Below are 115,343 nucleotides of genomic sequence, written 5' to 3'. Positions count from 1 at the left end.
CAAGAAGTGTAATTGGAGGGCTGAAGGCAGTACTGAAAATAGTTTTACAGAAGGAGAGGAAAAATGTATAGGCTATTAATTGTAGACGATGAGGAAATTATTGTAAATGGGTTATATGAAATATTCAGAAGCATGAAGAACCTTGAGCTGGATGTATACAGGGCATATTCAGGAGAAGAAGCTGTTGAATGGTTAAGCAGAACAAGGATGGATATTGTTCTCACAGATATCAGGATGCCGGAAATGGATGGCTTGCAGTTACTGGAAGTCATATATAGAAGATGGCCTCAATGTAAAGTAATATTCCTTACCGGGTATAACGAATTTGAATATGTATATAAAGCAATTCAGCACCAGGGTGTAAGCTATATACTGAAAACAGAGGATAATGACAAAGTAATTAGCGTTGTTGAAAATGCTATAGAGGAAATTAAAAGAGAAGTTAAAACAGAAGACTTAATTCATAAGGCCAAGGAGCAGATTGAACTTGCTTTGGGCCTATTTCAGAAGGATTATTTTATACATATGCTGCATGAAGGAACCTCACTTGATATGAATAAGTCCCAGTTTGAACAGCTATCTATCCCCATGCACCCTGACCATCCTGTAATATTGCTGTTGGGACACATTGATAATATTCCAAGCAACTTATCTTATTGGGATAAAATACAATATATAAATTCCATAAAAGTAATAATTACCCAAAATTTTAGTACAAGTATCAGATTCATAAGTGTTTTAGATGACAGATATAGATTTATATTTTTTATACAGCCAAATGAATTGGTAACTACAGGTTATAGTAAAGCTGAAGAAGAGGCATTTTATACAAAGACCATTTCGTATATAAAAGGCACACTTGAAGTTATACAGACTGCCAGCAGAGAATCCATGAATGCATCAATCAGCTTTGCCCTTGGGAGAGAACCCTGTAGTTGGGAGGATGTATCCAAAAAGTACTTTTCCCTTAATCAACTACTGAATTATAGAATAGGCACCGGTATAGAAATGCTGTTGATTGATAATGAAATGAAAAATAATAATATTTTAACTTCAGGTTCTGAAACAGAAGTACCTGAACTGAATACAAAAGATGAATCATTGGAAATTATTTTGAGAAGAAGAAATATGGATTTGATTCAGCAGTATCTGGAGTCAGGTCAGAAAGAGAAATATTTTGAGGTTTTAGATGAATTATTAAGCCCATTACGATTAATTAAGAGTAAAAACAGTAACTTAGCCATTGAAGCATATTCCATGGTAGCGCTAAGTATTCTTTCGTATATTAATCGGTGGAATATAACCGAAAAACTGGCCTTTCATATAGGCCTTAACAGCCTTATGAGGATTGACAAACATGAGACATGGTCAGATGCAGTGCAATATCTGATAAATATATCTAATGTAATTTTTCAGATTCAGACTGAGGAGCAAAAGAAAAGGGCAGACAATGCAGTTGATTTTATTCAAAATTTTATAAATGAGCATTTAAGTGAGGATCTTTCTTTAGTTAGGCTGGCAGAACAAGTTTACTTAAATCCATCATATTTGTCACGGCTTTATAAACAGGTTACAAATCAGAATCTTTCTGATTTTATTGACAATGCCCGTATAGAGAGAGCAAAGGAGCTGCTGAAAAAAGAAAAGGTAAAGATAAATGAAGTAGCAAAGGCCGTTGGTTATGAAACAGGGGCATCCTTTTCAAGGTTTTTCAGAAAATTAATGTCATGTTCTCCCCAAGAATATCACGATATGATTGTCTCAGGTAAATAGATGATAAGAAAGTAAAAAATGGATTCATTCAATGGTTAACTTTGGTAAAAACAAGTAAACAAAAGATAACAAAAGTAAAAACATGTGAATGGTTTTCCAGAAAGGCAAACTTTATAATATAGGTGAGGCCTCAAATAAATGATAACAGGAGGAACCAAATGAGATTCAATTACTTAAAAAAAGCTGTATCGTTAGCAATGGTTTTATCTTTAACAGCTTCAATTCTTACAGCTTGTGGTAGTGAAAGTAACACATCCGATAGTACGGCATCATCTCAAAGTACTAATTCTTCAGTAGCAAATAAGGATCCATTCGGAAAATATAGTCCTGAGATTGACATATCTTTTGTTCGTGGAATAGATGATGACCTTGCTGCAAACATATTGCCAAAGACACCGGGAGAGACTCTAGAAGACAATCGTTGGACAAAATTATATAAAGATGAATTAGGTATAAATATAAAATATGCTTGGACAGTAAAAGGAAATGAACAATCAGATGCATACATACAGAAAATCAATGTAACATTGGCATCAGGAGAACTTCCTGATGTAGTTCTTGTAAATCCTTCACAGCTCAAACAGTTGGTTGATTCTGACATGATTGAGGATATGACTAAATACTACAACGACTATGCTTCAGAGGATTTTAAGAAAATTATGACAGAAGAAGGAACCGGTAATATCGATTCAGTTATGTTTGACGGTAAAATGATGGCTATTCCGGAACCTGTTTCAACTAATGAAGCTGCACATTATCTGTGGATTAGAAATGACTGGCTTAAAAAATTGAATTTACAGGCACCTAAGACCATGGATGATGTTTTAAAAATATCAGAAGCCTTTACAAATCAAGATCCTGATGGAAATGGAAAAAACGATACTATCGGACTTCCAATCACAAAGGACTTATACAACGGATGTATGGGATTAGAAGGTTTCTTTGCAGGATATCATGCATATCCCAATATGTGGGTAGAGGATAGTTCAGGTAAAATAGCATGGGGTAGTACATTACCTGAAACAAAGGTAGCACTTCAGAAATTGGCTGATATGTACAAAAAAGGCCAGATTGACAAAGAATTTGGTGTTAAGGATACAGCAAAGGTTGCTGAGACTATAGCAGCAGGTAAAGTAGGTATGGACTATGGTGCACAGTGGAACCCAATGTATCCTCTTATAAGCAATTTTAACAATGATAATAACGCAGATTGGACAGCATATCCTATTGTTTCAAATGATGATAAAAAGGCTATGGTACCTTTAAAGTTCAATCAGACAAGAATATTTGCAGTAAGAAAAGGTTATGAACATCCTGAAGCACTTGTAAAACTGTTCAATGAACATGTAGAGAAGAACTGGGGTAAAACAGCAGACTTCAACAAGTATTATATGCCTGTTGAGAACGGTGGTGTAGGAGTTTGGAAATTCTCACCAGTATGCCCTGCTCCTGTATTCAAGAATCTTGAGGCATTCGTGGCAATAGATGAAGCAAGAAAGAGCAATGACTTCAGCAAATTGTCAGATGAGCCTAAGATTATCCAAGGCAATATAGAAGCATATGAAAAAGGCGATACTTCACAATGGGGATGGGAAAGAATTTACGGTAAAAATGGTGCATTCCGTAATATGGTTGAATACAAGAACAATGGACAGTTGTTAAGTGAAAAGTTTGTTGGAGCACCAACTACAACAATGGCTGAAAAGAAAACTACTCTTGAAAAGATGGAAAAAGAGGTATTCATAAAGATTATAATGGGCGCTGCTCCTATCAGCGATTTTGATAAGTTCGTTAGCGATTGGAATAAACTAGGTGGTGCTGATATGACAAAGGAAGTTAACGAATGGTATGATTCCGTTAAATCCAAGTAATTAATCAACTAGTTAACATTAGAAGGGAAGGATACAGCCGTTTCATATCCTTTCCTTCTTGTTTCTAGAGCCTAAATTTAAACTGAGAGTTCGATTTTATTGTTATCTATCACCTTAAAAGGGGAGGAATAAGCTTGAAAAATCTAAATATAAAAAAACAACTACCCTTGCACTTAATGATCCTTCCGGGCTTTATAACTTTGCTGATATTCAGTTATTTGCCTATGGCAGGTATTGTAATTGCTTTTCAAAAATTTATTCCAGCAAAGGGTCTATTTGGTGACCAGAAATGGGTAGGTTTAAAGAACTTCAAATATGTTTTAGATATGCCTAATTTCGATAATATAATGTGGAATACAATATCTATAGCAATGGCGAAGATTATACTGGGACTTATTGTTCCAATAATATTTGCAATATTAATTAATGAAGTAGCAAACAGTGCTTTAAAAAGAGGTATTCAGACACTAATCTATCTTCCTCACTTTTTATCATGGGTTGTACTTGGAGGCATACTGATTGATATACTTTCTCCCTCCGGCGGAATTTTAAATTCTTTGATAAATGCACTTGGCTTTGAGCCTATATTTTTCCTTGGAGACAACAAATGGTTTCCTACCACTATGGTATTGACGGAAACATGGAAGGAATTTGGTTATGGTACCATAATCTATCTGGCAGCCATTACCGGAATAGATCCAAGCCTTTACGAAGCTGCTCATATGGATGGAGCCAACAGATGGAAGCAAACACTACACATAACTCTTCCTGGAATGAGGATGGTTATTGTTCTACTGATGGTATTAAGTCTTGGTAATGTTTTAAATGCTGGCTTTGACCAGATCTTTAATTTATATAGTCCCCCTGTTTATGAAAGCGGAGACATTATTGATACCTTTGTTTATAGAATAGGCTTGCTGGAAGCCCAATACGGAGTTGCTACAGCTGTAGGACTGTTTAAGTCAGTAGTCTCATTTACACTTATTTCAGTATCTTACTTCTTTGCCTATAAATTTGCAGATTACAGAATTTTTTAAGGGGGGTTATTAAATGAAACGTGGAAAACTAAAGAAAGTCAGTGTGTTTACAATAGTAAATAACTGTTTTCTAGTGTTAGCGGCATTACTCTGTATTATACCGCTAATTCATATATTAGCCGTATCATTCAGCTCCAGTTCGGCTGCTGCAGCCGGAAAGGTTGTATTCTGGCCTGTTGAGTTTACACTAAATTCATATACTTATGTTGCAAAAAGAGCTGCATTCTGGCATTCTATGTTGATTTCAGTTGAAAGAATTGCACTGGGTGGTTTTATTAACCTGGTACTTACTATATTATGTGCTTATCCTTTATCAAAGGAAAAGAAAGATTTTCGTTTCCGTACATTTTACGCATGGGTATTTTTTATAACAATGCTGTTTAACGGAGGATTGATTCCCTGGTATATTGTAATCAAGCAAATGGGATTACTTGATAGTCTTTGGGCTTTGGTTCTTCCGGGAGCAGTTCCTGTTTTCAGTGTAATATTGTTATTGAATTTCTTTAGGGAAATACCAAAGGAATTGCATGAAGCAGCGTTTATTGACGGAGCAGGCCACTGGACTACTCTTTGGAGAGTAATAGTACCTGTATCAACTCCTGCATTGGCTACAATAACTCTTTTCTCATTGGTAGGTCACTGGAATAGCTGGTTTGATGGTATGATTCTTATGAATAAGGCAGAAAATTACCCCCTTCAGAGCTATATTCAGACTATTGTTGTGCAGAGGTCATATAGTATGCTCTCAAGGCAGGAAATTTCCGAGTTGGCAACTATTTCAGATAGAACATTAAGAGCATCTCAGATTTTTCTTGGTACATTACCAATAGTCTTGGTATATCCTTTCCTTCAGAAATATTTTGTAAAAGGAATAGTATTGGGTGGAGTAAAAGGGTAATATACTGATATACTTATTAATATTTCTGTTTAAGAAGGGTGAGTAATTTAATGATAAAAATGGTATTAAATGCCGATATAAAGAAAGGCAAAATAAATAAAAACATATACGGGCACTTTTCAGAGCATCTGGGAAGGTGCATATACGAGGGACTGTGGGTTGGAGAGGACTCTGAAATACCAAACATAAACGGATTCCGTACAGATGTTGTGGAAGCACTTAAGAAATTGAAGATACCTGTTCTGAGATGGCCGGGAGGATGCTTTGCAGATGAATATCACTGGATGGACGGAATAGGACCTAGAGAAAACAGACCTTGCATGGTAAACACTCATTGGGGCGGTGTTGTAGAAAATAACCATTTTGGAACCCATGAATTTTTAGAACTTTGCGAAATTCTTGGCGCAGAACCGTATATATGTGGTAATGTTGGAAGCGGTACTGTACATGAAATGCAACAGTGGGTTGAGTATATGACTTTTGACGGAAAATCTCCCATGGCTGATTTAAGAAGGGCAAACGGAAAAGATGAACCATGGAGAGTTAAGTATTTCGGTGTCGGCAATGAAAACTGGGGCTGCGGCGGGAACATGACAGCAGAGTTTTACGCAGACCAATATAAAAGATATGCAACATATGTAAGAAACTTTGGTGAAAATACTATTTACAAAATAGCTGGCGGCGCTTCGGTGGATGACTATCACTGGACCGAGGTACTTATGAGAGAAGCAGGAAAGCAAATGGATGGTTTAAGCATCCACTATTATACAAGAATCTCCAAGGATTGGTCTGAACAGGGGTCAGCAACTGAATTTGATGAAAATCACTGGTTTTCAGTAATGCAGAATGCTTTGTTTACGGAAGAATTGGTGGTACGTCATTCAAAGATTATGGATAAGTATGATCCTGAGAAAAAGGTGGGCTTGATTGTTGATGAATGGGGTACATGGTTTGCTGTTGAACCCGGAACAAATCCAGGGTTCCTTTACCAGCAAAATACAATGAGAGATGCCCTTGTTGCCGGAATTCATCTGAATATCTTCAATAATCACTGTGACAGAGTTCAGATGGCAAACATAGCACAAATGGTAAATGTCCTTCAGGCAGTAATTTTAACAGAGGGTAAAAAGATGCTTCTGACACCTACCTATCATGTATTTGACATGTACAAGGTTCATCAGGATGCAGAACCGCTTTCACTTGATTTTGAAAGCCCTGAATATACCTTTAATGGAGAAAAACTACCTCAGCTGAACGCTTCTGCTTCTATAGACTCAGAAGGCAAGATTCATGTAACCATTTGCAACCTTAATCCGTCAGATGATGCTGAGATAGATCTTGATATTAGAGGTATAACCGTAAAGGGTACTAAGGGTGAAATAATTACCTCCAATGTTATGAATGCAAAAAACACATTTGAAGAAGCAAATAATGTAACTATTAAGAAATTTGAAGGTATACGCCTTGAAAATAACCATATATCAGGTATAATACCTTCAAAAGCAGTTGTAATGATAGAAATTGTATAAGCTAATTACAAACGACAATGGAATATTTAATTAGACTAAAAATGTCCCGGCAGTATATAATTAATGCCGGGATATTTAGCGGTTAAAGGAGGGTAGCGGTGAAGGACAATTGCTTTAAATGTCATAGAAATATTCATATTACTGATAATGATATTGAAATGGAAGTAAATAGGGTAATTCAATCAGGAGTACCGTTGCCCAGTAAAGAGCAATATGAAAAGAGATTGGAAGCCTGTAACAAATGCAAACATTTAACAGATGGAATCACTTGCATGATTTGTGGGTGTATTGTAAAAGCAAGGGCTATGAATGCTTTGCGTATTTGCCCTCACCCTTCAGGAAATAAATGGTAATAGCTTAATCCGCAAATCAAAACATAAATAAAAAAGAGGGCTTAACATGAAAATTCAGAATCCTATTATATGGGCGGATATGCCCGACCCGGATATTATACGTGTAGATGATACTTTTTATATGGTGTCTACAACCATGTTTGTAATGCCTGGAGCTCCTATATTAAAATCAAAGGATTTATACCATTGGGAATTAGTATCCTATGTTTTTAATACCATTGAAGATAATGAAATATATCAGCTGAAAAATGGAAAAAATGCATATGGTAAGGGGCAATGGGCAACTAGTCTAAAATTTTACAATGGTTTATACTATGCGTGCTTTGTGTGCCATGACATGCAAAAGACCTATATTTATTATACGGACAATATAGAAAAAAGCGGATGGGAGCGATATGTCATTAATGACGTTTTCCATGACATGTCTTTTCTGTTTGATGATGGTAGGCCGTACTTAATATATGGTAACGGAGATATTAAAATAGTCGAATTAAAAGATGATTTATCAGGAGTAAAAGAAGGAGGAATCAATCAACTCCTGTTCAGTACTCCTTCTGAAAATATAATGCTTCGTTGTGAGGGTTGCAGAGCCTATAAAATTTACGGTTATTATTATTTACTTTTCATTGAGTGGCCCAATGACGGTAATTGTAGGAGACGTGTTGTGTGCTACAGAGCAAAGGATTTGCTGGGAGAGTATGAGAGAAAAATACTTCTTGATGATGATATGGGGTACCAGAACCAGGGAATTGCTCAGGGTGCTTTAATAGATACACCTGATGGGGAATGGTATTCTATTTTGTTTCAGGATCATGGAGCGGTGGGTAGAATTCCATATTTACTACCTGTTTCATGGAAGGATTGTTGGCCTGAATTGGGGATTAGTGGAAAGGTGCCAGAAGAATTTGAGATTCCTTTAAAAGAGTATGCTGCTAAACCATTAATAACCAGTTACAGTTTTAACCATAAGGAAAATAAGCTGGATTTGAGATGGGAATGGAATCACAATCCCCAGGAGCATTGTTGGTCATTTACAGAAAATCCGGGCTATTTAAGATTGCGTACTCAATCTTTGGCGAAGAATCTTTTAACTGCAAGGAACACTTTAACCCAAAGAACAAGCGGCCCTAAATGTGGATTTTCAGTAGAGCTTAAAACTGAAGGAATGAAAGCAGGAGACTATGCTGGTCTTATGGCGTTACAAGGCAATTATGGAGCTATAGGAATAAGTGTTGACGAGAATAATCTCAAAAGGATTGTTGTTTCTAAAAAGGGCAGTGACGGGAGACAGAAAGAGGAAGAATATAGACCGTTTATGGATAATAGCATATTTTTGAAAATTGAATTTGATTTTCAAAATAGTAGGGATATTGCAGAATTTTATTATTCCCAGGACGGTATTAACTGGGTAAAATTTGGCAGTGATTTGCATATGACATATACTCTAGACCTTTTTATAGGTTATAGAGTAGGTATATTCTGTTATTCATTAAAAACAGCAGGTGGGTTTGCTGATTTCAGAAATTTTATATATGAACAACTATTATAAAGGTATTGTATAAAAGTGCTTTGAAATAATAGAATGTTATAATAAAATAATACAAGAGCAATTTTTTCACGAAAGAGAGCAAGTATTCGTACTCACGTTAGTTTTTAGTACATAATTTAAAGGAGGATTATATGAGCAAAATAAAGATCTCAGATAAAGTAACGGGAACTTTCAGGGATAACTGGAATTTCTGCGTAGGCACAGAACGTATGGGAATCGCTCTTCAGAAGGAATATCAGGATACTCTTGAATTTGTTCAAAAGGCAATAAATTTTAAATATATAAGAGGACATGGTTTATTTCATGATGACACTGCCGTTTATGCAGAATATGAAATAGACGGAGAAATGACACCTTTCTATAACTTTACATATATAGACAAGATATTTGATTCGTTTCTTGAAAAGGGTCTCAAACCATTTGTCGAGCTTGGATTTATGCCATCACAGCTTGCTTCAGGAGATCAAAAAGTGTTTTATTGGAAAGGAAATGTAACACCTCCCAAGGATTATGATAAATGGAAGGATTTAATCCAAGCGTTAATAAAACACTTTATAAGCAGATATGGAATAGAAGAAGTTCTGCAGTGGCCTTTTGAAGTCTGGAACGAGCCAAATTTGAAGGTATTCTGGAAGGATGCCGATGAGGAAGAATACTTTAAACTCTATAAAGTATCGGCTATGGCAATTAAGGAAATTAATAAGGATTTACAGGTTGGTGGCCCGGCTATATGCGGAGGTGCTGATTACTGGATTAAGGATTTTCTTGAGTTTTGTAAAAAGGAAAATGCTCCAGTTGACTTCGTTTCCCGTCATTTATATTCAGCACATATGCCGAAAGTTTATACACATGAACTTTGCTATCAGGATCTCAAGGAACCTGAAGAAATGCTTCAAGAATTGAAGTCAGTCAGGGAAATGATTGATAATTCACCATTTCCACATCTGCCATTCCATATAACAGAATACAATACTTCCTACAATCCTTTGAATCCTGTTCATGATACATGTCTTAATGCGGCGTATTTGGCAAGGATTGTAAGCGAGGCAGGAGATATTGTAGATTCATTTTCATACTGGACTTTCAGCGATGTATTTGAGGAGGCGGGTGTCCCCAGAGCTCAGTTCCACGGAGGGTTTGGTCTTATTGCACTTAACGATATTCCAAAGCCGACTTTCCATATGTTCAGCTTTTTTGAGCAAATGGGAAAGGACATATTGTACAGAGATGAAAATATGCTGGTAACAAGAAAAACTGACGGTACAGTGACAATAACTGCATGGAATCCGGTAATGGAGAAGGGTGACCATTTTGATAAAGATTTTTCAATGGAGTTGAATTTACCAAAAGGTGAATATTTTATTAATAGGACTATTGTAAACGAAAAATACGGTAACCCATGGAAAACATGGATACAAATGGGACGCCCCAGATTTACAACTAAGAAGCAGGTTGAAATACTGAAAAACGCAGCACGTCCTATGGTAATATCGGATAGGGTAAGCTGTACTGAGGATATGCTGCTTCTTGAGTTTACTCAAAGCAAAAACGAAGTATCTTTTTTTGAAATCATTCCTGTAATAGATGAGACAGACACTTACTATAAACTTGATGACAGTATGATTCCGGGGTATTAAAATAATTATGTATATAATTGTAAATTTTTGAAAAGGAGAATTTATTATGGCGATTTTTCAAGTAAACTTTTTTGCTAAAACAATGAAAAGACCTGTATGTTTTAATGCTTTGATACCAAATGATAAATATGAGATACCGGGTCAGGAACCTGAAGGACCAAAAGGTCCTTTAAAATCCATTTACCTTTTACATGGTTATTCAGGTAATCATATGGATTGGTTGACATTCACAAAAATACAGGAAGTGTCTTTGAAATACAATATTGCGGTGTTTATGCCATCCGGTGAAAATCACTTTTATTTAGATGACGAAGATGTTGGGGCATATTATGGGGAGCTAATTGGAAATGAGTTGGTTGAATATACACGGAAGACTTTCCAACTATCAGATAAAAGAGAGGATACATTCATTGGAGGATTATCCATGGGTGGTTACGGTGCAATAAGAAACGGTTTAAAATATTCAGAAAGATTTGGTAGAATAATTGCACTGTCGTCTGCACTTATTACCAATCAGATTGCCGGGATTACTCCTGATTTCAAAGGACCTGTTGCAGACTATCCTTATTATAGAAGAGTGTTTGGGGAGCTTGATAAGCTTTTAGGAAGTGACAAAGACCCAGAAGCACTAATCCGTGGTCTTAAGGAAAGAAAAGCAGATATACCCAAGATATACATGGCTTGTGGAACAGAAGATTTTCTTATAAAAGAAAACAGGGAATTGCATGAATTCCTTGTTTCAGAAAATGTAGAACATACTTATGTTGAAGACGTTGGTGTTCATGATTGGAAGTTCTGGAACGAGTACATAGACAAAGGATTAGCTTGGGCTACTGAAAATGATAAATAAAAGTAACTTATACAGCATTGAAAGTGGGAATAACATTGGATAATATTCGCTCTAAAATAAGATTGCCCAAGATTATCAGCGATGGTATGGTATTGCAAAGAAACACAAACATAAAAGTATGGGGATGGGCTTTGCCGGGAGAAGGTGTTACTGTCAGCTTTATGGGTAAAGTCTACCATACTTCTGCCAATGAGAGTGGAGAGTGGTTTGTAAAACTTGAATCCGCAGAAGCAGGTGGACCCTATGACATGGATATTGAAGCGACAGAAGCCCTTGAAAAGGTAACAGTAAAAAATATCCTTATTGGTGATGTGTGGCTTTGCTCCGGACAATCAAATATGGAATTGAAAATGGATTCATTAAAGGATGTATATCCTGAAGAAATCGCTAGTTGCCGCAATGATTATATACGGCATTTCTGTGTTCCTGTGAAATATGACTTCGAAAAACCTCAAACTGATTTGGAAGTGGGGAATTGGGAAGCAGCCGACCCTGAAAGCATTTTGAACTTTACTGCTGCGGGTTATTTCTTTGCATTAAAGCTGTTTGAAAAGTATCACATTCCTATAGGCTTGATTAATGCAAGTTTGGGAGGTTCACCTGCAGAGGCATGGTTAAGTGAAAATGCATTAAAGGAGTTTCCGGAACATTATAAATCAGCTAAGCAACTCAGCAATCGGGATTATCTGGATAAAGTGTTAAGAGAGGATCAGGCTTCCATTGAAGCATGGTACTCTGAATTAAACCGTAACGATAAGGGAATAGAAGATACTACTATATGGCAAAATATAGAAATACCTTCCTATTGGGAAGACGAGGGCTTGGGCAACTTTAACGGTGTTGTCTGGTTCAGAAAGGAAATTCATATTCCCCACACGCTTGCAGGTTTACCTGCAAGACTTGTACTAGGAAACATTGTTGATGAAGACACTACCTATATCAATGGTGTAGAGGTAGGAACAACGCCAAATCAGTATATCTCTAGAAAATATAGTGTTCAGGAGGGCTTACTCAAGGAAGGTAAAAATACAATCCTGCTCAGAGTAATAAATATCTCAGGTAAAGGAGGATTTTACAAAGGAAAGCCCTATCAACTGGAAGTTGGAGATAGTATTATTGATTTATCTGGTGAATGGCAGTATGTGATTGGAGCAAAAAGCGGCCCTATGCCTGGGCCGGCCTTTGTTCAGTGGCGTCCCTTAGGATTGTACAACGGAATGATTGCTCCTGTTACAAGTTATGCGATAAAAGGCTTTATATGGTATCAAGGGGAAGCTAATACCAAGAATCCTGTAGGGTATGAAAATCTCCTAAAGGCATTGATTTCAGACTGGAGACAGAAATGGGGAATGGGAAATCTGCCGTTTTTGTATGTTCAATTGCCGAATTTCATGGAGGCCTCAGAAATACCTGTGGAAAGCAAGTGGGCAGAGTTGAGGGAAGCCCAGCGAAAGACACTTTCCGTACCGAATACAGGAATGATTGTTACAATTGACCTTGGAGAATGGAATGATATTCATCCATCAAATAAAAAGGATGTAGGGTTTCGCTTGGCACTTGCAGCCATGAAAACCGTATATGGAGACAAAACCATTACTGCATACGGACCAATGTATAAATCATTTAGAATAGAGGGCAACAAAATAATATTATCCTTTACTGATACTGGAAGTGGGTTGATTGTTAACAGTGGAGAACGGCCGGGAGCTTTTGCTATATCAGGGCCAGATAGAATATTTGTTCGTGCTGATACAGAACTTATAGGAAATGATGTGGCAGTCTGGAGTGAAAAGATAGCTCACCCGGCTTACGTTAGGTATGCATGGGCCGATAATCCCACAGATGCAAACCTTTATAACCGTGAGGGGTTACCTGCTTCGCCTTTTACAACGGAATAGCCTTTATTGACTGTTATATATCGAAATTATAAATAAAACCTTTATTGCTAAAACTTTGAAGGTTTTATTTTTTTATCAACTATTATTAACTTTGAAGGTTCATTATAATGTAACTTGAAAAGTAATGAGCAGTTTACAGTAAATTTATGGGCAGTAGATGTAGGCTGCGGTATAATGAATATTGATATGATTAAAAAGGAAAGTTTGTAGTTTCCTAAATGCAGCTGGGACGGCATAACAGCGGCAGTATCAAAAAAAGATTGGAGATGTATATTTTGAGTATTATATCAGCAAGTTTAGACTATAAATCAGCTGCCATTGATATCAGGGAAAGATTCAGCTATACATCCACAAGAATCAGAGAAATACTTAGAAGGATAAAAGCGGCTGACGGTGTTTCAGGAGCTGTACTCCTGTGTACCTGCAACAGAACCGAACTTTATATTTCGGGAGATAATATTGAAAATATGAATCCTGCCCTGCTTTTGTGCCAGTTGTCAGGTGAGGAAGACCATAAATCCTTAATGACTTTATTTAGTATAAGACATGATTCAGAGGCAATATTCCATCTGATGGAAGTAGCTTGCGGGCTTCAGTCTATGGTACTTTTTGAGGATCAGATAATAACACAGGTAAAAAATGCGGCTGCTATTTCCCGAGAGGAGAAAACCATTGATTCAACATTGGAGACACTGTTTAGACTGTGTATTACAGCTGCCAAGAAAGCCAAAACCGAAATTAAGGTAAAGGCAGTCCCTACTTCGGCAGCAGAAAGAGCAATAACGGAATTATCAAAAAAGTATTGTTTTACTGATAAAAGAATTCTTGTAATCGGTAATGGCGAAATAGGACGGCTGTGTTGCAAAAAACTTATTGAACTGGGAGCAGAAATAACAATCACACTCAGAAAGTATAAACATGGAGAAATAATTATTCCTGTAGGCTGCAATACAATTCCCTATGACGAAAGAGAAGAGGTTCTTCCTCTTTCAGATGTGGTTATAAGTGCAACTACAAGTCCTCACTTCACTATAACGTATGATATGATTGAAAAACTTGAAAGAAAGCCTGAGATATTTGTTGATTTGGCACTGCCCAGAGATATTGAGTCGAGCATTTCAAATTTTACGGGAGTAGAATTATATAATTTGGACAGGTTCTACACTGACTATTCAGTACTTAATCAAAAGGAAGTAAGTAAAATAAGAGAGATAATTAATCACTTTATTTTACAGTTTGAAAAATGGAAAGATTATCGTGAAGAAGCAGCATTTACAAAAATTCCCGATTTACATAATGATACTCTATATGGAAGATTTCCTTTGTTTATTGACTTATCAGGGAAAAAAGTTCTCGTTGTGGGAGGCGGAGAGATTGCAACCCGAAGAGTAAAAACACTACTGAGATTCGGGGCAGATATTTATCTGGTAGCTCCACATCTTACATCGGAGCTTCAAGAAATGTTGAATTGTAAGCTGATTAATTACAGAGAAGGATATTATGAATCACAGGATATTCAAAATATGTTTCTGGTGATTGCTGCTACAAATGATAGAGAGACAAACCATAAGGTATATCTGGACGCCAAGGAAAAGGGCATACAAATGAGTATAGCGGATTGCAGAGAAGAGTGTAGCTTTTACTTTCCTGCAATATTCGAATTTGATGGTATAGTCGGTGGGCTGGTTTCCCAAAATGGAGATAATCACAGTCTTGTAAAATCTGTTGCTGAACAGATTCGGAAAATTGGACAGGCTACAGATTGAGAATTTTATCATTTGAAGGAAAGGCTATGGTATTTGACATGAAAAAAATCAGAATAGGCAGCAGGGACAGCAAGCTTGCAATTATACAATCAGAGTTGGTAATGTCTGCAATCAGAAAATATGACCCTGACATAGAGCTGGAATTGATTACAATGAAAACTACAGGAGATAAGATTTTGGACAAAACTCTTGACAAAATAGAAGGAAAGGGACTTTTCGTCAAGGAACTGGATAATGCATTATACAATAATGAGGTGGATATAACCGTACATAGTTATAAGGATATGCCTTTGGAAGAAAATCCGGAGCTGCCTGTTGTAGCCCTGTCAAAGCGTGAAGACCCTAGAGATGCCTTTATTTTGCCTCAAAATGGTGAAAATGGTGAACCAATAGGAAGTTCAAGTCTGAGAAGACAGCTCCAGCTGAAAGAATTATTTCCGGGTTGTAAGACTGCTCCTATCCGGGGAAATGTACAAACCCGACTTAAAAAACTTGACAGCGGTGAGTTTTCGGCCATAGTACTTGCTGCTGCTGGAATTAAAAGGCTTGGTCTTGAAAGTCGTATCGGCAGATATTTTTCAGTTGATGAAATTCTTCCTGCGGCAAGTCAGGGCATTATAGCGGTACAGGGCAGAGTCGGAGAGAACTTTGATTTTCTAAAGCTGTTTCATAGTGAGGAATCCCTTTGTATTTCACTGGCAGAAAGAACTTTCGTACGAGAAATGAATGGGGGCTGCAGCACACCAATAGCGGCTTATGCAACCATTCAGGGAAGTGAAATAATTCTAAAGGGCTTATACTGCAATGAAACCACAGGAGAGTTACGAAAGGAATGTGTTTCGGGAAATAGAAATAATCCTGTGGAATTAGGCTATGAACTGGTAAAAAAGATGAAAAGCAGCAAGAGTATTTAAGCATGGAGGAAAGGTTATGGAGCATGGATTTGTGGCCTTAGTTGGTGCGGGACCGGGAGATAAGGGGCTTATTACAATAAGGGGAGCAGAACTGCTCTCACAGGCTGATGTGGTAGTTTATGACAGACTGGTATCCCAAGAAATTATTAAAATGATTCCAACTACGGCAGAAAAGATAGATGTGGGAAAAGAGAATAAATTCCACCCTGTTAAACAGGAAGAAATTAACCATATACTCCTAGAAAAGTCATTAGAAGGAAAGAAGGTTATAAGGCTTAAAGGAGGAGATCCTTTCGTATTTGGCAGGGGAGGAGAAGAACTTGAGCTGCTGTATGAAAACAATATTCCCTTTGAGGTCGTTCCCGGAGTAACTTCGGCAGTGGCAGCATTATGCTACGGGGGAATACCGGCTACCCACAGGGATTTTTGCTCTTCGCTGCATATTATTACCGGACATGCTAGAGAGGGAGGACAGCTTTCAATCCCATTTCATGAGTTAAAGGAACTAAATGGAACCATTGTTTTTCTTATGGGAGTATCTTCACTATCATATTTGATGAATGGGCTTATAAATGCGGGGATGGAAAAGGACATGCCTGCTGCCATAGTAGAGAACGGAACAAGGCCAAACCAGAGAAAACTGGTAGCCACAGTGGGTACACTGGAGCAAAAGGCTTTGGAGATGGAAATAAAATCTCCTGCCATTATTGCTGTAGGTAAGGTCTGTTCTCTATCTGAAAAGTTCAGTTGGTTTATGAAAAAGCCTCTTTTCGGTACAAAAATACTAGTTACAAGACCCAAAGAATCTTCTGGCACACTTGTAGAAAAGCTTCGCCAACTGGGTGCGGAGCCTGTAGAGTATCCCTGTATAGAGGTAGTACCTATACCACAAAATGAAAAGCTCTACCATGCATGTGAAAATATCAGGGAATATGGCTGGATTTTGCTTACCAGTAAAAACGGTATACAGATATTTTTTGATTACTTAAATTCCAAAGGATTAGATGCAAGAGTTCTTGCAAATACAAAAATCGGCACGGTAGGAAGTCAGACAGCGAAAGCTTTAAAAGAAGTGGGACTGATTTCTGATTTCACCCCTGAAATCTTTGATGGCAGGCATCTTGCACTGGGAATTGCAGAGCGTGTTGGGGAAAATGAAAAGGTTCTAATTTGTGATGCTGCAATAGCAAGTGACGATATTGTTAACATTTTGAGAAGTAATAATATTAAATTTGATAGAGTTCCATTGTACAATACGAATTATATAAATGAAAACAGTAATAAGGTCAAAAAATCGATTGTCCATGGTGAACTCAAGTACATAACCTTTACAAGTGCATCCACAGTTGAAGGATTTATAGCATCTATGAAAGACATTCCTTTGGAAAGTCTGACGGCTGTCTGCATTGGAAACAAGACAGCGGAAGCTGCTAAAAAGTATAACCTGAGATATGTAGTAGCTGAAAAGTCAACAATTGATTCCATGATAGATAAGCTATTAGAAATAGGAGGCGGCAATATTTATGATTAAGAGACCAAGAAGATTGAGAACCAATGAAGTGCTGCGAAAAGCAGTCAGGGAAACCAGACTGTCAACGGATTCACTTATTTGGCCTCTTTTTATAGTAGAGGGTAAAAATATAAAAAAGGAAATCAGCTCCCTTCCCGGACAGTATCATTTTAGTCCGGATATGGTTGGGAAAGCAATTGAAGCTGCATTAAAAGCAGATGTAAAATCCGTATTGCTATTTGGACTTCCTAAGCATAAGGATGAAAAAGGCTCTGAGGCATACAATGAAAACGGAGTATTGCAGCAGGGAATACGTGAAATAAAACAGAGGTATCCGCAGATGCAGGTAATAACAGATATTTGCATGTGCGAATACACATCTCACGGCCATTGCGGAATTTTGGAGGGAGAAAGGGTTGATAATGACAGAACCCTTCCCTATCTGGAAAAAATAGCTTTGTCCCATGTAATGGCAGGAGCGGACATGATTGCTCCGTCGGATATGATGGATGGTAGGATATATGCTCTTAGGTCAACTCTGGACAAAAACGGGTTTACAGACATTCCTATTATGTCATATGCCGTAAAATATGCATCGTCATTTTATGGACCATTCCGTGAGGCTGCAGCCTCAGCACCCGCATTTGGAGATCGTAAAAGCTATCAGATGGATTATCATAACAGACGTGAAGCTGTAAAGGAAGCACTTCTTGATGTCGAGGAAGGTGCGGATATATTGATGGTTAAACCTGCGCTATCCTACCTGGATGTTATAAAGGAAGTAAGGGAAAAAACTCAGCTGCCTTTGGCAGCCTATAGTGTAAGCGGTGAATATGCCATGATAAAGGCTGCTGCTGCTCAAGGACTGATTGATGAATACGGTGTAATGTGTGAAAGTGCAGCCAGCATTTTCAGAGCCGGTGCGGATATGCTTATAACTTACTTTGCCGGAGAAATTTCCCAAGCAATAAAGAAAGGGGACATAGGATGAAATCAAGTTCAGATTTGTTTAAAAGAGCAAAAAAAGTGATTTCGGGTGGTGTTAACAGCCCCGTAAGAGCATTTCGTGCCGTGGACTCAAATCCTTTATTTATAAGCCGTGCAAAAGGCTCAAAAATTTATGATGTGGAGGAAAGAGAGTACATCGATTACGTATGTTCATGGGGGCCCATGATTTTAGGCCACAGCAATGAACTTATACTGAAAAAAGTTGAAAAGGCAATGCATAACGGACTTAGCTTCGGAGCACCTGTTGAAGCCGAGGTACAAATAGCAGAGATGATAGTTTCCATGGTACCTGGAGTTGAAATGGTCAGAATGGTAAACAGCGGAACAGAAGCGGTTATGAGTGCTGTTCGTCTGGCAAGGGGCTTTACAAAGAGGGATAAGATTATAAAGTTTGAGGGCTGCTATCACGGACACAGTGACAGTATGCTTGTAAAGGCAGGTTCAGGTGTACTGACTGCCGGAATCCCTGACAGTTTGGGGGTACCGCGAAATCTAGCGGGAGATACATTAACTGCTGTTTATAATAATATATCAAGTGTCCAACGGTTATTTGAAGAAAATAAAAATCAAATAGCAGCTGTAATTATAGAGCCGGTTGCAGCCAATATGGGAGTTATTCCTCCGGAAGAAGGTTTTTTGAAAGAGTTGTCATGTATTTGCCGTCAAAACTCCTCATTGCTTATTTTTGATGAGGTTATTACCGGATTTCGTCTTGGGGCAGGAGGAGCACAGGAGTATTTCGGAGTTGAAGCTGATATTGTGACCTTCGGAAAAATAATAGGCGGTGGTATGCCCGTGGGTGCCTACGCAGGAAGAAAAGAGATAATGGAATATGTGGCCCCTTGCGGAGGAGTTTATCAGGCAGGAACACTTTCAGGGAATCCCGTAGCAATGGCAGCAGGACTTGCACAGCTTGAGATTTTGAACAGTAGTCCCGGAATATATGAGGATATTAATAAAAAGGCCGAAGTTTTAGGGAGTGGACTGGAAAAAATAGTACAAAAACATAAGGTGCCAGTTACATTGAACAGAGTTGGCTCGTTGCTATGCATGTTTTTCTCTCAAAACCCGGTTACAAACTATCAAGAGGCTAAACAAAGCAATACAAAGTATTATGCTGCCTTTTTTAAGAGTATGTTAAGCAAGGGAATTTATCTTGCACCATCTCAGTTTGAGGCCATGTTCGTAAGCACCGCACATACTTATGAGGATATTGATGCTACTTTAAAAGCTGTTGAGGAGAGTTTGGCTGAAAATATAGCTTTAATGGAGGAACTATAGTGAAAGCAATACTTATTCTTGCTCATGGAAGCCGTGAAAGAAAAACCTTGGAAGTTTTGCATAAAGTAACAGATATGGTTAAAGCACAGCTGCCCGGAGTTATGATTGAGACCGCATACATGGAGTTTTGTGATATAAATTTGGAAAAAGGACTTGATTTACTTATTGAAAAGGGTGCTGATGATATAACCATAGTACCGTATTTTCTTTTTGAAGGAATACATATCAGAGAGAATATACCTGGAGAGATAAAGGAATATCTTAAAAAACATCCTGGAATTAAGGTGACTATAGGAAATACTCTGGGGGCAGACCAAAGACTTGCAGATGTTCTGGCAGATAGAATCAGAGAAGCATTATGAAAAGAAACTGTATATAATCGGCGCATGAACATGCTTGGAGGATTTTCTGACTCAGAGAGCCTTAAAGTTGATGGAAAGGAGATGATTCTATGGCAAAACCAATTATGATTCAAGGAACAATGTCAAATGCGGGCAAAAGCCTTATTACAGCAGGATTGTGTCGTATATTTGCACAGGATGGCTATAGAGTGGCACCTTTTAAATCGCAGAATATGGCTCTGAACTCATATATTACAGCTGACGGCTCAGAAATGGGGCGAGCTCAGGTAGTACAGGCTGAAGCAGCAAGAAAGGCTCCTGACGTAAGAATGAATCCCATTTTGCTAAAGCCTACAAGTGAAAAGGGTTCACAAGTAGTTTTAGATGGACAGCCAATAGGAAATATGACTGCTACAGAGTATTATGCATACAAGCAAAATCTGGTTCCCCATATAAAACGGGCCTATGAAAGCCTATCAGAGGAAAATGATATTATAGTTATTGAAGGTGCAGGCAGTCCTGCGGAGATAAATTTAAAGCGGGATGATTTTGTAAACATGGGACTGGCAAAGATGTTGAAAGCTCCTGTACTAATTACAGGAGATATTGACAGGGGAGGTGTTTTTGCATCTTTGTACAGAACAGTTATGCTGTTTGATGAAGATGAGAGGATACATGTCAAGGGAACAATAATCAATAAATTCAGAGGGGACATAGAAATTTTAAAACCTGGTCTTGACATGCTTAGTAATCTTATACATGTTCCGGTTGTCGGCGTTGTACCATACCTTCAGATAGATATTGACGATGAAGACAGTCTATCTGAAAAATTTTCCAAACAAGAGCGTTTAGGCCTGATTGATATTGCCATAATCAAATTACCAAGAATTTCTAATTTTACTGATTTTAATGCACTTGAACATATTGAATGTGCAAGCATAAGATATGTATCCGGTATTAGTGAGTTGGGAACCCCTGATTTGATAATTATCCCGGGCAGTAAGAATACTATGGGAGATTTGAAATGGATGAGAGAAAACGGACTGGAAGCGTGTATTCTAAAACATGCAGCAAAAAATAAGCCTGTATTTGGAATATGCGGGGGTTATCAGATGCTGTGTGAAACCCTCAAAGACCCCTATGGAGTTGAACACGGTGGAGAAATAAAGGGTATGGGTTTGTTAAAATCCAGCACCGTATTTGAAAAAGAAAAAACACGTACAAGAGTTACAGGAGTCTTTGGTAAGGTTGGAGGAATATTCAAGGGGCTTAGCGGAAAAACATTTGAAGGCTATGAAATTCATATGGGATATACTGCTTCTGAGGAAGAAAACCTAAGGGATTTATCCCTTAGTAATCTTACTGATATCAATGGAAATGAAAAGCCAGACGGTATGCAAAATGGGAACATATACGGTACATATGTTCACGGAGTTTTTGACAGTGATGAAATACTTTCAGAGATTTCAGCAGCATTGATGATGGAAAAAGGTCTTGAATATGAGAAACATACTTCCTTTAATTTAAAAGAATATAAAGAAAAGCAGTATGACCTATTAGCTGACGCTTTAAGGGAATCTCTTGATATGAAATATATTTATAAAGTTATTGAGGAAGGAATTTGATGTGTTAATAATGAAGCAAATCATTCGGAGGCAATATGAAAATACTAATTGAAGTTGTCATTGGCTTTGTACTGGATATGATTTTTGGTGATCCTCCATGGCTGCCTCATCCCATAAGACTGATAGGGTGGTTTATTTCAAAGGGTGAGAAGCTGTTAAGAAAGGCGTTTCCAAAATCACAAAAAGGCGAGTTTATGGCAGGAGCTGTTCTTGCCATAATTATTACGGTGTTTTCATTCATTATACCATTTTTGATATTGAATTTTCTAAACAGATTAAGTACATATGTTGAAGTGGCTGTTGCATCACTGTTCTGCTATCAGATACTTGCAGCAAAAAGCTTGAAGACAGAGAGCATGAGGGTTTTTTATCATCTCAAAAACCAGGATCTGATAAAAGCAAGAAAGTATTTGTCCTGGATAGTTGGACGTGATACTCAAAACCTGACTGAAGAGGGGATAACCAAAGCCGCAGTAGAAACCGTTGCCGAAAATACATCCGACGGAGTAATTGCACCTTTAATATTTCTGATGATTGGTGGAGCGCCTCTCGGGTTCTTATATAAGGCTGTTAATACAATGGATTCAATGATTGGTTATAAAAATGACAGATACCTTTATTTTGGAAGGTTTGCTGCAAGGCTGGATGATATTTTAAATTTTATTCCTGCCATTCTATCTGCATATATGATGATAGCGGCTAGTTTTATATGTGGATTGGATTATAAAAATGCATTCATGATATACAAGAGGGATAAAAGAAATCATTCCAGTCCAAACAGTGCAAAAACAGAAGCTGTATGTGCAGGAGCACTGAATGTACAGTTGGCCGGAGATGCATATTATTTTGGAAAGCTTGTTAAGAAAAAAACTATTGGGGATAACAACAGAAACATAAAAGCAAATGATATTAAAACTGCCAATAAGCTCATGTACACAACAACATTTATAGCATTTGTTATTTTATGGGGAGTCAGATTGGTTGTTTCAGGGGGAATTTAATGAAAAAGCTTGTTCATGGTGGAGATATTTATAGTAAAAGAAATTTACCAGAAAATTTAAAGCTCATTGATTTTTCTGCCAATATCAATCCTTTGGGAATGCCGGAAGGTGTAAAAAAAGCCATTATCAATAGCGTAGATGATTTTTGCAATTATCCTGATCCTTTATGCAGGGAATTGAAAAAGGAAATCTCAGTTTATTTAAAGGTACCGGAAAGTTATTTATTCTGTGGCAATGGAGCAGCTGATGTAATACATAGAATTGCTTCTGCAATAAGGCCGGAGAAAGTACTTCTTACTGCACCTACTTTTTCCGAATATGAGCAGGCGGTAAAACTACTCGGAAGTGATGTTGAGTATTATTATCTGACAAAGGAAAAGAATTTTAAGATTCATATAGATATACTTGATAAAATAACTTCTGATATCAAGGTTATGTTTTTGTGTAACCCCAATAATCCCACAGGTGTTTTAACAGATAAGGAAATGGTCTTGAGAATCGGTGAAAAGTGTAAGTCAACAAAGACTATTTTAGTAGTTGACGAATGTTTTATGGATTTTTTGGATAATCCGCAAATGTATAGTATTATTGACAGACTTGGCACTTATAATAATATAATTGTTCTGAAAGCATTTACAAAAATATATGCTATGGCTGGAATCCGTTTAGGGTACGGTATATGTTCAGATATAAATATCATAGAAGGACTTCACAAGGCCGGTCAGCCTTGGAATGTGTCTGTAGTTGCACAGAAGTGCGGAATTGCTGCACTAAAAGAAATAGATTATGTTAATAAAACAAGAGAGGTAATTAAAAATAACAGAATATTTTTGAAAAATAGCCTTATAAAGCTTGGATTTGAAGTTGTAAATTCACAAGCAAACTATATTTTATTCAGAACAGAATTAAAATCACTTCCCCATGAACTCGAGAAATTTGGCATATTGATACGTTCCTGCAGCAATTATAAGGGACTGGATGAAACATATTTTAGGATTGCTGTTAAATTAAAAGAAGATAATGAGTATCTTGTAAATTGTATAAAGAAAATACTGTCGCCTTTGCACTAATTACTGCAATGTGGTAAAATTTAGTAAGGGCATTACTTTTATCTTACTTTTTTCAAAAAGGAGAAAATTACATATGTCGAAATTTGATAAATATTTCTTAATGACTCCATCAGATGCAATTGATTATGCAAAAGAAAAGCTCAGTATATTTAGCTGTGATTCTGAGCTTGACAGCAAAGAAATAGGTGATGGAAATCTAAATTATGTATTCAGAGTATGGGACAAAAAATCTGATAAATCAGTGATAATAAAACAAGCAGGTTATACCGCAAGAATTTCTGACGATTTCAAGCTTTCCCCAGACCGTAACAGAATTGAGGCAGAAACTCTCAGATTTCAAGGGGATTTAGCACCGGGGCTTGTACCCATAGTATATAAATATGATGATATTATGAGCTGCTGTTCCATGGAGGATTTGTCTGATTACACAATAATGCGACAAGCACTTATTCAACACAAAACTTTTCCAAAGTTTGCTGAACATATCACAACATTTATGGTCAATACTTTACTCTTAACTTCAGATGTCTTTTTAAATCATCAGGAAAAAAAATCACTTGTAAAAAGTTATACAAACCCGGAACTTTGCGAAATAACAGAGGATTTGGTATATACGGAGCCATTTAATGACTATAAGCAACGTAATGATGTATTTCCGCCAAACCTTGATTGGGTAAAAAAAGAGCTTTATAGCGATAATGATTTAAAACTTGAGGTTGCAAAACTAAAGTTTGAATTTCTTACAAACGCACAAGCTTTAATTCATGGTGACTTACACACAGGTTCTATATTTGTAAACGAAAATTCCACAAAGGTAATAGATCCAGAATTTGCATTTTATGGACCCATGGGTTATGACGTTGGTAATATAGTTGCAAATATGTTATTTGCTTGGATAAATGCCGATGCTACTATGGATAATGAAGAAGAGTGTATCAACTTTAAGAATTGGGTTGAGAACACCATTTGTGAAATTATTGATAAATTTAAATCAAAATTCTTGAAAATATGGAAAGAGGAAGCAAAAGAAATTCTGGCAAAAACCCCCGGTTTTGCAGATTGGTATTTAAGTCAAGTAATACACGACACTGCAGCGGTTGCAGGTCTTGAATTATGCAGACGTATCGTTGGTATGGCACATGTTAAGGACATTACTTCCATAGAAAATGAAAGTGCAAGATTACGTGCAGAACGTATTTGCATAACTGTTGCAAAACGATACATAAAGAACCGTAAAAACTATATATACGGAGAACAGTTTGTTAATACCTTAAAAGAGGTGGAAAACGAATTTCCGGGATAGGAGAGGTTAGAAAATGTCAAATACCACGAAGAATGTTTACGATATGGAAACGGTTATGTTGGATGATGCCAACAGTGAGTTGATAATCATAGACCAGACTTTGCTTCCTAATGAAACTGTTTATTTAAAATTAAAAACTCAGGAAGAAATCTGGGAAGCAATATATAAGTTAAGGGTAAGAGGTGCGCCTGCAATCGGAGTTGCAGCGGCATACGGGATTTATCTTGGAGCAAAGGCCATAAGCGCCCAAAAGTATGAAGAATTTTATTCCGAATTTATTAAACTCAAAGAATATCTTGCATCCTCAAGACCCACAGCTGTTAATCTTTTTTGGGCCCTTGATAGGATGGATGAGTATGTTAAAGCAAACAAAGATAAATCTATAGATGATATAAAGAATGAGCTGCTTAAGGAATCTCATAAAATAAAGGAAGAGGACACATGGGTGTGCAGAAGTATTGGTGAGTACGGGCTTACACTGCTAAAGCCGGGTATGGGAATTCTTACACACTGCAATGCGGGGCAGCTTGCAACATCTAAGTATGGAACTGCGCTGGCACCAATATACGTAGGTCAGGAAAAGGGATATAACCTAAAGGTTTTTGCTGATGAAACCAGGCCTTTGCTTCAGGGAGCAAGATTGACCGCTTATGAATTGAATAAGGCTGGTGTGGATGTAACACTTATATGTGATAATATGGCTTCTGCAGTTATGAAAAACGGATGGGTTCAAGCAGTATTTGTGGGCTGTGACAGAGTAGCTGCCAACGGGGATACTGCCAATAAGATAGGAACTTCGGGAGTAGCCATACTGGCAAAAAATTACAACATACCTTTCTATGTTTGTGCTCCGACATCAACAATAGATATGAATTGCGCTTCGGGAGAAGATATATGCATAGAGGAACGTAATCCTGATGAGGTTACTGAAATGTGGTATGAAAAAAGGATGGCACCTAAGGATATAAAGGTTTTTAATCCTGCTTTTGACGTTACAGATGAAAAATTTATTACCGGAATAATAACAGAATACGGTATAGCAAAAGCTCCCTACAATGAATCACTAAAAGAAATATTTAAACGTAAAAGAGGTACCGTATAATGGCAAAGAAAAACATTTCTAAATATCTTACTCATGAAGAAGCCGCACATGCCATAGTTGAAATTGGAAAGAGAATGTATTTAAAAGGCTTTGTAGCTTCCAATGATGGCAACATAAGTATTAAGATTGGCGAAAACGAAATATTGACAACTCCTACATGTGTTTCTAAAGGATATATGACAGAGGAAATGCTGGTGAAAGTGGATTTACAGGGACAGGTTATATCCGGAACCACAAAACCTTCGTCAGAATTAAAAATGCACCTGCGAGTATATAGTGAAAATCCAGATGTAATGGCTGTAACTCATGCACATCCACCGGTGGCCACTTCCTTTGCAATTGCGGGGATTGAACTGGACAGGGCTATATTGCCTGAAGCAGTAGTAAATTTGGGAACTGTTCCCATAGCTCCTTATGCCACCCCTGGCAGTCAGGCTGTCCCTGATTCAATAGCACCCTATTGCCGGGATTACAATGCGGTACTTCTTGCAAATCATGGGGCTGTAACCTGGGGAAAGGATGTATTTGAGGCATATCATCGCCTTGAGTCGCTGGAATACTATGCTACAGTATTAATGTACACAGGAAATATAATCGGAAAAGCCAATGAACTTAGCTCCAAGCAGATTTCAGAGTTGGTTGAAATCCGCCGAAATTTTGGAATCAATACAGGAGGAGTACCGAAGGGTAAGGATTTGGAAAGAAGTACAGATGATAATCCACCTGATGAATTATTAATTCGAGATATAGTTGAAGAGGTAACAAAAACTGTTCTGAAGAAGTATCGAAGCAATTAAAATTAAAGGAGCATAGATTATGGATACTTTGCCGTTAAAATATTTAATTAACTTATGCCGCAAGTTTTGGTAAATCTGAACTGCGGTTTTTTGCTTTGAAGGTAATCGAAAACTTGCTGAAGCAAAAATGGAGACTTAAATGATTATATGACAAGCTCAAGATTACGATATTGCTGACAAAACTATTAGCAGCTAAAGCAGGAACTATTAATATAGAATAGTTTGTTTTCATTATACATAATTATTAAAAACTGGTAAGGAGAAGGGTGGATAAATTGAACAGAGACAGAAATTGGACAGTTTTATTTATAGGTGGTGCTTCAGGTATGGGTAAATCAAGTGCTGCTTATGAACTTGCTCGTTTATATAAAGTGAATGTCATGGAAGCGGATGATATTTGCCAAGCCGTAAAGGCAATGACGACGAAAGAGATTCTTCCGGCAATTCATTGTTGGAGTAGTGGCATAGACTGGATGGATATTGGTGTAAGTGGAAATGTAAAGTGGCTTATTGACGTAAGTAAAGAAATGATTCCCGGAATTAAGGCAATTGTTGAAAACCATATTGAGTCTGGTGTACCGGTCATTATTGAGGGCGATTTTATACACCCTGAACTTACGGCATCTTTTGAAAATTCAAAGGTAAAATCTGTATATATAAATGAACCAGATAAAAACCAAATTTTGCAGAATTATCTTGCCAGAGAGGGCGGCGAATTACAACATTTCAGATCAGATATCAGTATCGAGTATGGAGCTTGGTTAGTGAATACCTGTGAGAAGCTGGGGATAAAAGTGGTTGAATCTAGGCCATGGGATAATGTCATTGATAGGATTATAGAAAGCATATTGTAAAATACTACATGAAATTGTTATGAAGTGAGGATGAGTGCCCCACTTCTTTTTTTGTTTAGTTACCTTAAAGATAGTTGAAATTTGACAACTGGTATATTAAAAATTATTATATATTAATGTGTGTTTGAATTTTAATAAAGGAGATATTGAATCAAAATGGAGATCAAGGTTACTGATGAAATAAAGAAACAAGATGAAGATATTGTTTATCAAGGTTTATTAGAATATAATTCTGCTAGAATAGAAGATAAAAATCCGAAGGATTTAGGTGTTTATCTACAAGATGAAAAAGGTAACACAGTTGCCGGCCTAATAGGAAATACACATGGTAATTGGTTGTTTATTAAATATTTATGGGTAAGTGAAGAATTGAGAAGATGCAATATTGGAAGCAATATTTTAAATAAGGCAGAACAAACAGCAAGAGAGAGAGGTTGCAAGTATTCATTTTTGGATACTTTTAGTTTTCAAGCACCTGAATTTTATAAAAAGCATGGTTACAAGGAAGTATTTACACTTGAGAGCTTCCCTATCACAGGAAGCCGCTATTATTTTACTAAAACTTTATAAACCTCAGGGAAGATATGGCAGCTTTCTATAGATGATTGGAATAAATTATTTTCAGAAGAAAGTATAGATGCTATGTTGGCAGAACATGCATGGGAACACTTAACATATGAAGAAGGAATATTAGCAGCAATAAACTGGTATAAGTATTTAAAACCAGGTGTTTATATCCGGTGTGCTGTCCCTGATATAAACTTTCGTAATGATTGGTATCAAATGTTAAAAATTAATTTACGATATATTACAAGGAGAAAAAATAATGGTAGCACACAATATTGAAACAGAAAGACTTATTATTATGCCTATGACACATTCAATGGTATGTACAGTTTTAAGCGGTAGTACTGAGGAGTATGAAAAGCTAGGTGTTAAATTTAATGGCAAGTGGCCACTTCAAGATACTTTAGATATTTTACATTTCATAAAAGACAGAATGAAGAAAAATGAGACTGACGGGTTTTATGTATGGATGATTGTAAAAAAAGAAGATATGACTGTTATAGGCGATGCCGGTTTTAAAGGCGCGCCGAATGAAAATGGAGAAATTGAAATAGGGTTTGGTTTTATAAAAGAAGAGCAGCAAAAGGGTTATGGGTATGAAGCAGCAAGTTCACTGATAGAGTGGGCTTCACAAAAAAACAAAGTAAAGGTTATTAAGGCTGATTGCTTAATTGATAACATAGGTTCGATTAAATTATTGAAAAAGTGTGGAATGATTGAAATCAATAGAGATAGTGAGCTTATATATTGGGAAAATAGAGTTAAATAATTTATGCATCTATAGTATTTAAGATTTTTACTGAGGTGAAAACATGCGAACAGAGCAGGAAATGTTTGATTTAATATTAGATGTTGCGAAAGCTGACCAGCGTATTCGAGCAGTTTATATGAATGGCTCAAGGGCAAATCCCAATATAAAAAAGGATAAATATCAAGATTATGATATTGTTTATGTTGTAACTGAAACTGAATCGTTTTTGATAGATAAGAGTTGGATTTCGGTTTTTGGGGAAATCGCAATGGTACAGGAACCTGATTCCAACGATTTTGGTTGGGGAGAAAATAGGAATTATAGTCGTTCTTATTGTTGGTTGATGCTATTTAAAGACGGCAATCGTATTGATTTACATATTCAAATCAAAGAAGAAATGTATAAAGAATATACAACAGACAGTTTAACTGTTCCGCTTTTAGATAAGGATAATATTTTACCGCAAATACCTCCGGCAAATGATAAAGGCTATTGGATTCAAAAACCTAACAAATCCAAATATGATGCCTGCTGCAATGAATTTTGGTGGTGCCTTAATAATGTGGCAAAGGGCATTGTACGAGACCAATTTTCTTATGCTATGAGAATGTATAACGAAATAGTTCACAAAGAGCTTGATAGAATGATTGAGTGGTATATCGGCACAAAAACAGAATTTTCAGTTTCTGTAGGAATGTGGGGAAAATATTTTAAAATGTATTTACCGAAAGAGCTTTACCAGTTATATACTAATACCTATTCAAATTATGAAATGCTTTGGACGGCTATTTTCACAGCCTGTGAACTTTTTCGTACTGTTGCTTCTGAGGTCGGAAAACACTTTGGATATGTATATAACCAAAGCGATGATGATAATATGATGAAATATTTGATTAAAATGAAAGCTTGTGAACTAAGGCAGAATTGCTAATATACATATCGAGAATCTTTATGTTACCGCATTATTCGTAAATGAAAGTGCGGTTTTATACTGTCTATTTTGGGTGCAGCTTGATACTCGTAAAAAAATTAAGTCATTATGCAAATGCTGCATTTTTTTGTGGAAGATTATCGAAACGATTTCTAAAAAAGTGATTACAATAGTATACAATAAAAGCTAAATTTAATTATGTTAAGTCTCTTGTAAGGTTTTCTAACTGTTTGCAAGGGCTTTTATTTTTTTAGAACAACGATTATGTAAACAAGTTCAAAATTTATCATAATTTGACAGTATAGGTTTTATATGCTAAACTTATGAAGGGTTTAATAGGTTAAATCATGCGCTGTTTATAAAATGCTTTTCAAAAAGGTATTAAGGTTGTTCGGGCTAAAACCTGGATTAACACTATATACAAAATTTTTTCTATTAGGGGAGGAAAGTAAAATGAAAAAGTTTTTTTCTTGCTTGCTTGTTTTGGCTATGATTGTTTCAATTATACCAATAAATATAGCAAGTGCAGAAACAGGCGGATATTATGCCACCGGAAACTACAGGAACATCTTTGTTGAGACAGGAAGGACAGAGGCTCAGGTAAAAGACAAACTTGATACTATGTTCGATAAGTTTTTCAAAGGAGACACAAACAATCAAAGGCTATTTTATGAAACAGGAAACGGCGAGGCATACATAAGAGATACTGGAAACGGTGACGTACGTTCAGAAGGTATGTCATATGGTATGATGATTTGTGTTCAAATGGACAAACAGAAGGAATTTGATATGCTGTGGAAATGGGCTAGAAACCACATGTATCAAACCTCCGGCCAATTTAAGGGATTTTTTGCATGGCAGTGTAACTATGATGGCGGTATAATAGATAGCACTCCTGCTTCAGACGGAGATGAATACTTTGCTATGGCTCTCCTCTTTGCTGCACGCAGATGGGGGAACGGAACAGGTATATTCAACTACGAAGCAGAAGCACAGACTATATTGGATGCAATGCTTCACCAGTCAGATGACGGTGTTGGATATAATATGATCAATAAAAACGCAAATCAGGTTGTATTCTGCCCAAGCGCAGGAAATTATGATTTTACAGATCCATCCTATCATCTCCCAGCATTTTATGAATTATGGGCAATGTGGGGACCAGAAAGAGATAGAGCTACTTGGAGTAAAGTAGCTGCAACGAGTAGAGAATTCTTTAAAAAGTCTACTCATCCAACAACAGGACTGAATCCTGACTATGCAAACTTTGATGGTTCAGCAAAAGAAGTTTCATGGAGTTCAGGTCATGGAGATTTTAGATTTGATGCATGGAGAGTTATTCAAAATGCTTGTGTAGACTATGCTTGGTGGCAAAAAGACAGCTGGCCAGCAACTACATTCGCGCCTAAAATTCAGAATTTCTTCAAAAACCAAGGGTTGTCATCTTACGGTAACCAATATACATTATCAGGTTCAAAGCTAAGCAGTGACCATTCTCCGGGATTGGTAGCTATGAATGCCGTATCAGCTTTGGCTTCAGATGCAGCGACTGCTAAGCCTTTTGTTGATGAATTATGGAATACTGCTGTTCCATCAGGTCAATATCGTTATTACGATGGAATGCTCTACATGCTTGGAATGCTTCATGTAAGCGGAAACTTCAAGATTTGGGGTGCACCTACAGCCCCTGAAGTAACACGTGGCGATATTAACGAAGATGGCACTATTGATTCTGTTGACTTTGCATTACTTAAGTCTTATCTCCTAGGTAAGACAAGTACATTGCCTAATTTGGAAGCGGCAGATACAAATGGTGACGGTACTGTTGATGCAATGGATTTTGCAGTATTAAAGCAATATCTATTAGGTATAATAAAAACTCTATAATCACCTTACATATTATTTTTATACAGGGCAGACCGCCTAGTTGGTCTGCCCTGTATAATTTTGCTTAATTACCTTATTTGACGCCGAATTACGATTTATAAACACTATTTGGAAAAATGAATATTTTTCTTGACATATACACTTGAATATGACATACTAAATTATTATAAACTAAAAAGGCAGGAGTTAATATGTTGAAGGTTCAGTTTATAAAACTGAATAATGGGTACAATATTTAGCACTTGTAGCTATGAGAAGAAAATCATAGGTGCAAGTGCTAAGACTTGTACCTATGTGATACTGTAATAATAAGAATCACATTGGTAAATTTTGGGATAAATTTACATGTGGTTCTTTTTTTATATAATGAAAGGATGTGATAATATTTGGCATAAAGTCGATGCCTGCATAAAAACACAAGAATTATAATTGAATTAAATGGCGATGACGAAGAGAAGTAACGCAACTTATCGTTCTCAGTGAGTGGGAGATAGTGAGAACCCCATAAAGTGAATTTGCGTGAATAACACTTTATCAGCTGCAATCTGAACATCATACAAAGAAATATTGTGTGATAAGTAGGTGAGCCGTAAGCTGTGCGAAAAACAGCAAGGTTTTTTGAACCGTTGAGTGACTGTTAGTCAGTAATTCAGGTGGTACCGCGGACATTATGTGTTCGTCCTGAACTTTATAGTTTTGGATGAGCATTTTTTTATGCTCAAATATTTATAAAAGGAGAATACTTATGAACACATCAAACATTTATCGTAACAGGACATTGGACAAAATCAGCGAAAGTGATGTTGGCTGTGAATTAAAAATAGCAGGATGGGTTGAGAACATCAGAGATCATGGAGGAGTATCCTTCATAGATTTAAGAGATATGTATGGCGTAATGCAGGTTGTATTACGAGACAAAAACCTTCTAACCGGAATCAACAAGGAAGACTGTATATGCGTTGAGGGCAAAATTGAAATACGCGACGAAGAAACATATAATCCTAAAATACCTACAGGAACAATTGAAATGGAAGCACAATCCGTTGAAATACTTGGTAAGGTGTATAAACAACTACCTTTTGAAGTAATGACTTCAAAAGAAATACGCGAAGATTTACGTCTCAAATACCGTTATCTTGATTTAAGAAATAAGAAAGTCAAAGACAATATAATATTCAGATCAGAAGTTATCAGTTTTTTAAGACAAAAGATGACTGAGATGGGCTTTTTGGAAATCCAGACACCTATTCTCTGTGCTTCATCCCCAGAAGGTGCCAGAGATTATATAGTTCCATCCCGTAAATACAAAGGAAAGTTCTATGCACTACCACAGGCGCCTCAACAATACAAGCAGCTTTTAATGGTATCCGGTTTTGATAAGTATTTTCAGATAGCACCTTGCTTCCGTGATGAGGATGCTCGTGCAGACCGTTCACCAGGGGAATTTTATCAGTTGGATTTTGAAATGAGCTTTGCTACACAGGAAGATGTATTCCGGGTGGGAGAAGAAGTGTTGACAGCTGCATTTAAGAAATTTGCCCCAGAAGGAAGCAAAGTAACAGAGGCACCATATCCGGTAATAAGCTATAAGCAGGCAATGCTTGAATTCGGAACTGATAAACCAGATTTGAGAAATCCTCTAAGAATAGTGGATGTAACTGATTTCTTCCAGAGATGTACCTTTAAACCTTTTCATAACAAAACGGTTCGTGCAATCAAGGTACATGCTGATATGTCAAAGGGATTTCATGAAAAACTGCTAGAATTTGCTGTTTCAATTGGCATGGGTGGCTTGGGTTATCTTGAAGTAAATGACGACATGACCTATAAGGGACCTATTGATAAATTTATTCCCGATGACATGAAGGGAGAGATTGCACAAATTGCAGGGCTGAATCCGGGTGATACAATTTTCTTTATAGCAGATACAGAAGAACGTACAGCACTTTTGGCTGGACAGATTCGCACAGAACTTGGCATCCGTCTTGATATTTGTGAGAAAAATGCATACCGTTTCTGTTTTGTTAATGATTTTCCTATGTTTGAGTATGACAAAGAAGAAGAGAAGATTATATTTACACATAATCCATTCTCAATGCCTCAAGGCGGACTTGAAACCCTGAATAGCAAAAATCCATTAGAAATTCTTGCATATCAGTATGATATAGTTTGTAACGGCATTGAATTGTCCTCTGGTGCAGTTAGAAACCATAGTTTAGATATAATGGTCAGAGCTTTTGAAATTGCAGGTTATACAGAGGAAGACCTACAGCAAAAATTCGGTGCATTGTATAATGCATTTCAGTATGGTGCTCCTCCACATGCCGGAATGGCTCCGGGTGTTGACCGAATGATTATGTTGCTGAGAAACGAGGAAAACATTAGAGAGGTTATACCATTCCCATTAAACGGCAACGCCCAGGATTTGATGTGTGGTGCTCCCAGTGAAGTAACAGAAAAACAGCTTCGTGAAGTCCATATAAAAATTAGATAGCAAAGTTTTAAATTATTGATATTAAGGTAAAGCATTAATAAATGGGTGTATTCTTTTATCCCGTTTATTAATGTTTTTATTTAATTTTCTTAATCTACTTTTATAATAGAGTATATTATGTAGAGAAAAGCTTTAAGTGGTGTATCACAGTCTTTTTTAAACCACATTTTGAAAGCACCCACAAGACCTGAGGTATAGAACTCAAGTACATATATGTTGGTAAAGTCTATAGATTTTGATGAGAAGTTTGTCAGTATATTTTTAATGAAATTCTGCAGTTTTTTTTCAAAACCGGTATTACTGCTGTCACTGAAAAATCTTTTCAGAAAATCATGATACTCTTCCAACAAAGATTCTGCTTTTTCGAGAAAAGCGCTGTTAACAGTATTTTCTGACTCACTAATCAATATATGTAATTTGTATTCAATATCAGACAATATCTTATTTTCCAGACAATCAAGAGCATCGTATATATCCTGAAAGTAATCGTAAAAGGTAATTCTATTATATCCTGCTGTATCAGTAATTTTTTTAATCGTAATTTTTTCTATATCATGATCTTTATATAGTTTCCAAAATGAGTCCAACAAAATTCCCTGGGTAAATTGTCTACTTTTTGACATTTTAATCATGGTTTACCTCAAAAACATACATTTGGTACTTTATTGTATATTGAAAAAGCACGCAACTGTTTTATTCTATTTATATAACATATTATGAGGGATTTGTAAAATGGAAACAAAAAGGTATAAAAATGGAACATACTTAATTTTTGCCGTTTGTCTGCTTTGTGCAGTATTTTTTCTAATGTTTATTGTAGAAAATAACAGTGCACCTGCAAATGGCGGTTTAGGCTATAAGGATTTAACTGCTAACTCTATAAAGTATCCAAGAACACTTTTTGATGATTCTAAAATACACACTATTGATATTCAAGTTGATGAGCGTATCTGGAATAATATGATAGAAAATGCTCTGTATGAAAAATATATTCCTTGTACAATGATTATAGATGGCGTCACAATAAATGAAGTTGGAATAAGGCCAAAGGGAGATACCTCTCTTAAGCAGTTAATAGACATGAATTCTCAAAACTTTAGTTTTAAGGTTGAGTTTGACCACTATAAAAAACAGACATTTGATGGGCTTGATAAAATGGTACTAAATAACTGTTCCAAGGATACGACTTATATGAAGGATTATTTGGCACAGCATATGATGAACTATATGGGAATAGCGGCTCCGTTATCAAGCTATGTAAATATAAAATTAAACGGTAAAGATTTTGGTTTCTATATGGCAACAGAAGCCGTAGAAAAATCTTTTTATGTCAGAAATTACGGAGTCATTGATGGAAAATTGTATAAGCCTGATTCACTTGGTTTGCCCAAGTATGATTATATTAAAATTATGGGCTACGAGATGGAAGATGGTCAATCCGCGGTTGAGTATCTGGCAGATATTATGTCCGGTAATGCCTATAAGAACTATAGCAGTAGCACAAGGGTCGACATGATTGGGGACATGGCCAAAGTACTTATAGACTCAAACGAAATTAACACAGACGTTACTGGTCTGACATATATTGATAATAATCCAAAGAGCTATAAATCTATTTTAAATTCAGCAGTTTTTACTGTAGATGAAACTGACAAAGGACGACTGATTAATTCAATAAAGAAGCTGAGCAGTGGTGAAGATTTGGATAATACATTGGACGTTGATTCTGTGATAAAGTACTTCGTAGTTCATAACTTTGTAGATAATTACGAAGGATATACTAGTATTTTTTCACATAATTATTATCTCTGTGAACGTGGGGGTAAATTATCAATGATCCCTTGGGATTATGACCTGGCTTTTGGTTCCTTTGCGGTTGATCCAGGAGATTCATCTTCTAATCTGTTCGGTAACTATATAAAAACAACAGATGCCCAGTATGGTATGAGTTCTGCTAAAAGTATGGTTAATTATCCTATTGATACGCCTGTATTTAAAGCTGATTTGGAAAAAAGGCCAATGATAAATCAGATACTTAAAAATAGTAAGTACAGAGATAAGTATCATAAGTACTTTGAGGAATTTATTGCCAATTATTTTAACAGCGGTTACTTTGACAAATTCTTTGAAGCAACTGTTAATATGATATCTCCATATATCAAAAATGATAAAAAGGGCTTCTTTACGTACGATCAATTTGTGGAGGGGGTTAATGAACTAAATAAATTCTGCAAGCTTAGAGCAAAAAGTGTTCAGGGACAGTTAAGCAATACTGTGCCGGCAACATTAGAGGGACAAAATGAGAAACCTGAAGCTCTGGTTGATACACAGGGTCTGGATATGAGCAAAACAATTACAATGTACTCAATACTGGGGATTTCCAACAAAGATATGGATGGAGTATTAAAAATTCTTATGGATTATCTCCCTGAAGAATATAAAACAGACGGCAAAATTGATATGTCAAAATTTAATTCATCTGATATTACTTATTTGAAAAAAGTGTTCGGAGTAATGGGGCCAATTGCTTATGAGATTTCAAAGAGTGTCAAAACGTCAGAAAATACAGTCATAAATCACGGAATATCAAGAATAGTATTAGTCTTATCACTAATTGCAATAATTACATTTACCATATTGCTGAGCAAGTATTCACGAGTAAAGTACAAAAAAAGAAGTATGAGGAGGGGGAGATTTGAAATTACGTCACGAATACAAGATATTTCTTAACTATTCAGATTATCTTACTGTTCGGTCACGACTGAGAGCAGTAATACCACATGATAGTCACGTTGGTGAAACAGGTGAATACAAAATAAGAAGTCTGTATTTTGACAACATCTACAACAAGGCACTATATGAAAAAATAAGCGGGGTCAGTATACGTGAGAAATTCAGAATTCGTTGCTACAATAATAATTATGACTTCATAAAACTTGAGAAGAAAAGCAAAATAAACGGAATGTGTAACAAGGTATCAGAGAGGGTCACAAAAGATGAAGTAAGGCGAATAATTCATGGTGATATAGAATGGATGCTTAATTCTGACAGGCAACTTGTTTCTGAGTTGTATGTAAAAATGAAAATAGAACAACTAAGACCTAAAGTTATTGTGGATTATATTCGTGAACCTTTTGTATACTCCGCAGGAAATGTAAGAATTACATTGGATAGGGATGTAAGGACAAGTATAAATAGTATAGATATGCTTAATCCTAACGTTCCTACAGTTTTAGCAGAAGGCAAGACAATAATTTTAGAGGTTAAATATGATAATTACAAACCTGCCATGATTTCAGATATAGTCATGGTTCAGGACAGGCTTGTATCGGCATTTTCAAAATATGTAGCCTGTAGAAAATTTGGGTAAATACTTCTAGGGGGGAAAATAAAGTGGACAGCATTTTAGATTCAAGTTTTATAAAGAATGCAACAGCAGTAAGCGGCTTTGATATGTTTGTAGGAATTATAGTTTCATTCATGATAGGCTTTTTTATTTTTATGGTTTACAAAAAGACTTTTTCAGGAGTAATGTTTTCAGCAAATTTCGGGTTATCATTAATTGGTATGGCAATGATAACCTGTGCGGTTATACTGGCAGTTTCTAGTAACGTAGTACTTTCCCTTGGTATGCTTGGTACACTCTCAATAGTAAGATTCAGGACGGCATTAAAGGATCCCTTTGATATTGTTTTTTTGTTCTGGGCAATTACATCAGGAATAGTGGTTGGTGCAGGGATGATTCCACTTGCAGTTGTAACAAGTATTCTAATGGGTATCGTAATGACTGTTTTTGTAAATAGGAAAAGCAGGGCTACACCATATATAATAGTAATAAATTGTGAGAATTCTGATATTGAAGACAGTGTAATAAATTTAATCGAAGAAAAATCGGCAAAATCGATTGTTAAAGGAAAGACAGTATCAAAAACAGGTATGGAACTTACAGTAGAAGTTCAACTTAAAGATGGATATAGTAAATTTGTTAATGATATAATTAATATAGAAGGTGTTGTAAATGCCGTTATGGTCAGCTATAACGGAGAATATATGGGATAAAAGACTTTTTTAGAGAAAGGGGATTCAATCATTGGAGAATAATATTATGACTGAATCAAATATAAAAAACAAATATAACAAGATTTTTGTAAGTACTGTATTTCTTCTTTTATTGGGTCTTGCATTTACAGGTCTTGTCCTACTAATTAAATCTGGTTCAATAGACGGCTTTGACAGTGCTGTATACGACTTTTTGAGAAGCCTTAAATCACGTACTACAAAACAAATTGTTAAGTTTCTGGGAGTCATAGGTGAGTCGCAAGTAAATTTATACTTGGGTCTAGCAATAGCAGCACTTGGAATTGTAGTTTTTGCTAACAAGGAAGGTTATTCCAAGTATATATCCTACGCTACGGGAGTATTTATTGTATTCTTTTTAAACCCTCTGCTAAAAGATGTTTTCAAACGCCCTCATCCGGATGCAGATGTGGACAAATTCTCCTTTCCAAGCAGGCATGCCGCAATGGCGTTTATATTTTATTTGGTACTTTATCTTGTAGTAAACAAACGTATAAAGATAAAGGCCGGAAGAATTGCACTTGCGATTTTCTGTGTAATAATGCCTCTACTTATTGGCTTTAGCCGGGTTTATCTTAAAAATCACTATGCAAGCGATACTATAGGCGGGTATCTTGAGGCTGGCATTGTATTTACAATTGTAATATTGATAAAAAATCTAATTGAGCATTTTTCAAGGAGAAATTAATTAGTAAAATAAAAAAATCTTCTTAACGTTAAAACGTTAAGAAGATTTTTTATTCATCAATATTACATAAATATGAACTTTTTCTTAATATTTAGCGTCAAAATTGATAATAATTACTAGTGTGTTATAATTGTTTAAGAAAAAATAGGAATAATTATCTAGTTATACTCGGTTGAAAGCGAGGAGAAGTACCAAATGTCAAAGAAATTATTATCAATAGTCGTTCCGGTATACAATGAACAAGAAGTAATAGATGAAACCTTTAAAAGACTTTCTCAAGTGTTTGAAAACTATTTTATGGATGTTGAATACATTTTTATAAATGACGGAAGTAAGGACAATACATATTTTAAACTCAGGGAAATTGCCTTGAAAAATTCATGTGTACGAGTAATAAATTTTGCAAGGAATTTTGGACACCAGATAGCTATTACGGCTGGTATGGATTATGCAAAAGGCGACGCTATAGTAATAATAGATGCAGACCTGCAGGATCCTCCTGAAGTTATTCTCAAAATGGTTGAACAGTGGAATCAGGGATATGATGTAGTATATGGCAAGAGACTTCAAAGAGAAGGAGAAACTTTTTTCAAAAAGTTTACAGCAAAAATGTTTTATCGTTTTCTTGATAGTATGACTGATGTTAAACTACCAGTTGATGTAGGAGATTTCAGGCTTATTGACAGAAAAGTTTGTGATGCCATGAAATGCCTCCCGGAGCGTTCAAGATATGTAAGAGGCTTGGTTAGCTGGGTAGGATTTAAGCAGACAAGTGTAGAGTACAGACGAGAAAAAAGATTTGCAGGAGAAACCAAGTATCCACTAAAAAAAATGCTCAAACTGGCAGGAGACGGAATATTCTCCTTTTCATATAAACCTTTGAAGCTTGCTACTTTTGCAGGTATGATTGTCTCAATAATAAGCTTTATATATCTTATTGTTGTTTTGATACAGAGATTTGTAAAAAACGATATTGCCTCTGGCTGGGCATCATCAATGGCGGTATCCCTGTTCTTTAACGGCGTGATGCTTATAGTTATAGGAATTATGGGGGAATATGTTGGTAGAATATACGAAGAAGTAAAAGCTCGTCCTTTATACATTGTCGGAGAATTATTAGGATTTCAGGAAGAGGCTGAGAGGAAAAACGACATTTAATGAGTACAATAAATAAAGATACATTAAACAAGACATTAATAATTCTACTGACAGCTTTTACGGCATATTTACTGTATCTTAACTTTTTGTATTCCGCATATAATAGTGTATTTATATACGCACTTTTGGTACTCCCTGTAGTATTGATTATTTATCTGGTTTCCTACAAGTTAAATATATCTCCTTTGGTGTTTTTTACGGTAATATTTTTGCTGGCCTTTATATCTAAAGGCTTAGTGGCAATTACCTCCGATACGATACCTATATCAGATTTTAACACATTTTATAATTGTGCCATAAAACTGAATAAGGGAGATAAATCCTTTGGTCATGGATTTTATTTCACATCATTTGCGTATCAGACAGGACCGGTTATCTACTATGCAATGATTATGAAATTATTCGGTACGGGACTTCTGCCTTTAAAGCTTGTAAATTGTTTTTTCATGGCAGGGTCCAATTCCCTTATTTATCTTATAGCAAGAAAAATATCAAATGATTATACAGCAAGGTTTGTTTCTTTATTATATCTTTTATATCCAGCGCCATATTTTCTGACTCCGGTACTTACAAACCAGCATTTTGCAGCATGTATGTTTATGCTTTCCATATACCTGCTCCTTGAAACTCGTATAAATTTTGCAATAAGAAGCGTAGCAGCAGGAATATTTCTTTCTTTTGGGAATGCTGTCAGACCCATTGGTGTGGTTATACTAGGAGGTGTTATGATTTGGGCAGTTGCACAATCTATAATAGAAAAAAAGCTTCTTCGTATTGTTGCTTCAGCGATTATGATTGCAGCATACTTCCTTATGAGTTTTACTTTTTCCACAATAGTAAAAAAGGCGGATATAAACCCCGAAGGCTTGAGTAATAATTATCCCTTATGGAAATTTGTTGTGGGCTTTAATTACGAAAGTAAGGGAACATTTTCTTACTCTGACCAGAACGAAATATTTTATATACAGGATTTTAATGAGAGAAATGAAGTATCAAAGAAGGTAATAAAAGAACGTATATCCATAGGACCGAGGAAAATACTTGATTTGATTAATACAAAACAGAAAATTATGTGGAGCTATTTTGATACTATGAAGTGGGGATTTTATGAAAAAAAGAACAATCACCTTGTTGCTTCTGATATCATGAAAAAATACGAATTCCGTATTCTGAAAATAGAAAAAATGTATTACATCTTTGCCTTTATACTTATGTTAGCAGGGTTATGTTTAACACTCAAACAGAAAAAAATCTATACAGGAGTTGTGTTGATATCATCAATAATCGCATGCTATTTTGCCGCTCATGCTTTGATTGAAATACAAGTCAGGTACCGGTATTTTGCCATAATGCTTGTGTTTGTGCTTGCGGCCAAAGGAAGTGAGCTGTTGATGTCAGGATTTCATGAATACAGGAAAAAATACAAACTGTCAACCTGACAAAAATAGCAATTCATTATATAATAAAATAAAGCATTATAAAAATATGTAATAATAATCGGAAATGGAGATATAACAAATGCAACAGTACCTTGACTTATGCAAACATATACTTAAAAACGGCATTAAAAAAGAAGACAGAACAGGAACGGGAACTATAAGCACTTTTGGTTATCAAATGAGATTTGACCTTCAAAAAGGATTTCCTTTATTAACAACTAAAAAGCTCCATTTAAAGTCAATAATACATGAACTTCTCTGGTTTATAAGCGGAGAAACAAACATAAAGTATTTAAAGGAAAACGGAGTTTCCATATGGGATGAGTGGGCAGATGAAAATGGCAATCTTGGTCCCATATACGGACATCAATGGAGGTCTTGGAGTACCCCGGACGGAAGAAACATTGACCAACTCAAAGAAGTTATTGAACAAATAAAAAACAATCCAGATTCAAGAAGACTCATAGTAAGCTCATGGAATGTGGCAGATATAGAAAAAATGGCTTTGCCGCCGTGCCACTGCTTTTATCAGTTTTATGTGGTTAACGGGACATTGTCCTGTATGCTATACCAGAGAAGTGCAGATGTATTTTTAGGCGTGCCTTTTAATATTGCGTCATATGCATTGTTTACAATGATGATAGCTCAAAGCTGTGGATTGAAAGCCGGTGAGTTTGTCCATACATTGGGAGATGCCCACATTTATCTAAATCACATTGAACAGATAAATCTGCAAATAAGCCGTGAGCCAAGACCATTGCCCAAAATGAATATTAATCCTGATGTAAAGGATTTATTCGAATTTAAATACAGTGATTTTACGTTAACTGATTACGACCCTCATCCGCATATTAAAGGAGTGGTGGCTGTATGATTTCAATGATATGGGCTATGGGTCTGAATAATGCCCTTGGCTGCAAAAATAGAATACCCTGGTATATACCAGCCGATTTTGCATACTTCAAAAAAATTACTATGGGAAAAACGGTCATTATGGGGAGAAAAACTTTTGAATCCATTGGTAAACCCTTGCCAGGCCGAAAAAACATAGTAATTACACGTGATACAGACTATAATCCTGAGGGTTGTACCACAGTTAATTCAATACAAAAAGCCATGAATTTTATAGGAGAAGAGGAAGTCTTTATAATTGGGGGAGCAGAAATATACAAAGAATTTCTTCCTCTTTCAGACAGACTGTATTTGACTCTGATAGAAAAAGAGTTTGAAGCAGATACTTTTTTTCCGGAAATTGACTATAACCAATGGAAACAGGTATCTTGTGAAATTGGAACCAAAGATGAAAAAAATCCATATGAATATAAATGGCTGGTATATGAAAGAATAAAATAATAATAGGGGAAATAAGAATGTATAAAAAATGTTGACAGAGTAAATATATTTTGTTATCATATTTATGCAAAACAAGAAGAAGTTTTTCCACTTCTCACCCGAGCGGACAAGGTTTTGCCGGGTCAATATCGGTTTTAAACATATTTATATGTCATGGCTGAGATTTGAGAGTTGAGATTATTAGTGGATACTTACTTCTATCCACTTTTTTTATTGTTTAAATATTATATGGACTTGAAGAGAATCTTCTTGCCTATTAAATGCGGAGGTGTCAGTTATTAGCAAAAATGAATTAATGATCAATGAGGAGATAAGGGATAAAGAAGTCAGACTTATCGATACTGATGGTACTATGATTGGTATATTACCAATTAAGGAAGCCCAGAAACTTGCAAATTCAAAAAATCTTGATTTGGTAAAGATTGCTCCACAGGGAGTACCGCCTGTCTGTAAAATAATGGACTACGGTAAATATATGTTCGAACTTGCCAAGAAAGAGAAAGAAGCAAGAAAAAATCAGAAGATCATAAATATAAAGGAAGTTAGAGTTTCCCCTTCTATTGAAGACCATGATTTTGAATTCAAAGTTAAGAATGCATATAAGTTCTTAAAAGATGGAGATAAGGTCAAGGTTTCTGTTAAATTTAGAGGGAGGGAAATGCATTACACCTCAATAGGCAACGAAATTCTAGACAAGTTTGCGGAAGCAGTAAAAGATGTTGGAACAGTTGAGAAGAGACCAAAACTTGAAGGCAAAAGTATGATAATGATACTTAATCCAAAGCAGTAGGATAGGAGGAGAATGATATGCCAAAGTTAAAGACACATAGTGCATCTAAAAAGAGATTTAGAGTTACAGCTACAGGTAAGATCAAAAGAGGTCAGGCTTGGAGAAACCATAGACTTGTATCAAAGTCAAAAAAGGCTAGAAAGCATCATAGATTAGGTGCATACGTTTCAGCTGCACAAGAAGCTACTATCAAAAAACTTATTCCATATAAATAAGAAGGAGGACGAAGGTTTATGGCAAGAGTTAAAGGTGCGGTTAGAACCCGTGCAAGACATAAAAAGATACTAAAGCTTGCAAAAGGATATTTTGGTGCAAAGAGCAAGCTCTACAGAATGGCGAACCAAGCTGTAATGAAATCTTTGAATTATGCTTACAATGACAGAAGAGCAAAGAAGAGAGATTTCAGAAAGCTTTGGATAGCAAGAATTAACGCTGCTGCAAGAATAAATGGTTTAACATATAGCAAATTCATCAGTGGTTTGAAGAAGTCAGGAATAGAACTTAACAGAAAAGTTCTTGCTGATTTGGCAGTAAATGATGCGGCTGCATTTGCTAAGCTTGCTGAAACTGCAAAAGCTGCTAAATAATAAATTTGAAATATGTAATATATTGGAAATTTAAGGAGTCCTTTAAGGGGCTCCTTTATTTGATTTTGAATATTACCGGACAATTACGCTTGAAAGGAGAATAGACAGATGGATAAAGTAGTTTTCCTTGTGGATATGAATGCATTTTTTATAAGCTGCGAAATGTCCAGAAATCCTGAAATAGCTGGCAAACCGGCTGCTGTTGCGGGTAATCCCAAAACAAGAACGGGAATAATTCTTGCTGCAAACTACGAAGCAAGAAAATTTGGAGTAAAAACTACTATGGTTATTCATCAGGCTCTGAAACTTTGTCCTGAAATGTTGCTTGTTCCGCCGGATCACAGGTTTTATGAAAGAAAGTCTATGGAAGTTATGAAGATTCTTGAAAGATTTTCGCCTGTCATAGAACAAAACAGTATAGATGAGGCTTGGTTGGATATGTCGGGAACAGAATCTCTATTTGGAAGCCCTGTGGAAGCAGCGCAACAGATAATGGATGCAATAAATGACGAACTGGGATTATGGTGCTCTATAGGAATTTCCCAAAACAAGCTTCTGTCAAAAATGGCATCTGAAATTAAGAAACCAATGGGGATAACCGAACTATGGCAAAAGGACATTCAAACAAAGTTATGGCCTCTAAAGGTAACAGACCTGTACGGAATAGGGAGACAGACAGGTCTTAGGCTTAACAATTTAGGGATTAATACTATAGGTGATTTAGCAAACTATAATTCACAGGCTTTGGTCAGCTTCCTTGGTAGACAGGGGTTAGAGCTTCAAAGAATGGCAAATGGTATTGATACATCTGAGGTAACGCCTCATGTGTCAGGAGAAATGAAGTCCATTGGACGGTCAACAACACTTGCATCAGACATAACAGATATTGAAGAAGTGAAAACGACATTTATTGAGATGTGTGAAGAAGTTGGTTACGAAGCTCGGAGAAATAATAAAAAGGGTCGTACAATTCAAATAACTATAAAGTACTCTGATTTTAAGACAATAACAAGACAAACAAGCATAGAGCCTACTTATCTCACAAAGGATATTTATGAGACAGGGTTCTCTCTCCTTAAAAAAAATTGGAATAGTTTAATGCCTGTTCGTCTAATAGGAATAAGCATTAGCGGCTTTGGAAATGAAGGCCTTTCTGGGCAAATGTCATTGTTTGATGAAATTGATTTTTGTGACGATTTATCTAAAAAAGAAGAAAAGCTTGAAAAAGCTATTGATTCAATAAGAAGTAAATTAGGGACAAATTCTATTAGCAGAGCTATACAGATTAAGAAACCGAAAAGAAAGTAATTACTTTTTTAATAGGCTGTTGTTTTTCAGCATAAGTCGTTGTTTTTGATAAATAAACTTTGTCAGAGTGCTAGAATCCTGTGAAGAAATATAAGCAAAATTCATACCTACTTCATGTTTATTGTTCTCAAGCTTTGTGGAACGGATTACTTGAGCCAGCACTCGTATTTGGCCCATGCCTTCAAGGTCTATCGAAATATCTGACATCATACCCGAATCAACAGAATTATCCATAATCAGGCATAGACCGCTTCCGCTAATATTTTTGGTGAATGCAGTTTTAAAATCATTTGATGATATTTCTTTAAATTCAGGTTTTCCTTTAGTCAATAGGTGGTCGTCCACAGGAGTGTATTTGCATTCCAGAACTGCATCCAGTCTGTAGTTCATTCTTCTCTGGATTTTGGTAAATTCACTGGTTATTAATGCTTCAAAGGTTTCAAGATGCCCTGTTTTTTTATATTCTTTTACGGTAGCATTAAAATGCATTAGCTCTTGTCTTTGATTTAAAAAGTAGACTATAATATTTAGCCCAGTTGATAGATACTTGTAACGTCCCTCGCTTATTGGTGCAGCAATAGTTATATTTTTTTCATCTGCTACATCCAGAAGTTGGCTAATATAACTGGAAGCCTGGGAAGGGATTTTTTTTAGGTACTCCGGTATTTCGATTTCTAATTTGGTCCCTATAATAATGTCATAAGCATTCATTAGAATTCTCCATAATAAAATTTATATTTGATAATTTATTATATTCTAATTATTATGATTTTAATCTGCTAAATGAATGATTTTCCTTAGAAGTGGACATGGAATTAATTGTGAGATATAATTATCACTGGCATTGTGGGGAATAATTTTATAATAACGGAAGTGATGGATATGAAAAGATATTTTATAGGAAACAGATATGAAACTACAGGTGATAAGAGAAATATATTTGATAAGCTTTTTCTGAATACCAGATGGTATTTTGTTTATGGATATGCCAAGGAAGTTATAAAGGGACGAAACCTTGCTGTAAAAAATAAATTTGATTTGGAAATATGGGTGGCTTCCAGTTATAAAATTGTTGAAAATATTGAAAAAAGCGGTGGTAAGCTGTTTATTGAGGGTTTGGATAATATTTCAAAGGTAGACGGTCCTGTTGTGTTTGTAAGTAACCATATGAGTACTTTGGAAACTTTTGTATTTCCATCTATTATTGTACCCATAAAGGAAATTACCTTTGTTGTAAAGGAGTCTCTTGTATCAATGCCAATATTTGGGGCTATTATGCGAAGCAGAGACCCTATAGTAGTATCTAGAAAGAACTCCAGACAGGATTTACTTAATGTGATAAACAAAGGAAAGGAAATACTGGCTGAAGGAAGGTCTATTGTTTTATTTCCGGAAGGAACAAGACAGGAGCAATTCGACCCGGAAAAGTTTAATTCATTGGGTATAAAGCTAGCAAAAGAGGCTGGTGTACCTGTAATACCTGTTGCAATAAAAACTGATTTCTGGGGAAATGGAAAACTTATAAAGGACATTGGACCAATCCGCAGAAAAGAACCTGTGTGCATGTCTTTTGGCGAGCCCATAACAATAACCGGAAATGGTAAGGCAGAACATAAACAGGTTATAGAATTTATAACAAATAAGGTAAATGAATTCAAAAATATAAAAATATGAAAAAAATCTCATTTTAGTATTGTAAAATAAATTACTTGCTAGTAAAATAATATAATGGGATTCGGGGTGTGGCTCAGTTGGTAGAGCGCGACGTTCGGGACGTTGAGGCCGCTGGTTCAAGTCCAGTCACTCCGACCATAAGAGGATTTGCTAATGTGTTTTGGCAAGTCCTTTTATATTTTATTTACCTTTAATAATAAATTATTGCTCTTAAATAAATACTATAAAAGAATTGTTAAAAATATATTACCATATGTATTATGTTCTGCTATAATATTTTTTGGTACTCGAAAGATTTTTTGTTAAAAATCGGCTTAAAGCTATATAGAATAACCGAGTTCTTTTTTTTTGCTATTTATAAATATTAGATATATCGGAGGAAAAAATGAGTGTTAAACTGTCAGATGCGTTATTGAAGAGTGTTGAGAAACCATCTAGATATACCGGTAATGAATGGAACAGTGTCATAAAGGATCCTAAAAGTGTAGATATACGTTTCGCATTTTGTTTTCCTGACTCTTACGAAGTAGGAATGTCCCATCTAGGTATGAAAATACTATACCATTTACTAAATGAAAGAAATGATTGTTATTGTGAAAGGGTATTTGCTCCATGGACAGATATGGAAGAAAAAATGAGGCAGAACAATATTCCTTTGTATGGACTTGAATCTAAAGATCCAATAAAGGATTTTGATTTTGTAGGCTTTACACTTCAATATGAAATGAGCTTTACCAATATAATAAATATGCTTGATTTGGCAGGCATACCTTTGACCTCGGACAAAAGAAGTGATGGTGATTCATTTGTTTGTGCGGGAGGTCCTTGTGCATATAATCCCGAACCATTAGCTGACATAATTGACTTTTTTATGATGGGCGAAGGCGAAGAAATAATAAACGAAGTAATGGATGCATATGCAAAGTGGAAAGGAACAGGACGTACAAGACAGGAATTCCTAGAAGATATAGTTAAAATAGAAGGTATATATGTACCGGCATTTTATGATGTTTCATACAATGAGGACGGAACTATAAAGAGCTTTGTACCTAAAAAACCAGATTATCCAGTAAAAATCAAAAAGAGAATAATCAAAGATATGGACAAAGTATATTTTCCTGAAAAAGTAATAGTACCATATACTGATATAGTACATGACAGAATAATGCTGGAAGTATTTAGAGGTTGTACAAGAGGGTGCAGATTCTGTCAGGCAGGATTTATATATAGACCTGTACGTGAAAAGAGTCACAAGAGATTGCTTGAGTTGGCCAACAAGCTTGAGGAAAGCTCTGGTTATGAGGAAATTTCACTAACATCACTAAGTACAAGTGATTATACGGAGCTTCACGAGCTGACAACAGGATTGCTTGAGGAAATGGAGGAGAAAAAAGTAAATTTATCTTTGCCTTCATTAAGAATCGACTCATTCTCACTGGATTTAATGGAAAAAGCTCAGAAGGTGAGAAAAAGTGGCCTTACATTTGCACCGGAAGCTGGAACCCAAAGACTAAGGGATGTAATCAACAAGGGCGTAACAGAAGAAGATTTGCTAAATGCTGTATCTCTGGCATTCAATGGTGGATGGAACGGTGTGAAGTTGTATTTTATGCTCGGACTTCCTACAGAGACAATGGAAGATGTTGAGGGAATTGCGGACTTGGCTTACAAGGTAGTAAATGCTTATAAAAATGTTCCAAGAGAAAAGAAAGGAAAAGGCCTCAATGTTACTGTGAGTACATCTTCCTTTGTACCCAAAGCCTTTACTCCATTCCAATGGGAACCCCAGGATAGCAGAGAAGTTCTCAATGAAAAGCAGATGTTTTTAAAAAGTAAGATTCGTTCAAAACAGGTAACTTATAATTATCATGAAAACCGTTTAAGCCTTTTAGAAGCAGTGTTTGCCAGAGGAGACAGAAAGACATGCAAGGTGCTTCTAAAAGCTTGGGAAATGGGATGCAAATTTGACAGCTGGGGAGAACACTTCAAGTTTGATGTATGGATGAAGGCTTTTGAAGATTGCGGGGTAGACCCATATTTCTATGCTACACGCAAAAGAGACTACGAGGAACTTCTGCCTTGGGATCATATTGATATAGGCGTTTCAAAGAAATACCTTATTAGCGAATCAAAAAAGGCATTGGAAGGAAAAGTTACACCCAATTGTCGTGTAAACTGCGGCGGCTGCGGTGCTACAATATTTGATAGCGGTATTTGTGGAGGTAATTAAATTGACTATTATACGTGTAAAGTTCAGACGTGGCGATGAAGTCAAATTCATTTCTCACCTTGACCTCATGAAGGTATTTGAAAGAGCTATAAGAAGGGCAAGACTTCCTATAGCCTATTCTCAGGGCTTTAATCCTCACCCAGGTATGGTTTTTGGTCTGCCTTTAGGGGTGGGAGTTACAAGTGAAGCAGAGTACGGTGATTTTGAAATTACCGATGATGGGATGTCACCGCAGGAATTTGCAGATAGACTGAATTTACAACTGCCTAAAGGAATAGAGGTTTTATCTGCGAAAAAGAAGATGTCCAAGCAAAATATTATGGCTACTATTGCTGCATCTGAGTATGTTGTAATTGTAGGAACTCCGGCAGAATGCAGCCAAAAGGCTTTAAAGACGGCTATTGACAAATACTTGTCTCAAGAAGAGATAGTTGTCAAGAAAAAAACCAAGAACGGCGTAAAGGATACTGATATAAGAGGTATGATATTTGATTTGAATTTTGAGCTTCAGCCTTGTGAAAACTTCAACATTATCAGATTTACGGCTCTTGTCAGTGCCGGAAGCAAAGCGAATTTAAAGCCTGACCTTCTGATTGAGTCTTTGTGTGGATATCTTGGATTTGAATATGAGATTGACAGGATTCATAGAACAAAGCTTTTTGTAAGGTCACAGGATCAGCTTCTGGACCCTATGGAAGAAGTAGTTTGAGGTGATTAGATGGTTAATGAAATTATAGTGGATGTTAGTCCAGGTGAAATAAGAGTTGGTATTCTGGAAGATAAGGAACTGGCTGAGATTCATATAGAAAGGACAAATCATCAGGGGCTTGTAGGCAACATATACAGGGGAAAAGTAAGTAGTGTGCTGCCGGGTATGCAGGCTGCATTTATTGATATAGGATATGAAAAGAACGCATTTTTGTATGTAGGTGATGCAATTCCTAAAAAAGAATACTCAGATGATGAATCAGAAGTTTCCAGTAACTACGAAGAATACAATATTACAGATATACTTAAGGTAGGACAGGAAATAACAGTACAGGTTATAAAAGAACCTATAGGCACAAAAGGCCCCAGAGTATCAACGCACATAACTTTACCAGGAAGAAACCTAGTTTTGCTGCCAAATGCAGATTATATAGGGATATCAAGAAGAATTGAAAACGATACGGAAAGGCAGAAGCTAAAGAAAATAGCTGAAAAACTAAAGCCTCAACACATGGGGTTAATTGTTAGAACTGTGTCTGAGGGAAAAGAAGAATCTGACTTTGTAGAGGATGTTTCTTTTCTCTTAAAGCTTTGGACAAAAATAAAGGAAAGCGAAAATAAAGGCCCTGTACCAAGGTGTATTCATAAAGACATAAATCTTATATACAGGTCAGTCAGAGATTTATTTACATGGGATGTAAACAAATTTATTATAAACAATGAGAAAGAGTACTTAAAAGTACTTGAACTTGTTGAAATGATATCTCCACTGCTCAAAAACAGAGTAGAGCTGTTCCAAAAGGATTATAAGATTTTTGATTACTACCAGATAGAAACAAAAATCGAGCGTGCACTATCCAGAAAGGTATGGCTAAAATGCGGTGGGTATATAATCATAGACAAAACCGAGGCTCTTACAGTAATTGATGTTAATACAGGTAAGTTTGTAGGAGAGAGTAATCTCGAGGAAACAGTACTTAAAACCAATATTGAAGCAACAAGAGAAATAGCAAAACAACTTCGATTAAGAGACATAGGCGGCATTGTAATAATAGATTTCATTGACATGAATAACTCCGAACATCAGCAATTGGTATTGGATTCCCTAAAACAAAGTTTAAAAAGTGATAGAACAAAGACAATAGTGCTGGGTATGACAGAGCTTGGTTTGGTTGAAATGACCAGAAAGAAGATAAGGCAAGAGTTGTCAACTGTTATGAGCTGCGATTGTCCTGTATGTGATGGTACGGGAAAGGTTTATACGGGAGAAACTAATGCAATGAATATACTCCGGGAAGTAAAGGAGCATATGAATTGTAAACCTGCAAAAAAATTCAAGCTAGAAGTACACCCTACTGTGGCTCCTGCCATAGAAGATAATATTGAAGAACTCTTAAATAATTTTGTTGAGAATAAAGATAAGAAAATAAAAGTTACAGCCGCCAATGATATAAGACCCGCAAGCTATAGAATTAAAGACATTGACATGGATTAGTCCTTGTGATAAAATATATCGGTAGCCGCACGGCCAAGGCTCCCTAAATATAATTCATTTGAATTATTGCCTGTGATGAATACTCCTGTTGATGTAGTATATACGTCATAAAGCCGGCGAGATTTGTATTAGGAGGTGTATATATGTACGCAATTATAATGACTGGTGGAAAGCAGTACAAAGTTCAGGAAGGCGATGTAGTTTTCATAGAAAAACTCGCTGCTGAAGAAGGATCTTCAGTTACTTTTGATAAGGTGTTAGCTGTATCAAAGGACGGAAATGTAACCTTTGGTGCTCCTGTTCTTGAATCAGCTTCTGTAAGTGGAAAGGTTCTTAACCACGGAAAAGGTGAAAAGATTATCGTTTTCAAATACAAAGCAAAGAAGAACATCAGAAATAAAAAGGGACACAGACAACCATATACAAAGGTTCAAATCGAAAAGATCAATGCTTAATTAAGGATAATGGTTAGATGATTAAAATTAATATAGGCAAGGATGCAGCAGGAACTATTAAGACGTTTGTTGTAAAAGGACATGCAGGGTTTGCTGAAGAAGGCAGCGATATTGTATGTTCAGCCATTTCTGCAATCGCTTATACTGCGGTTGGAGCTATTGAAGAGTTGATTGGACTAAAAAGCTTTTTTAAACAGAAGCACGGGTTTATGTCTTGTAAACTTGACATGGAGTTGTCTCCTGAAAAAAGGCATGATGCCAATGTAATAATGGCTACTGCGGAAATTGGATTCAAACAGATAGAATTTGCTTATCCTGACTATGTGAAGGTATTGGATGAGGAGGTGTAATCTCATGATAAAGGTTAATTTACAGCTTTTTGCTCATAAAAAAGGTGTTGGTAGTTCAAGAAACGGACGTGACAGTGAAGCTAAAAGACTGGGTGTTAAAAGAGCTGATGGTCAATTCGTTCTCGCAGGAAACATTCTTGTTCGTCAAAGAGGTACAAAGATTCATCCTGGTGTAAACGTAGGAAAAGGTAAAGATGATACTTTGTTTGCATTAAAGGATGGAAAGGTTAAGTTTGCAAGACTTGGCAGAGATAAGAAACAAGTTATGATAGTGACTGCTGAGTAATTAAAAAATTATCGCATTAAAAAAGGTAGAGAATGTGATACGCATTTTCTACCTTTTTAGCGTATAATAAAAGTTATTTTTCACATAAATTATTTGTTTCAGGTTAAAATAAACAGAGTTCTGGATTTGGTTAAAAAGAATATTTGTTTTATGGAGAGAAGATAAATGTTTACAGATAGCGCTAAAATATATGTCAAGGCCGGTAATGGAGGAAACGGAATGGTTTCATTCCACCGTGAAAAGTACATAGCGGCCGGAGGCCCGGACGGGGGAGACGGTGGAAAAGGCGGAGATGTAATATTTGTAGTTGATGAAGGCCTTAACACCTTGATTGACTTCAGATACAAAAAGAACTTCAAGGCTGAGTCAGGACATGATGGAGGACCGTCAAACTGTTCCGGGAAAAACGGGGAAGATTTAATAATAAAGGTTCCTCGTGGCACTATGGTAAAGGACGAAGCGACAGGTATGGTACTTGTTGATTTGATAAAGCCCGGTCAAACATGTGTTATAGCAAAAGGCGGAAAGGGTGGAAAAGGTAATCAGCACTTTGCCACTCCTACAAGGCAGGTACCTAATTTTGCGAAAAGCGGAGATCTCGGAGAAGAATTCAACTTGATTCTTGAATTAAAGATGATAGCTGATGTTGGACTTTTAGGATATCCCAATGTGGGTAAGTCCACAATACTCTCAATGGTTTCTGCTGCCAAGCCCAAAATTGCAAACTACCACTTTACAACGTTGGTTCCTAACCTTGGAGTTGTCCAAATAGAACAGGGTAAAAGCTTTGTAATTGCTGATATCCCAGGTCTTATAGAAGGGGCACATGAAGGTGTTGGACTTGGTCATGAATTTTTGAGGCATGTTGAGAGGACAAAACTCCTTATACATGTTGTAGATGTATCCGGGGTTGAGGGCAGAGATGCAATAGAGGATTTTGACACCATTAATTCGGAATTAAAAAAATATAATGAAGTTTTATCTACAAGACCACAGATAGTTGCTGCTAATAAAATGGATATACCAGGTGCAGAAGAAAACTACAAGGCTGTTAAGGAAGAACTTGAAAAAAGAGGATACAGAGTATTTGGAATATCTGCAGCAACAAATAAAGGGCTGAAAGAACTCATGTATGCTGTTTCAGAAACATTAAAAACACTTCCAGACACCATTCTTCTTGATGAAACAAAGAATGAAGAGGTTGTATACAAAGCTCAAGAGGAAAAGCCTTTTGAAATACACATTGAAGACGGTGTATATGTAGTTGAGGGTAAATGGCTGAGAAAGGTCCTCGGTTCTACTAATATTACAAATTATGAGTCACTACAATATTTCCAGAGAGCTCTTAAGAAAAAAGGTGTTATTGCGGCACTTGAAGAGATGGGAATAGAGGAAGGTGACACGGTCAGAATATATGATACCGAGTTTGATTATACCAGATAGTAAGATTATGCATGGGTATTTTCTATGCAGATATGGAGGGTTCAATGCTTACAGGTAAACAAAGAAGCTATTTGAGGTCGCTTGCAAATAATCTTCAGCCCATTTTTCAGGTTGGAAAAGGCGGAGTAAGCGATAATATGATAAAGCAGTTTTCAGATGCACTGGAGGCTAGAGAACTGGTAAAAGCCACTGTCCTGAAAAATGCAGAATGTGATACTAAAACCATATGTGAAGAAATTGCAGAACAGACAAATTCCGAAGTAGTTCAGGTTATCGGAAGTAAGTTTGTTTTGTACAAGCCATCTGAAAAGAATTCCGTAATAGAGCTGCCGTAGGGCGGCTTTTTATTGTATTAAAAAAATATGTAATAAATTTATACTATCCTGAATAATATAATAGGTATTTCGTTGATAAAACTTAGTAAAAATTTCAGGAGGGTATATGAAAGAAAACTACGCTACACAAAACCACACTTATGAATGTCTTGACAAATCTTCAATAAAAAAACTCAGTGATAAGACACTGCTTGAAAAGGTTAAAGATACATATAAATTTCTAAAGTTAAACGAGATATACTTAAAAAACATAAGAGACGATTATGGAAAACAAAAAATAGCCCAGCTTAGAGTTCAGTTTATTCGTCATCAGCTGAATTTACTTATAAGCGAGTGCTTTTCCAGAGGATTGAAGCACGGACTAAATAGTTATTACTAAAAAGTCAGATGTTATTTTCCTAATTATCGTCAACTGTATTGGTAAGTACTGATAAAATTTTACTATACAATTTCTCTGAATTCTGAGCCCAGTTGTCGCAGATTTTCTTTGCGTCATTACGGCTTCCAACAGACATTTTTAAATCAATATAGGTAAAGTTTCCTTCACAAATCTTTAAACTAACGATATACTCATTTTCTTTTACGGCAACAAAGTCTGACTGTATGTTTATTTCATTTTTTTTGCTTTTTTTATATTTGTTTAAAGCCTCATCAATTCTGGCTTTTATGCCGGCAGGAATTAATGAAGTAAAATACTCCAGACTTTGTTTTCCGGCAGAAGAAATACTATATGACAGCTTTTCGTCAGAATCTATTTTTGTAAGAAATTTTCCTTCACAAAGTTCATCAAGATATTGTTGAAGAAAAATATAATTCATCAGCTTATTTTCTAATATAATTTTTGTAATAAGCAAATTGGTTACCGGTGATTCAAGATTATGAATAATATATAATAATATCAGCTTATTTTCGGCAAGTTCTCTGCTGCTTTCAATAGAACCCATAAATACCTCCGCTCTTAGCTGTAATTTAGCTTGAAATTACATTAAAATTATACCATAAAGACTTATGGTTTACTATATTACCTTAAAAAGACTTTTTATATGGTTAAATTTTAGCTTTATTTCCCGTGCACTACCTTTATAGTTAATGATATAATATTTAAATCAGAATTAAACACAAAAGGAGATATACGTGTCAGACAATTTATATAAAGAACTGGAAACAATAGTATACGGTATGGGAGGAACTTTCTTTGGAACCTCGGATGTAGAGGATCATTTACCTGAACCCTTAAAAAGGTATCCTATTGCCATAACTTTCGGTGTCAGACTTTCAGATGCAATAATTGACGAGATAGACGATAAACCTACCTTTACTTATTTTAACCATTACCGGTCTGTAAATGCCTTAATAGACCAAATATCCCTTAGACTGGTTCTGTCTATTCAGGCACACGGCAAAAGGGCATATTCCATTGCTGCATCACAAAGCATACCTTCCTCACCAATACCTTACAGTGGTGTGTTTCCTCATAAAACAGGCGCTGTTTTAGCAGGCCTGGGCTGGATAGGCAAAAACGGATTATTTATCCATAAGGATTACGGCCCCAGAGTGAGGCTTGGGACTGTTCTTACAGATATGGAGCTTCCTTGTGAAAATATAATACTACAAAATAATTGTTCATCATGTAACAGGTGTGTAAAAGCATGTCCTGCCCTTGCTCTTACCGGGAATAAGTGGGAGTTTGGGAAACCTCGTGAAAATGTAGTAGATGCAAGAGCTTGTTCTGAATATATGAACAGGAATTTTAAGCATATAGGCAGGGGCTCAGTATGTGGAATTTGTATAAAAGTATGCCCAAGCGGGAGTAGTATAATATGACAATAATGTAAGGGAAATTAAGGAAAAATGTCGTTATGAGGTGTTCTTAAACGTTGACTGTGGAAAATACGTGTGCTATTCTTTTTAGGATAGAAGGTATTCATATTTAATGGTTTATTTGAAATATAATCCCTAGAGTACACTACTTTCAGGGATTTTACTTTTTATAAGATACATAAGAAAACATATATAAGGTGAGTTACATGTCTATAGATAGGAAAAAAGTTGAAGAGCATATCAGAGGTTTACTGATTGCCATAGGAGAGGACCCTGATAGAGAGGGGCTTAAAGAGACGCCCTCACGTGTGGCTCGTATGTACGAGGAGATTTTTGAAGGGATAAGCTATACCAATGACCAGATTGCTGAAATGTATAACAAGACCTTTGAAGATGATTTGGTGATACCTAAAGATAACAAAGAAATGATATTGGTTAAAGATATAGACATTTTTAGTTATTGTGAGCATCATATGGCCCTTATGTACAATATGAAGGTTGCAGTTGCTTACGTGCCAAATGGCAAGATACTGGGTCTTAGCAAAATAGCCAGAATTGCCGACATGGTGGGAAAACGCCTTCAACTGCAGGAGAGAATAGGTTCTGATATAGCTGAAATTATGCAAAAGATTACTGATTCAGAGGATGTTGCAGTAATTATTGAAGGACAGCACGCATGTATGACTGCTCGAGGTATTAAAAATACAGGATCTCTAACTACAACTACTACTTTTCGTGGAAAATTCAACACAGATGATAATCTTACAAAAAGATTGATGATATTATATAAGTAATAATACAGGGGACAGTATGGAAAGAGTACAAATGATATTAAACCATCCACAATTTAAAAAGTATATGGAGTTGAATTCTCAGGCAGAAAGAGACCGTAAATTTTGCCACCATGATATTCAACATTCATTAGATGTGGCAAGGGTTGCATATATTATTGCACTTGAAAACAAATACGACCTTAAAAAAGAAATAATATATATAACTGCACTTCTCCATGATATTGCTAAATGGAAGCAATATAGTCAAAAGGCGGACCATGCTGCTGAAGGGGCAGTTTTAGCACGTGAGATTCTTTTAGATTTAAATATGGAAAAAGACGACATAGAAATGGTTTTAGATGCAATTGAAAAACATCGTAAAAAGGAAGGACACAGTACGCCACTAAGTAAGGTTTTATATGCAGGTGATAAGTCTTGCCGACAGTGTGTCAAATGCGCTATGGTTGGGGAATGCAACTGGTTTATCAACGGCGGCACACCTGTACTAAATTACTAAAAGGATGAAGGATAACAAAATATGAAAGCTGAATCTTTTAAAATTCGGAACAGTACATGGGAATGGGGGAAAAAGACTTATGTAATGGGAATTCTTAATGTAACACCGGATTCATTTTCGGACGGGGGTAGTTATGTAAATCCGGAAATGGCGCTTAATCAGGCATTAAGGATGCAAGAAGAAGGTGCAGATATAATTGATGTTGGTGGAGAAACCACAAAACCCGGTGCGGTACCTGTATCTTCTGAAATTGAACAGCAAAGAATTTTACCTGTTATTCGTGCTTTATCCAAAGAGATTACATTGCCTATTTCTGTGGATACCTACAGGGCAGATACCGCAGAACTTGCCATAAAGGCAGGGGCAGACATGATTAATGATATCTGGGGGCTTAAATACGATTCCCGCATGGCTCAAACAATAGCAAAGTATGGTGTACCTGTATGTATAATGCACAACAGAACTACCGGAACAGATTACGGAGAAGATCTTATAGGACAAATATTGAGAGAACTTGAAGAAAGTATATTAATAGCAAAAAATGCAGGTATAAGGGATGATAAAATAATCATAGACCCTGGTATAGGCTTTGCAAAAACCTGGGAGCAAAACCTAGAGGTAATGCGTAAGCTTGAGGCATTTAAAATTCTTGGCTATCCAGTGCTTTTGGGTACTTCCCGGAAATCATTTATAGGTAAGCTTCTGGAACTTGAAGTATTTGACAGGCTTGAAGGCACGCTGGCGACAACGGCAACAGGCATTTCAAAAGGAGTTGATATTGTAAGAGTTCATGACGTTTTACAAAATGTAAGAGTGGCAAAAATGACGGATAGTATGGTGAGATAAATGGATAAAATAATTATAGAAGATTTAGAAGTGTATGCTTATCACGGGGTAGCAGAAGAAGAGAAGAAATTGGGGCAAATGTTTCTTGTTTCATTGGAAATATCAGCTGACTTAACTACTGCTGCTAAAAACCATGACTTAAGCTGCACTTTAAATTACGCAGAGGTATGTAGAGTTGTTGGAGATATTGTAAGCTCAGACAAATATGATTTAATTGAAACGGTTGCATATAAAATTCTTGAGGGCATATTTATTAACTTTCAAAAGGCTGAATCAGTAAAAATACTGCTAAAAAAACCTTGGGCTCCCATGGGATATCATCTTAAATACGCAGGAGTCCAGCTTGAGCGTACCAGGGGCGAATTCAATGTGTGAGAATGTAATTACTGCATTTATAGGGTTAGGTTCAAATATTGGAGATAGGGAATACCAGCTGAACAGCGCGATTGAACTTCTGAAACAGATTGAAAAGATTCAAGTTACGGCGGTGTCTTCTTACTATAATACTGCTCCGGTTGGGTATGAACAGCAGCCGGATTTTTTAAATGCGGTGGTTGAAATAAGGACATCACTGTCGGCTAGAGAGCTTTTGAATGTGTGTTCAGGAATAGAAAAGGAACTCAAAAGAGAGAGAATAATACACTGGGGACCAAGGACTATTGACCTCGATATACTCCTATACGGAAGTGATATTATCTATGACACAGATTTGGTAATTCCTCATCCAAGAATGCATGAACGCAGATTTGTACTGGAGCCTTTAAACGAAATAGCACCTTTTGTATTGCATCCGGTATTTAATAAAAATATAAATGAAATATATCATGAAAACTTTCTGTAATATAAATGGAGGATTTCTATGAGTAAAAAAGGTTTAGTACACATTTATACTGGTGATGGCAAAGGTAAGACTACAGCTGCAATAGGACTTGGAATAAGGGCCTGCGGAGACAGTATGAAGGTTCTAATGGTTCAGTTTCTCAAAAGCAGAGATACCTGTGAGCTTAATTCTCTAAAGAAAATGGAACCGGAGTTTACTGTAATAAGAGGTTTCAGCTGTAAAAAGTTTGTATGGAATATGACTGAGGAAGAAAAGGAAGAAGCACGAAAAGAGGCTTCTGAAATTTTCCTTAATGTAAAAAATCTTATCATACAAAACAAATACGGTTTGGTTATTTTGGACGAATTGATAGGGGTTCTGAATAATGGGTTTATCAGTGAGGATGATGTTATTGCTATGATAAAAGATAAACCCCAAGAAACAGAACTTGTATTAACCGGGAGAAATGCCGGAAAACGTCTGATAGAAGCTGCCGACTACGTATCTGAAATAAAAGCAGTAAAGCATCCGTATCAAGAAGGAGTTCCGGCCAGAAAGGGAATAGAATTTTAGTTATTGCTATTTTGCAGTGTTTTATGATACATATTCATGTATTCCTGTGCTGATTTCTCCCAACTGAAATCTGATCTCATGCCTCTTTGAACAAGAAGGCTCCAGATATCTTTTTTATTATAATAAAAATGGACTGCACGCCTGATTGTATTAAGCATATCATGTGCATTGTAGTTTGTAAAAGTAAAACCGTTCCCTTCACCGTTAGCTTCGTTGTATGATAAAACGGTATCATTAAGGCCGCCTGTTTCGCGGACAATGGGAACAGCTCCATACCGGAAGCTGAAAATCTGACCTAGTCCGCATGGCTCAAACAAGGAAGGCATAAGAAACATGTCTGATGCCGCATAAATTCGTTGAGCAAGAGTATCACTAAAGGTTATGTTTGCTGAAACCTTGTCTTTATGCCAATATGCCGCATTTTCAAAAATATATTTGTAATGCTCGTCTCCTTTGCCAAGTATGATAAGCTGAATATCCATTTGCAGGATTTCTTCAAGTACGCATTCTATAAGGTCAAAGCCTTTTTGAGAAGTGAGCCTTGAAATAATACTGATTATAGGTACATCTGCTCTTACGGGAAGACCTAAATCCTGCTGTAACCTTCGTTTATTTTCATACTTTTGAGATATATTGTCAGCCGAGTACGGAGCATACAATCTGGTATCAGTTTCAGGATTATTTTTTTCATAGTCAATACCGTTCAATATTCCGTACAAATCTGCTGAACGTTTGATTAATACGCCATTTAAACCTTCACCGAAAAAATCATTTTTTATTTCATTGGCATAAGTAGGACTTACAGTACTTATTGTGTCCGAATATACTAAGCCAGCTTTTAAAAAGTTTACATTTCCGTTAAATTCAATTCCTTCAGGGGTGAAGTATCTCCAATCCAATCCAAGCAAATCCGAAAGTACTTCTTTGGGGAAGATACCCTGATATTTTAGATTGTGTATAGTAAATATGGTTTTAATGTTTTTGTAAAAAGGATTGCTTTTGTACACTGCTTTTAATAAAAGACTTACAACTCCTGTCTGCCAATCATTGCAATGTATTATATTAGCCTTGAAACCTATGAAAGGAAGCAATTCTAAAAGGGCTTTACTGAAAAAAGTAAATTGTTCGGCCTGGTCATAATCGCCATATAGTTCAGGCCTGTTAAAGTAATATTCATTATCAAGAAAATAGTATGTTATTCCGTCATAGTTTAATCTAAAAATACCACAATACTGATGTCTCCATGACACATCCACATAAATAAAGCCGAGATATTCCATTTGGGACTTGTACTGTTGGGGGATTACATTGTACTTTGGCATAACTACACGAATATCACAACCCAGCTTTGACAGAGCTTTTGGAAGGGAACCGGCAACATCACCAAGACCTCCGGTTTTTGCAAAAGGGAATACTTCTGAAGAAGCAAACAAAATATTTAAATTATTCACCTTATTACCTCCTAAAATACTAGCGAATCAAATTTTCCAGATAATTAAAGTCTATCAGAAATTGTTTCAACCTACAACAAACAGGGAATAAAGTAAGAATAAAAATCTTGGTTGACACATTAAGATGGTTGAATTATTCTTGTATTAAATATTTGACAGAAAGATGATTGGAGGGTAATTATAATGCAATTCAAAACAAGAGGTACCTGCTCAAGCCAGATAAGTTTTGAGATTGAAGACGGAAAATTAAAAAATGTTCGCTTCAGCAAAGGGTGTTCAGGAAATCTTCAGGGTATCAGCTCTCTTGTTGAGGGTATGCCGGCATATGAAGTAGTTACAAGGTTAAAAGGTATTGACTGCCAGGGAAGAGGTACTTCATGTCCTGATCAGTTGGCTTGTGCTATTGAATCAGTTTTAAAAACACAGCAGGCAGGGTAAAAAAATTAAATTAAACCCATCTATCAATTTCAAAGGTAAAGTCGTATAATGTTAATAATAGGTATATTATTATCCATTATTTATAATCACAATACTATAATAAAGGAGGCGTTTAACAATGGATTTAAAGGATTTACTTAAAAAGAATAAAAAGAAATCAACTAAAAAGCAGGCTGCTAAAAATGTTGCAATTGGTGCCGGAATAGGAACAGCTGTTGGTGTAGCAGCCGGAGTGCTTTTAGCTCCTAAATCAGGAAAGGAAACAAGGGAAGATATAGCTAAAGTAACAAAGGATACGCTGGAAAATGTTAAAGATGGCTTGAATACAGCAAAAGAAAAGATTGAAGATATTATAAAAAAAGAAAAGGACTGCAGCAGCACCGAAAACGAAGCCGTTGAGGAATGTGTTTGTACAGAGGAAGAAAAGGCTGAATAAAAGCTTTTTTACACGAAAGGGTGTTTACATATGTCTATTACTTTAGACCTGAGTGTTGTGGCATGGTTCATAATATTTTGTATAGCTGTTATTATAGGAGTGCTTTTAATAATTGTATTAAGAAATTGTTTAAAGATTACCGATAAGCTTAACAAAATTTTAGATGACAATGCTGACTCAGTGGGAAAGACACTGGAGGCTTTACCTGGAGCCGTGACAAATATAGATGAACTTGCAAAAAGTGCAAAAGGTACTTTGGATAAGGCTACTTCGGTAGTAACAACAGTTGAAGATTCTGTTTCTGATACTATAGATTCATTTTCATTTAATGCTGAGAACATATTAAGTATTATTAATATTGCAAGTTCTGTAGTTAAATCTATTATCAGTTCATTTTCTTCAAAGAATTAGTTCTTGCTGTATAGCTTTTTTCAGGCACTCAAAGAAATCTCTTTGAGTGCCTTTTTATATAATATCAAATAACTAATTTTATTGTAAAAGAAAGTATTGTATGATATTATTTACTTACAAATTCCTACCAAATAGTTGTATATTTTTACTAAAGAATTTAAAATACGTTACGGGGTGAAATACTGTGGATGGAAACATAAGGCTAAGTGCTACAGTAATAAGTTATATGGGCAGCAGCTCAAACAAAGACGATTTCTATTTTAATGGAAACTTTTCAAATTGCCATAATACACAGAGTATTCAGTGTTCTTTTGAAAAATCCTCAAGTAACTTCGTTTTTGCTGTTTCGGATTCTCTGGGAATTGATGACGGTGAAACGGATAACATATCTGCTGTAAGAGAAATAAAAAGATACCATGAAGCTGCTAAAAAGCAGCATTTTTCGCTTGAAGCTATTACAGAAAAAATATATGATGCAGTTCAGCTTTCCAGCAATTTAATATATAGTAAATCAGTTATATCCAGTCAGAACAACCCAATACTAACCGGTTTTTCATCACTAATTATTGAAAATAACAGAGCTGTGATAATGAACCTTGGAAATAATGGTGCTTTTCTGTTCAGGCATGGACTTCAAAAAGATATTTTTTCATATGGAGAAAGTAGAAAAAATGAAAAGCTTAAATCACTTGGAATAACCCCAAACACAGCGGAGCTGTATACAGATACCGACAAAATACTAAAAATAGCAGAACAAGAATCAAAAACAAAAATAAAACTTTCTTCCAGTATAACCATTGAAGAAGGAGATATTATTCTTCTATGTAGTGATGGAGTATTAAACAGCTTAAACAGGAGCAGAATTGAAGCGGTTATTGATTCAGGTTTGGAGCCTCAAAAAATGGCCAGTGTTCTTTTTCAGGAAGCATCAAAGAATGATATGGAAGAAAGTTTAACACTTATGGTTATAAAAGTCGAAGAGGTAAGAAATATATCATATATTCCCATCCAAAGAAGAATGGAAAAGTTTGATATGGATGAAGACGATGACGAATTTGAATTACCTGATGAGCCTGAAAAAAGCCACAGTGTTGTTAATTACATATTAGGATTCATATGTGTACTTATAATTTCAGGAGTTTTATTTATGGGGTATCTCATAATAAGCAATAAAGGATTGTTTGCTTCTGATAGAGATCCAGGGAATCCTACTCAATCAACTCAGACGGCATCCAATACAACTGATTTACCTTCTGTATCTACAAATACAGAGGGTGCTTCAACAGCTTCAGACTCCCAAGCAGTATCATCGGATAATAGCGATGATAATAATGATGATGATACTAACGTTGGTGATGTCAAGGATTCGAATAATGATAATTCAAATAAACAGGAACCTGCAAAAACTTCTGAACCTTCGGATTCAAATGAGGGAACTGAGGAATATACGGTTCATGTGGTTAAACAAGGAGACACCCTTAGCTCCATTAGTACGAAATACTATGGAACACCTTCAAAGTATACTGAAATATTGAAATACAACAATTTGAAGAATGCTGACAGTATTAACATAGGCGATGAGTTGAAAATACCAAAATCAAAATAATTCAATTAAAATGGGGAGCAACCTGAGAATTCAGGCTGTTTCCTTTTTTTATTTAAAAAGGTTACAAAGCTGTTGGTTGTAAAAAGATTCATACAAAAATAAAATAGTTATAAAAGTATGGAACTTCATAATTTTTAATTCGTCTAAGGTTTTGGTAGGATTTACATGCATTAAATCAAATAAAAAACGAGAGGTGATTGTATTGAAAAGATTTATTTCAATGTTGCTGGTGGTTGCTGTTTTATCAGTATTTATGATTCCTGCAATGGCAGCCGAAAATACAGTACAGGTGGATAAAGAGCTTCAAAACGCTATAAAATTTGTTAAATCAAAGATTGACATTCCAAAAGAATGTACTAAATTCAGTTACAATATTTACAACAGAAATGATAGAATTGTATGGAGCCTTCTTTGGAATGATGAAGATTCACAAAAGAATATAAATGTACAAATAGACGAAGACAATCTTATATCATCATACAATTCTTATGATTACATGGAAAATGTAAATAAAAAGATACCAAAGTACTCAAAGGATCAGGCGAAAAAAATTGCAGAACAGTTTGTAAACCACTTGAATCCTAAACTTTTGGATAAGTTTAAACTGAATGAAAGCAATGCATACGGATATAGTGGAGGGTATAACTTCGGTTATGTACGACAAGAAAACGGTATAAATTTTGAAAACGACTTTATAAATGTCTCCATTAATTCTTACACCGGAAAAGTTGTCACTTATACATGTAATTATTCAAAGGACACAAAGTTTGAAGATCCTTCAAATATAATAAGCCTAAATCAGGCTCAAAAGGCATATGCTGAAAAACTTGGACTTAAGTTGGTTTACAATGTTAAATTAGAAAATGAAAAGCCCGTAACATATCTAGCATATGTTCCTAAAACAACAAATAAGTATATAGACGCTGTTACTGGAGAGGTTGTAACAGTAAAAAATTACAGAATGCTTGAAAATGGAGCAACAGAATATGAAAAATATGCATTGATGGATACTGCAGCAACAGGATCAATTTCAAATATTGCACTGACTCCTGATGAACTGGAGGCGGTGAATGGCATATCCAACCTTATTACAAAGGAGGCTGCTGACAAGAAGTTACGTTCTATAAGCACCTTCAATCTTGACAGTTCATATAAATTGACAAATTCTTACTTGGGTAAGGATTGGAGATACAGCAATTCACTTGCATGGACATTGACTTATACAAAGGTACTGGATGAAAGTAAGAAACTGATAAGACAAATTCATATTACTGTAGATGCAAAAACAGGGTTATTGATAGAATTCTGGGCAGATTATATACCGGATTCAAATGCGGTTCCTCAAAAGTCTATGGAGCAGGCAAAAGCAATATGTGATGAGACATTAAAAGCACTTATGCCTGATATTTATGCAAAAGTAAAATATGACGATACGTATATAACATATGAGTCAAAGCCTGAAAGCAGATATTCCTTCAGGTATATACGAGTTGAAAACGGAATTGAGTGTCGTGATAACTATATATCTATAAATTATGATAATCTGTCAGGAAATATCGACAGTCTTTATACCAATTGGTCAAATGAATTAAAGTTTGATGCTCCTAAAAATATAATCACTGTTGAAGAAGCAAACAAGGTACTGTTTAATAAAATAGGGTATGGAATAAAGTACATACCAGATGATTCTGAAGAAACAGATATATCCATTGAAGATTATAAGTATGGCACAATATATTCTAAAAATGCCGTTCTGGGATATCTAGTAGATACCTCAAAACCATGCAATATCAGTGCAGTTAACGGGGATATTCTGGATAGCTCTGGAGTGGTATACAAAGAGGATAAAGTTGAAGACTATCGAGATGTAAATGGAATAAAAGCCGAAGACAAGGTAAAAATATTAACACAGATGGGTATTAGATATATTCAGGATGAACTTAGACCCGCAGATGCGTTGCTCCAAAAGGATTATTTTGTTCTGCTTTCCAAATTGAATGATTTTTACTACATAGATAGGGTGGCTGACAATGATAAGGCAATTGAAAATATGTACAGTCAACTGATTGCTCAGGGTATAATAACAAAGGCAGAAAAAGCTCCTCTTTCTGTAATTACCCGAGAGGAGGCAGCGAAGTATTTTATTAAATTCAAGGGATTAAGTGAAGTTGCTGAAATAAAGGGTATATATAAAAGCAGTTTTAAAGATGCCAGTAAAATAAATCCAGATCTTCTGGGCTATGTGTGTCTTACTGCAGGATTTAAAGCAATGAACGGAAGTAATGGAAACTTTATGCCAAAAAACAAAATGACAAGATTGGATGGACTCATGACTATTTACAATTTTCTGGCTGCTAAATAAATAAAAATACAAAAAAAAGAGGGACTGGTAAAATTACCAGTCCTTTAAAATAATAGGGATTTATCAAAAATATAGAAATAAGCATTAAAATGACATGAATTAATACTCATGTACATGTATAATTATACAACGACTAAAACCAAAATTCAAGTAAAATTTTAATAATTTACCACAATAAATCATTAAAATGTAATTTACCAAACAATGTAATAGATACTTTGCTATTTTTGTTTGACTATATCCTTTATCAAAGTTAAAATTAAGGAAAATACATAAAATAAATACGCGGAGGTATTAATAAAAAAATGCTTACACACATTGTTTTATTTAAATTAAAAGACAAGAGTGAAGACACTATTCAAAAAACAAAAGACCTATTGCTTGGATTAAAGGATCAAATACCTTGTTTGAAATTTATAGAAGTTGGGGTAGATATTGTTCATTCAGAAAGATCATATGACATAGGACTTTACACAAAGTTTGATTCAATGGCTGATATGGAGGCGTATCAGGTTCATCCTGCACACTTAAAAGTTCTTGAGCATATAAAGCTTGTTAAAGAGTCATCAATTGCAGTAGATTATGAAAGTTAATCAAACACAGTATAATAACGGGAGAAATCAAATGAAAAGATACATAGCAGCAATTGTAGCATTGGCAATTACTTCAACAGTTACTGTAGGATGTGGGGTAAATGAATATTACTCAGGAAATAAGAATGAAAAATCCGCAAACAGCACTTCAGCAGTTACATCTGCTCCATCAAAGTCAGCTGTAGATACACAATCTCAAACTGACATTACTAAGGAAGCCGATGATTCCCAAAAACCAGAACCTATAAAAATTGACTATGATAAGATTAAGCCAAACGAAGCAGGACAGATAATGGTTGTTATGTTTCATAACTTTGTTGAAACATACCCAAAGGGGAAAAATGAGTACACAACAACTTTTGCGGAATTCGAAAGCTTGTTAGAGGAGCTATATCAAAAAAATTATAGGCTTATAAACCTTGAAGACATGTTAAACAACAATATTGATGTTCCGGCAGGGTGCATACCTATGGTTTTCACTTTTGATGATGGAACAGCTGGTCAGTTTAATCTTGTGGAGCAGGATGGACAGCTTAAAGCAAATCCCAAATCAGCTGTTGGGATTATGGAAGCTTTTAACAGTAAGCATCCTGATTTTGGACTTAAGGGTACTTTTTATGTAAACCTTGGAGTAGAAACTTTTAACGGTGCTGGGACAGTCCAGGATAGACTAAAATATTTGATTGATAAAGGCTTTGAAATAGGAAATCATACAAAGACACATGTATCTTTGCCTGATGTAAAAACTTCCTCCAAAATGCTTGAGGAAGTCGGCGGAAATCAGAAATTAATGGAAGAGTTCGTACCCGGATACAAGTTTAAGGCATTTTCATTACCCTTTGGGAATGCATCAAAGAGTCTACAGAACTATGTTATTCAGGGTAATTACCAGGGTATAGAGTACAAACATACCTCAATAGTACTAGTAGGTGCAAATCCATCACCGTCACCAGTTTCGCCAAAGTTCAATCCCTATGCTGTACCGAGGGTAAGATCAACGGGACAGGAAAAGGTGGAATGTGACCTTGCATGGTGGCTGGATACCATGGCAAAAGGCAGCTCACAGTACATCAGCGACGGTAATAAGGATACTGTGGTAGTACCTGAATCAAAAAAGCAAAATGTTGATACGGCAAAATTAAATGGCAAGCAGTTGATTACCTATTAAAGAAAATTAAATATTTCATATTATAAAAAGCTGTTGGATATTATGTCCGACAGCTTTTTTAAATGGAAAATGGAATAAAAAATGACTTTCAAAACCATACTTAATATAAACGCTTATTGTTTTATTTCCCACGTTATATAAACGATTAATAGGGCAAATACCTCCGATTTCATTAGCCGGTGCATCTAAACCAACCATGGCGAGATTTACAATAAAATACCAAATGTAGTATAATTAATGTAAATATATGGAACTTCTGCTGCTTTGTATCAAAAAGATAAGGAGTGAATTTTTTATGAGTCAAAAACAGGCAAAAAAGATACAAACAGATGTAGACGTAAAAAGAAAAGCTGTAAAACAAGTAGTACTTCATATAAAGAAGAAAATTACCTCTGAATATTTAGGAAGTGAGTATATAAAGGAATGGCTTTTAAAAATAGATGAAATACTTGCAAAGGAAGATTTTGATATAAAGGAATATATTAAAGCAAGAAAGGAGCTGAATGATATAATTGAAAGAACTATGGACGAACAGATGAGGTTTAAACTAAGGGATTCATGGTTTAGTTTTGGTAGAGCTTTGGAAAAAAAGGTAAAAGTTAACTAAACACAATAGTCACTTATATACAACTCGGAGGGTAAAATGTTTAAAAGAAGACACAAATTAATTGCCCGTAAGGAAGAAGAAGTAATAGACAAAATAAAAAGAGATATAGAAAAGGAACTATCAAAAAAAGGAGTACGTGTATCATGCATGAATTTAAACATAAATTCTGAAAGCATATCATTTAATATCTTACTTAGTGGCAGCAGAAGGCCAGCATAGCATATTTTTAAAATGAAATTAAAGAAGATATTTGTATGGAAGTGCAACATTTAATGTGAGGCACCCATACAAATATCTTAATAAAAAATTCCCTTTATACTAAAGAATTTATAAACGATTTTGCATTTTCAATGGCTTTTTCTTCAGTTTCACGTGCAGGGCCGCCAACCAGCTTTCTGCCAGAAACACATTTCTCAAGACTTATTTCAGTGTATACATCTTCTTGAATTTTATCTGAAAAACTCTTGAATTCGTCCATTGTCATATCATCAATAGACTTATTGTTTTCAATGCAATAAAGAACCATTTTGCCTATTATTTCATGTGCACTTCTAAAAGGAATACCTTTTTTTACCAAATAATCCGCAATGTCTGTGGCATTTGTAAAACCGCCCTGAGCAGCTTTATACATATTTTCCTTACGTACTTTCATGGTAGCAATCATGTTTGAGAAAACAGGCAGACACATTTTTACGGTATCTACTGCATCAAATATTGCTTCCTTATCCTCCTGCATATCCTTGTTGTATGCTAAAGGAAGGGACTTCATTACTGTGAGCAAAGTCATAAGACTTCCGTAAACGCGGCCTGTTTTGCCCCTTGCAAGCTCTGCAACATCCGGATTTTTCTTCTGAGGCATAATGCTTGACCCTGTACTGTAAGCGTCGTCCAATTCAACAAAACCGAATTCATGGGATGACCAGAGAATAATTTCTTCGCTTAATCTGCTTAGGTGCATCATAAGTATTGATAAACAGGAAGCTAGTTCAATTGCAAAGTCTCTGTCACTGACACCGTCGAGACTGTTTTGTGTTACATCGTCAAAGCCCAGTTCTTGTGCAACCATGTATCTGTCCAGAGGATAAGTAGTTCCTGCAAGAGCACCTGAACCAAGGGGTAGAATATTCATTCTTGAATAACAATCACAAAGCCTTTGATAATCCCTCTTGAACATTTCAAAATAAGCCATCATATGATGTGCTAGTGTAATTGGCTGAGCTCTTTGCAGATGTGTGTAACCGGGCATAATCGTATCAAGGTTTGCTTCTGATATTTTTACAAGAGTACTTAATAAAAGGGCAATCATTTCTTTTATTGAAATAATTTCATCTCTCAGATACATACGGATATCGAGAGCAACCTGATCATTTCTGCTTCTTCCTGTGTGAAGTTTCTTTCCGGTATCACCGATTCTTGATATGAGAATTTTTTCAACATTCATATGAATATCTTCTGCATCAATCTCGAAATCAATTTTTCCGTCTTCTATATCATTTAAAATGTCTTTAAGAGTATTTTGAATCAGACTGCTTTCATTAGCTGATATAATACCGCATTTTCCAAGCATGTTTGCATGGGCGATACTCCCCAGAATATCGTGCTTGTACATTCTGCTGTCAAACCGTATGGAAGAATTGAAATCATCCACAAGTTTGTCTGTTCCTTTTGCAAATCTACCGCCCCAAAGTTTCATAATATACACCTCAATTAAAGTAGGATTTAAAATCTATTATATCAAACAAGGGCATACCTGCATAATCAAGAGGTTATTTAAAACCTATGGTCTACCGGTATGCCTTGTTTTATGTAAATATTCTTTTTAGGTTTTCGTAATTTCTATTTGATATCCTTGTTTTGCAGCATTTGAGCTCTAACCTTCATTGGGAGACCAAAGAGGTTGATAAATCCTTCTGCATCCTTCTGATTGTAAACTTCGTCTTTGCTGAAGGTAGCAATTGCTTCATTATACAATGAGTATTCAGATTTTGCACCTGCAGGCATGCAGTTACCTTTGTACAACTTCAATCTTACAGTTCCAGTAACTGTTTCTTGTGTCTTATCAACAAAAGCTGATAAAGATTCACGAAGAGGAGTGTACCACTGTCCGAAATAAACAAGTTCCGCAAACCTTTGTGCAATTATATCTTTATAGTGGAGTGTATCTCTGTCAAGGCAAAGTAGTTCAAGCTCTCTGTGAGCAGCATATAAAACTGTTCCTGCAGGAGTTTCATATACACCTCTTGACTTCATACCCACAAGTCTGTTTTCAACCATGTCAACAATACCTACACCGTTTTCACCTGCAAGCTTATTAAGAACATCCATCATTTCAATTGGGCTGTATTCAACACCGTTAACTTTCTTTGGAATACCTTTTTCAAAATATATTTCAACATATGTAGGAACATCTGGTGCTTTTTCTGGTGAAACCATCAGCTTTAAAAGCTTATCATACTGAGGTTCATTCCAAGGATCTTCCAAATCGGAGCCCTCATGGCTCAAATGCCAAAGGTTTCTGTCCATACTGTAGTTATCTTTTTTTGTTACGGGAATAGGAATATTTCTTGCTTCAGCATAATCTATTGCATCTTCTCTTGATTTTATATCCCAAATTCTCCAAGGTGCTATTATTTTAAGATGTGGAGCCAAAGCCTTAACTGTCAGCTCGAATCTTACCTGGTCGTTACCCTTACCAGTAGCTCCGTGGCAGATAGCTGTACAGCCTTCTTTAATAGCAATTTCAACCATTCTTTTCGCTATAATAGGTCTTGCAAAAGATGTTCCCAGAAGATACTTTCCTTCGTATACAGCACCTGCTTTCAAAGTAGGATATATAAAATCAGTAATGAATTCTTCTTTCAAATCCTCTATGTAAAGTTTTGATGCACCGGTTTTAATTGCTTTCTCATTTAATGGTTCAAGTTCTTCACCTTGTCCCACATCTCCAGCCATGGCAATAACTTCATAACCGTAGTTTTCTTTTAACCATGGAATAATTATTGAGGTGTCAAGTCCACCCGAATACGCCAGTAAAACCTTTTCCTTACTCATTTCAACCACCCTTTCCGCTGATTCTCCAGCAATAAAAACGAATATAAATACAAGATTTATTTCCCTTAAACAACATATAAAAAGTATGCTAAAATATATATGATTTGAATTAGTCGGCAAAAAGCAACGTCCTAATGAAGTGCTTTCATTGCTGACCTATAGCTTGGGTTTATTATACAACAGATTGTATAAATATGCAATACTCATCTATAATTATGCAAAAATTTATTACAATATTAGTTTTCGGAGGAATTTTACGGTGATAATAATGGGGATTGACCCTGGATTTGCAATTACGGGCTATGGTGTTGTAAAATATGAAAGGAACAAATTTTCGGTTTTGGATTACAGTGCTATTACTACAGGAGCATCAATGAAATTTTCGGACAGGCTTCTGGTACTGTATAACGAGCTTGAAAGACTTATAAATGAGTTCAGGCCTGATGCGATATCCATTGAAGAACTGTTTTTCAATAAGAATATTAAGACTGCACTTACCGTGGGACATGGAAGAGGGGTAGCCGTACTTGCTGCTGCCAAATCAGGCATAGATATATTTGAATATACTCCTCTGCAGGTAAAACAATCGGTGGTTGGCTACGGCAGGGCGGAAAAGGCTCAGATACAGCAGATGGTAAAGGCTATATTGAATCTTCCGGCAATCCCAAAGCCTGACGATGTAGCGGATGCTCTGGCTGTGGCAATATGCCATGGAAATTCACATAGAATGGGTACAGTACTGGGGAACGGAAGGTTTTAAAATTTATTATTATTTGGAGAATAAATAATGTTTGCATACATAAAAGGCACAGTGGAAGTAAAAAACAACGACAGTATAATAGTAGAAGCCGGTGGAATTGGATATAGGATATTTACCGCACTTTCTACAATAAATAATATGGGACAGCCCGGAACACCTGTAAAGATTTATACGCATTATTATGTTAGAGAGGATATTGCTGCTCTTTACGGTTTTGGTACAGTTGAAGAACTGTCTATGTTTGAGATGCTTCTGGCGGTTTCGGGAGTTGGGCCAAAGGCCGCAATATCTCTGATTTCAACGCTGTCGCCATCAAGATTTGCATTGGCTGTTGTTTCCCAGGATACAAAGTCACTGACAAAGGCTCCGGGTATAGGAATGAAAATGGCTCAGCGAATTATCCTTGAGCTAAAGGACAAAATATCAAAGGAACAGCTCACAGCTTCTATTCCAGAGGTTGCTTCTGATAACATCGGAACTTCCGGAGACTCTGTTTTGTCTGAGGCTGTTAGCGCTTTGATGGTTTTGGGATACGGCTCAGTAGAAGCATCAAGCATTATAAACGGTATTTATGAAGAAGGAATGAGTGTAGAAGATTTAATAAAGAAAGCACTCAAGTCCCTTTCAAAATAGCCTTCCTTATTCATGACTGTGGATAAGGAGAAGAATTTTCTAAATTTATTATGGCAGCCGTAGCTAACGGCTCATGGAGGCTTAAATGACGGATTTAACTGATGAGAGGCTTGTTGAGGCCGGTACACGTCCTGATGACTTTGATGAGGTGAGTTTAAGACCAAAAAGGTTTGACGAGTACATAGGACAGTCAAAGGCCAAGGATAACCTGACAGTTTTTATAGAGGCGGCAAAGAGAAGGAAAGAAGCCCTGGATCATGTATTGCTTTATGGCCCTCCGGGACTTGGAAAGACTACTCTTGCAAGTATAATTTCATCTGAGATGGGCGTAAACCTGAGGATTACATCAGGTCCGGCAATAGAAAAAGCCGGTGACCTGGCTGCAATACTTACAAACCTGGGTACACATGACGTATTGTTTATAGATGAAATACACAGGCTGAACAGAAGCGTGGAAGAAATTCTTTATCCTGCCATGGAGGATTATGCTCTGGATATAATAATTGGCAAGGGGCCAAGCGCCAGATCAATAAGATTGGATCTTCCAAAGTTTACCTTGATAGGTGCTACTACAAGGGCTGGCCTTTTGACTGCACCTCTAAGAGATAGGTTTGGAGTAATAAATAAATTGGAAATGTATACTCCCGAAGAACTAAAAGAAATTGTAATACGTTCGGCAGGGATCCTTAATATCGGACTTGACCAAGAAGGTGCTTACGAGATTGCAAGAAGATCACGAGGAACCCCAAGAATTGCAAACAGACTATTAAAAAGAGTACGTGATTTTGCACAGGTAAAGGGAAGCGGTGTTATAAATCTTGAACTGGCAAAACATGCCCTTGATGCACTAGAGGTTGACGAGATAGGTTTGGATGGAGTTGACAGAAATATGCTCCTTAGCATAATAAATAAGTTTGGAGGCGGTCCGGTAGGACTGGATACACTGGCAGCATCAATAGGAGAAGAACCAGGTACTATTGAGGATGTATACGAGCCATATCTTATACAATTAGGATTTATAAATAAAACTCCAAGGGGAAGAATGGCAACAAAAAATGCTTATGCACATTTCGGGTTGGAGTATGACGGTTAAGCAAGGTTGGAGTATATAATATAGAAAAGAGTGATATCAAAATGAAAGTACTATTGCATATGTGCTGCGGACCATGTTCCACGTATCCCGTACAGGAACTTATGAGTGAGGGTATTGATATACAGGGGTATTTTTACAATCCCAATATACATCCTATTGAAGAACATACAAGACGCAGGGAAAATGTTGAAAAGTTCAGCAAAATAAAAAACATTCCCGTAATATATGATGATGAATTCAGGCAGGCTGAATGGGAAGGTATGAAAAATATAGGGGATGCTAGGTGCATTCATTGCTACAGTCTGCGCCTTGAAAATGCGGCAAAACTCGCTGTCCAAAATGGTTGTGACGCATTTACAACAACACTGTTGGTAAGCCCGTATCAGAAACATGATTTAATAAAAGAACTTGGGGATAAATATGCAGCCCAATACGGAACTACATTTTTATACAGGGATTTCAGACCTGGGTTCAGACAGGGACAGCAGATGGCAAGAGAAATGGAATTGTATCGTCAAAAATACTGCGGATGTATTCTTTCCCTTCCTGTTAAGTAATTTATGCAATTTTACCCATCATACTGCCAGGATTTTTACATTTAGGTTACATTTGTTTTAAAATGTCTTATTTTTTACCCTTAATTGCCAATACAAAGATATAATAGTTGTAGACAAAATAATGGTAAATTATGAGGTGACAGAAGACAAATGAAGAAAAAAATCGATTTTAAGAAACTGCTGGTATGTATTTTGGGATGTTTATTAGTAATAATACCTCAATTTTCTGTGTTTGCGGCACAGGCTCTGACTATGAGTTATGACGGAAAGAAAGTAAAATACTCCGGCACCATCTACAAAGTTACAATAGATGGTAAGGAAGTTAAGACCGACTTTCCCGGAATTGTATTTAACAATACAGCCATGCTGCCTGTCAGTGCAGTGTTTACAGAGCTGGGAGGGAAAGTCTCATGGGACAGTAAACTACAGCTTGTGAACGTTGCATATAACGGCTTAAAGCTACAGTTCAAGAACAACGATGCAAATTGCAACATGGACGGGAAAAGCTATAAGCTTATAGCTCAAGCAAAAACTATTAATGGTAGGCTTATAATACCTGTTGACTTTATAAAGAATATAAAAAGTCTTTCAGTAGTTGTAGACAGTAAGGGCAAATCTATAAATATCAAAAAAATAAAAGCTGCTCCTCCTAAAAATGATAATCAGAGTGATAAACCTGAAAAGCCAAGTGAACCGATAAAGGAAAAGCCTGATGATGAACCGGAAAAAGTACCTGTAAAGCAAGTATTAAGTTCCTACCTTACATATGTAAGCAATCAGGACAGGGTATACTTTGCTTTTAAAGGAATTGCACTAACTAGTACCGGCTCAACTATAAAAAAATATTTTACAGAAAATTACGACAAAGAAAGCGGAAAATATACTATTACAATACCTGAAACAGCAAATATAGATCTTGAAGAAAATACATATAAAATTGATGACGATTATGTTGAAACCATAGCTATTTTACATAACATGGAAACTTTGGAAACTAATTTTATTATTAGTGTGAAAAAAGAGTTTGCATTTTATACTTCATATAATGAAGATTTAAAACAAACCGAAGTAAATCTTCTCACACCTGCCAAAGAAGGGGAAAGACTGGTTGTTATAGATGCGGGGCATGGAGGTATTGACCCGGGTGCTTCAGGAGGTTCTATCCTCGAGAAGAATGTAAATCTGGATATTGCATTAAAGCTGGAAAAATTATTAAAGGCTAAAAATATAAATACTTTTATGATTAGACAGGATGATACATTTGTTGGCCTTTATGATAGGCCTTATATAGCAAATGCGTTAAATGCTACATTGTTTTTAAGTATACATAATAATGCATTTGATAAAAGTTCCGCGAAAGGTACAGAAACCCTGTATTACCCTGAAAAGGCTGGAGATAAATCTTTTACAGGACAAAAATTTGCTCAATTAATACAGAATTCTCTAATGAGCAAGCTTGATACATATAATAGAAAAACCATATCAAGACCCGGTTTAGTTGTTCTGAAGTATACACGTATGCCTTCAAGCCTTGCGGAAATTGGATTTTTAACTAATCCTGACGATTTGAAAAGGCTAATTAATCCGGATTTCCAGTTAAAGACTGCTGAGGCATTATGTGATGCCATAGTTAAAGGACTGGATCAAATCAATAAAGAACAAGAAAGTAAAAAAGAAGAAATCAAAAAAGAAGAAAATAAAAAAGAAGAAAATAAGCAAGAACAAATAATTGAAAAATAAACTATAAAGTTACCAACACTTACGGGAAATAATAATTTATACGTATATAGTCTATAATTACCATATGCTTCAAATTACTCTAAGGAGGACTATATATGAAAAAAATTATTAGTATTGTGTTGGTAATTATGCTTTTATCGACAGGATGCTCTTTTATTGGTCACAAAGAAGAACAGGAGCCTAACGTTCAGGCCGCAAATCAAACCCTTAATTCCTCTGCAGCAAATACGGCTCAAGATTCTAAAGCAGCAGCTTCCGCCACAGACAGCAGTTCAAAGGGATTGGCTATGGCTTCGGGGACAGCAGCTCCCACAACAACCAGCTCCATGGTTAGCAGCAATTATACAGACAACCAGCTAAACGGTATTGTTATAGATAACGGAGCAGGTAAAGGTATAGCTCCTGCATCGGATAAATCAAATCTTCTTATAACTTTATACTACAAAAACAAAAAAGGATTACTTGTACCTGTTACAAGAACAGTAAAAAAACAGGAAGGTGTGGCAAAGGCAGCAATCCTCGGGTTAGTAGATGAAGCTGTAACAAAAGAACAGCTGGACTACTACGGGCTTTATCCTGTATTGCCAAGAGGTACAAAGATAAAAGGAATAAATATAAAAGATAAGGTTGCTGTAATTGACTTTTCCAAGGAATTTTTAAATTTATCTACTAAGCAGGAAGAGCAACTGGCAGTAGCTTCGGTTGTGTATACACTGACTGGTTTCTCAACAATATCAGACGTTAAAATAAGGGTTGAAGGAAGGGAAATAACAACTCTTGAAAATGGATTGGACTTATCAAGTCTCTTAAATAGAAGCAATACTTTAATTAATTCCAGTGATACACAAATTAAGGATGGTTGTGTGAAGTGCGACTTGTATTACATTTCAGATGACAGCAACAACCATCATTATCTTGTTCCTGTTTCTGTGCAAATCCCTCAGACAGACTCTAGCGGCATACCAGAGCTTATATTTAACGAATTGAGTAAAAAGCCAAATGACGCAACATATTTTACGTCCATTCCGGAAGGTACAAAGCTCAATTCTTTTGACAAACAGGGAAGTACTGCTGTTCTTGACTTTTCAAGTCAGCTTACAAATTATGGAGGCTCAGAAAAAGAGGATAGTCTTCTAAACCAAATATATTATACAATTACTCAAATGAAAGGAATACAAAAAATTAAGCTCCTTATAGACGGCAAGGAAAAGCCTCTGCCAGAGGGGACTGAAGTTGCTTCAGCTAAAAGTGTTCCTGTGACATTTAACAAGGTAATAGATAACTAAATTTATGTAAAGTATACAAAACATATAACATTATTGATGATTATTTATCTAAATATACGGATGATTTTTTAGAATATTTAGGTTATTATTATTTTGTTTTAAGATATGGAGGGAATATGTTGAGGCATGACGGAAGAAGCAATACACAATTGAGGCCTGTAAGGATTCTGAGAAATTACATTAAACATGCGGAAGGGTCAGTTCTCATAGAAGTTGGGGATACAAAAGTAATATGCACGGCTTCTGTTGAGGAGAGGATTCCTCCTTTCAAAAAGGATTCAGGAGAAGGTTGGATAACTGCTGAGTATTCTATGCTTCCCAGAGCAACTGCTGTAAGGAATCAAAGAGATATTTCAAAATTAAAGCTTAATGGAAGAAGTTCTGAAATCCAGAGACTTATAGGAAGGTCACTGAGAACCATAGTTGACCTGAAACTCTTGGGTGAGAGAACTATAACCATTGACTGTGATGTAATTCAAGCCGACGGAGGAACCAGAACTGCTTCCATTACAGGAGGATATGTGGCATTGGTAGATGCGTGTAATACGCTGGCTAAAAACGGCTTGATTTCAAAAACGCCGATTATCGGAACTGTGGCTGCAACTAGTGTAGGAATTGTTAATGGTGAGGAGCTTTTAGACCTCTGTTACATTGAAGATAGCAATGCAGAGGTTGATATGAACGTTATAATGACGGATAAAGGTGAATTCATCGAAATACAGGCTACCGGTGAAAAGTCAAGCTTTAGTAAAAAACAGCTGGATAAACTTTTTAATTTAGCCGAATCTGGAATACATGAGTTGATAAAGGCTCAGAATGAGGTTTTATGGAAAGATTAATTGTTGCTACAAAAAATAAGGGAAAAATAGTTGAAATCAAGCAGGTATTATCAGGACTGCCACTTGATGTTATATCAATGAATGAAGCAGGTATTGATATTGATATAGTTGAGGATGGAGAAACTTTTGAAGAGAACTCTCTGAAAAAGGCTCTTGAAATAAGTAAAGTATCAAAAAGCATGGTGCTAGCGGATGATTCAGGATTGGAAGTTGATTATCTTGACGGAGCTCCGGGAATTTACTCTGCCAGATTTGCAGGGCCTGAAGCAAGTGATGATGATAAAAATAAAAAGTTATTGGAAATGTTAAAGGACGTACCCTTTGAGAAAAGAACTGCAAGGTTTGTATGTGCAATAGCAGTGGCATTTCCTGATGGCAGGCACTTTGTAGTTAGAGGAACATGTGAGGGGTTTATAGATTTTCAATGTAAAGGCAGTAATGGCTTTGGTTACGACCCTCTTTTCTTTGTACAGCAATTTGATAAGACTATGGCTGAAATAGATTCGGATTTGAAGAATAAAATAAGCCATCGCGCTAAGGCATTGGCATTAGTGCAGGAAAAATTACAGAAATATTTATACTAATCGTTGTAGCAGGTTTTGCTGTATGGGGGAATGTAGGTAATGAAAGTACTTGTTATGAGTGATACCCACGGGTATCTTACTAATGCAATGAAAGCAATAGAGAAAAACCCGGATGTTGAAATGATTATTCATCTGGGTGACTATTGTAGGGATGTAGCAGATCTTGAACAGCTATATCCAGATAAAAAGTTTGAGTATGTTTACGGAAATAGTGACTTTGGCGTTGGCACCGTTGAGGTGGAAAAGACTTTGGAAATTGAGGGCAGAAGAGTTTTTTTGACTCATGGTCACAAATATTCGGTAAAGTGGGATCTGGAGCGTATTATTGCCAAGGCAGAGTCAGAAAATGCGCATATTGCACTTTATGGTCATACACATATAGCGTTGATTGAGCAAGTTTCTGAATGCATGCTTTTAAATCCGGGAAGCATAAGTGAATCCAGAAGTAATTTATCGGAGTCCTATGCAATATTGGATATAACACCTGAAAAAGTAGATGCTGAGTTTTTTTATATTTAGCAAAAAGTAAGCATATAAAACATAAAAAAAAATGAAAATAAAATGTTGACAAACGATAATGTACCTTGTATAATAGTAAAAGTCAGCTGGGGGACACGTCCTAAAGGCTGAGAAAACAAGGTATTGCGGGTGTAGTTCAATGGTAGAACATCAGCCTTCCAAGCTGATTGCGTGGGTTCGATTCCCATCACCCGCTCCACTAAAAAATTAATATGTGCCCATAGCTCAGCTGGATAGAGCAACGGCCTTCTAAGCCGTAGGTCTTGGGTTCGAATCCCCATGGGCACGCCATTTTCAAAGACATTAGATTACTACAGCCCATCTGTAGCCCATCTAATGTCTTTTGTTATATATTTTTAATCTTAGTATCTATTTCTTTTCTCTTATCAAGTCTTAGATGTTGATATACAGATTTCATTGTTTTAATATCATCGCCTAATCTTTCTGCTGCATATTGGTCTGGAATTTCATTCTCATACATTACAGTTACATGATAATGTCTCAGATCGTGAAACCTAAAATTCTTTAATTTTTTATTTTGCAAATTAAGATTTTTACGGATACTTTTTTTGGTGTGAGGTTTTAATGAATTATCCAAACCAGCTTGACCAAACTTTTTGCGTATATCAAACATTTCATTATGAAACTTGATTATGTCTGAGAATCTTGAAGAATAACTGTCCGGCCTCATACTAAATAATGGTATAGGCTTTTTATTTAGCTCAATTACTTTATCAACTTCATATTCAGCTAGTCGTTCATGTTTTAGTTTCTTAAGCAATTGCATAAGGTAATCTTTTACGACTAGTGTTCTGAAACCTCGTTTAGATTTAGGGCCTTTGGACTGATAAATAAGTTTTGGTTCTTTTTTATTTATAGCTTGTTTTTCAACAGTTTGTTCATTACTTAATTTCTTTTCTTTTATATTTTTATTCTCTGAAATAGCTTTACTTTCATCTATTCTCACGGTGCCGTTAATTTCGTCTATATCATCGGTATTTAAGCAGAATATCTCACCTTCTCTAAGCCCACACCATCCCGCCAATAAAACAATAGGTTCGTCAAATGTACCTTTTACAGCGTAATGCAATAACTTAAATTCTTCATCGGTTGGAACCTGGGGGATATATTCAGCTTCTTCAGGTGGGGTGATATCTCTACATGGATTTTTTAGTTTTAATGCATCATAAAGCATTTTATTAAGAGTGTAAAAGTGTTTACGTACTGTTGTAGGAGATAGTGTTTTCAATTTAAGGTTAATATATTCTTTTACTTGAAATTCAGTAATATCTTTGAGTTTAAATCTGCCAAAGAACGGGATAAAATGTTTATCTACATACATTTTATAATTTTTTACAAAGGTAGTTGGTGAGACAAGATTTTCATTTATTTCTAGCCATTTTTTTGAGTAGATTGAAAAAAGGCAATTTTGCATATTTGAATAAGTCTTGTCAGCAATATCTTTTTCTAAATTTCGTGCAGCTTCTTTTATTTCCTTAAAGCCTTCCATAGTTATATATTCATAAAGTTTTTTAGGTTTTCCGGTCTTTGGATCTATCTCAGTACTTAAGCCAACGTAAACAGCTGCTTGGTAAGAGCCATTCTTACGTTTACGTATATATGCCATAAAAATCCTCCTTATAAACTAAATTTTACGCTTATAACTTTACCTATTATTGAAACCTGCTTAAAATCTTTTTTACTAAAAATAGCGGGGGTACATACCTGGTTCTCAGGCTTTAGCATTATATATTTATCTTCTTCAAAAAACCTATAGAACAATGGGCTACCATCAATTAAAAAAAGTCCAACGTCACCATTATTTAAACTGTGCTGAACATGGATAAATGCTAAAGATCCTAATTTCATACCAATAGCAGCCATATTATCATCTGTTACTTTAAAACAAAAATCACAATCTTCATTTGAATATTCATATGAAGCGATATTATCAGTGTTAACAATTTGCCCATTACTATTTACTGTTCTAACTAAAGGGATTTTTTTTACTTGTAAGTTATCAGAATAGTATTTATTGTCTGACCGGCCCATAAGCCAGTCAATAGTAACACCAAAATAATCAGCAGTGTAATCAATAAAAGTGAATCCTGGTTCATGAATGCCCTTTTCATATCTTGATATCATTGATTTGTTAGTTTCAAGATTATATTTTTCTTTAAGAATATCGCACAGACCTTCCTGAGTTAATTTATTTTCTGTCCTTAAGTAGAATAGTCTATCAGCAAACTTACTCATTATATAATTCTCCTTTGTTAATTAACTTATATTTATTATTATATTTAAAAGTTACAAAAATGCAACAAAAATTTATAAATAATATTAAAAAGTGGTTGACAACGAAACTTGTCGATTGTAGAATAAAATCACAAAGTTGTACAAAACGTAACTTTTTATGAAAGGGGTATTAAAATGCCAAGAAAAAAGACTGTAAAACAATACCATCCGCCATATTATAAATTTATGGCATACCTAAAGGAAAATAGGATAAAACTCAAGGATATTGCAGATATATTTGGGCATACAGTTCAAACTATAAGCATGAAAAACCATGGTAAAGCCGACTATACAATGACGGAAATAAATACTATGTGTGACCATTTTGGAATAAGCCCTGAAATTTTTCGCACCAAAAAAGTTTCGTAAACGTAACAAAATAATGTTTATGCTGATAGAAACGGTTCAAATCATAAATTGAGGTAACAGCGTGGAGGCCAGAAAGTATGAAACATGACCGGAGACTGACTGTCAAGCAAAAAGAGATATTGGAGGAACTAGGAATTAATCCTGGTCAATATTTTAGGGTTAAAGCTCTACCAAATGAGCTTTATATAGTACATAAGAAAGTTAGAAAAACTAGAATTTTAAAAAAAGGAAAGGATGGGAAATGGTATGAAAGCTACAGGTGTTGTTAGAAAAGTTGATGATTTAGGGAGGGTATGTCTTCCGGTCGAACTCAGGAGGACATTAGACATTGCGGAGAAAGATTCATTAGAAATCTTTGTTGACGAAGAAATGGTTATTTTAAAGAAGTATCAGCTGGTATGTATTTTCTGTGGAGAGGCAAAGAATGTGACGGATTACAAGGGCAAGAATATTTGTCCGGCATGTAAGAAAGATTTGAAAGAAGGGACGAATATATGATTAACAACAAGTGTGTAAATTGCAGAATGTTCATTGAAAAAAAATGTAAGGGCAAGCTAATCGTTACTAAAAGGCCATGCGAAAAATTAAAGAATTGAGCTCCCATACAGGAGCCCATGTTTACAAAACATTAAGAGAATGGACAAGATTACCTGAAGAATTATACAAACAAGCTGTATCGCCGGTATTATTCCATACAAACCAATCTTTATTCCAGTAAAAATGAAACTGTGGAGGTTTATCATCTTTTTCAGGAATAAACACATTTGTTCCTTTACCAGTCATTAAGAAGATGTATTCCCCAGGGTCAAGTGTCCAAGTAGATGAATCAATGAATGGAGGAAATGTATATGTATGAATGTGCTTTTGTTCTGGTCTCCAATCAGTTACCTGCCAATTGTCCATACTTACAGAAACATCTCCTGTGTTCTTAATAACAATATATTCATCATTAAGTTTCTCTTTAGTATCTTTTCCAACAGGGTTGTTATGAATTGCTGTGATTTTAACTTCTAAAGACATATTATCACCTCCCTCTATGGAAGATTATACCATAATATTACATGAAAGGAGAAATTAACAAATAAATATAACAAAACATATGCCAGAGAAAAGAAAAGTGATTCAACTATGCCCTGAATGCTTAAAGAAGTTAGGAGCAGCAGGGGCAACGGTACAATGTCCGAAGCATGGTAATACACCTATTTGTATGGCTCACTGCTATAACAAATGTGACTACCTCGACAAATCAATGAGCTTGGCACGCTGTACATATAACCAAAGAATAAAAAAAGAAAGGGAGGTAATTGGACATAAAAAAATCGGTTTACATTAACTTAGACCTTAATGTAAACCGACCACGAAAAGTCGCATTAAATTTAAAATTTACACTTCTATTATATACCAAATGCGACAATTCGTCAAATTAGCATAGTTAAAAAATAAATATAGAAGCCCTTTATATCACTGGTTTATGTACCAGTTTTGGGGCTTGTATGGGGTAATAACATTCCTGCGAAAGTAGGACCCTAAATATTATGTACACTATTATGCACTACAAAGGTATATAAAAATCAGAAGGAGTGTGCCGGGTGTTTATCAGAGAAAAGAAAATTGATTGCACCGACTACAGAGAAGTGGACATAATACCAAGAACAGATAATGCAGAAAGGGCAGTAAGGGGGAAAAGAAAAAAACGGGAGAAGGAAACTGAACCCAAACAAAAAGACCTCAATGATAAAAATGCAAGGCGTTATCTGGTACAACTTGGGAATGGAAACTTTAAGATAGGAGACTTACACATATCATGTACCTATGATGATAAGAATTATCCTAAAACAGTCGAAGAGGCAGAGAAAATAGTTACCAATTATATACGCCGTATCGCATACCGCCAGAGCAAACTACAACTAGAAGAACCTATGAAGTACATACTTGTAACAGAATATGAATTTGACAAAGACGGGAATACACTCACACGAATACATCATCACATTATCATGAACGGTGGAATAAAAAGAGAAGAAATAGAAGTAATGTGGACAAAGGAGCGTATTAACTGGAAAAGGTACGAAAGTGACAAGGAATATAGGGAATGGTTATACAGCAGACTTATAGGATGGGTAAATGCGGACAGATTACAAATGAATGAAAATGGCATCGAAGGACTATGCAAGTATATAACAAAAAACCCGAAGGGTAAAAAAAGGTGGTCAAGTAGCAGGAACCTTGTAAGACCCCTTCCCCGTAATCCGGCAGACCATAAATATAGTAGAGCACAGGTAGAAAAGTTGGCTAAGTCACCAGATGCAGGAAGAGAATTTTTTGAAAGAAAGTTCCCGGACTACAACATTACATCTATTAAACCAGAATACTACAAAGATACAGGATGGCATATTTACTTAAAAATGTGGAGGAAGCAACCAAAAACAGTACCAAAGCGAAAACAGAACCAAAAGAAAAAGAGTAACGGAGTAATACCAAAACGAGAGTAGAAGGAAGGGGCGAAACCATGAAAGTAAACTATTCAAATTTAGCAATGGATTTAAGGATTTCTAGGGTAGCAGCATTTAAAGAAGCAGTTGGAGAGGACACAGGGAACATTAATCTTGATACGCTTGCAATCATTATACCGAAAGCGAACAAAAATAAAATAATGGAAGCAGTAAAGATAGCTGGACTTACTGCTACTGGCCCGCATGAATACATGGGCAAAAGATATTTTATCAGTCCTCCCAAATGTGGACAAAGAAGCTCCCGGCAAAGAGCAGTTCAAGCAATGTATAGGATAATGCTTAAATGCGGATGGGAAGTAACAATACATAGTGAACCAGAGCCACAGTTGGAGAGGTGAGGTATCAATGAATAAAGTAGTATTAATGGGCCGTTTAACCAAAGACCCTGATTTAAGGTATACAAGCGGAAACACTACAGCGGTTGCAAGCTTTACATTAGCAGTAAACAGGCGTTTTGCCAAAGAAGGTCAGCAACAAGCAGATTTTATCAATGTAGTTGCATGGGACAAGTCTGCTGAGTTTTGTGGCAAATACTTTACCAAAGGTATGCAGATAGTTGTGGTAGGTAGGATTCAGAGTAGAACATGGGATGATAACGAAGGGAAAAGACATTATCTAACCGAGGTTGTGGCAGAAGAAACATATTTTGCAGAAGCCAAGAGAGACCAAAAAGGCGAAGCATATGAAGATTATCCAGAGGGTTACACACCTTTACCAGATGATGATAGAAAGACATGGAGGTAAAAAAATTATGAAAGCACAGGAATATAAAATGCCAAAACATGCCCATGAAGATGTAGAGCAAGGATATCTATTTCAATGGGCAGCACGGCAGGAATGTATTCTCCCGGAACTGTGGTTGCTGCATCATATTCCGAATGAAGGGAAACGAAGCCTTGCAGCAGGAGCAAAGCAAAAAAGACAAGGTTTGAAAGCAGGTGTACCAGACTTATGCCTTCCAGTTCCCAAAGGTCATTTTCACGGCTTATACATTGAACTTAAAGTTAACAAAAATAAAACTACTGATGATCAGGACAAATGGTTGAAGAGGTTAGGAGAACAGGGTTATTGTACACATATTTGCTATGGTTGGGAAGAGGCAGCAAAAGTGATAGAAAACTACTTAAAGTTAAAAGGAGCGTAGATTATGCAGGTAATATCAATAATGAGCTTTAAAGGTGGAGTGGCAAAAACCATAACAGCCATATGTTTGGCATATATCCTTTCAGTAGTATTTAAATTCAGAGTTTTAATAATTGACAATGATAAACAGGGCAATGCAACAAAAAGCTTCGAATTACATAGTGAAGAACGAAAAAGCATATCCGACTTACTCATAGAAAGAAACATCAATATTCATGATGTCATATTACCAACGAAATATGAAAATCTTCATTTGATACCGGCAAATATGAAATTAGTTGAGGCTAATATGAAAATGTTGCTCAATATGACCGGTAACAGGGATAAGAGACTAGCGACTGCATTAGATGAAATTCAGGATGAATATGATTTCTGCATAATAGATAATGCCCCGGATTTAAACATGTCGACACAAAATGCACTTGTGGCTACAGATGAAGTTATCATACCAGTAAAAATGGATAAATACTCCTTTGACGGAATTAATGAATTGACAGAGCAAATTGAGTTTACAAAAGAAGATTCAAACCCAAAGCTCAGAATCGGAGGCTACCTCATAACTCAGTTCTATAATTCTGAATACACCAAAAATAAGGAAGAGGAATTAAGAAACAGTTACAAATACCCTGTTTATAAAACTCGTATCAGGCGTACTCCCAAAGTAGATGAAAGTACAGATCATGATATGCCTATCTTAGAGTATTCAAGAACTTGTTCAGCATCTAGGGATTATTTAGACTTTGCAAAAGAATTATTGAGTTAAAAATGTGACCAAATTGGTCACAAATGGAGGTAGAGTAATGTCCAGATTAAGTTTGAGTAATATTCTCGCTCAGGTAAATCAGGAAAACATAGCTGAAAAAGCCGAAGAGGAATTGAAAAATACAATTTCAAACTTTAAGTACATAAGCATACATGATCTGGTACCGTCAGAGGGCAATTTCTATTCAATGGAGCAAATACAGGAATTGAAAACAACAATAGAGCTTGCTGGTCGTGTGTTGCAAAACCTTAATGTTTTTCCTCTCGGCAATGGTAAATATAGAGTTGTAGCAGGACACCGCCGCTGTATGGCATCGTGGCAATTAGTTGAAGAGGGTAAGAAGGAATTTGAAATGTTACCCTGCTGTGTAGAGGAAACGGAAGAGGATGCGAAAGCACAGGCATTGAGGGAAGAACTTCTGCTGATCCTAACAAACAGTCAAAGAGAAAAAACGGATTACGACAAAATTCAGGAAGTTGAAAGGCTAACAGCTGTACTAAAGGAATACAAGAAAAGAGAAAACATACCTGGTCGTATGCGTGAGCTTATAGCTAAAATATTAGACACATCAACAACACAGGTTCAGAGGCGGGATAGTGTATCAAAGAACCTTTCAAACGAATTCAAGCAAGAACTAAAAGAACAAAACATAAACATGTCAACTGCGATTGAACTGGCAAAATTACCACCAGAAGAACAGCAGACAGCGTATCAGGCATATACCGACAAAGGCAGCATATCTGCAGATGAGGTCAAAAGCAAGAAGACCAAGCAGAAATCACAATCCAACCCAACCCCAAACCCGTCAACAACAGTAATTACCAAAACAACAATCACGGAAGAGGTCACACAAAAAGAGCCGGAACAGTTAACACCTGACAGGTTACTTAATGTATATGTATGTAGTGCTTATAGCGGAGAAGATGAAGACTATCTTAAAGCAGTTAGGTACTGCAAGCATGTAGTTGCACAAGGGCATATTCCTTTTTCAAGTGCTGTCATGTTGCATGGGATATTAGATGGTGGGCATTACGAACGAATGCTTAACATGCTACAGGTAGGGTTTGAAATGATAAGGATTGTCGATGAAGTTTGGGTGTTTGAAGAGGATGGAGAAATTACACAGGATATGTTGCATCAGAAAGAACTTGCAAAGCAGCTAGGAAAGAAAATCTTACAGTTAGGAGGTATCTGTGAGGATGGCTGAGAGGAAATTGAGTGTGGAAGAGGTTAAAACACTAATCTTGAAAAAGCAAAAACAGCGTAAACGAATAAAGGCAATCAATAATCTAATAAAGGCGAATGAAGAGGGTAAAACCGAGTACTTTGCAAAAGGGAACTACGGAACATGGTAGTAGACAATAGCAAAATATTGCGAACTAAATAAAATCGGAGTAATACTAGTTAATTAGCACGGCCGTGCCTCCAGACGTGGAGGTTAAATTGAAAAAGATATTAATTGGCGGTAGTCCATGTACACATTGGAGTATCGCACAGAAAAATAACAGAGAAACAACAGCCGAGGGAATCGGATGGGAACTCTTTAAGAATTACCTGATAGCCAAAGAAAAGTTTCAGCCAGACTATTTCCTTTACGAAAACAACAAATCCGCAGCACAGCCCATTAAAGACCAAATAAGCATTGAATTAGGGGTGCCGCTACAGTATATAAACAGTGCTTTGGTATCCGCTCAAAACAGGCAAAGGTTTTATGCTCATAATATACAAGGCGTACCACAGCCGGAGGACAGAGGAATATTGTTAAGAGATATTCTGGAAACTGGTGAAGCGTGGAAAGAAAAATCATATACACTTGATGCAAATTATTATAAAACTGCCGGGACATATAACCCTAAAAGCCAACATTCATACTCGCGGCATATGGCTGCGGAACCCGTTGGGATAACCGCTGATGGGAAGGCATATTGCTTGACAAGCACATATTACAAAGGGCCTATGCTTGAAAATACACTTGAACGCGGGCAAAGGAGTATGATAGCTGAACCGGTTGCCGGGCGAATAGTTGGGCGAAGAATTAATGAACAAGGCCACAGGGATGATTACAATGAAAACATTGAACATATTCAGCGGTACGAAGTAAATGAAAATCCGCAAAAGACGAATGCAGTTACTACAGTTACCAAAGATAATATGATAGCCGAACCAATACGAATAGGGACTATTGGCAGCGAGGCACAATCAAATAGGATTTATTCTCCGAATGGTAAATCAGTCTCAATATGTGGTCAAGGTGGTGGAGCAGGAGCAAAAACAGGACTGTATGCTTGCCTTGTAGATAGAAACGGGAAACAACAACCGGTATATGAAGTTAGAAACGGACTTATTACAATCAAAGATAAACAGTATCCTATAAAACTTGCTGATGGCTACTACATAATACGCAAATTGACAGTAACAGAATGTTGCAGACTGCAAACTTTGCCTGATGATTATTGTAGGGCGGTGTCAAATTTACAGGCTTATAAGGGCCTCGGCAACGGCTGGACAGCAGAAGTAATTATCCATATCCTGCGACACATGAACATACCGAGGGATGAAGAAATTATAGTATTATCCATGTATGACGGTATCGCAACCGGGCGGTATTGCTTTGATAAGCTTGGTTACAGGAATATCAGGTATTATGCCTACGAAATAGACAAATACGCAATGCAAGTGGCAAACAGCAATTATCCGGCAAGTATTATACAGCGTGGTGATGCATTCCAGGTCAGGGATGAAAACTGGGCAGTGGGATAGGGAGAAGGTGAAGAATGAACACAGTATTAAAGTATCCGGGGAGTAAGTGGAGCATGGCAGACTGGATAATTTCAAACTTTCCAAAACATCATTCGTATGTTGAACCATACTTCGGTAGCGGTGCGGTTTTCTTCTCCAAGGTACCCAGCAATATAGAAACTATAAACGACTTGGACGATGATGTTATAAACCTTTTCACTTGCATTCGGGATAATGCTACGGAATTGTCCAGAGTTATAACAATGACACCATATGGCCGGAAAACATATGATATAAGTTTTGACACGGTACCTACAGAACAAGTTGAAAAAGCAAGGCAGTTTTTAATCAGGTGTTGGCAGGGACACGGATTCAGGACAAATGGTTATAAAGTTGGATGGAAGAATGATGTGCAAGGCCGTGAAAATATGTATGCGGTAAGTAACTGGTACCGATTGCCGGAATGGATTTTAAATATTGTTGATAGGCTCAAACAGGTTCAAATTGAAAACCGTTCGGCCATAGAAGTTATAAAAAGGTTCAACTTTTCAAACGTACTTATCTACGCAGACCCTCCATATTTACTTAATACCCGGACAGCAAAGCAATACAAGCATGAAATGACGGAACAGGATCATGTTGAACTACTTGAAACATTCATGCAGCACAAAGGGAAAGTTATTTTGTCCGGGTACCCAAGTGAATTATACGACAAAACTTTAAAAGGCTGGTACCAAATGAGTATTGCAGGACGTGCGGAATATTACGGTACTGACAGGAAAGAAGTTATCTGGATGAACTATGAACCACCACAGCAACAACTAAGTTTGTTAGGGGGGAGGATGTAGTGAAGGTTAGACTTGTTGATGTTGACGGGATAATGCCAATAATACCTCTGATGCAAGTATCTAAATATCACAAAAAGTTAGGTGATGATGTTGATTGGCATAATCCAATGATGGATGAAGAAGAAAAGCCTGATCTGGTTTATGCAAGCAAACTGTTTGACTTCTCGGATGACTACCTATACTTCCCGGACTGCAAAATAATTAAAGGTGGAACAGGATATGATATATACTCCAAACTACCGCCGGAGATTGAAAGAATCACCAAACTTGACTACTCTATTTATCCTAAATGTGATTATTCAATACAGTTTTTCAGCCGGGGCTGTATCAAAGAGCGGAAATGCCCTTTCTGTGTTGTAAAACGTAAAGAAGGTTTAATCCATCCAGTGGAGCCATACAAACTGAATCCAAGGGGTAAGCATATAGAGGTATTTGACAATAGCTTTTTCGGGAATCCAGAGTGGAAATCAGCAGCAGAACAACTCATAGCATGGGAACAGCCTGTAAACCTTCATGGTGTAGATGCCAGGATAATGACTGAGGAACATGCCTGGTATCTAAACAAAATGAAGCATTACAAACAAATACATATAGCGTGGGATGATCCAAGAGTTGATTTGACAGAAACGTTGCAGCAGATTACCAAATACATAAAACCATATAAATTAATGTGCTATGTGCTAATTGGGTTTTGGAGTACTCCAGAAGAAGATTTATACAGAGTAGAAAAACTAAGGGAGTTAGGAATTGACCCGTTTGTAATGCCATTTGATAAAAAGAATAAGTATCAAAAAAAGTTTGCAAGATGGGTTAATCACAAGGCTATTTTTAAAACAGTTAAGTGGCAGGATTATAGAGCAAGTTAGTTCGGAATATAGAGGTAATCCGCACAAGAAAGGGTGAAAGAAATGGTTTGTCCAAAATGTAGCAGCCCTGTGATTGAAACAGATGCAGACGAAGATTATGAGGGTAGAGAAATCAAACGGTATGAATGTATAGAATGTGATTGGTACACATGGGAGTGATAGGCCAGAGGCCGGAAAGGGTGGATTTATGAAAGACAATATGAAGAAAATAGCTTTTGGAAAACAACTTAGTTTTGAAGAAGTTAAAAGTTTAGAAAATGAAACATTCATTTGGGTTGAAAGTGTTTATCCAGTAGAAAATACATTTTTAGGAATCAAGAAGGACAATGTTATAACTGACACTAAAGGTAAAACAATATGGGCATTAGCTGCTGATTTTAGAGAGCTTTGCAAGGCTTATGAGTGGAAAGATAAATCTAAAATGAGTAGACTTTCAAGGTTATTATACAACATACAGATTTTGCAAGAGGTCGGATTGCTTGAAGAAGAATTTAATATATTTGACCAAGAAGAGCCAGACATAACTAGTATAGATGAGCTAAACGAAATAATAGAAACTGAAATGTCGTATTGGGAAGAGTAGGAGGTCTAAAATGAGAGATAAAATCCAAGTTATCGTTATATCTGTATTGGCTTCTGCAGTAACATCAATTGCGGTTTCAGCTTTATTTGAAGTTGTATTTTAGGAAAGGGTGAGGATGAATGAATAATAAAAATAAATTTGATAGACATAAACAATTATGCGAAGAACTGAACGAAGTTTACAAGGATAAAAACATAGCTTACGGTGACAGCTTCGGCAAAACATTTCAGGAACTCGGTGTGATATCAGCAGTAACCCGTATGTACGACAAATTTAATCGAATCAAGGCACTATCCACCGGGGCTGAAAACAAAGTCATGGATGAAAGCCTGAAAGACACGTTTAAAGACATGGCAAATTACTGCATTATGACGTTGATAGAGTTAGAAATACAGGAGCAGAGAGGGAGTGAGGACGTTGAGGGAGATTAAATTTAGGGCTTGGGATAAAGAATTTGGACGACTTGTTAAATGGAATGATAGAGCTTTTATAAAAATGGGAGACTATAGAGAATTAAGTGAAATCACCATGAATTATTTTAGTGACCAAAGATTTATTTTTATGCAATACACAGGCCTGCACGACAAGAACGGCAAGGAGATTTATGAGGGGGATATATTAAAAGCTCGTATCAGGTGCGGGTTCGACATGGCAAAAGGTGATTATGAGCATAAATTTAAAAATTATGTTGTTGAGTATTGGCAGAGCTTTACTCAAATAGGCTATAGGCTTCGCAATAAAAGTAGTAATTTTATGATAAAACCATCTGCATTACATACGATGCAAGTCGAAGTCATCGGCAACATACACGACAACCCCGAACTGATGAAGGAGAGTGAAGATAATGAGAAATTATAGAGGTAAAAGTCTTGGTTCTTGGGTTTATGGTGATTTAGTTAGCCGTAAAGGCAGCTTGCCACCGTACATACATTTTTATGATTCAGACGGATGCGAATACATGTGTGATATTGAAATTAATACTCTTGGCGAATCTACAGGTGAAAAAGATATAAACGGCACTACAATATATACGGGCGATATCGTTAAAAGGACATCTGGACTATTAGGAGATGAATACGATGGATTTACAGGGGTTGTGAAGTTTTTAATGGCTGCTTTTGTAATTGAAAGCCTTGATAGGAAAGACGGGACTTCATTAGGAGACGATGTTGCCGAACTTGAAGTACTGGGTAACATATACGATAACCCTGAACTACTAGAGGGGGTGGTGTGAATGAAAAAAGAAATCAGGCAGGCTGTACACCGTAAATATGACGGTCATTGTGCCTATTGTGGTAAAGAGATAGCAATAAAAGACATGCAAGTAGACCACATCGAACCTCAAAGGAATTGGGATAAGTCAAAAACCCGTGAAGAAATTAATAGCTTTGAAAATCTTAACCCATCCTGTAGAAGGTGCAACCATTACAAACGAGCAGATAATTTAGAGGCATTCAGGGAAACAATGCTGACCCTTCATAAACGAATTTCTGACATTTACATAGTAAAGGTAGCCATTGACCACGGGATTGTAAATATAAAGCCTTTTGACGGGAAGTTTTATTTTGAAAGGGTCGTGTAAAGGATGAAGAAACTGAAAATAGTCTTTAAGGATAAATCACAGATTACATACACAATAAAGGATTATGTTCCATGGGAACCGTACTTCGAGAGACATTCGAAGTCAGATATGGAAAGTGCTATATTGCAGCAGTACCCAATTAAAAATAATGAACCAGTAGTGTTAGTTTGAAAAGATAGAGTAAAGTATGAGAAAGCTAAAAAGATACATCAGAATGAAGTACAAAAGAATTAGGTTTAAAGTTTAAAGTCATAATCCACAGGAGAATTAGTCTCTGCAGGAACGAACCTATCTATAGTAATAACTATGTTAATTGTTGTAGGTGTCGGTATACACAACGCTGTTACCGGAAGTACCTAAAGAGGGTTAAGTGGATTATATAAGTCTATTACGCATCAAGTAGGTGCAGAAAGTTGAGGTATAGATATGAGTTTAATCGAAAAAATTAATGTTTTGAAAGAGAAAGAACGCCAGAAGTTATCAAAACAATTAAAAGATGCAAAAGCTAATTATGCCGACACAGGTAGAGATAGCTATTATAAGAAAATCTGTCGTATTGAAAAACAGATTGACGAAATAGATGGTTCACAGCCTGTGACGGTAGCTGAAATTAATAACATAAAAAAACTTCACGAAAAGCACATGCGAGAAATTAAAAATCGTGTAAATGAATTTATCGAAGAAGAGCCATTAAATATTGAATTTAAGCATTTTGCAAAGTGGTTAGATAATTATATTATCTATGCAGAAAAAGAAATTTATTAATTCACATAATGAATAGAAAGTGAGGTTTGAAATATGAAAAACTATGAAAATATAAAGCAAATGACCTTTGATGAAATGCTAGAGTTACTTGCTAAATCAGAAGATTTATGTGAAATATGTGCAGTTGGAAATAGCCATAGATGCAGCGGACATTGTTTTGGAACCAGAGAAGAAATAATTAAGGAATGGCTTGAAACAGACATTAAGGACTAAGACGTAATTTGAATATAATCCGCATAAAGAAGAGGACTAAGTGGTATAAGGATGGATAGGGCAACCAAGCTCCAAAAAATATATGCGACACATACAGAACAGTATAAAAGTACTTACAGAAAGTGTGGGCCGAAGTAAATGAAAGTAAAGGAAGAGGAAACGGAGGGATTAAATTGAGCCAAACTGCAACAGGAGTAAAAGAATCTACAATTGATATGAAGCAAGTATTAAAGGAAGCAGCACTTGAAGCTATAAGGGAGTACAGGAAAGAAGAAATGGAAACAACAATAAAAGCTATACAGGATAACAAACACCAGGAAGAGGGTAAGAACTACTTTAAGGAAACGGAAATCCTATTATATAATTACCCTGCATTAAAACTGAAAGTAGCACAGGATGAGGAATTTTTATATAATCCTGACGCTGAAGCAACTCCTGATAAACGGAAATCTAAAGATATAGTTAGATTTTCTTCATCGTCTAGGGGACACGGGTTAGATATAGATAGATATACTCAGGGTGTAAAATCATCAATGATGCGTACAAAACAGGAAGTGTTGCGAATAGAAAGGGCACTGGAAACTATAAAAGAAGATGCATACTACTGCATAATTGAGTATAAGTACTTTGATGAAATGAACTTTCAGGATATAGCGGAACAATTGGATAAAGATGAATCAACATGCAGAAGAAATAAAAACAGACTGATAAACAAATTAAAAATTATGTTGTTTGGAGCAGATGCGCTGAATAATTAAAATGCACATTTCGTGCCTAAATCATGCACTAGACTATCAGTTTTACATATGATAATATTTTTATAATGAAACTTAAGACTTAATAATGAGTAGTTGGCCAAGGCTAGCTACTTTTTTTGTAATTAAATGAGAAGTGGCCACGTTGAACAACACATTAAAGCAAATGCTATAGGGAAATGGTCAAATCTATTAACACAGAAAATTTACTATAGACACGAAAGCAGCCATGTAGTGTGGAATAGGGTGTGGGTTGGTAGACGAATGTTACACATCTTCTACGTGCAATAAATGTGATGGGATAATTTGACAACAAAGTATTCTTATGGTAATATTTACTAAAATAATTATTTAGGAGGTCCTTATATGAAAAGAACATTAAGGGTTTTGTCAGTTGTATGTATCTTACTCATTGCATTTTCAACAACTGCTTTTGCAGCACCTGCACCACCAGTATCAAGTGCACAATTTTACGATGCTTACATTGGCGATGATGGAAACGTGTATATCGCCGTAGAAGTAACGGGTTATGGCAGTACACGTCGTGCTACTTGGGACGGTAATACTGTTAATGATTATGATATTGAATACATAGGGTCATCACCTGTTACCGGTTTTATTTATACGTATAATTGTGGACCGGCCACAATAGGTAGCCATCCTTTTACGTTCAGTATTACATCTTCTAATTATCCATGGAATACAGTTAATCTATCAGCTACATTTACTATAAGTTAACTAAATATTTTGATTTCAAAAGGGAGATAGACGGATACTATCTCCCTTTTAGCTGTCTAAATTGTAGGGAATTTCCTGTGATGACCTTAACGGCACAGAAGCACAATTAAAAGCAGCAGTTGCTGCAGTTGGAACATCTGCCGCAGTAGTAAGAAAACATTTAGGTAAGTAATTATTAAAACATAAGAGAGCCTTTGGGCTCTTTTTTGTTGTTAAAATACTGAACAAAGGGTAAAAAGGTACTTCCGGGAAGTCAAAAAAGCCTGCGGTGCTGGCGAACCCCAAAAAAACGCTAGGTAAAAAGTTTTTTTTGGATTTCCTTCCACACGGCACTTTGTACTTTAATTTATGCAAGGGAAATTTTATGGAAATCAGGTGATGGAATATGATGAGGGTTAATGCAAAAACAATGGCAAAAATAATGGATCTTAGTGAGCGGCGTATTAATCAGCTTGTATCCGAGGGCGTGATCGGAAAGGAACCTGATGGCCAGTATAATGTTATGCAAGTCATAGTTGATTATTATAAAAATAAAAGCGGAGTTGAAGCAGGGATTAATTATGAGCAGGAACATGCTATGCTCGAAAAGATTAAAAGAGAAACTGCTGAAATTGAGCTTGCAGAACTTAAAGGTGAGGTTCATCGGGCAGAGGATGTGAAGCTTGCTCTGTGTGGAATGATTATAACCTGCAGGAACAAACTTCTTGCTATGCCTGCAATGGTAGCCAAGAAGCTTGTGAATCAAAGCAATCAAAACGTTATTATGGATATTCTGACAAAGGAAGTGAAATTCGCTCTAAACGAACTGGCCGAGTATGATGCGAAATTGTTTGTGAGGGATAATAGTGGATGATAAAACAGTAGCTTTATTTCAAGATACTTTGAAATCCTTTGCCCCGGCACCCGACATAAAAGTAAGCCAGTGGGCGGAAGAAAATCGGGTACTTAGTAAAGAATCATCCTCGGCTCCCGGTAAATGGAGAAATGACACAGCTCCATACCAAATAGAAATAATGGATGCTGTCAATGATCCTGAGATTGAAGACATTGTTGTCATGTCCTGCAGCCAGATTGGTAAGAACGAGATTATAAATAACATTATCGGATACTATGTTGACATTGATCCTTGCCCAATTCTTTTGATTGAACCTACTTTAGAGCTTGCAGAGGATTATTCGAAAAGACGGCTAGCTCCATTGATAAGGGATACAAAGGCTCTAGCAGAAAAAATATCCGATGCAAAAAGCAGGGATAGCAACAACACCATATTATCAAAGAGCTTCCCGGGAGGATTGCTTGTTCTTGTAGGTGCTAATAGTCCAAGGGGGTTGGCCTCCAAACCAATCCAAGTAGTGATTGCTGATGAAATTGACGGGTTCCCGGCCAGTGCCGGCAAGGAAGGTGACCCACTTGCATTATCGGAAAAAAGAACAATTACATTTTCTAATAGGAAAAAAATAAAGGTATCCACTCCAACTATCAAGGGAGCCTCAAGAATTGAAGAGGAGTACCTGAAAGGTACCCGGGAAAAATGGAAAAAAGAATGCCCCCACTGTGGGGCATTTGTATATATAAATATCCAAGGTGTTAAGTACCAATATGAGAAAGATGAGCATGGAAATTACACTGTATGGGACATTACTTTTCAGTGTCCATGTTGCTTTGAATCCTTTAATGAATATACTTGGGGAAATCAGCCGGGGGCATGGATTGCCGATAATCCACTGGCTAAAGGAACAAGAAGCTTTCACCTTAATGCTTTTGTTTCTCCATGGTGGACCTGGGAAGAAATAATAATTAATTATCTGCAGTCCAAACATGATGCTGATTTGTATAAAGTTTTTACAAATACAGTATTAGGTATTTCTTTTGAGGATAAGGGTGAGATAGAAACCGAGGATATTCTGCTGAAACGCCGTGAAACATATGAGGCAGATATCCCTCATGGAGTACTGATATTGACCTGCGGAGTCGATGTCCAGGGAGACCGTCTTGAATATGAAATTGTCGGCTGGGGAAAAGGAGAGGAAAGCTGGGGGATACTCAGAGGGTTTATTCTTTCGGATCCGGAGCTTGATGTAACTTGGAATAAGCTTGATGAAGTGCTGGAGAGACAGTTCAGTTTTTCAAATGACTTGTCAAGGCATATTGCCTGTACCTTTATTGATTCAGGTGGACACAGTACCTCGGCGGTATATAAGTACTGCAAGAAGAAGCAGTCACAAGGGAAATTTATATTTGCAATAAAAGGTATGGGTGGTCCCGGATATCCTTTGGTATATAAAGTTACAAGGACAAAGCCTGACAGTAGTAAAAATAAGAAAAAGGCAAAGACAGTAAACAGAGATAAAGAAAATTGTGTCCTGATTATTCTCGGTGTAGATTCCGGAAAATCAAAAATAATGTCAAGCCTGAAAATAAAGGATAAGGGAGACGGTTACTGCCATTTTCCTGATAACGATGACAAAGGCTATGATCAAGTTTACTTTAAGGGCCTTATATCTGAAAAGATTGTATATATCAAACAAAAAGGCAGGACGGTACCTCAATGGCAAAAGATAAATGAAAATGCCCGGAACGAGCCTCTTGATATGAGGAATTATGCTTATGCTGCATTAAAGCTCCTGAATGTGGACTTTAATCTACTTGAGGCAAAACATAACGAGACCTTAAATGTCCAGACAGATAAGCCTAAGAAAACAGCTACTGGAACCAAAAAGCGGAAGGCGGGCTGTGTTAAAAAGGGAATAGATATTTAATAAAAGGAGGGGTACTCAATGCCGGCTTGGACTTTAGAGGAAGCAAGGGCAAGGTTGAAGATGTGGCTTGATGCTGAAGCCGCTGTTGCTACAGGTCAGTCATATCAAATAAACGGTAGGAGGCTTGACAGAGCAAACTTGTACCAGATCAGAGAAGAAATACAGATGTGGAAAAGAGAGGTTGAGGAGCTGGAGGCCCTCCGTAAAATCAGGGGGAGGAGAAAAGCCTTCCGGATTACTCTGAGAGATTTATAAGATAGGGGGTGAACACATACTTGAATACAGTTGACAAAATAATAAATTATTTCAGTCCACATTCAGGATTAAAAAGGTCTATGGCTAGGCTTCAAGAGGATGCAGTCAGAACATTTGCTAATTCAGGATACTCGGAAAGTGGTGCAAGCCGGACTAAAAAGTCTATGAAGGGATGGACTGCAAAAAGTAAGAGCCCCCAGGAGGATATAGATAAAAATCTTGATACTTTAAGACAGCGATCCAGAGACTTATATATGTCTGCTCCACTTGCCACTTCTGCTATTAAAACCAACAGGACAAATGTTGTCGGCTCCGGATTAAAGCTAAAGGCTAGGATTGATTTTGAATACTTGGGAATAACCAGAGAGCAAGCTGATAAGTGGGAAATGAATACCGAACGGGAATTTGGACTTTGGGCAGAGTCTGTATGGTGTGATACCCTTAGGCTTAACAATTTCTATGAACTTCAGCAACTTGCATTAATGAGCTGGCTCATGAACGGTGACGGGTTTGGTTTAATAAAGCAAGATGCCCCAAGCAACTGGATGCCATATAGTTTGAGAATACATTTGATTGAGTCTGACCGTGTTTGTACTCCCAATGCTGTATATAGGGCTGCAAGCTTTTTACCGTCAAGAGTTAATGTACTTGGGGTAAATACTAACAACAAAAATCCGATTTACAACGGGGTTGAAGTTGATAAGGCTTCAGGAGCAGTTGTTGCTTATTGGGTATGTAATCAATATCCAAATAGCAATTTTAAGGGAATAACAAAAGACTGGACCCGAGTAGAAGCCTTTGGGGAGAAAACGGGAAATCCTAACATCTTGCACCTGATGGAGCAGGAACGATGTGAACAGTATAGAGGAGTTCCATATTTGGCACCGGTTATTGAGTGCCTCAAGCAAATAACTAGATATACGGAAGCGACATTAACGGCTGCGGTTGTGCAGTCGTTTTTTACTGCATTCATTAAATCTGAAGTACCCGGGGGAGATGGTCTCTTTGGTAGTACTGTACCAAGGGAGGAACAGGTCGAGGATGATTCTGACAATGAAGTAAGCTATGAACTTGGTGCAGGTACGATAAACGTTTTGAGACCTGGAGAGGATGTTGAGTTCGGGGAACCCAAACAGCCAACGGCACAATTTGATGCTTTTGTTTCTGCTATGGCTAAATACACTGGTGCAGCACTTGAAATACCGTATGAATTACTTATCAAATCATTTATGGCCAGTTATTCTGCATCAAGGGCAGCGTTACTTGAGGCATGGAAAGCTTTCAGGATGAGGAGAACATGGTTTGCTAATGATTTTTGCCAGCCGGTTTATGAATTGTGGTTATCTGAAGCAGTTGCAAGAGGGAGGATTAATGCTCCAGGCTTTTTCAATGATCCCGCAAAGAAAAAGGCTTGGTGTAAAGCTGATTGGAATGGTCCATCACCGGGGCAGATTGATCCTGTAAAAGAGGTACAGGCAGCAACTCTCAGGGTACAAGAGGGTTACTCTACTCGCGAAAGGGAGACTATAGAACTTACAGGCGGTGACTGGGACAAGAATATTGTACAAGTTGCCAGGGAAAATGAACTGAAGCAAAAAGCATTTCCGGCAAATAACCAAATGAATAAAACAAATTCTGAGGGAGCTGATACAAATGGCTAGATTTTGGAACTTTATTGTAAATACGAATGGTGAAACCAATACAGAGGATATTGAGCTGAGGATTGAAGGTGAAATCATTGACAATGATTATGCTTGGTTGTATGAATGGTTTCAGATTCCGGCAACATCACCAAATGCATTTAAAGAAGAACTCAATCAATATAAAGGCAAAAACATAACAGTGTGGATTGATAGCTATGGAGGAAGTGTGTTCGCCGCTGCCGGTATATATAACTCATTGATGGAGCATAAAAAGACAGGTGCAAAAGTTACAACAAAGGCTGACAGCAAGGTTATGAGTGCAGCAACCGTTATTTTTGCAGCGGGTGATGAACGGTTAATGTCACCGGTGGCAATACATATGATGCACAATCCACTCACTGAAGTATATGGATATGCTTCTGATTTGAGAAAAACGGCAGACGTGCTTGACGAAGTAAAGGAAACAATAATAAATGCATATCAGCTTAGTACAAAGAGGTCAAGAGCGAAGATATCACAAATGATGGATGATGAAACCTATATGAGTGCAAAGACAGCGGTAAAAGAAGGATTCGCAACCGGCATGCTTTATTCCGATGATAGTCCCGATGTTACGGAAGTCGACAATCTCCTTAATCTTAGATTCAGTCAGGTAATGGCTATACAAAATGCTGCAAATGCATCATTTAAAGAATTTTTTGAACTGAATAAAATGGATCTGGCAAACAGAAAGTCAAGTGCACAACAGGCCCAAGCTTCGCAGCAGCCTGATGCAAATAAAGAAATTAACAACAAGGGGGATGATTTCATGATTCCAAAAACAGTTGAGGAACTGAGAAATACCTGTCCTGATTTGGTCAAACAAATTGAGGATGCAGCCAGAGCTGCAGGAGCAGAGGCAGAAAGGCAAAGGATTCAGGATATTGAAAAAATATCTGCAAATATCGATCCGGAGCTGGTCGATAAGGCAAAGTTTACTGAGCCTGTGGATGCAAAGGAACTAGCATTTAAAGCACTACAGTCTGATGGTCAGAAAGGACAGCAGTACCTTGAAAATGCAAAAAAAGATGCACAGGCTTCAGGAACCGGAGAAGTACCTGCAGCTTCCGCTGAAGGTAGTGATCCGAAGCCTAAGACAACAAAAGACAAATTAATGAATATTGCGGCTAATTTTGATGCTCGTAGGAGAGGAGTGAATACATAATGGGTTATGAAGTTTTAGGATCAGTAACTTATGATAATCTCATTGCAGGAACTGAGATTGAATTATTAACAACCGGTGTTACTCTGGCTGCAGGCCAGGGAGTTGTCAAAAGAGGAACTGTTATCGGAAAAGTTTCTACTACTGGTAAAGGGAAGGTAACAGACAAGGCTAATACCGATGGGAGCCAGGTTGCAAAATATGTTGTTATTCAGGATGTGGATACAACAGATTCTGACGTTATGGCTGTTTGCTACAAGACAGGCCTGTTTAACAGGGGAGCACTCAAATTCGGGGGACTAAGCACAGCTGAAGACCACGAAGATGAGTTAAGGAATGCCGGAATATTTCTGAAAGATGAATTATAAAAGGAGATGATCAGTAATGGCTTTAATAGACAATAATACACCAAGAAGCATGTCACCGTCATTTGAAAAAAATATGCCGGTGACTACTTTTTTCAGAGACACTTTTTTCCCTACGGTTAATACTTATCCAACAGATAAGATTGATATGGACTTTAGAAAAGGAAGCTATATGGTAGCTCCCTTCGTTGCACAAAGGGTTGGCGGTATCAATATGGGGAGAAAAGGTTTTGAAACAAAGACATACAGTCCGCCAAGAATTGCGCCTGAGAGGGTGCTAAGCCCGGAAGTTTTAGAACCACGTTCCATGGGAGAAACTGTGCATTCGGCAATGACCCCTGAAGAAAGACAGGACCACTTTATAGAGCAAGACGTCAGAGAGCTTGATGATTCTATAACAAGAAGAGAGGAGGTTATGTGTGCTGAACTAATAGCAAATGGGGAAATAAGAGTAAGGGGATACATAGACGATAATTTGAATAATTACGTTGATGATGATATCAATTACCAGCTACCAGCCGAAAATCTTATTTATCTTTCCGGAGAGGATAAATGGGATCAAACTACAGCAAAATCCAAGTATGAGACACTTGAGGGAGCAACAGAGATAGTTTTAAAATCAGGATATAATCCAGCTTACGGAATATTAGGACAAAGTGCCTGGGCTCAATTGAGAAAAGATGATAAGTTTATGAAGATGCTTGATAACAGGATGCTTGATATTGGAATGTTCAAGCCTGAGTTGAGGACACAAAACGGAAATGGATTAAAATACATCGGAAACTTGCCAGAAATGGGACTTGAACTATGGGTATATTACGCATGGTTTCTCGATTATGACAATACAGTAAAACCAATCTTTCCTGTTGATAGGATATCCATTCTGCCTTCAAGTCTTGGTTCCATGGAGTATGCAGCTATAACCCAATTGGAAAAGGATGAGAGATACCATACGTATGAAGGTACCAGAATACCAAAAATTATAGCCAACATTGGTAACGATACTATGAAGTACAGACTTGCATCAAGGCCGATACCAAAGCCTTATGATGTATCATCTTGGGTAACTATGAAGGTGCTATAAGGAGGACCATATATGATAAAAGTTATTAAAGGTACCGTAAAAGTAAATGGGAAAAGTTTTAAGCCTGGTCAAATCATTAGCAGCCTCTCTGAAGAAGATGAGGCTGCTCTTTTATCCTTAAAGGTTGCTGAGCCTTGGGGAATGGTGAAAGCTCATCAGGAAGATGAGAAAGTGGAAACGGATCCTGACGATATCAACCAAGATAAAGAGGATCCTTGTGATAAAGTATCCGATATTGTTTCCAGCGTTCCCACAAATGATGAACTCGTAGGCAATAAACCGGAGATTGATACTGAGGAAGAACAGAAAGATGAAGAACCAGAACTACAGCCTGAAGCACAGCCCGAATTGGAGCCGGTTAAGAATGAAGGAACTGTGTCAATTAAGTTTGATGCTGAAGCGTATGTCGGAGGTTCTGACACTAAAAAACAAAAGGGAGTAAAAAAGTAAGCTATGCCGGGATTTAAGGATTATCTGGAATCAGACATGAATACTTTTTATAACCCCGCCGAGCTGGGGGAAGAACATTTAATCAATGGCCGGACAATAGCTATTGTACCCTTGGACGGTGAAGAACTAAAGAAGCATATAAAGTATCTGGGGTTAGCCTCGGATACTATTGCTTATTCGGTGCCTGCATCAGTTTATGGTAATCCTCCAAGAATAAATGAGTACCAAGAGTATGACAATACTGTGATGATTGTTATTGATATTAAGAATGATGGCGGGGAGTATCTGATTACTCTATCAGGAAATGAGGGTTGAGAAAATGAAAAATGTTGATATAACCGTGAACACAAAGGAGTTAAAAAGGCTTGTTATTGGAACAAAACATTTTGAAAAGGAAATTGCAGGTGCTGTTGCATCAGCTCTTAACAGAACATTGGATCATGTGAATACAAGGCTTGGAAAGCTCGTTACAAGTGTTTATGCAATAAAAACAGGTGATGTCAAAAAGACTATAAAAAAATACAAGGCTAAAAAGGGAGATTTATCTGCAGGATTAAAGTCTGTAGGGCATACCCTGTCCTTGGTGCATTTCCCTCATAAACCGGAGACAACAGTAATAGCCAGATCACTTGGCGTAAAACATGCAAAGGCTCAGGTAAAGGTTAAGATTAAAAAGGGTTCGATGCGGCAAATGAACGTTTCGCCAAAAGCTTTTTTACAAAAATCAAATGGTGCAACAAACATCTTTATGCGTGTAGGCCAGGAGAGAACACCCATTGTAGTCTTGCGTACCCTGTCAGTGCCTCAAATGATTACAAGTCAAAGCGTAGGAGAAAACATACAAAAGATAGCTCAGGACAAAATGGATGAGCGTATAAAGCATGAGGTTGACTTCAGGCTTTCCAAGCTTCAAAAATCGGTGAGAGGTTAACTGTATGACAGAAAATATTATTCTTGAGGTACTTCAGAAATTTCTTCAGGAAAACGTTGCATCAAAAATCAAGCTGCAGAAGCCTACTGAAGATAAATCATATGTGCTGGTTAATCCGTCTGTTCATGTGGGATGGATTCCTCCAAAGCTTCCGGAAAACATGAGACCGGAGGAACAGATAAAGGATGTGCCGGCGATACCTTGTATTGTTGTTGGAACAGATAATGGCGAGGATGACGGGAAAAGTGCAAGTATGGATATTCGGTTGACTTTCGTAACGTATAACCCCGGACTTGTTTCAAAGGGTAAGCTTATTCCCAATTTTGAGGGGTACAAAGATATAAACAATTTAAGAACGTTAACCCGGGAACAACTTGCAAAGGCTGCTGTAATTGGTGGGAAAGCTACCGTACAACAGCCTTTTACATGGGGAATGTATGAGGAACAGCCTTATCCGCATTGGATGGGATGGCTGAAATTTAAAATATCATGTGCCTCGATGACTTATGTACCCGGGTTATTAGACCAATATATTTAAAAAGGATGTGAAGAATATGCCATATTATCATGGCGTGTATGGCAAACAGCTGCCGACTCAGGATGATATACCGTTATCTGGAGCCGGAACTCTACCGGTATACATAGGAACGGCACCTGTAGAACAGCTGACTGACCATGCAAATGCGATTAATACACCTGTATTATTAAGCAGTTACGAGGATGCAAAAGCAAAAATAGGCTATAGTGATGATTGGGATAAATACACTCTTTGTGAGTCTGTGTATGCACATTTTAAAAACAAAATAGGAAGTATAGGGCCTATTATTGTTATTAATGTATTCGATCCTATTGTCCACACGGAGGAGAATCCGCTGGATGAAACAGATATAATCGGTGGTATCGACGAAAACGGCAAGAGAACAGGCCTTGCATGTGTTGACCTTATTTATCAGATGTACAACATGATTCCCGTTTTGCTTGCTGCCCCCGGATGGAGTCATAAGCCTTCTGTAGAGGCTGCATTGTTGGAGAAATGTCAGAAAATTAATGGCCATTGGGATGCGGTATGTGCAGTTGACGTAGATTCAGCTGCAGCAAAAACAATTTTAGCCGCAAAGAACTGGAAACAGACTAATTCATATATCTCAAAACTTGAAAAAGTATGCTGGCCAAGGGTGGTAAGCGGTGATAAAAAGTTCTGGCTGTCAACATTGACTGTAGTCAGGATGTGCCAGACTGATTATGCCAATGAGGGTATACCTTACGAAAGTCCCTCCAACAAGCCTATCGATATAACCGGAACCATCCTGGGGGATGGAGCTTTAATTAACTTTGATGAAATACAGGCGAATGACCTTAATAGTGAGGGTATAACAACAGTAATATATCGTGCCGGGAGTTGGGTGCTTTGGGGACCGCACAACGGTAACTATAAATATACTGCGGAGATAGACCCACGGGACAGGTTCGACTGCAATATCAGGATGATGATATACCTGACAAATTCATTTCAGGTGCAGTACATGAATAGTGTTGATCAGCCGCTTAATCGGGCAAGAGTAGACTCAATTTTGAATGATGCTCAAGTATGGCTTAACAGTCTGGTGAGTGACGGAAGAATGCTTTTTGCAGAAATCAAATTTAATGAATCAAGCAATCCGGTAAGCAGCATAGTCGAAGGTGACTTTGAGTTTGATATAAGGACCACCACTACACCGCCGGGTAAGAGCCTCACATTTAAGGTCCAGTACACTACTGAAGGACTTAATTCAATAACGGGAGGTGAAGGATAATGCCAAAAATCAGTAATAAAACAATAGATTACAAGATGAAGGCAACAGACACAAAAGATAAAATGACTCTTATTGATGATGCAGCAGATATTCAATTGCCCTCAATTGAAAAAATAACGGACACCATAAAGGGTTCCGGAATAATGGGTGAGATTGATTTGCCTGTTTATGGCCAAATAGGAAGTATGACATTTACTATAAACAATAGAGCTGATAATCCAAGGTATTCCATGTTATCAAGACCAGGGACAATAAAGTTTGAAGTAGTGTGGACTAATGACAATATTGATTCAAGTAATATGAGTGCAAGTGTTCAGGTCAATAAGGTGTTTATGACAGGCATGAATAAAAAGTATGACCCCGGTAAGGTCGAGGTTGGTGCTGCATCGGATGGCTCAAGTGAGTTTGAAATATTCTACTATCGGAAGCTTGTAAACGGAGTGGAAGTACTCCTGATTGACAAGCTCAATTGTAAATATGTCGTGAACGGCATAGATTACATGGAAAAAACAAGGGCGGCTCTATCATAGAGTTGCTTTTTATTTTCCCAATTTTCATATAAATGGAGGATTAATATGGACAGCTTAAAACTAAAAAAACCAATTATGATTAACGGTTCTGAAGTAAATGAAATAAAGTATGACTTTGATAACATGACAGCACAGGACAAAATCAACGCCGGTAAGGCATATAAGAAAACCGGAAATGTAATCTCTGTAGAGGAGCTGGACAGTGATTATCATTTATATATTTTTGCAGAGGCAGTTGCAAAAGCGGATTCTGAAATTGATCAGAATGAAGTTATTACATTGTTAAGTGCCAGGGATGCTGCCAGAGCGGAGAAGTTGGTGAGGAATTTTTTCTTCTTCGGTTCGGAGGATATGTAAGCGAAGAGTACCTTCGACAGGCAGTAGCACAAATAACTATGAATACGTCAACAACAAGGGGTGAATGCATGAGCATGCCCCTTGTTGATTTCATTCAATTTTATGAAGATCTGGCAGATGTAGTCGAGCAATCACGAAAGCAAATGAAAAAGGATGGTGGTTAACATTGGCAGCAGGCAAAAGAGAACTACAGGCATTAATTACCCTTGCCGGTAAGATTGATCCATCACTTCGAAAAGCTTTAAGGATGGCTCAAGGTGAAACCACAAAACTATCAAAAAGTGCTGAGAAGTCAGGCTCAAGCCTGTCAAATACAGGGAGCATAATCAAGGGAGTTTTTGCAGGAAACCTTATTTCCGGTGCTGTAAGCAAAATTGGAACAAAGATATTGGAACTTGGAAAAGAAGGTATACAACTGGCTTCAGACCTTTCCGAAGTACAGAATGTCGTAGATACAACCTTCGGTGGCAGTGCAAAAGAAATTAACAAATTCGCTCAAACAGCATTGAATTCCTTTGGACTTTCGGAGTTGCAGGCAAAACAGTTCAACGGTACCCTGGGTGCAATGCTAAAAAGCAGTGGCATTACAGGTGATTCACTTGTTACCATGTCAGAGAAACTTACAGGCCTATCCGGAGACATATCATCTTTTTATAATGTATCCCAAGAAGATGCTTTTGAAAAAATTCGTGCTGGTATTTCGGGAGAGACAGAGCCATTGAAGCAATTAGGTATCAACATGTCAGTTGCCAACATGGAAGCCTTCGCATTGTCCAAAGGTATAAAGGCTTCTTATAGCAAAATGGATCAGGCATCACAAACCGCATTAAGGTATGCATATCTGATGAACGTATCAAAGGATGCACAGGGGGATTTTGCAAAAACACAAGGCGGCTATGCAAATCAAATGAGGCTTTTACAAACGAATATCAAGCAGCTCACAGCAAGAATGGCTTCAGGATTAATTCCATATCTGGCTAAAGGAGCTCAGTATGCAAATAACTTTGTAAGTAAATTAGGTAAGATGAATATATCATTTGCCGGCGTTGGTTCTATAACCAAAAAGGTTTTTCCGGAAATTAAAAAACAAATGAATTTCTTTAAGTCCGAGGGAGTTAAAATATTTGACGGCTTGGGACCGTCTGCAATGAAATTGGGACAGTCTGTTTTGCCTTTTGTAAGTAAGAGTTTTAATACTTATACAGGCAAGGTACTGCCGATTGTAAAAAGAATCGTATCCGGTTTTGTAGACATTATGGTACCTAATATATCTAAAGCTTTTGACTTTATCAGAACAGCAGTACTTCCACCTGCAATGAAAGTAATATCGTTCTTTGCTGATACCATAATACCCAAGGTCGGGAACATTGTGAGTATGTGGATGCCAAAGATTCAGGCAGTAATCGGAAGTGCTTTTAATTTAGCTATTTTGTTGGCGGGAAAAGTAATGGCAGCTTTTAATACCTATTGGCCATACATCAGTCAGCTGGTTACTATTGCGGTAGACACTATAGGCGGTGTAGTAAGCGGGTTACTAACAACACTAAGTGGAGTAATTGATTTTATTACAGGAGTATTTTCTGGTAATTGGAGTCTGGCATGGCAGGGAGTAAAGGATATTTTTGTAGGTATATTCAGTTCAATTGGTTCTGTTCTAAAGGGTGTAATTAATGTAATTATAGCAATGATTAATAATGGGATACGGGGTGTCAATAAGCTTATAAATGTAAAGGCTCCTGACTGGGTTCCGGGTATCGGAGGTAAATCATTAGGATTTACTATTCCGGAGATAGACACATTTGCCCAAGGTGGTTTTGCAAACCAACCGTCAATATTCGGTGAGGCAGGTCTTGAAGCTGCCATCCCTATAAAATATAAAAATCCTCGAAGTCTGTCACTTTTAAATAAAACTGCCAGAGCTTTAGGTGCAGATCAAGGCGGAGGACAACAAATAAGTTTGACATATGCACCAGTTATTAACGGGGGGAATAAGGCTGAAATTCAAGCCCTTCTGGATACTGACAAAGAAAAATTCTTTGCATGGCTTAATGAATACTTTGAGGATAGGGAGCGTGTGTCCTTTGCTTAACAATGAATATTATGAGTACACAACACTCCAGGGCGATACATTCGACATGATCGCCCTGGACTTTTACGATGATGAAGCCTATGCATCAAAAATAATAGAAGCTAATCCTGAATACTGTAAGGTAATAATTTTTGAATCAGGAGTGGTCCTCAAGATACCTATTGTAGAGGAATCTTCTCCTGAAACATTACCTCCTTGGAAGGTGAAATGATGAATATAATTTATGAAGGTGTGGACATTACAGATAGTATTGAAGTAAGTAAGGCAGACATTATAGATAATGCCGGAGGTATTGCGGATAGCATTGATTTAAGGTTTGCTGACACAGAAGGCCTATGGAGTAAGTGGAAACCGCTGAAGGGACATAAAATAAATGTCCTGGAAGGCGGTTTTTCTTCCGGAACAATGTTTACTGACTATATTAGTCAGAGTAGGGGGAGCATAAGGCTCAAAGGCCTGTCAATTCCACTTGAGGCAAAGACAACAAAAACTAAGGCATGGGAAAGTATTCGACTACTCGGTATGGCAAAAGAAATTGCCGGTAGATATGGATTTGTTCTTGAAACATATGGTGGCGTTAATGATTATCTGTATGAAAGAATAGATCAGATCAACCAGGCTGATTTTGAGTTTCTGTCTTATCGGTGCATGCTGGAGGGATATGTCTTAAAGATATGGGATGGCAAGGTTATTATTTATGATGAACAAACATACGAAAGAAAAGAACCGGTAAAAGAAATAATTTTGGAGCAGCTGGACGGTGACTATGAATTCAAAACAGTTTCATCAGGGTTATTCAGTTCCTGCAGCATAACCTCCGTTACTGTTTCCGAAACCATAACAAAAGAGTTTAAGCCCTCCACAGCTCCGGTCGGCCCAATATTGAAACAGAAAATGTTCGTCAGCAATTTGGCAGAAGCAGAACGATACTGCAGGGGCTTGTTAAGGTATTCAAACAAAACTGAAAACATAGGCCGAATTAAGCTAGAATTGGATCCGGAGCTTGCAGCAGGAAGTTGTGTGGATATATCCGGAATTGGTTTGGCAGATGGTAAATATTTTATTGACTGGGCAGTACATAGTCTTAAAGAAAAGAAGACAATTCTCAGCTTGAGAAAACCTCTGGAGGGATATTAATGGTACTGAAAGGACAGGTTTCAACTGTAAACAACGAAAACAGGAAAGCAAGAATAATACTCGTTGACAGAGACAACAACATAACTCCTGAAATCCCTGTTGCTCCGCATGTTGGTAATCTTGCAGTAAACGATATGGTTGTTGTAGCTGTATTTTCAGATAATTTCTCAGACAGCCTGGTCATAGCAAAATTCTGAGGGGGTGTGAGAGATGGCCATTGCAGCATTTGCAAATAAAACGTTCCAAGTAAGTAGCAAAAAAATATATACCTTTGATGAATTTTCTACAGGTACCGCCCTGCAGACAGAAAAGCAAGACGTTGCCGGCAAAAAGCCAAGCACATATATAAAAGGCCCTGACCTTGATACCATGAGCTTCACGATTCCTCTTAGTATAACCTTCGGCAATAACGTCCTGTACGAATATGACAGTTGGAAGGCTATAATGGCGGCACAAAAGGCCTATAGGTTTATATTAGGAAACAAGCCTGTAGGTGGCAAATGGTTACTTACCAGTGTAGCCCTTAGTGACACGATAATTGATAAAAAAGGGACTATGACAAAGGCAAAATTACAGCTCCAATTTGAGGAATATGTCCGGGCAGGAGCAGCTTCAGCCTCCAAAAGTAGTACTTCGACAAAAAGTAAATCTAAAAAGAGTACTTCAAAGGGAGTTTCTCAAAGCGATAAAAATATTCTTAATTCACTTATATCTGGAGAGAAGGCATCTCAAAAGAGAAATAATACAAATGCTTCAGCTGCAGTTTCGAAGGGTGCTAAGAAGTAAAGGAGATTATGCCATGGAAGTAATAATTGACACGTCAAAGGGTATTAGTTGGGCATCCAAAGGTAACGACCGAATAGTACAAAACATTATTAACCTGCTTAATACACACAAATATGAGGTTGCATATGACAGGACATTAGGCCTGTCAGGAGATTTTATTGATAAGCCGTCCGATGAAGCAATTGCAATAATAACAGCAGAAATTTCTGATTTAATATCAACTCGAGAACCAAGGGCTGAACTGATAGAAGTATTGTATGCCGGTACAGATGAAAACGGAAACATGCAATTCAAGGTGGTGGTAGATATATGAACAATATTAATTTTGTTGAGATTGATAGTACCCGGTTAATTGACAGCTTGATAAGCTTATTTGAAGAATCTACAGGCGAAGTCTTTTACCCCGGGGATGAAAGAAGGCAATTTTTAAGTAATATGGCTCCCGCTATTGTTGCAATATATAGCTCCATTAACAACACCGGTAGGCAGAATCTTTTAAGATATGCCACAGGTGAACTCCTGGATGCATTAGGAGAGAGAACGGATACCCCAAGGCTTCAGCCACAGAAGGCCAGTGTAATAATGCGTTTTACCTTATCAGCAGCTCAGACAAACAATATAACGATTGCCGCAGGTACCCGGGTAACTCCGGACGGTAAAATATATTTTGCAACTAAGGACACACTTGTTATACCTGCAGGTAGCTTGACAGGTGATGTAGCTTCATTGAGTGTGGAAGCTGGAGCCTCATATAACGGGTTCACTCCCGGGCAGATAAGTAAACTTGTTGATCCGGTTGCTTATGTGTCCACAGTAGTAAATATTGATACAAGCTCCGGCGGTGCGGATTTAGAGCCTGATGATGATGGAATAAATACATGGTCCGGGTACCGGGAAAGGATCCGTCAGTCACCGGCAAAAATGTCCACGGCAGGCCCGGAAGATGCTTATATGTATTGGGCAAAAACTGCTGACCAGAATATATCTGATATTTCAATAACATCTCCTTCAGCCGGTCAAGTTAAAATAACAGTACTTATGCAAGATGGCGAAATCCCGTCACAGGCTGTGTTGGACAAGGTATATGAGACCTGTAATAACAAAAAGGTTAGGCCGCTCACTGATCAGGTTATTACTGCAGCTCCGGAGACTGTTACATATAACATAGACCTAACCTATTATGTCAGCCGAGACAGGGCAGCAGAAGTAAATTCAATTCGTGCTGCAATAGAGAATTCCGGGGGAGTTGTTGAACAGTATAAGATATGGCAGAGCGGGAAGCTCGGACGTGCAATAAATCCGGATAGTTTAAAGCAGCTTTTGTTAAATGTCGGTGCATTCAGAGCTGACATAACAAGCCCTGTATATACTGAAATCGGAGCAGATGCAGTTGCCGCTTGCGGAACTATGACTATTAATTATGGGGGATTGATATAATGCAGCTTGGAAATATAGACCTCCTAAAGCTTCAGACTAAATTCATGCTGGGTGATAAAACCACCCAGGGATTTTGTGCAGCCTTAACTCCACAACTACAAGGTATTGCCGGAATCATAAAAAACTGTATGTTGCTTGCAAGGGTACAGGAGTTACCGGAGGCAGTCCTGGATGCATTGGCACATGAATTACTTGTGGACTGGTATGATGCCACAGCGGACATTAGTATAAAGCGGGAACTTATAAAAAACAGTGATAAGGTTCATATGTATATGGGAACACCGTACTCAGTGGAGCAGGTGGTTCAGGATTATTTCGGAGACGGGTATGTTGAGGAATGGTTCCAGTATGATGGAGAACCATTTCATTTCCGGGTAGTAACCAGTAACTCATCGGCTACGTCAGAGTTGGCAGAACGTTTTACAAAGGCAATTGAAAAGGTTAAAAGAAAAAGTACCGTACTGGATCAGGTAATAGTGGAAATGGCTGCAGAGTTACCTATTTATTATGGTAATGTCCTACATATAGGTGATGTATATACAGTAGAACAGGTGGTGTAATAAATGAGCTTTGGAATGATAGCATTTACAAACAGGGGAAGGGTATTACAGGTAAAGGCTGCAATCGGAACACAATTAAAATTTACCCGAATTGCGGTCGGAGACGGCCAGCTTTCCGGACAGGTAACAGAGGAATTAGTTGGGCTTATCCATGAAGTAAAAAGCCTGAACATTAATGAATTAGAAAAAATATCTGGATACCAAGCAAAGGTGGGAGGAGTCCTGACCAATCAAGGATTAGCAACTGGTTTTTATTGGCGTGAATTGGGAGTGTTTGCACAGGATCCGGACGTTGGTGAAATTTTATATTGTTATGGAAATGCCGGAGCTTTAGCCGAGTACATACCCGCTCAGGGCGGTACTGGGATACTTGAGAGGAAGATAAATGTAATAACATTGGTGGGTAATGCTTCAAATATCACAGCTGTAATAGATCAGTCTTTAATATATGCAAACCAATCAGACATCGTGGATTTACAAAATCAAATAGACGGATTGGAAACAGTTGCAAAAGACTACACAGATAGCAAAATTGAATTGTTACAGGGAAGTATTGAACAATTGTCAGCTGAACTTGATTCACATCTTTCGGATACATCTCATGTTGCCGCTGATCTTTACGCTTATCAAAATATAGGGGGTGCATTATAATGCCAGCAAATACAAAGCCGATTTATCCAGTAAATCCTAATCTTTCAGGGAAAATCATTCAGGTGGCGGATACGAATTTAAAGGCTCCCGTAACGAATGGTGTCATTTTAGCCACGGCAGGAGAAAACGGGACAAGAATAGATGCAATTACTGTAAGGTCCCTTGGAGCAAATGTGGCTACTGTACTAAGAATATTTTGGAATGACGGAACAGGAATAGGTGAATCAAATTTTCAACTTATACATGAGGTTCTATTACCGGCAACTACCGCACAAACAGCAAACGTAACCGGGAGCGATATTATTCTTTTACCTATAAATTTCGCCAATGATGGGCGAGGAGTTTTACCTCCGGCTTTAAAATCAGGACAGAAACTGTATATTTCGTTGGGAACAACGGTTGCATCCGGCTACTCTGTTTTATTCATGGGAGGAGACTTCTAATGCGTAGAAATTTTGATATTGGATTTCCCCGTCCACAGCCCTTGCAGAATAAGGGAACCAGTTCAGTAAGTGTATCCTACTCAGGTTCCTGTAAAATTGTATATGAAACAGCTTCAAGGGGGTACATTGAATGCTATACATCAGGATTGATTATATTTGAAAAAGGTAAAAATGATATTTTCCCGCCCTACATAGATGTTTTCCTTGTCGGAGCCGGTGGAGGCGGAAGCAGTTTAGGTAGTA

134 protein-coding genes and 3 tRNA genes (2 of these 137 running past the window's edge) are annotated in these 115,343 nt (G+C 36.8%); 128 read left to right on the top strand and 9 right to left on the bottom strand.

Annotated features, from left to right (window positions below):
- The 29 genes from K412_RS0102920 to aspS form a co-directional block, all read left to right on the top strand.
- Positions 1–71 carry the final stretch of a sensor histidine kinase gene (locus K412_RS0102920; RefSeq protein WP_024831725.1) on the top strand. 1,666 nt of this gene lie to the left of the window's left edge, so only the last 71 of its 1,737 coding nucleotides appear in the window; the start codon falls outside the window, past its left edge; its stop codon occupies positions 69–71.
- A complete protein-coding gene (locus K412_RS0102915; RefSeq protein ID WP_024831724.1) occupies positions 64–1,773 on the top strand; it encodes a response regulator transcription factor in 1,710 nt (569 codons plus the stop codon). The genes K412_RS0102920 and K412_RS0102915 overlap by 8 nt, the downstream gene beginning before the upstream one ends.
- A 158-nt stretch (positions 1,774–1,931) precedes the next feature.
- Positions 1,932–3,644 carry an extracellular solute-binding protein gene (locus K412_RS0102910; RefSeq protein ID WP_024831723.1) on the top strand — a complete coding sequence of 571 codons (1,713 nt, stop codon included), beginning with the start codon at positions 1,932–1,934 and terminating at the stop codon, positions 3,642–3,644.
- 134 nt (positions 3,645–3,778) lie between these two features.
- Positions 3,779–4,681, top strand: a complete 903-nt coding sequence (locus tag K412_RS0102905; protein ID WP_024831722.1) for an ABC transporter permease — start codon at positions 3,779–3,781, stop codon at positions 4,679–4,681.
- Positions 4,682–4,694: 13 nt separating this feature from the next.
- Positions 4,695–5,579 (top strand): carbohydrate ABC transporter permease, encoded by an 885-nt coding sequence (locus K412_RS0102900; RefSeq protein ID WP_024831721.1) that lies wholly within the window; start codon positions 4,695–4,697, stop codon positions 5,577–5,579.
- Between the two features lie 50 nt (positions 5,580–5,629).
- Positions 5,630–7,108 carry an alpha-N-arabinofuranosidase gene (locus K412_RS0102895; protein WP_024831720.1) on the top strand — a complete coding sequence of 493 codons (1,479 nt, stop codon included), beginning with the start codon at positions 5,630–5,632 and terminating at the stop codon, positions 7,106–7,108.
- A gap of 98 nt (positions 7,109–7,206) precedes the next feature.
- Positions 7,207–7,461: a DUF6171 family protein gene (locus K412_RS0102890; protein ID WP_024831719.1), complete on the top strand. Its 255-nt coding sequence runs from the start codon at positions 7,207–7,209 to the stop codon at positions 7,459–7,461.
- A gap of 46 nt (positions 7,462–7,507) precedes the next feature.
- Positions 7,508–9,010 (top strand): glycoside hydrolase family 43 protein, encoded by a 1,503-nt coding sequence (locus tag K412_RS0102885; RefSeq protein ID WP_024831718.1) that lies wholly within the window; start codon positions 7,508–7,510, stop codon positions 9,008–9,010.
- 131 nt (positions 9,011–9,141) lie between these two features.
- Positions 9,142–10,647, top strand: a complete 1,506-nt coding sequence (locus K412_RS0102880) for a GH39 family glycosyl hydrolase (protein ID WP_024831717.1) — start codon at positions 9,142–9,144, stop codon at positions 10,645–10,647.
- Positions 10,648–10,693: 46 nt separating this feature from the next.
- On the top strand, positions 10,694–11,497 hold the full coding sequence (locus K412_RS0102875) for an alpha/beta hydrolase (protein ID WP_024831716.1): 804 nt from the start codon (positions 10,694–10,696) through the stop codon (positions 11,495–11,497).
- A gap of 35 nt (positions 11,498–11,532) precedes the next feature.
- The gene (locus K412_RS0102870; protein WP_024831715.1) at positions 11,533–13,395 is read left to right on the top strand and encodes a sialate O-acetylesterase; all 1,863 of its coding nucleotides are present in this window, start codon (positions 11,533–11,535) and stop codon (positions 13,393–13,395) included.
- 275 nt (positions 13,396–13,670) lie between these two features.
- Positions 13,671–15,161, top strand: coding sequence for a glutamyl-tRNA reductase (hemA, locus tag K412_RS20340; protein ID WP_024831714.1), 1,491 nt, complete (start codon positions 13,671–13,673; stop codon positions 15,159–15,161).
- 38 nt (positions 15,162–15,199) lie between these two features.
- Positions 15,200–16,075, top strand: coding sequence for a hydroxymethylbilane synthase (gene hemC / locus K412_RS0102855; protein ID WP_024831713.1), 876 nt, complete (start codon positions 15,200–15,202; stop codon positions 16,073–16,075).
- A 16-nt stretch (positions 16,076–16,091) separates the two neighbouring features.
- Positions 16,092–17,606, top strand: a complete 1,515-nt coding sequence (gene cobA / locus K412_RS0102850) for a uroporphyrinogen-III C-methyltransferase (RefSeq protein WP_024831712.1) — start codon at positions 16,092–16,094, stop codon at positions 17,604–17,606.
- Entirely contained in the window at positions 17,599–18,576 is a 978-nt protein-coding gene (hemB, locus tag K412_RS0102845) for a porphobilinogen synthase (protein WP_024831711.1), read from the top strand. The genes cobA and hemB overlap by 8 nt, the downstream gene beginning before the upstream one ends.
- A complete protein-coding gene (gene hemL, locus K412_RS0102840; protein ID WP_024831710.1) occupies positions 18,573–19,874 on the top strand; it encodes a glutamate-1-semialdehyde 2,1-aminomutase in 1,302 nt (433 codons plus the stop codon). Before hemB ends, hemL begins: the two co-directional genes overlap by 4 nt.
- A complete protein-coding gene (locus K412_RS0102835; RefSeq protein WP_024831709.1) occupies positions 19,874–20,236 on the top strand; it encodes a sirohydrochlorin chelatase in 363 nt (120 codons plus the stop codon). The genes hemL and K412_RS0102835 overlap by 1 nt, the downstream gene beginning before the upstream one ends.
- Before the next feature lie 89 nt (positions 20,237–20,325).
- Complete coding sequence (locus tag K412_RS0102830; RefSeq protein ID WP_024831708.1) at positions 20,326–21,840, top strand: cobyric acid synthase; 1,515 nt, start codon at positions 20,326–20,328, stop codon at positions 21,838–21,840.
- A 35-nt stretch (positions 21,841–21,875) separates the two neighbouring features.
- Entirely contained in the window at positions 21,876–22,841 is a 966-nt protein-coding gene (cbiB, locus tag K412_RS0102825) for an adenosylcobinamide-phosphate synthase CbiB (RefSeq protein ID WP_024831707.1), read from the top strand.
- Positions 22,841–23,911, top strand: coding sequence for a pyridoxal phosphate-dependent aminotransferase (locus tag K412_RS0102820; RefSeq protein ID WP_024831706.1), 1,071 nt, complete (start codon positions 22,841–22,843; stop codon positions 23,909–23,911). Before cbiB ends, K412_RS0102820 begins: the two co-directional genes overlap by 1 nt.
- A 73-nt stretch (positions 23,912–23,984) precedes the next feature.
- Positions 23,985–25,214, top strand: coding sequence for an S-methyl-5-thioribose kinase (mtnK, locus tag K412_RS0102815; protein WP_024831705.1), 1,230 nt, complete (start codon positions 23,985–23,987; stop codon positions 25,212–25,214).
- Positions 25,215–25,227: 13 nt separating this feature from the next.
- Positions 25,228–26,316: an S-methyl-5-thioribose-1-phosphate isomerase gene (mtnA, locus tag K412_RS0102810; protein ID WP_024831704.1), complete on the top strand. Its 1,089-nt coding sequence runs from the start codon at positions 25,228–25,230 to the stop codon at positions 26,314–26,316.
- Positions 26,316–27,113 (top strand): class II aldolase/adducin family protein, encoded by a 798-nt coding sequence (locus K412_RS0102805; RefSeq protein WP_024831703.1) that lies wholly within the window; start codon positions 26,316–26,318, stop codon positions 27,111–27,113. The genes mtnA and K412_RS0102805 overlap by 1 nt, the downstream gene beginning before the upstream one ends.
- 275 nt (positions 27,114–27,388) lie before the next feature.
- Positions 27,389–27,967 carry a hypothetical protein gene (locus tag K412_RS0102800; RefSeq protein WP_024831702.1) on the top strand — a complete coding sequence of 193 codons (579 nt, stop codon included), beginning with the start codon at positions 27,389–27,391 and terminating at the stop codon, positions 27,965–27,967.
- Between the two features lie 156 nt (positions 27,968–28,123).
- Positions 28,124–28,537, top strand: coding sequence for a GNAT family N-acetyltransferase (locus K412_RS0102795; protein WP_024831701.1), 414 nt, complete (start codon positions 28,124–28,126; stop codon positions 28,535–28,537).
- Positions 28,538–28,793: 256 nt separating this feature from the next.
- Positions 28,794–29,303 (top strand): GNAT family N-acetyltransferase, encoded by a 510-nt coding sequence (locus K412_RS0102785; RefSeq protein WP_024831699.1) that lies wholly within the window; start codon positions 28,794–28,796, stop codon positions 29,301–29,303.
- Positions 29,304–29,346: 43 nt separating this feature from the next.
- Complete coding sequence (locus tag K412_RS0102780; RefSeq protein ID WP_024831698.1) at positions 29,347–30,216, top strand: aminoglycoside 6-adenylyltransferase; 870 nt, start codon at positions 29,347–29,349, stop codon at positions 30,214–30,216.
- 453 nt (positions 30,217–30,669) lie between these two features.
- Positions 30,670–32,103, top strand: coding sequence for a glycosyl hydrolase family 8 (locus tag K412_RS0102775; RefSeq protein ID WP_024831697.1), 1,434 nt, complete (start codon positions 30,670–30,672; stop codon positions 32,101–32,103).
- 745 nt (positions 32,104–32,848) lie between these two features.
- Entirely contained in the window at positions 32,849–34,597 is a 1,749-nt protein-coding gene (aspS, locus tag K412_RS0102770; protein WP_024831696.1) for an aspartate--tRNA ligase, read from the top strand.
- 89 nt (positions 34,598–34,686) lie between these two features.
- Here the strand turns inward: aspS and K412_RS0102765 are convergent, their stop codons facing one another.
- Positions 34,687–35,229, bottom strand: a complete 543-nt coding sequence (locus tag K412_RS0102765; protein ID WP_024831695.1) for a TetR/AcrR family transcriptional regulator — start codon at positions 35,227–35,229, stop codon at positions 34,687–34,689.
- Positions 35,230–35,329: 100 nt separating this feature from the next.
- On the opposite strand from K412_RS0102765, the gene K412_RS0102760 reads away from it, so the two are divergent.
- The 12 genes from K412_RS0102760 to dinB all read left to right on the top strand — a co-directional run bounded on the left by K412_RS0102760 (position 35,330) and on the right by dinB (position 45,997).
- Complete coding sequence (locus K412_RS0102760) at positions 35,330–37,327, top strand: CotH kinase family protein (RefSeq protein ID WP_024831694.1); 1,998 nt, start codon at positions 35,330–35,332, stop codon at positions 37,325–37,327.
- The gene (locus K412_RS0102755) at positions 37,293–37,967 is read left to right on the top strand and encodes a polyphosphate polymerase domain-containing protein (RefSeq protein ID WP_024831693.1); all 675 of its coding nucleotides are present in this window, start codon (positions 37,293–37,295) and stop codon (positions 37,965–37,967) included. The genes K412_RS0102760 and K412_RS0102755 overlap by 35 nt, the downstream gene beginning before the upstream one ends.
- 23 nt (positions 37,968–37,990) lie before the next feature.
- Complete coding sequence (locus K412_RS0102750) at positions 37,991–38,656, top strand: DUF4956 domain-containing protein (protein WP_024831692.1); 666 nt, start codon at positions 37,991–37,993, stop codon at positions 38,654–38,656.
- A 46-nt stretch (positions 38,657–38,702) separates the two neighbouring features.
- Positions 38,703–39,362, top strand: coding sequence for a phosphatase PAP2 family protein (locus K412_RS0102745; protein WP_034847099.1), 660 nt, complete (start codon positions 38,703–38,705; stop codon positions 39,360–39,362).
- A gap of 195 nt (positions 39,363–39,557) precedes the next feature.
- Positions 39,558–40,520 carry a glycosyltransferase family 2 protein gene (locus K412_RS0102740; protein ID WP_024831690.1) on the top strand — a complete coding sequence of 321 codons (963 nt, stop codon included), beginning with the start codon at positions 39,558–39,560 and terminating at the stop codon, positions 40,518–40,520.
- The gene (locus K412_RS0102735) at positions 40,520–41,959 is read left to right on the top strand and encodes a hypothetical protein (protein WP_024831689.1); all 1,440 of its coding nucleotides are present in this window, start codon (positions 40,520–40,522) and stop codon (positions 41,957–41,959) included. The genes K412_RS0102740 and K412_RS0102735 overlap by 1 nt, the downstream gene beginning before the upstream one ends.
- 79 nt (positions 41,960–42,038) lie before the next feature.
- Entirely contained in the window at positions 42,039–42,833 is a 795-nt protein-coding gene (locus K412_RS0102730; protein ID WP_024831688.1) for a thymidylate synthase, read from the top strand.
- Complete coding sequence (locus tag K412_RS0102725; protein ID WP_024831687.1) at positions 42,830–43,312, top strand: dihydrofolate reductase; 483 nt, start codon at positions 42,830–42,832, stop codon at positions 43,310–43,312. The genes K412_RS0102730 and K412_RS0102725 overlap by 4 nt, the downstream gene beginning before the upstream one ends.
- Before the next feature lie 295 nt (positions 43,313–43,607).
- Positions 43,608–44,102 (top strand): translation initiation factor IF-3, encoded by a 495-nt coding sequence (gene infC / locus K412_RS0102720; RefSeq protein WP_024831686.1) that lies wholly within the window; start codon positions 43,608–43,610, stop codon positions 44,100–44,102.
- 17 nt (positions 44,103–44,119) lie between these two features.
- Positions 44,120–44,317, top strand: coding sequence for a 50S ribosomal protein L35 (gene rpmI, locus K412_RS0102715; RefSeq protein WP_024831685.1), 198 nt, complete (start codon positions 44,120–44,122; stop codon positions 44,315–44,317).
- A gap of 18 nt (positions 44,318–44,335) precedes the next feature.
- A complete protein-coding gene (gene rplT / locus K412_RS0102710; RefSeq protein WP_024831684.1) occupies positions 44,336–44,689 on the top strand; it encodes a 50S ribosomal protein L20 in 354 nt (117 codons plus the stop codon).
- 108 nt (positions 44,690–44,797) lie between these two features.
- Complete coding sequence (dinB, locus tag K412_RS0102705; protein ID WP_024831683.1) at positions 44,798–45,997, top strand: DNA polymerase IV; 1,200 nt, start codon at positions 44,798–44,800, stop codon at positions 45,995–45,997.
- On the opposite strand, the gene K412_RS0102700 is transcribed toward dinB, so the two are convergent.
- Positions 45,998–46,708, bottom strand: a complete 711-nt coding sequence (locus K412_RS0102700) for a flagellar brake protein (protein ID WP_024831682.1) — start codon at positions 46,706–46,708, stop codon at positions 45,998–46,000.
- Positions 46,709–46,879: 171 nt separating this feature from the next.
- Here K412_RS0102700 and K412_RS0102695 point away from each other — a divergent pair, with 171 nt between their 5' ends.
- From K412_RS0102695 to K412_RS0102645, 11 genes are all read left to right on the top strand, one after another.
- Positions 46,880–47,671, top strand: a complete 792-nt coding sequence (locus tag K412_RS0102695; protein ID WP_024831681.1) for a lysophospholipid acyltransferase family protein — start codon at positions 46,880–46,882, stop codon at positions 47,669–47,671.
- A gap of 62 nt (positions 47,672–47,733) precedes the next feature.
- Positions 47,734–47,809, top strand: a tRNA-Pro gene (locus tag K412_RS0102690).
- A 247-nt stretch (positions 47,810–48,056) separates the two neighbouring features.
- Positions 48,057–49,901 carry a TIGR03960 family B12-binding radical SAM protein gene (locus K412_RS0102685; protein ID WP_024831680.1) on the top strand — a complete coding sequence of 615 codons (1,845 nt, stop codon included), beginning with the start codon at positions 48,057–48,059 and terminating at the stop codon, positions 49,899–49,901.
- A 1-nt stretch (position 49,902) separates the two neighbouring features.
- Positions 49,903–50,610: a TIGR03936 family radical SAM-associated protein gene (locus K412_RS0102680; RefSeq protein WP_024831679.1), complete on the top strand. Its 708-nt coding sequence runs from the start codon at positions 49,903–49,905 to the stop codon at positions 50,608–50,610.
- A gap of 9 nt (positions 50,611–50,619) precedes the next feature.
- Positions 50,620–52,104 (top strand): Rne/Rng family ribonuclease, encoded by a 1,485-nt coding sequence (locus K412_RS0102675; protein WP_024831678.1) that lies wholly within the window; start codon positions 50,620–50,622, stop codon positions 52,102–52,104.
- A 143-nt stretch (positions 52,105–52,247) separates the two neighbouring features.
- Positions 52,248–52,559 (top strand): 50S ribosomal protein L21, encoded by a 312-nt coding sequence (rplU, locus tag K412_RS0102670; protein WP_024831677.1) that lies wholly within the window; start codon positions 52,248–52,250, stop codon positions 52,557–52,559.
- 17 nt (positions 52,560–52,576) lie between these two features.
- Positions 52,577–52,909: a ribosomal-processing cysteine protease Prp gene (locus K412_RS0102665; protein ID WP_024831676.1), complete on the top strand. Its 333-nt coding sequence runs from the start codon at positions 52,577–52,579 to the stop codon at positions 52,907–52,909.
- A gap of 4 nt (positions 52,910–52,913) precedes the next feature.
- Positions 52,914–53,195, top strand: coding sequence for a 50S ribosomal protein L27 (gene rpmA, locus K412_RS0102660; protein ID WP_024831675.1), 282 nt, complete (start codon positions 52,914–52,916; stop codon positions 53,193–53,195).
- Positions 53,196–53,360: 165 nt separating this feature from the next.
- The gene (obgE, locus tag K412_RS0102655; protein WP_024831674.1) at positions 53,361–54,638 is read left to right on the top strand and encodes a GTPase ObgE; all 1,278 of its coding nucleotides are present in this window, start codon (positions 53,361–53,363) and stop codon (positions 54,636–54,638) included.
- Between the two features lie 44 nt (positions 54,639–54,682).
- On the top strand, positions 54,683–54,973 hold the full coding sequence (gene yhbY / locus K412_RS0102650) for a ribosome assembly RNA-binding protein YhbY (protein WP_024831673.1): 291 nt from the start codon (positions 54,683–54,685) through the stop codon (positions 54,971–54,973).
- A 106-nt stretch (positions 54,974–55,079) separates the two neighbouring features.
- Complete coding sequence (locus K412_RS0102645; RefSeq protein WP_024831672.1) at positions 55,080–55,352, top strand: hypothetical protein; 273 nt, start codon at positions 55,080–55,082, stop codon at positions 55,350–55,352.
- 19 nt (positions 55,353–55,371) lie between these two features.
- Here the strand turns inward: K412_RS0102645 and K412_RS0102640 are convergent, their stop codons facing one another.
- Positions 55,372–55,917 carry a DUF4364 family protein gene (locus K412_RS0102640; protein WP_024831671.1) on the bottom strand — a complete coding sequence of 182 codons (546 nt, stop codon included), beginning with the start codon at positions 55,915–55,917 and terminating at the stop codon, positions 55,372–55,374.
- Positions 55,918–56,107: 190 nt separating this feature from the next.
- On the opposite strand from K412_RS0102640, the gene K412_RS0102635 reads away from it, so the two are divergent.
- The 7 genes from K412_RS0102635 to K412_RS0102605 all read left to right on the top strand — a co-directional run bounded on the left by K412_RS0102635 (position 56,108) and on the right by K412_RS0102605 (position 60,323).
- Complete coding sequence (locus K412_RS0102635) at positions 56,108–56,797, top strand: 4Fe-4S double cluster binding domain-containing protein (protein ID WP_024831670.1); 690 nt, start codon at positions 56,108–56,110, stop codon at positions 56,795–56,797.
- A 203-nt stretch (positions 56,798–57,000) separates the two neighbouring features.
- Complete coding sequence (gene folE, locus K412_RS0102630; protein WP_024831669.1) at positions 57,001–57,588, top strand: GTP cyclohydrolase I FolE; 588 nt, start codon at positions 57,001–57,003, stop codon at positions 57,586–57,588.
- Between the two features lie 16 nt (positions 57,589–57,604).
- A complete protein-coding gene (locus K412_RS0102625; RefSeq protein WP_024831668.1) occupies positions 57,605–58,084 on the top strand; it encodes an HD domain-containing protein in 480 nt (159 codons plus the stop codon).
- A gap of 21 nt (positions 58,085–58,105) precedes the next feature.
- A complete protein-coding gene (gene folP / locus K412_RS0102620) occupies positions 58,106–58,930 on the top strand; it encodes a dihydropteroate synthase (RefSeq protein ID WP_024831667.1) in 825 nt (274 codons plus the stop codon).
- Complete coding sequence (gene folB, locus K412_RS0102615) at positions 58,931–59,305, top strand: dihydroneopterin aldolase (protein WP_024831666.1); 375 nt, start codon at positions 58,931–58,933, stop codon at positions 59,303–59,305.
- Positions 59,298–59,771, top strand: coding sequence for a 2-amino-4-hydroxy-6-hydroxymethyldihydropteridine diphosphokinase (gene folK, locus K412_RS0102610; RefSeq protein WP_024831665.1), 474 nt, complete (start codon positions 59,298–59,300; stop codon positions 59,769–59,771). Before folB ends, folK begins: the two co-directional genes overlap by 8 nt.
- A gap of 18 nt (positions 59,772–59,789) precedes the next feature.
- On the top strand, positions 59,790–60,323 hold the full coding sequence (locus K412_RS0102605; protein ID WP_024831664.1) for a cob(I)yrinic acid a,c-diamide adenosyltransferase: 534 nt from the start codon (positions 59,790–59,792) through the stop codon (positions 60,321–60,323).
- Here the strand turns inward: K412_RS0102605 and glgA are convergent.
- Positions 60,320–61,774: a glycogen synthase GlgA gene (glgA, locus tag K412_RS0102600; RefSeq protein ID WP_024831663.1), complete on the bottom strand. Its 1,455-nt coding sequence runs from the start codon at positions 61,772–61,774 to the stop codon at positions 60,320–60,322. The two genes, K412_RS0102605 and glgA, sit on opposite strands and share 4 nt — an antisense overlap.
- Positions 61,775–61,957: 183 nt before the next feature.
- Here glgA and K412_RS0102595 point away from each other — a divergent pair, with 183 nt between their 5' ends.
- The 9 genes from K412_RS0102595 to K412_RS0102555 all read left to right on the top strand — a co-directional run bounded on the left by K412_RS0102595 (position 61,958) and on the right by K412_RS0102555 (position 69,614).
- Positions 61,958–62,212 carry a TIGR03905 family TSCPD domain-containing protein gene (locus K412_RS0102595; RefSeq protein ID WP_024831662.1) on the top strand — a complete coding sequence of 85 codons (255 nt, stop codon included), beginning with the start codon at positions 61,958–61,960 and terminating at the stop codon, positions 62,210–62,212.
- Positions 62,213–62,330: 118 nt separating this feature from the next.
- Positions 62,331–62,648, top strand: coding sequence for a YtxH domain-containing protein (locus K412_RS0102590; RefSeq protein WP_024831661.1), 318 nt, complete (start codon positions 62,331–62,333; stop codon positions 62,646–62,648).
- A 30-nt stretch (positions 62,649–62,678) separates the two neighbouring features.
- The gene (locus K412_RS0102585; RefSeq protein ID WP_024831660.1) at positions 62,679–63,059 is read left to right on the top strand and encodes a hypothetical protein; all 381 of its coding nucleotides are present in this window, start codon (positions 62,679–62,681) and stop codon (positions 63,057–63,059) included.
- Positions 63,060–63,243: 184 nt separating this feature from the next.
- On the top strand, positions 63,244–64,665 hold the full coding sequence (locus K412_RS0102580) for a LysM peptidoglycan-binding domain-containing protein (RefSeq protein ID WP_024831659.1): 1,422 nt from the start codon (positions 63,244–63,246) through the stop codon (positions 64,663–64,665).
- Positions 64,666–64,867: 202 nt separating this feature from the next.
- Positions 64,868–67,027, top strand: coding sequence for a YcdB/YcdC domain-containing protein (locus tag K412_RS0102575; RefSeq protein ID WP_024831658.1), 2,160 nt, complete (start codon positions 64,868–64,870; stop codon positions 67,025–67,027).
- Positions 67,028–67,332: 305 nt separating this feature from the next.
- Positions 67,333–67,620, top strand: coding sequence for a Dabb family protein (locus tag K412_RS0102570; protein ID WP_024831657.1), 288 nt, complete (start codon positions 67,333–67,335; stop codon positions 67,618–67,620).
- A 31-nt stretch (positions 67,621–67,651) separates the two neighbouring features.
- Complete coding sequence (locus K412_RS0102565) at positions 67,652–68,788, top strand: polysaccharide deacetylase family protein (protein WP_024831656.1); 1,137 nt, start codon at positions 67,652–67,654, stop codon at positions 68,786–68,788.
- A gap of 295 nt (positions 68,789–69,083) precedes the next feature.
- A complete protein-coding gene (locus tag K412_RS0102560; protein ID WP_024831655.1) occupies positions 69,084–69,395 on the top strand; it encodes a hypothetical protein in 312 nt (103 codons plus the stop codon).
- A gap of 36 nt (positions 69,396–69,431) precedes the next feature.
- On the top strand, positions 69,432–69,614 hold the full coding sequence (locus tag K412_RS0102555) for a hypothetical protein (RefSeq protein WP_024831654.1): 183 nt from the start codon (positions 69,432–69,434) through the stop codon (positions 69,612–69,614).
- 94 nt (positions 69,615–69,708) lie between these two features.
- Here the strand turns inward: K412_RS0102555 and argH are convergent, their stop codons facing one another.
- Both argH and K412_RS0102545 read right to left on the bottom strand, forming a co-directional pair.
- Positions 69,709–71,088, bottom strand: a complete 1,380-nt coding sequence (gene argH, locus K412_RS0102550) for an argininosuccinate lyase (RefSeq protein ID WP_024831653.1) — start codon at positions 71,086–71,088, stop codon at positions 69,709–69,711.
- A 143-nt stretch (positions 71,089–71,231) separates the two neighbouring features.
- Entirely contained in the window at positions 71,232–72,446 is a 1,215-nt protein-coding gene (locus K412_RS0102545; protein WP_024831652.1) for an argininosuccinate synthase, read from the bottom strand.
- Between the two features lie 259 nt (positions 72,447–72,705).
- On the opposite strand from K412_RS0102545, the gene ruvC reads away from it, so the two are divergent.
- The 11 genes from ruvC (at position 72,706) to K412_RS0102490 (ending at position 80,748) form a co-directional block, all read left to right on the top strand.
- Complete coding sequence (ruvC, locus tag K412_RS0102540) at positions 72,706–73,206, top strand: crossover junction endodeoxyribonuclease RuvC (protein ID WP_024831651.1); 501 nt, start codon at positions 72,706–72,708, stop codon at positions 73,204–73,206.
- 27 nt (positions 73,207–73,233) lie between these two features.
- Positions 73,234–73,839 (top strand): Holliday junction branch migration protein RuvA, encoded by a 606-nt coding sequence (ruvA, locus tag K412_RS0102535; RefSeq protein WP_024831650.1) that lies wholly within the window; start codon positions 73,234–73,236, stop codon positions 73,837–73,839.
- Between the two features lie 85 nt (positions 73,840–73,924).
- Complete coding sequence (ruvB, locus tag K412_RS0102530; protein ID WP_024831649.1) at positions 73,925–74,932, top strand: Holliday junction branch migration DNA helicase RuvB; 1,008 nt, start codon at positions 73,925–73,927, stop codon at positions 74,930–74,932.
- Between the two features lie 41 nt (positions 74,933–74,973).
- Complete coding sequence (locus K412_RS0102525) at positions 74,974–75,489, top strand: epoxyqueuosine reductase QueH (RefSeq protein WP_024831648.1); 516 nt, start codon at positions 74,974–74,976, stop codon at positions 75,487–75,489.
- Between the two features lie 150 nt (positions 75,490–75,639).
- Positions 75,640–77,229: an N-acetylmuramoyl-L-alanine amidase gene (locus tag K412_RS0102520; protein WP_024831647.1), complete on the top strand. Its 1,590-nt coding sequence runs from the start codon at positions 75,640–75,642 to the stop codon at positions 77,227–77,229.
- Positions 77,230–77,324: 95 nt separating this feature from the next.
- Positions 77,325–78,515 (top strand): GerMN domain-containing protein, encoded by a 1,191-nt coding sequence (locus K412_RS0102515; RefSeq protein WP_024831646.1) that lies wholly within the window; start codon positions 77,325–77,327, stop codon positions 78,513–78,515.
- 116 nt (positions 78,516–78,631) lie between these two features.
- Positions 78,632–79,354: a ribonuclease PH gene (gene rph / locus K412_RS0102510; protein WP_024831645.1), complete on the top strand. Its 723-nt coding sequence runs from the start codon at positions 78,632–78,634 to the stop codon at positions 79,352–79,354.
- Positions 79,342–79,938 (top strand): XTP/dITP diphosphatase, encoded by a 597-nt coding sequence (locus K412_RS0102505; RefSeq protein ID WP_024831644.1) that lies wholly within the window; start codon positions 79,342–79,344, stop codon positions 79,936–79,938. Before rph ends, K412_RS0102505 begins: the two co-directional genes overlap by 13 nt.
- Before the next feature lie 39 nt (positions 79,939–79,977).
- A complete protein-coding gene (locus K412_RS0102500; protein WP_024831643.1) occupies positions 79,978–80,457 on the top strand; it encodes a metallophosphoesterase in 480 nt (159 codons plus the stop codon).
- A 125-nt stretch (positions 80,458–80,582) separates the two neighbouring features.
- Positions 80,583–80,656: transfer RNA gene (locus K412_RS0102495), tRNA-Gly, on the top strand.
- Positions 80,657–80,671: 15 nt separating this feature from the next.
- A tRNA-Arg gene (locus tag K412_RS0102490) sits at positions 80,672–80,748 on the top strand.
- A gap of 55 nt (positions 80,749–80,803) precedes the next feature.
- Here the strand turns inward: K412_RS0102490 and K412_RS0102485 are convergent.
- On the bottom strand, positions 80,804–82,084 hold the full coding sequence (locus K412_RS0102485) for a tyrosine-type recombinase/integrase (protein ID WP_024831642.1): 1,281 nt from the start codon (positions 82,082–82,084) through the stop codon (positions 80,804–80,806).
- Positions 82,085–82,095: 11 nt separating this feature from the next.
- Complete coding sequence (locus K412_RS0102480; RefSeq protein ID WP_024831641.1) at positions 82,096–82,713, bottom strand: helix-turn-helix domain-containing protein; 618 nt, start codon at positions 82,711–82,713, stop codon at positions 82,096–82,098.
- A 174-nt stretch (positions 82,714–82,887) separates the two neighbouring features.
- Between K412_RS0102480 and K412_RS0102475 the strand changes: the two genes are divergently transcribed.
- The 3 genes from K412_RS0102475 to K412_RS0102465 all read left to right on the top strand — a co-directional run bounded on the left by K412_RS0102475 (position 82,888) and on the right by K412_RS0102465 (position 83,619).
- Positions 82,888–83,121, top strand: a complete 234-nt coding sequence (locus K412_RS0102475) for a helix-turn-helix domain-containing protein (protein WP_024831640.1) — start codon at positions 82,888–82,890, stop codon at positions 83,119–83,121.
- Positions 83,122–83,198: 77 nt separating this feature from the next.
- Positions 83,199–83,390 carry a DUF6906 family protein gene (locus tag K412_RS0102470; RefSeq protein WP_024831639.1) on the top strand — a complete coding sequence of 64 codons (192 nt, stop codon included), beginning with the start codon at positions 83,199–83,201 and terminating at the stop codon, positions 83,388–83,390.
- Positions 83,368–83,619, top strand: a complete 252-nt coding sequence (locus K412_RS0102465) for an AbrB/MazE/SpoVT family DNA-binding domain-containing protein (RefSeq protein ID WP_024831638.1) — start codon at positions 83,368–83,370, stop codon at positions 83,617–83,619. Before K412_RS0102470 ends, K412_RS0102465 begins: the two co-directional genes overlap by 23 nt.
- Positions 83,620–83,739: 120 nt before the next feature.
- Here K412_RS0102465 and K412_RS0102460 read toward each other — a convergent pair whose 3' ends face one another.
- Positions 83,740–84,141 (bottom strand): lamin tail domain-containing protein, encoded by a 402-nt coding sequence (locus K412_RS0102460; protein WP_024831637.1) that lies wholly within the window; start codon positions 84,139–84,141, stop codon positions 83,740–83,742.
- A 569-nt stretch (positions 84,142–84,710) separates the two neighbouring features.
- Here K412_RS0102460 and K412_RS0102450 point away from each other — a divergent pair.
- From K412_RS0102450 to K412_RS0102215, 46 genes are all read left to right on the top strand, one after another.
- A complete protein-coding gene (locus tag K412_RS0102450) occupies positions 84,711–85,613 on the top strand; it encodes a hypothetical protein (RefSeq protein ID WP_242835503.1) in 903 nt (300 codons plus the stop codon).
- Between the two features lie 17 nt (positions 85,614–85,630).
- Positions 85,631–85,972, top strand: coding sequence for a hypothetical protein (locus K412_RS0102445; protein WP_024831634.1), 342 nt, complete (start codon positions 85,631–85,633; stop codon positions 85,970–85,972).
- A 7-nt stretch (positions 85,973–85,979) separates the two neighbouring features.
- Positions 85,980–86,378: a single-stranded DNA-binding protein gene (locus tag K412_RS0102440; RefSeq protein WP_024831633.1), complete on the top strand. Its 399-nt coding sequence runs from the start codon at positions 85,980–85,982 to the stop codon at positions 86,376–86,378.
- Between the two features lie 7 nt (positions 86,379–86,385).
- Positions 86,386–86,778, top strand: a complete 393-nt coding sequence (locus K412_RS0102435) for a VRR-NUC domain-containing protein (protein ID WP_024831632.1) — start codon at positions 86,386–86,388, stop codon at positions 86,776–86,778.
- Positions 86,779–86,781: 3 nt separating this feature from the next.
- Positions 86,782–87,540: a ParA family protein gene (locus K412_RS0102430; RefSeq protein ID WP_024831631.1), complete on the top strand. Its 759-nt coding sequence runs from the start codon at positions 86,782–86,784 to the stop codon at positions 87,538–87,540.
- Positions 87,541–87,577: 37 nt separating this feature from the next.
- Entirely contained in the window at positions 87,578–88,747 is a 1,170-nt protein-coding gene (locus K412_RS21295) for a ParB/RepB/Spo0J family partition protein (protein WP_024831630.1), read from the top strand.
- Positions 88,740–88,895: a hypothetical protein gene (locus tag K412_RS22460; RefSeq protein WP_173585584.1), complete on the top strand. Its 156-nt coding sequence runs from the start codon at positions 88,740–88,742 to the stop codon at positions 88,893–88,895. The genes K412_RS21295 and K412_RS22460 overlap by 8 nt, the downstream gene beginning before the upstream one ends.
- An 88-nt stretch (positions 88,896–88,983) precedes the next feature.
- Positions 88,984–90,300 (top strand): DNA cytosine methyltransferase, encoded by a 1,317-nt coding sequence (locus K412_RS0102415; RefSeq protein ID WP_024831629.1) that lies wholly within the window; start codon positions 88,984–88,986, stop codon positions 90,298–90,300.
- A gap of 14 nt (positions 90,301–90,314) precedes the next feature.
- Positions 90,315–91,127 carry a DNA adenine methylase gene (locus tag K412_RS0102410; RefSeq protein WP_024831628.1) on the top strand — a complete coding sequence of 271 codons (813 nt, stop codon included), beginning with the start codon at positions 90,315–90,317 and terminating at the stop codon, positions 91,125–91,127.
- On the top strand, positions 91,127–91,993 hold the full coding sequence (locus K412_RS0102405) for a hypothetical protein (protein ID WP_024831627.1): 867 nt from the start codon (positions 91,127–91,129) through the stop codon (positions 91,991–91,993). Before K412_RS0102410 ends, K412_RS0102405 begins: the two co-directional genes overlap by 1 nt.
- A 187-nt stretch (positions 91,994–92,180) precedes the next feature.
- Positions 92,181–92,576 (top strand): hypothetical protein, encoded by a 396-nt coding sequence (locus tag K412_RS0102400; RefSeq protein ID WP_157833807.1) that lies wholly within the window; start codon positions 92,181–92,183, stop codon positions 92,574–92,576.
- Between the two features lie 119 nt (positions 92,577–92,695).
- Positions 92,696–93,007: a nucleotide modification associated domain-containing protein gene (locus K412_RS0102390; RefSeq protein WP_024831625.1), complete on the top strand. Its 312-nt coding sequence runs from the start codon at positions 92,696–92,698 to the stop codon at positions 93,005–93,007.
- Complete coding sequence (locus K412_RS21290) at positions 92,994–93,434, top strand: YopX family protein (protein WP_024831624.1); 441 nt, start codon at positions 92,994–92,996, stop codon at positions 93,432–93,434. The genes K412_RS0102390 and K412_RS21290 overlap by 14 nt, the downstream gene beginning before the upstream one ends.
- Complete coding sequence (locus K412_RS20315) at positions 93,421–93,810, top strand: YopX family protein (RefSeq protein WP_024831623.1); 390 nt, start codon at positions 93,421–93,423, stop codon at positions 93,808–93,810. The genes K412_RS21290 and K412_RS20315 overlap by 14 nt, the downstream gene beginning before the upstream one ends.
- Positions 93,811–94,158 (top strand): HNH endonuclease, encoded by a 348-nt coding sequence (locus K412_RS0102375; protein WP_024831622.1) that lies wholly within the window; start codon positions 93,811–93,813, stop codon positions 94,156–94,158.
- Between the two features lie 3 nt (positions 94,159–94,161).
- Positions 94,162–94,329, top strand: a complete 168-nt coding sequence (locus K412_RS22455) for a hypothetical protein (RefSeq protein ID WP_173585585.1) — start codon at positions 94,162–94,164, stop codon at positions 94,327–94,329.
- Between the two features lie 255 nt (positions 94,330–94,584).
- On the top strand, positions 94,585–94,923 hold the full coding sequence (locus tag K412_RS0102365; RefSeq protein ID WP_024831621.1) for a hypothetical protein: 339 nt from the start codon (positions 94,585–94,587) through the stop codon (positions 94,921–94,923).
- Positions 94,924–94,956: 33 nt separating this feature from the next.
- Entirely contained in the window at positions 94,957–95,136 is a 180-nt protein-coding gene (locus K412_RS0102360; protein ID WP_024831620.1) for a hypothetical protein, read from the top strand.
- Positions 95,137–95,309: 173 nt separating this feature from the next.
- On the top strand, positions 95,310–95,894 hold the full coding sequence (locus K412_RS0102355; protein WP_024831619.1) for a sigma-70 RNA polymerase sigma factor region 4 domain-containing protein: 585 nt from the start codon (positions 95,310–95,312) through the stop codon (positions 95,892–95,894).
- Positions 95,895–96,257: 363 nt separating this feature from the next.
- Positions 96,258–96,629, top strand: a complete 372-nt coding sequence (locus K412_RS0102350; protein WP_024831618.1) for a DUF4879 domain-containing protein — start codon at positions 96,258–96,260, stop codon at positions 96,627–96,629.
- A 70-nt stretch (positions 96,630–96,699) separates the two neighbouring features.
- Complete coding sequence (locus K412_RS23030) at positions 96,700–96,801, top strand: DUF3606 domain-containing protein (RefSeq protein WP_081741795.1); 102 nt, start codon at positions 96,700–96,702, stop codon at positions 96,799–96,801.
- Between the two features lie 213 nt (positions 96,802–97,014).
- Positions 97,015–97,482 carry a hypothetical protein gene (locus tag K412_RS0102340; RefSeq protein ID WP_024831616.1) on the top strand — a complete coding sequence of 156 codons (468 nt, stop codon included), beginning with the start codon at positions 97,015–97,017 and terminating at the stop codon, positions 97,480–97,482.
- Positions 97,475–99,388 (top strand): phage terminase large subunit family protein, encoded by a 1,914-nt coding sequence (locus tag K412_RS0102335; RefSeq protein WP_024831615.1) that lies wholly within the window; start codon positions 97,475–97,477, stop codon positions 99,386–99,388. The genes K412_RS0102340 and K412_RS0102335 overlap by 8 nt, the downstream gene beginning before the upstream one ends.
- A gap of 18 nt (positions 99,389–99,406) precedes the next feature.
- Positions 99,407–99,643 carry a DUF6148 family protein gene (locus tag K412_RS0102330; RefSeq protein ID WP_024831614.1) on the top strand — a complete coding sequence of 79 codons (237 nt, stop codon included), beginning with the start codon at positions 99,407–99,409 and terminating at the stop codon, positions 99,641–99,643.
- Positions 99,644–99,663: 20 nt separating this feature from the next.
- Positions 99,664–101,304, top strand: a complete 1,641-nt coding sequence (locus tag K412_RS0102325) for a phage portal protein (RefSeq protein ID WP_024831613.1) — start codon at positions 99,664–99,666, stop codon at positions 101,302–101,304.
- Positions 101,297–102,490, top strand: coding sequence for a head maturation protease, ClpP-related (locus tag K412_RS21635; RefSeq protein WP_024831612.1), 1,194 nt, complete (start codon positions 101,297–101,299; stop codon positions 102,488–102,490). Before K412_RS0102325 ends, K412_RS21635 begins: the two co-directional genes overlap by 8 nt.
- The gene (locus K412_RS0102315; RefSeq protein ID WP_024831611.1) at positions 102,490–102,855 is read left to right on the top strand and encodes a head decoration protein; all 366 of its coding nucleotides are present in this window, start codon (positions 102,490–102,492) and stop codon (positions 102,853–102,855) included. Before K412_RS21635 ends, K412_RS0102315 begins: the two co-directional genes overlap by 1 nt.
- A 16-nt stretch (positions 102,856–102,871) precedes the next feature.
- Positions 102,872–103,936 (top strand): major capsid protein, encoded by a 1,065-nt coding sequence (locus K412_RS0102310; RefSeq protein ID WP_024831610.1) that lies wholly within the window; start codon positions 102,872–102,874, stop codon positions 103,934–103,936.
- A 12-nt stretch (positions 103,937–103,948) separates the two neighbouring features.
- Positions 103,949–104,386, top strand: coding sequence for a hypothetical protein (locus tag K412_RS0102305; RefSeq protein ID WP_024831609.1), 438 nt, complete (start codon positions 103,949–103,951; stop codon positions 104,384–104,386).
- Positions 104,387–104,389: 3 nt separating this feature from the next.
- Complete coding sequence (locus K412_RS0102300; protein WP_024831608.1) at positions 104,390–104,701, top strand: hypothetical protein; 312 nt, start codon at positions 104,390–104,392, stop codon at positions 104,699–104,701.
- 4 nt (positions 104,702–104,705) lie between these two features.
- Complete coding sequence (locus K412_RS0102295) at positions 104,706–105,317, top strand: phage tail protein (protein WP_024831607.1); 612 nt, start codon at positions 104,706–104,708, stop codon at positions 105,315–105,317.
- A 4-nt stretch (positions 105,318–105,321) separates the two neighbouring features.
- Positions 105,322–105,855, top strand: a complete 534-nt coding sequence (locus K412_RS0102290) for a hypothetical protein (RefSeq protein WP_024831606.1) — start codon at positions 105,322–105,324, stop codon at positions 105,853–105,855.
- 16 nt (positions 105,856–105,871) lie between these two features.
- Positions 105,872–107,110: a phage tail sheath family protein gene (locus K412_RS0102285; RefSeq protein ID WP_024831605.1), complete on the top strand. Its 1,239-nt coding sequence runs from the start codon at positions 105,872–105,874 to the stop codon at positions 107,108–107,110.
- Positions 107,110–107,640 carry a phage major tail tube protein gene (locus tag K412_RS0102280; protein WP_024831604.1) on the top strand — a complete coding sequence of 177 codons (531 nt, stop codon included), beginning with the start codon at positions 107,110–107,112 and terminating at the stop codon, positions 107,638–107,640. The genes K412_RS0102285 and K412_RS0102280 overlap by 1 nt, the downstream gene beginning before the upstream one ends.
- A gap of 45 nt (positions 107,641–107,685) precedes the next feature.
- Positions 107,686–107,997: a hypothetical protein gene (locus tag K412_RS0102275; protein WP_024831603.1), complete on the top strand. Its 312-nt coding sequence runs from the start codon at positions 107,686–107,688 to the stop codon at positions 107,995–107,997.
- Positions 107,998–108,163: 166 nt separating this feature from the next.
- Positions 108,164–110,086 (top strand): phage tail protein, encoded by a 1,923-nt coding sequence (locus K412_RS21285; RefSeq protein ID WP_024831602.1) that lies wholly within the window; start codon positions 108,164–108,166, stop codon positions 110,084–110,086.
- Complete coding sequence (locus tag K412_RS0102260) at positions 110,079–110,297, top strand: tail protein X (RefSeq protein ID WP_024831601.1); 219 nt, start codon at positions 110,079–110,081, stop codon at positions 110,295–110,297. Before K412_RS21285 ends, K412_RS0102260 begins: the two co-directional genes overlap by 8 nt.
- Complete coding sequence (locus tag K412_RS0102255; protein WP_157833806.1) at positions 110,294–111,223, top strand: phage late control D family protein; 930 nt, start codon at positions 110,294–110,296, stop codon at positions 111,221–111,223. Before K412_RS0102260 ends, K412_RS0102255 begins: the two co-directional genes overlap by 4 nt.
- Positions 111,223–111,420, top strand: coding sequence for a hypothetical protein (locus tag K412_RS0102250; RefSeq protein ID WP_024831599.1), 198 nt, complete (start codon positions 111,223–111,225; stop codon positions 111,418–111,420). The genes K412_RS0102255 and K412_RS0102250 overlap by 1 nt, the downstream gene beginning before the upstream one ends.
- A 13-nt stretch (positions 111,421–111,433) precedes the next feature.
- Entirely contained in the window at positions 111,434–112,009 is a 576-nt protein-coding gene (locus K412_RS0102245; protein ID WP_024831598.1) for a phage tail protein, read from the top strand.
- A gap of 13 nt (positions 112,010–112,022) precedes the next feature.
- Positions 112,023–112,322: a GPW/gp25 family protein gene (locus tag K412_RS0102240; RefSeq protein WP_024831597.1), complete on the top strand. Its 300-nt coding sequence runs from the start codon at positions 112,023–112,025 to the stop codon at positions 112,320–112,322.
- Positions 112,319–113,446, top strand: a complete 1,128-nt coding sequence (locus tag K412_RS0102235; RefSeq protein ID WP_024831596.1) for a baseplate assembly protein — start codon at positions 112,319–112,321, stop codon at positions 113,444–113,446. Before K412_RS0102240 ends, K412_RS0102235 begins: the two co-directional genes overlap by 4 nt.
- On the top strand, positions 113,446–114,006 hold the full coding sequence (locus K412_RS0102230) for a phage tail protein I (RefSeq protein ID WP_024831595.1): 561 nt from the start codon (positions 113,446–113,448) through the stop codon (positions 114,004–114,006). The genes K412_RS0102235 and K412_RS0102230 overlap by 1 nt, the downstream gene beginning before the upstream one ends.
- A 3-nt stretch (positions 114,007–114,009) precedes the next feature.
- The gene (locus tag K412_RS21280) at positions 114,010–114,657 is read left to right on the top strand and encodes a phage tail-collar fiber domain-containing protein (RefSeq protein ID WP_024831594.1); all 648 of its coding nucleotides are present in this window, start codon (positions 114,010–114,012) and stop codon (positions 114,655–114,657) included.
- Positions 114,657–115,100: a hypothetical protein gene (locus tag K412_RS0102220; RefSeq protein WP_024831593.1), complete on the top strand. Its 444-nt coding sequence runs from the start codon at positions 114,657–114,659 to the stop codon at positions 115,098–115,100. The genes K412_RS21280 and K412_RS0102220 overlap by 1 nt, the downstream gene beginning before the upstream one ends.
- Positions 115,100–115,343, top strand: the 5' end (the start) of a protein-coding gene (locus tag K412_RS0102215; RefSeq protein WP_024831592.1) for a glycine-rich domain-containing protein. Its footprint extends 626 nt past the window's final position; the window shows 244 of its 870 coding nt (coding positions 1–244); it begins with the start codon at positions 115,100–115,102; the stop codon falls past the right edge of the window. The genes K412_RS0102220 and K412_RS0102215 overlap by 1 nt, the downstream gene beginning before the upstream one ends.

It is taken from the genome of Ruminiclostridium josui JCM 17888 (genome assembly GCF_000526495.1).
Lineage (GTDB): Bacteria > Bacillota > Clostridia > Acetivibrionales > DSM-1351 > Ruminiclostridium > Ruminiclostridium josui.
Note: the sequence above shows the minus strand (reverse complement) of the source record. Positions and strands in the feature narration are given on the sequence as shown.

Excerpts from the sequence above, each read along its gene's own strand:
- K412_RS0102565 (WP_024831656.1), top strand. The coding sequence starts at position 67,652 with ATGAAAAGATACATAGCAGCAATTGTAGCATTGGCAATTACTTCAACA.
- hemC (WP_024831713.1), top strand. The coding sequence starts at position 15,200 with ATGAAAAAAATCAGAATAGGCAGCAGGGACAGCAAGCTTGCAATTATA.
- K412_RS0102745 (WP_034847099.1), top strand. The coding sequence starts at position 38,703 with ATGACTGAATCAAATATAAAAAACAAATATAACAAGATTTTTGTAAGT.
- K412_RS0102730 (WP_024831688.1), top strand. The coding sequence starts at position 42,039 with ATGCAACAGTACCTTGACTTATGCAAACATATACTTAAAAACGGCATT.
- argH (WP_024831653.1), bottom strand. The coding sequence starts at position 71,088 with ATGAAACTTTGGGGCGGTAGATTTGCAAAAGGAACAGACAAACTTGTG.
- K412_RS0102300 (WP_024831608.1), top strand. The coding sequence starts at position 104,390 with ATGCCGGGATTTAAGGATTATCTGGAATCAGACATGAATACTTTTTAT.
- K412_RS0102310 (WP_024831610.1), top strand. The coding sequence starts at position 102,872 with ATGGCTTTAATAGACAATAATACACCAAGAAGCATGTCACCGTCATTT.
- cbiB (WP_024831707.1), top strand. The coding sequence starts at position 21,876 with ATGAAAATACTAATTGAAGTTGTCATTGGCTTTGTACTGGATATGATT.
- K412_RS0102365 (WP_024831621.1), top strand. The coding sequence starts at position 94,585 with ATGAGTTTAATCGAAAAAATTAATGTTTTGAAAGAGAAAGAACGCCAG.
- K412_RS0102220 (WP_024831593.1), top strand. The coding sequence starts at position 114,657 with ATGCCAGCAAATACAAAGCCGATTTATCCAGTAAATCCTAATCTTTCA.
- dinB (WP_024831683.1), top strand. The coding sequence starts at position 44,798 with ATGGATAAAGTAGTTTTCCTTGTGGATATGAATGCATTTTTTATAAGC.
- K412_RS21295 (WP_024831630.1), top strand. The coding sequence starts at position 87,578 with ATGTCCAGATTAAGTTTGAGTAATATTCTCGCTCAGGTAAATCAGGAA.
- K412_RS0102505 (WP_024831644.1), top strand. The coding sequence starts at position 79,342 with ATGGAAAGATTAATTGTTGCTACAAAAAATAAGGGAAAAATAGTTGAA.
- K412_RS0102585 (WP_024831660.1), top strand. The coding sequence starts at position 62,679 with ATGTCTATTACTTTAGACCTGAGTGTTGTGGCATGGTTCATAATATTT.
- rpmI (WP_024831685.1), top strand. The coding sequence starts at position 44,120 with ATGCCAAAGTTAAAGACACATAGTGCATCTAAAAAGAGATTTAGAGTT.
- K412_RS0102315 (WP_024831611.1), top strand. The coding sequence starts at position 102,490 with ATGGGTTATGAAGTTTTAGGATCAGTAACTTATGATAATCTCATTGCA.
- K412_RS0102515 (WP_024831646.1), top strand. The coding sequence starts at position 77,325 with ATGAAAAAAATTATTAGTATTGTGTTGGTAATTATGCTTTTATCGACA.
- K412_RS0102350 (WP_024831618.1), top strand. The coding sequence starts at position 96,258 with ATGAAAAGAACATTAAGGGTTTTGTCAGTTGTATGTATCTTACTCATT.
- K412_RS0102255 (WP_157833806.1), top strand. The coding sequence starts at position 110,294 with ATGATGAATATAATTTATGAAGGTGTGGACATTACAGATAGTATTGAA.
- ruvA (WP_024831650.1), top strand. The coding sequence starts at position 73,234 with ATGTTTGCATACATAAAAGGCACAGTGGAAGTAAAAAACAACGACAGT.
- K412_RS0102795 (WP_024831701.1), top strand. The coding sequence starts at position 28,124 with ATGGAGATCAAGGTTACTGATGAAATAAAGAAACAAGATGAAGATATT.
- K412_RS0102775 (WP_024831697.1), top strand. The coding sequence starts at position 30,670 with ATGAAAAAGTTTTTTTCTTGCTTGCTTGTTTTGGCTATGATTGTTTCA.
- rph (WP_024831645.1), top strand. The coding sequence starts at position 78,632 with ATGTTGAGGCATGACGGAAGAAGCAATACACAATTGAGGCCTGTAAGG.
- K412_RS0102480 (WP_024831641.1), bottom strand. The coding sequence starts at position 82,713 with ATGAGTAAGTTTGCTGATAGACTATTCTACTTAAGGACAGAAAATAAA.
- folP (WP_024831667.1), top strand. The coding sequence starts at position 58,106 with ATGAAAGCTGAATCTTTTAAAATTCGGAACAGTACATGGGAATGGGGG.
- K412_RS0102435 (WP_024831632.1), top strand. The coding sequence starts at position 86,386 with ATGAAAGCACAGGAATATAAAATGCCAAAACATGCCCATGAAGATGTA.
- K412_RS0102560 (WP_024831655.1), top strand. The coding sequence starts at position 69,084 with ATGAGTCAAAAACAGGCAAAAAAGATACAAACAGATGTAGACGTAAAA.
- K412_RS0102895 (WP_024831720.1), top strand. The coding sequence starts at position 5,630 with ATGATAAAAATGGTATTAAATGCCGATATAAAGAAAGGCAAAATAAAT.
- K412_RS0102460 (WP_024831637.1), bottom strand. The coding sequence starts at position 84,141 with ATGTCTTTAGAAGTTAAAATCACAGCAATTCATAACAACCCTGTTGGA.
- K412_RS0102290 (WP_024831606.1), top strand. The coding sequence starts at position 105,322 with ATGACAGAAAATATTATTCTTGAGGTACTTCAGAAATTTCTTCAGGAA.
- mtnK (WP_024831705.1), top strand. The coding sequence starts at position 23,985 with ATGTCGAAATTTGATAAATATTTCTTAATGACTCCATCAGATGCAATT.
- K412_RS0102665 (WP_024831676.1), top strand. The coding sequence starts at position 52,577 with ATGATTAAAATTAATATAGGCAAGGATGCAGCAGGAACTATTAAGACG.
- infC (WP_024831686.1), top strand. The coding sequence starts at position 43,608 with ATGATCAATGAGGAGATAAGGGATAAAGAAGTCAGACTTATCGATACT.
- K412_RS0102765 (WP_024831695.1), bottom strand. The coding sequence starts at position 35,229 with ATGATTAAAATGTCAAAAAGTAGACAATTTACCCAGGGAATTTTGTTG.
- K412_RS0102735 (WP_024831689.1), top strand. The coding sequence starts at position 40,520 with ATGAGTACAATAAATAAAGATACATTAAACAAGACATTAATAATTCTA.
- K412_RS0102235 (WP_024831596.1), top strand. The coding sequence starts at position 112,319 with ATGAACAATATTAATTTTGTTGAGATTGATAGTACCCGGTTAATTGAC.
- K412_RS0102375 (WP_024831622.1), top strand. The coding sequence starts at position 93,811 with ATGAAAAAAGAAATCAGGCAGGCTGTACACCGTAAATATGACGGTCAT.
- K412_RS0102465 (WP_024831638.1), top strand. The coding sequence starts at position 83,368 with ATGAAAGCTACAGGTGTTGTTAGAAAAGTTGATGATTTAGGGAGGGTA.
- K412_RS0102675 (WP_024831678.1), top strand. The coding sequence starts at position 50,620 with ATGGTTAATGAAATTATAGTGGATGTTAGTCCAGGTGAAATAAGAGTT.
- K412_RS0102875 (WP_024831716.1), top strand. The coding sequence starts at position 10,694 with ATGGCGATTTTTCAAGTAAACTTTTTTGCTAAAACAATGAAAAGACCT.
- rplU (WP_024831677.1), top strand. The coding sequence starts at position 52,248 with ATGTACGCAATTATAATGACTGGTGGAAAGCAGTACAAAGTTCAGGAA.
- K412_RS0102230 (WP_024831595.1), top strand. The coding sequence starts at position 113,446 with ATGCAGCTTGGAAATATAGACCTCCTAAAGCTTCAGACTAAATTCATG.
- K412_RS0102785 (WP_024831699.1), top strand. The coding sequence starts at position 28,794 with ATGGTAGCACACAATATTGAAACAGAAAGACTTATTATTATGCCTATG.
- K412_RS0102285 (WP_024831605.1), top strand. The coding sequence starts at position 105,872 with ATGCCATATTATCATGGCGTGTATGGCAAACAGCTGCCGACTCAGGAT.
- K412_RS0102440 (WP_024831633.1), top strand. The coding sequence starts at position 85,980 with ATGAATAAAGTAGTATTAATGGGCCGTTTAACCAAAGACCCTGATTTA.
- K412_RS0102545 (WP_024831652.1), bottom strand. The coding sequence starts at position 72,446 with ATGAGTAAGGAAAAGGTTTTACTGGCGTATTCGGGTGGACTTGACACC.
- K412_RS0102700 (WP_024831682.1), bottom strand. The coding sequence starts at position 46,708 with ATGAATGCTTATGACATTATTATAGGGACCAAATTAGAAATCGAAATA.
- K412_RS0102295 (WP_024831607.1), top strand. The coding sequence starts at position 104,706 with ATGAAAAATGTTGATATAACCGTGAACACAAAGGAGTTAAAAAGGCTT.
- K412_RS0102740 (WP_024831690.1), top strand. The coding sequence starts at position 39,558 with ATGTCAAAGAAATTATTATCAATAGTCGTTCCGGTATACAATGAACAA.
- K412_RS0102280 (WP_024831604.1), top strand. The coding sequence starts at position 107,110 with ATGCCAAAAATCAGTAATAAAACAATAGATTACAAGATGAAGGCAACA.
- K412_RS21280 (WP_024831594.1), top strand. The coding sequence starts at position 114,010 with ATGAGCTTTGGAATGATAGCATTTACAAACAGGGGAAGGGTATTACAG.
- K412_RS0102485 (WP_024831642.1), bottom strand. The coding sequence starts at position 82,084 with ATGGCATATATACGTAAACGTAAGAATGGCTCTTACCAAGCAGCTGTT.
- K412_RS0102330 (WP_024831614.1), top strand. The coding sequence starts at position 99,407 with ATGCCGGCTTGGACTTTAGAGGAAGCAAGGGCAAGGTTGAAGATGTGG.
- K412_RS0102900 (WP_024831721.1), top strand. The coding sequence starts at position 4,695 with ATGAAACGTGGAAAACTAAAGAAAGTCAGTGTGTTTACAATAGTAAAT.
- ruvB (WP_024831649.1), top strand. The coding sequence starts at position 73,925 with ATGACGGATTTAACTGATGAGAGGCTTGTTGAGGCCGGTACACGTCCT.
- K412_RS0102250 (WP_024831599.1), top strand. The coding sequence starts at position 111,223 with ATGGTACTGAAAGGACAGGTTTCAACTGTAAACAACGAAAACAGGAAA.
- obgE (WP_024831674.1), top strand. The coding sequence starts at position 53,361 with ATGTTTACAGATAGCGCTAAAATATATGTCAAGGCCGGTAATGGAGGA.
- K412_RS0102475 (WP_024831640.1), top strand. The coding sequence starts at position 82,888 with ATGCCAAGAAAAAAGACTGTAAAACAATACCATCCGCCATATTATAAA.
- K412_RS0102305 (WP_024831609.1), top strand. The coding sequence starts at position 103,949 with ATGATAAAAGTTATTAAAGGTACCGTAAAAGTAAATGGGAAAAGTTTT.
- K412_RS0102410 (WP_024831628.1), top strand. The coding sequence starts at position 90,315 with ATGAACACAGTATTAAAGTATCCGGGGAGTAAGTGGAGCATGGCAGAC.
- K412_RS0102910 (WP_024831723.1), top strand. The coding sequence starts at position 1,932 with ATGAGATTCAATTACTTAAAAAAAGCTGTATCGTTAGCAATGGTTTTA.
- K412_RS0102605 (WP_024831664.1), top strand. The coding sequence starts at position 59,790 with ATGAGTAAAAAAGGTTTAGTACACATTTATACTGGTGATGGCAAAGGT.
- K412_RS0102915 (WP_024831724.1), top strand. The coding sequence starts at position 64 with ATGTATAGGCTATTAATTGTAGACGATGAGGAAATTATTGTAAATGGG.
- K412_RS21635 (WP_024831612.1), top strand. The coding sequence starts at position 101,297 with ATGGCTAGATTTTGGAACTTTATTGTAAATACGAATGGTGAAACCAAT.
- K412_RS0102760 (WP_024831694.1), top strand. The coding sequence starts at position 35,330 with ATGGAAACAAAAAGGTATAAAAATGGAACATACTTAATTTTTGCCGTT.
- yhbY (WP_024831673.1), top strand. The coding sequence starts at position 54,683 with ATGCTTACAGGTAAACAAAGAAGCTATTTGAGGTCGCTTGCAAATAAT.
- K412_RS0102595 (WP_024831662.1), top strand. The coding sequence starts at position 61,958 with ATGCAATTCAAAACAAGAGGTACCTGCTCAAGCCAGATAAGTTTTGAG.
- folE (WP_024831669.1), top strand. The coding sequence starts at position 57,001 with ATGTCTATAGATAGGAAAAAAGTTGAAGAGCATATCAGAGGTTTACTG.
- K412_RS0102275 (WP_024831603.1), top strand. The coding sequence starts at position 107,686 with ATGGACAGCTTAAAACTAAAAAAACCAATTATGATTAACGGTTCTGAA.
- K412_RS0102820 (WP_024831706.1), top strand. The coding sequence starts at position 22,841 with ATGAAAAAGCTTGTTCATGGTGGAGATATTTATAGTAAAAGAAATTTA.
- K412_RS0102625 (WP_024831668.1), top strand. The coding sequence starts at position 57,605 with ATGGAAAGAGTACAAATGATATTAAACCATCCACAATTTAAAAAGTAT.
- K412_RS0102805 (WP_024831703.1), top strand. The coding sequence starts at position 26,316 with ATGGCAAAGAAAAACATTTCTAAATATCTTACTCATGAAGAAGCCGCA.
- K412_RS0102685 (WP_024831680.1), top strand. The coding sequence starts at position 48,057 with ATGAGTGTTAAACTGTCAGATGCGTTATTGAAGAGTGTTGAGAAACCA.
- K412_RS0102695 (WP_024831681.1), top strand. The coding sequence starts at position 46,880 with ATGAAAAGATATTTTATAGGAAACAGATATGAAACTACAGGTGATAAG.
- K412_RS0102470 (WP_024831639.1), top strand. The coding sequence starts at position 83,199 with ATGAAACATGACCGGAGACTGACTGTCAAGCAAAAAGAGATATTGGAG.
- K412_RS0102555 (WP_024831654.1), top strand. The coding sequence starts at position 69,432 with ATGTTTAAAAGAAGACACAAATTAATTGCCCGTAAGGAAGAAGAAGTA.
- K412_RS0102780 (WP_024831698.1), top strand. The coding sequence starts at position 29,347 with ATGCGAACAGAGCAGGAAATGTTTGATTTAATATTAGATGTTGCGAAA.
- K412_RS0102525 (WP_024831648.1), top strand. The coding sequence starts at position 74,974 with ATGAAAGTACTATTGCATATGTGCTGCGGACCATGTTCCACGTATCCC.
- K412_RS0102830 (WP_024831708.1), top strand. The coding sequence starts at position 20,326 with ATGGCAAAACCAATTATGATTCAAGGAACAATGTCAAATGCGGGCAAA.
- K412_RS0102725 (WP_024831687.1), top strand. The coding sequence starts at position 42,830 with ATGATTTCAATGATATGGGCTATGGGTCTGAATAATGCCCTTGGCTGC.
- K412_RS0102570 (WP_024831657.1), top strand. The coding sequence starts at position 67,333 with ATGCTTACACACATTGTTTTATTTAAATTAAAAGACAAGAGTGAAGAC.
- cobA (WP_024831712.1), top strand. The coding sequence starts at position 16,092 with ATGGAGCATGGATTTGTGGCCTTAGTTGGTGCGGGACCGGGAGATAAG.
- K412_RS0102340 (WP_024831616.1), top strand. The coding sequence starts at position 97,015 with ATGATGAGGGTTAATGCAAAAACAATGGCAAAAATAATGGATCTTAGT.
- rpmA (WP_024831675.1), top strand. The coding sequence starts at position 52,914 with ATGATAAAGGTTAATTTACAGCTTTTTGCTCATAAAAAAGGTGTTGGT.
- folB (WP_024831666.1), top strand. The coding sequence starts at position 58,931 with ATGGATAAAATAATTATAGAAGATTTAGAAGTGTATGCTTATCACGGG.
- K412_RS0102645 (WP_024831672.1), top strand. The coding sequence starts at position 55,080 with ATGAAAGAAAACTACGCTACACAAAACCACACTTATGAATGTCTTGAC.
- K412_RS0102360 (WP_024831620.1), top strand. The coding sequence starts at position 94,957 with ATGAAAAACTATGAAAATATAAAGCAAATGACCTTTGATGAAATGCTA.
- K412_RS22460 (WP_173585584.1), top strand. The coding sequence starts at position 88,740 with ATGGCTGAGAGGAAATTGAGTGTGGAAGAGGTTAAAACACTAATCTTG.
- K412_RS0102245 (WP_024831598.1), top strand. The coding sequence starts at position 111,434 with ATGGCCATTGCAGCATTTGCAAATAAAACGTTCCAAGTAAGTAGCAAA.
- K412_RS0102885 (WP_024831718.1), top strand. The coding sequence starts at position 7,508 with ATGAAAATTCAGAATCCTATTATATGGGCGGATATGCCCGACCCGGAT.
- hemL (WP_024831710.1), top strand. The coding sequence starts at position 18,573 with ATGAAATCAAGTTCAGATTTGTTTAAAAGAGCAAAAAAAGTGATTTCG.
- K412_RS0102390 (WP_024831625.1), top strand. The coding sequence starts at position 92,696 with ATGAATAATAAAAATAAATTTGATAGACATAAACAATTATGCGAAGAA.
- mtnA (WP_024831704.1), top strand. The coding sequence starts at position 25,228 with ATGTCAAATACCACGAAGAATGTTTACGATATGGAAACGGTTATGTTG.
- folK (WP_024831665.1), top strand. The coding sequence starts at position 59,298 with ATGTGTGAGAATGTAATTACTGCATTTATAGGGTTAGGTTCAAATATT.
- rplT (WP_024831684.1), top strand. The coding sequence starts at position 44,336 with ATGGCAAGAGTTAAAGGTGCGGTTAGAACCCGTGCAAGACATAAAAAG.
- K412_RS0102430 (WP_024831631.1), top strand. The coding sequence starts at position 86,782 with ATGCAGGTAATATCAATAATGAGCTTTAAAGGTGGAGTGGCAAAAACC.
- K412_RS20315 (WP_024831623.1), top strand. The coding sequence starts at position 93,421 with ATGAGAAATTATAGAGGTAAAAGTCTTGGTTCTTGGGTTTATGGTGAT.
- K412_RS0102500 (WP_024831643.1), top strand. The coding sequence starts at position 79,978 with ATGAAAGTACTTGTTATGAGTGATACCCACGGGTATCTTACTAATGCA.
- K412_RS0102520 (WP_024831647.1), top strand. The coding sequence starts at position 75,640 with ATGAAGAAAAAAATCGATTTTAAGAAACTGCTGGTATGTATTTTGGGA.
- K412_RS0102240 (WP_024831597.1), top strand. The coding sequence starts at position 112,023 with ATGGAAGTAATAATTGACACGTCAAAGGGTATTAGTTGGGCATCCAAA.
- K412_RS0102400 (WP_157833807.1), top strand. The coding sequence starts at position 92,181 with ATGAAAGACAATATGAAGAAAATAGCTTTTGGAAAACAACTTAGTTTT.
- aspS (WP_024831696.1), top strand. The coding sequence starts at position 32,849 with ATGAACACATCAAACATTTATCGTAACAGGACATTGGACAAAATCAGC.
- hemB (WP_024831711.1), top strand. The coding sequence starts at position 17,599 with ATGATTAAGAGACCAAGAAGATTGAGAACCAATGAAGTGCTGCGAAAA.
- K412_RS22455 (WP_173585585.1), top strand. The coding sequence starts at position 94,162 with ATGAAGAAACTGAAAATAGTCTTTAAGGATAAATCACAGATTACATAC.
- K412_RS0102880 (WP_024831717.1), top strand. The coding sequence starts at position 9,142 with ATGAGCAAAATAAAGATCTCAGATAAAGTAACGGGAACTTTCAGGGAT.
- K412_RS0102445 (WP_024831634.1), top strand. The coding sequence starts at position 85,631 with ATGAAAGTAAACTATTCAAATTTAGCAATGGATTTAAGGATTTCTAGG.
- K412_RS0102640 (WP_024831671.1), bottom strand. The coding sequence starts at position 55,917 with ATGGGTTCTATTGAAAGCAGCAGAGAACTTGCCGAAAATAAGCTGATA.
- K412_RS0102590 (WP_024831661.1), top strand. The coding sequence starts at position 62,331 with ATGGATTTAAAGGATTTACTTAAAAAGAATAAAAAGAAATCAACTAAA.